114 protein-coding genes and 1 pseudogene (1 of these 115 running past the window's edge) are annotated in these 109,104 nt (G+C 71.6%); 58 read left to right on the top strand and 57 right to left on the bottom strand.

Annotated features, from left to right (window positions below; genetic code table 11):
* Positions 1–350: 350 nt before the first annotated feature.
* Both AMIS_RS16980 and AMIS_RS16985 read left to right on the top strand, forming a co-directional pair.
* Positions 351–1,226 (top strand): alpha/beta fold hydrolase, encoded by an 876-nt coding sequence (locus tag AMIS_RS16980; protein ID WP_014443570.1) that lies wholly within the window; start codon positions 351–353, stop codon positions 1,224–1,226.
* A 149-nt stretch (positions 1,227–1,375) separates the two neighbouring features.
* Entirely contained in the window at positions 1,376–2,182 is an 807-nt protein-coding gene (locus AMIS_RS16985; RefSeq protein WP_014443571.1) for a transglutaminase-like domain-containing protein, read from the top strand.
* A gap of 228 nt (positions 2,183–2,410) precedes the next feature.
* On the opposite strand, the gene AMIS_RS16990 is transcribed toward AMIS_RS16985, so the two are convergent.
* Complete coding sequence (locus AMIS_RS16990; RefSeq protein WP_014443572.1) at positions 2,411–3,379, bottom strand: Lrp/AsnC family transcriptional regulator; 969 nt, start codon at positions 3,377–3,379, stop codon at positions 2,411–2,413.
* An 86-nt stretch (positions 3,380–3,465) separates the two neighbouring features.
* Between AMIS_RS16990 and AMIS_RS16995 the strand changes: the two genes are divergently transcribed.
* Positions 3,466–4,833 carry an MFS transporter gene (locus AMIS_RS16995; RefSeq protein ID WP_014443573.1) on the top strand — a complete coding sequence of 456 codons (1,368 nt, stop codon included), beginning with the start codon at positions 3,466–3,468 and terminating at the stop codon, positions 4,831–4,833.
* An 82-nt stretch (positions 4,834–4,915) separates the two neighbouring features.
* Here AMIS_RS16995 and AMIS_RS17000 read toward each other — a convergent pair whose 3' ends face one another.
* Complete coding sequence (locus tag AMIS_RS17000; RefSeq protein ID WP_014443574.1) at positions 4,916–5,416, bottom strand: TetR/AcrR family transcriptional regulator; 501 nt, start codon at positions 5,414–5,416, stop codon at positions 4,916–4,918.
* Between the two features lie 230 nt (positions 5,417–5,646).
* Entirely contained in the window at positions 5,647–6,213 is a 567-nt protein-coding gene (locus tag AMIS_RS17005) for a sugar O-acetyltransferase (protein WP_041829850.1), read from the bottom strand.
* Positions 6,214–6,469: 256 nt separating this feature from the next.
* Between AMIS_RS17005 and AMIS_RS17010 the strand changes: the two genes are divergently transcribed.
* The 5 genes from AMIS_RS17010 to AMIS_RS17030 are packed head-to-tail and all read left to right on the top strand — an operon-like array spanning position 6,470 to position 12,713.
* Positions 6,470–8,500, top strand: a complete 2,031-nt coding sequence (locus AMIS_RS17010) for a bifunctional rhamnulose-1-phosphate aldolase/short-chain dehydrogenase (RefSeq protein ID WP_014443576.1) — start codon at positions 6,470–6,472, stop codon at positions 8,498–8,500.
* Positions 8,497–9,879 (top strand): rhamnulokinase, encoded by a 1,383-nt coding sequence (locus AMIS_RS17015; RefSeq protein ID WP_014443577.1) that lies wholly within the window; start codon positions 8,497–8,499, stop codon positions 9,877–9,879. Before AMIS_RS17010 ends, AMIS_RS17015 begins: the two co-directional genes overlap by 4 nt.
* A 2-nt stretch (positions 9,880–9,881) precedes the next feature.
* Positions 9,882–10,613, top strand: coding sequence for a (Fe-S)-binding protein (locus AMIS_RS17020; protein ID WP_041830961.1), 732 nt, complete (start codon positions 9,882–9,884; stop codon positions 10,611–10,613).
* A gap of 1 nt (position 10,614) precedes the next feature.
* On the top strand, positions 10,615–12,042 hold the full coding sequence (locus AMIS_RS17025) for a LutB/LldF family L-lactate oxidation iron-sulfur protein (RefSeq protein WP_014443579.1): 1,428 nt from the start codon (positions 10,615–10,617) through the stop codon (positions 12,040–12,042).
* The gene (locus AMIS_RS17030) at positions 12,039–12,713 is read left to right on the top strand and encodes a LutC/YkgG family protein (RefSeq protein WP_014443580.1); all 675 of its coding nucleotides are present in this window, start codon (positions 12,039–12,041) and stop codon (positions 12,711–12,713) included. Before AMIS_RS17025 ends, AMIS_RS17030 begins: the two co-directional genes overlap by 4 nt.
* Here the strand turns inward: AMIS_RS17030 and AMIS_RS17035 are convergent.
* A complete protein-coding gene (locus AMIS_RS17035) occupies positions 12,699–12,968 on the bottom strand; it encodes a hypothetical protein (RefSeq protein ID WP_014443581.1) in 270 nt (89 codons plus the stop codon). The genes AMIS_RS17030 and AMIS_RS17035 overlap by 15 nt on opposite strands.
* Before the next feature lie 277 nt (positions 12,969–13,245).
* Here AMIS_RS17035 and AMIS_RS17040 point away from each other — a divergent pair, with 277 nt between their 5' ends.
* Positions 13,246–13,917: an SMI1/KNR4 family protein gene (locus AMIS_RS17040; RefSeq protein WP_172666595.1), complete on the top strand. Its 672-nt coding sequence runs from the start codon at positions 13,246–13,248 to the stop codon at positions 13,915–13,917.
* Positions 13,918–13,922: 5 nt separating this feature from the next.
* Here AMIS_RS17040 and AMIS_RS17045 read toward each other — a convergent pair whose 3' ends face one another.
* Positions 13,923–15,086 carry a PP2C family protein-serine/threonine phosphatase gene (locus tag AMIS_RS17045; protein WP_231859329.1) on the bottom strand — a complete coding sequence of 388 codons (1,164 nt, stop codon included), beginning with the start codon at positions 15,084–15,086 and terminating at the stop codon, positions 13,923–13,925.
* A gap of 215 nt (positions 15,087–15,301) precedes the next feature.
* Between AMIS_RS17045 and AMIS_RS17050 the strand changes: the two genes are divergently transcribed.
* Genes AMIS_RS17050 through AMIS_RS17060 form a run of 3 tightly spaced genes read left to right on the top strand, consistent with a single transcriptional unit; the run spans position 15,302 to position 18,387 of the window.
* Entirely contained in the window at positions 15,302–16,327 is a 1,026-nt protein-coding gene (locus AMIS_RS17050) for an FO synthase (RefSeq protein ID WP_014443584.1), read from the top strand.
* Entirely contained in the window at positions 16,324–17,781 is a 1,458-nt protein-coding gene (locus AMIS_RS17055) for a flavin-containing monooxygenase (RefSeq protein WP_014443585.1), read from the top strand. Before AMIS_RS17050 ends, AMIS_RS17055 begins: the two co-directional genes overlap by 4 nt.
* A 9-nt stretch (positions 17,782–17,790) precedes the next feature.
* Positions 17,791–18,387 carry an HAD family hydrolase gene (locus AMIS_RS17060; RefSeq protein WP_014443586.1) on the top strand — a complete coding sequence of 199 codons (597 nt, stop codon included), beginning with the start codon at positions 17,791–17,793 and terminating at the stop codon, positions 18,385–18,387.
* Between the two features lie 214 nt (positions 18,388–18,601).
* Here the strand turns inward: AMIS_RS17060 and AMIS_RS17065 are convergent, their stop codons facing one another.
* From AMIS_RS17065 to AMIS_RS17080, 4 genes are all read right to left on the bottom strand, one after another.
* Positions 18,602–19,831: a serine hydrolase domain-containing protein gene (locus tag AMIS_RS17065; protein ID WP_014443587.1), complete on the bottom strand. Its 1,230-nt coding sequence runs from the start codon at positions 19,829–19,831 to the stop codon at positions 18,602–18,604.
* Positions 19,832–19,895: 64 nt separating this feature from the next.
* Positions 19,896–20,903 (bottom strand): methyltransferase, encoded by a 1,008-nt coding sequence (locus AMIS_RS17070; RefSeq protein WP_014443588.1) that lies wholly within the window; start codon positions 20,901–20,903, stop codon positions 19,896–19,898.
* A gap of 30 nt (positions 20,904–20,933) precedes the next feature.
* Positions 20,934–21,260 carry a TraR/DksA family transcriptional regulator gene (locus AMIS_RS17075; protein WP_014443589.1) on the bottom strand — a complete coding sequence of 109 codons (327 nt, stop codon included), beginning with the start codon at positions 21,258–21,260 and terminating at the stop codon, positions 20,934–20,936.
* A 9-nt stretch (positions 21,261–21,269) separates the two neighbouring features.
* Positions 21,270–21,719, bottom strand: coding sequence for a MarR family winged helix-turn-helix transcriptional regulator (locus tag AMIS_RS17080; RefSeq protein ID WP_014443590.1), 450 nt, complete (start codon positions 21,717–21,719; stop codon positions 21,270–21,272).
* A 62-nt stretch (positions 21,720–21,781) separates the two neighbouring features.
* Here AMIS_RS17080 and AMIS_RS17085 point away from each other — a divergent pair, with 62 nt between their 5' ends.
* Complete coding sequence (locus AMIS_RS17085; RefSeq protein ID WP_014443591.1) at positions 21,782–22,150, top strand: VOC family protein; 369 nt, start codon at positions 21,782–21,784, stop codon at positions 22,148–22,150.
* Positions 22,151–22,162: 12 nt separating this feature from the next.
* On the opposite strand, the gene AMIS_RS17090 is transcribed toward AMIS_RS17085, so the two are convergent.
* The 3 genes from AMIS_RS17090 to AMIS_RS17100 are packed head-to-tail and all read right to left on the bottom strand — an operon-like array spanning position 22,163 to position 24,421.
* Positions 22,163–22,570, bottom strand: coding sequence for a PIN domain-containing protein (locus tag AMIS_RS17090; RefSeq protein WP_014443592.1), 408 nt, complete (start codon positions 22,568–22,570; stop codon positions 22,163–22,165).
* A gap of 4 nt (positions 22,571–22,574) precedes the next feature.
* The gene (locus tag AMIS_RS17095) at positions 22,575–23,246 is read right to left on the bottom strand and encodes a response regulator (protein ID WP_014443593.1); all 672 of its coding nucleotides are present in this window, start codon (positions 23,244–23,246) and stop codon (positions 22,575–22,577) included.
* Positions 23,243–24,421 carry a sensor histidine kinase gene (locus tag AMIS_RS17100; RefSeq protein WP_231859330.1) on the bottom strand — a complete coding sequence of 393 codons (1,179 nt, stop codon included), beginning with the start codon at positions 24,419–24,421 and terminating at the stop codon, positions 23,243–23,245. The genes AMIS_RS17095 and AMIS_RS17100 overlap by 4 nt, the downstream gene beginning before the upstream one ends.
* A 111-nt stretch (positions 24,422–24,532) precedes the next feature.
* Here AMIS_RS17100 and AMIS_RS17105 point away from each other — a divergent pair, with 111 nt between their 5' ends.
* From AMIS_RS17105 to AMIS_RS17120, 4 genes are read left to right on the top strand one after another with little or no spacing between them, the layout of a single operon-like run.
* Entirely contained in the window at positions 24,533–25,453 is a 921-nt protein-coding gene (locus tag AMIS_RS17105) for an ABC transporter ATP-binding protein (protein WP_041829853.1), read from the top strand.
* On the top strand, positions 25,453–26,253 hold the full coding sequence (locus AMIS_RS17110) for an ABC transporter permease (protein ID WP_014443596.1): 801 nt from the start codon (positions 25,453–25,455) through the stop codon (positions 26,251–26,253). Before AMIS_RS17105 ends, AMIS_RS17110 begins: the two co-directional genes overlap by 1 nt.
* A 59-nt stretch (positions 26,254–26,312) precedes the next feature.
* Positions 26,313–26,942 (top strand): TetR/AcrR family transcriptional regulator, encoded by a 630-nt coding sequence (locus tag AMIS_RS17115; protein ID WP_063711221.1) that lies wholly within the window; start codon positions 26,313–26,315, stop codon positions 26,940–26,942.
* An 8-nt stretch (positions 26,943–26,950) separates the two neighbouring features.
* Entirely contained in the window at positions 26,951–29,344 is a 2,394-nt protein-coding gene (locus AMIS_RS17120; RefSeq protein WP_014443598.1) for an MMPL family transporter, read from the top strand.
* A 109-nt stretch (positions 29,345–29,453) separates the two neighbouring features.
* On the opposite strand, the gene AMIS_RS17125 is transcribed toward AMIS_RS17120, so the two are convergent.
* Positions 29,454–29,807 (bottom strand): hypothetical protein, encoded by a 354-nt coding sequence (locus AMIS_RS17125; RefSeq protein WP_014443599.1) that lies wholly within the window; start codon positions 29,805–29,807, stop codon positions 29,454–29,456.
* Between the two features lie 366 nt (positions 29,808–30,173).
* On the opposite strand from AMIS_RS17125, the gene AMIS_RS17130 reads away from it, so the two are divergent.
* A complete protein-coding gene (locus tag AMIS_RS17130; RefSeq protein WP_041830962.1) occupies positions 30,174–30,599 on the top strand; it encodes a GNAT family N-acetyltransferase in 426 nt (141 codons plus the stop codon).
* A gap of 275 nt (positions 30,600–30,874) precedes the next feature.
* Here AMIS_RS17130 and AMIS_RS17135 read toward each other — a convergent pair whose 3' ends face one another.
* A complete protein-coding gene (locus AMIS_RS17135; protein WP_014443601.1) occupies positions 30,875–31,222 on the bottom strand; it encodes a hypothetical protein in 348 nt (115 codons plus the stop codon).
* A gap of 282 nt (positions 31,223–31,504) precedes the next feature.
* Here AMIS_RS17135 and AMIS_RS17140 point away from each other — a divergent pair, with 282 nt between their 5' ends.
* Together AMIS_RS17140 and AMIS_RS17145 are read left to right on the top strand one after the other, a co-directional pair.
* Positions 31,505–31,993, top strand: coding sequence for a nuclear transport factor 2 family protein (locus tag AMIS_RS17140; RefSeq protein ID WP_157434904.1), 489 nt, complete (start codon positions 31,505–31,507; stop codon positions 31,991–31,993).
* 39 nt (positions 31,994–32,032) lie between these two features.
* The gene (locus AMIS_RS17145) at positions 32,033–32,452 is read left to right on the top strand and encodes an MmcQ/YjbR family DNA-binding protein (RefSeq protein ID WP_014443603.1); all 420 of its coding nucleotides are present in this window, start codon (positions 32,033–32,035) and stop codon (positions 32,450–32,452) included.
* A gap of 14 nt (positions 32,453–32,466) precedes the next feature.
* Here the strand turns inward: AMIS_RS17145 and AMIS_RS17150 are convergent, their stop codons facing one another.
* Positions 32,467–33,351 (bottom strand): NAD(P)/FAD-dependent oxidoreductase, encoded by an 885-nt coding sequence (locus tag AMIS_RS17150; RefSeq protein WP_041830963.1) that lies wholly within the window; start codon positions 33,349–33,351, stop codon positions 32,467–32,469.
* Complete coding sequence (locus AMIS_RS17155; RefSeq protein WP_197538035.1) at positions 33,296–34,192, bottom strand: EamA family transporter; 897 nt, start codon at positions 34,190–34,192, stop codon at positions 33,296–33,298. The genes AMIS_RS17150 and AMIS_RS17155 overlap by 56 nt, the downstream gene beginning before the upstream one ends.
* 78 nt (positions 34,193–34,270) lie before the next feature.
* Here AMIS_RS17155 and AMIS_RS17160 point away from each other — a divergent pair, with 78 nt between their 5' ends.
* Positions 34,271–34,792, top strand: a complete 522-nt coding sequence (locus AMIS_RS17160) for a MarR family winged helix-turn-helix transcriptional regulator (RefSeq protein WP_014443606.1) — start codon at positions 34,271–34,273, stop codon at positions 34,790–34,792.
* A gap of 72 nt (positions 34,793–34,864) precedes the next feature.
* Here AMIS_RS17160 and AMIS_RS44640 read toward each other — a convergent pair whose 3' ends face one another.
* Entirely contained in the window at positions 34,865–34,993 is a 129-nt protein-coding gene (locus AMIS_RS44640) for a hypothetical protein (RefSeq protein ID WP_014443607.1), read from the bottom strand.
* Between the two features lie 734 nt (positions 34,994–35,727).
* On the opposite strand from AMIS_RS44640, the gene AMIS_RS17170 reads away from it, so the two are divergent.
* Complete coding sequence (locus AMIS_RS17170) at positions 35,728–38,133, top strand: tetratricopeptide repeat protein (RefSeq protein WP_172666596.1); 2,406 nt, start codon at positions 35,728–35,730, stop codon at positions 38,131–38,133.
* Here AMIS_RS17170 and AMIS_RS17175 read toward each other — a convergent pair.
* Together AMIS_RS17175 and AMIS_RS17180 are read right to left on the bottom strand one after the other, a co-directional pair.
* The gene (locus tag AMIS_RS17175) at positions 38,130–38,768 is read right to left on the bottom strand and encodes a DUF4241 domain-containing protein (protein WP_014443609.1); all 639 of its coding nucleotides are present in this window, start codon (positions 38,766–38,768) and stop codon (positions 38,130–38,132) included. The genes AMIS_RS17170 and AMIS_RS17175 overlap by 4 nt on opposite strands.
* Before the next feature lie 198 nt (positions 38,769–38,966).
* Positions 38,967–40,805: a glycoside hydrolase family 15 protein gene (locus AMIS_RS17180; protein WP_014443610.1), complete on the bottom strand. Its 1,839-nt coding sequence runs from the start codon at positions 40,803–40,805 to the stop codon at positions 38,967–38,969.
* A gap of 73 nt (positions 40,806–40,878) precedes the next feature.
* On the opposite strand from AMIS_RS17180, the gene tsaA reads away from it, so the two are divergent.
* On the top strand, positions 40,879–41,292 hold the full coding sequence (gene tsaA / locus AMIS_RS17185) for a tRNA (N6-threonylcarbamoyladenosine(37)-N6)-methyltransferase TrmO (protein WP_014443611.1): 414 nt from the start codon (positions 40,879–40,881) through the stop codon (positions 41,290–41,292).
* A gap of 30 nt (positions 41,293–41,322) precedes the next feature.
* On the opposite strand, the gene AMIS_RS17190 is transcribed toward tsaA, so the two are convergent.
* On the bottom strand, positions 41,323–41,910 hold the full coding sequence (locus AMIS_RS17190; RefSeq protein ID WP_014443612.1) for a TetR/AcrR family transcriptional regulator: 588 nt from the start codon (positions 41,908–41,910) through the stop codon (positions 41,323–41,325).
* 80 nt (positions 41,911–41,990) lie between these two features.
* Here AMIS_RS17190 and AMIS_RS17195 point away from each other — a divergent pair, with 80 nt between their 5' ends.
* The gene (locus tag AMIS_RS17195) at positions 41,991–43,130 is read left to right on the top strand and encodes an FAD-dependent oxidoreductase (protein ID WP_014443613.1); all 1,140 of its coding nucleotides are present in this window, start codon (positions 41,991–41,993) and stop codon (positions 43,128–43,130) included.
* Between the two features lie 170 nt (positions 43,131–43,300).
* Positions 43,301–44,869: a CBM96 family carbohydrate-binding protein gene (locus tag AMIS_RS17200; protein WP_014443614.1), complete on the top strand. Its 1,569-nt coding sequence runs from the start codon at positions 43,301–43,303 to the stop codon at positions 44,867–44,869.
* On the opposite strand, the gene AMIS_RS17205 is transcribed toward AMIS_RS17200, so the two are convergent.
* Complete coding sequence (locus tag AMIS_RS17205) at positions 44,847–45,620, bottom strand: IclR family transcriptional regulator (protein WP_014443615.1); 774 nt, start codon at positions 45,618–45,620, stop codon at positions 44,847–44,849. The two genes, AMIS_RS17200 and AMIS_RS17205, sit on opposite strands and share 23 nt — an antisense overlap.
* Positions 45,621–45,709: 89 nt before the next feature.
* Between AMIS_RS17205 and AMIS_RS17210 the strand changes: the two genes are divergently transcribed.
* The 3 genes from AMIS_RS17210 to AMIS_RS17220 are packed head-to-tail and all read left to right on the top strand — an operon-like array spanning position 45,710 to position 48,727.
* The gene (locus AMIS_RS17210) at positions 45,710–46,408 is read left to right on the top strand and encodes a CoA transferase subunit A (RefSeq protein WP_014443616.1); all 699 of its coding nucleotides are present in this window, start codon (positions 45,710–45,712) and stop codon (positions 46,406–46,408) included.
* Positions 46,395–47,024, top strand: a complete 630-nt coding sequence (locus AMIS_RS17215; protein ID WP_014443617.1) for a CoA transferase subunit B — start codon at positions 46,395–46,397, stop codon at positions 47,022–47,024. Before AMIS_RS17210 ends, AMIS_RS17215 begins: the two co-directional genes overlap by 14 nt.
* A gap of 38 nt (positions 47,025–47,062) precedes the next feature.
* On the top strand, positions 47,063–48,727 hold the full coding sequence (locus AMIS_RS17220; RefSeq protein ID WP_014443618.1) for an amylo-alpha-1,6-glucosidase: 1,665 nt from the start codon (positions 47,063–47,065) through the stop codon (positions 48,725–48,727).
* On the opposite strand, the gene AMIS_RS17225 is transcribed toward AMIS_RS17220, so the two are convergent.
* Positions 48,667–49,689, bottom strand: a complete 1,023-nt coding sequence (locus AMIS_RS17225) for a LacI family DNA-binding transcriptional regulator (protein ID WP_014443619.1) — start codon at positions 49,687–49,689, stop codon at positions 48,667–48,669. The two genes, AMIS_RS17220 and AMIS_RS17225, sit on opposite strands and share 61 nt — an antisense overlap.
* A 46-nt stretch (positions 49,690–49,735) precedes the next feature.
* Complete coding sequence (locus AMIS_RS17230) at positions 49,736–50,122, bottom strand: VOC family protein (protein ID WP_014443620.1); 387 nt, start codon at positions 50,120–50,122, stop codon at positions 49,736–49,738.
* Positions 50,123–50,408: 286 nt separating this feature from the next.
* Between AMIS_RS17230 and AMIS_RS17235 the strand changes: the two genes are divergently transcribed.
* The gene (locus AMIS_RS17235; RefSeq protein WP_157434905.1) at positions 50,409–50,978 is read left to right on the top strand and encodes a pyridoxamine 5'-phosphate oxidase family protein; all 570 of its coding nucleotides are present in this window, start codon (positions 50,409–50,411) and stop codon (positions 50,976–50,978) included.
* On the opposite strand, the gene AMIS_RS17240 is transcribed toward AMIS_RS17235, so the two are convergent.
* Positions 50,926–51,519 (bottom strand): NIPSNAP family protein, encoded by a 594-nt coding sequence (locus AMIS_RS17240; RefSeq protein WP_014443622.1) that lies wholly within the window; start codon positions 51,517–51,519, stop codon positions 50,926–50,928. The two genes, AMIS_RS17235 and AMIS_RS17240, sit on opposite strands and share 53 nt — an antisense overlap.
* 90 nt (positions 51,520–51,609) lie before the next feature.
* Between AMIS_RS17240 and AMIS_RS17245 the strand changes: the two genes are divergently transcribed.
* The 5 genes from AMIS_RS17245 (at position 51,610) to AMIS_RS17265 (ending at position 56,332) form a co-directional block, all read left to right on the top strand.
* Positions 51,610–53,937, top strand: a complete 2,328-nt coding sequence (locus AMIS_RS17245; protein ID WP_014443623.1) for a molybdopterin oxidoreductase family protein — start codon at positions 51,610–51,612, stop codon at positions 53,935–53,937.
* Position 53,938: 1 nt separating this feature from the next.
* Positions 53,939–54,397: a hypothetical protein gene (locus tag AMIS_RS17250; RefSeq protein WP_014443624.1), complete on the top strand. Its 459-nt coding sequence runs from the start codon at positions 53,939–53,941 to the stop codon at positions 54,395–54,397.
* 77 nt (positions 54,398–54,474) lie between these two features.
* Positions 54,475–55,194, top strand: coding sequence for a DUF998 domain-containing protein (locus AMIS_RS17255; RefSeq protein WP_014443625.1), 720 nt, complete (start codon positions 54,475–54,477; stop codon positions 55,192–55,194).
* A gap of 26 nt (positions 55,195–55,220) precedes the next feature.
* Positions 55,221–55,547, top strand: coding sequence for a hypothetical protein (locus AMIS_RS17260; protein WP_014443626.1), 327 nt, complete (start codon positions 55,221–55,223; stop codon positions 55,545–55,547).
* A complete protein-coding gene (locus AMIS_RS17265; protein WP_014443627.1) occupies positions 55,544–56,332 on the top strand; it encodes an ABC transporter permease in 789 nt (262 codons plus the stop codon). The genes AMIS_RS17260 and AMIS_RS17265 overlap by 4 nt, the downstream gene beginning before the upstream one ends.
* Before the next feature lie 133 nt (positions 56,333–56,465).
* Here AMIS_RS17265 and AMIS_RS17270 read toward each other — a convergent pair whose 3' ends face one another.
* From AMIS_RS17270 to AMIS_RS17280, 3 genes are read right to left on the bottom strand one after another with little or no spacing between them, the layout of a single operon-like run.
* Entirely contained in the window at positions 56,466–58,862 is a 2,397-nt protein-coding gene (locus AMIS_RS17270) for a glycoside hydrolase family 9 protein (protein ID WP_014443628.1), read from the bottom strand.
* A gap of 32 nt (positions 58,863–58,894) precedes the next feature.
* Positions 58,895–59,914 (bottom strand): pyridoxal-phosphate dependent enzyme, encoded by a 1,020-nt coding sequence (locus AMIS_RS17275; RefSeq protein ID WP_014443629.1) that lies wholly within the window; start codon positions 59,912–59,914, stop codon positions 58,895–58,897.
* Positions 59,911–61,041: an amidohydrolase gene (locus AMIS_RS17280; protein WP_041829857.1), complete on the bottom strand. Its 1,131-nt coding sequence runs from the start codon at positions 61,039–61,041 to the stop codon at positions 59,911–59,913. Before AMIS_RS17280 ends, AMIS_RS17275 begins: the two co-directional genes overlap by 4 nt.
* Before the next feature lie 167 nt (positions 61,042–61,208).
* Between AMIS_RS17280 and AMIS_RS17285 the strand changes: the two genes are divergently transcribed.
* Positions 61,209–62,099: a LysR substrate-binding domain-containing protein gene (locus AMIS_RS17285; protein ID WP_014443631.1), complete on the top strand. Its 891-nt coding sequence runs from the start codon at positions 61,209–61,211 to the stop codon at positions 62,097–62,099.
* A gap of 4 nt (positions 62,100–62,103) precedes the next feature.
* On the opposite strand, the gene AMIS_RS17290 is transcribed toward AMIS_RS17285, so the two are convergent.
* Complete coding sequence (locus tag AMIS_RS17290) at positions 62,104–62,709, bottom strand: hypothetical protein (RefSeq protein ID WP_014443632.1); 606 nt, start codon at positions 62,707–62,709, stop codon at positions 62,104–62,106.
* Positions 62,710–62,738: 29 nt separating this feature from the next.
* A complete protein-coding gene (locus AMIS_RS17295; protein ID WP_014443633.1) occupies positions 62,739–63,191 on the bottom strand; it encodes a hypothetical protein in 453 nt (150 codons plus the stop codon).
* A gap of 71 nt (positions 63,192–63,262) precedes the next feature.
* Between AMIS_RS17295 and AMIS_RS17300 the strand changes: the two genes are divergently transcribed.
* Positions 63,263–66,406, top strand: coding sequence for an ATP-binding protein (locus tag AMIS_RS17300; protein ID WP_014443634.1), 3,144 nt, complete (start codon positions 63,263–63,265; stop codon positions 66,404–66,406).
* Here AMIS_RS17300 and AMIS_RS17305 read toward each other — a convergent pair.
* The 3 genes from AMIS_RS17305 to AMIS_RS17315 are packed head-to-tail and all read right to left on the bottom strand — an operon-like array spanning position 66,351 to position 68,816.
* Complete coding sequence (locus AMIS_RS17305; RefSeq protein WP_014443635.1) at positions 66,351–67,142, bottom strand: ABC transporter permease; 792 nt, start codon at positions 67,140–67,142, stop codon at positions 66,351–66,353. The genes AMIS_RS17300 and AMIS_RS17305 overlap by 56 nt on opposite strands.
* Positions 67,139–68,113: a daunorubicin resistance protein DrrA family ABC transporter ATP-binding protein gene (locus AMIS_RS17310; RefSeq protein WP_014443636.1), complete on the bottom strand. Its 975-nt coding sequence runs from the start codon at positions 68,111–68,113 to the stop codon at positions 67,139–67,141. Before AMIS_RS17310 ends, AMIS_RS17305 begins: the two co-directional genes overlap by 4 nt.
* Before the next feature lie 37 nt (positions 68,114–68,150).
* Positions 68,151–68,816, bottom strand: a complete 666-nt coding sequence (locus tag AMIS_RS17315; protein ID WP_014443637.1) for a DUF4097 family beta strand repeat-containing protein — start codon at positions 68,814–68,816, stop codon at positions 68,151–68,153.
* A gap of 167 nt (positions 68,817–68,983) precedes the next feature.
* Here AMIS_RS17315 and AMIS_RS17320 point away from each other — a divergent pair, with 167 nt between their 5' ends.
* On the top strand, positions 68,984–69,163 hold the full coding sequence (locus AMIS_RS17320) for an antitoxin (protein ID WP_014443638.1): 180 nt from the start codon (positions 68,984–68,986) through the stop codon (positions 69,161–69,163).
* 27 nt (positions 69,164–69,190) lie between these two features.
* On the opposite strand, the gene AMIS_RS17325 is transcribed toward AMIS_RS17320, so the two are convergent.
* From AMIS_RS17325 to AMIS_RS17335, 3 genes are all read right to left on the bottom strand, one after another.
* The gene (locus tag AMIS_RS17325) at positions 69,191–69,778 is read right to left on the bottom strand and encodes a TetR/AcrR family transcriptional regulator (RefSeq protein WP_014443639.1); all 588 of its coding nucleotides are present in this window, start codon (positions 69,776–69,778) and stop codon (positions 69,191–69,193) included.
* Between the two features lie 83 nt (positions 69,779–69,861).
* Positions 69,862–71,265, bottom strand: a complete 1,404-nt coding sequence (locus AMIS_RS17330; RefSeq protein WP_014443640.1) for a lipase family protein — start codon at positions 71,263–71,265, stop codon at positions 69,862–69,864.
* A 436-nt stretch (positions 71,266–71,701) separates the two neighbouring features.
* Positions 71,702–72,124, bottom strand: a complete 423-nt coding sequence (locus AMIS_RS17335) for a nuclear transport factor 2 family protein (RefSeq protein WP_014443641.1) — start codon at positions 72,122–72,124, stop codon at positions 71,702–71,704.
* Between the two features lie 116 nt (positions 72,125–72,240).
* Here AMIS_RS17335 and AMIS_RS17340 point away from each other — a divergent pair, with 116 nt between their 5' ends.
* The 5 genes from AMIS_RS17340 (at position 72,241) to AMIS_RS17360 (ending at position 77,090) form a co-directional block, all read left to right on the top strand.
* The gene (locus AMIS_RS17340; protein ID WP_014443642.1) at positions 72,241–72,612 is read left to right on the top strand and encodes a YciI family protein; all 372 of its coding nucleotides are present in this window, start codon (positions 72,241–72,243) and stop codon (positions 72,610–72,612) included.
* The gene (locus tag AMIS_RS17345; RefSeq protein ID WP_014443643.1) at positions 72,600–73,817 is read left to right on the top strand and encodes an RNA polymerase sigma factor; all 1,218 of its coding nucleotides are present in this window, start codon (positions 72,600–72,602) and stop codon (positions 73,815–73,817) included. Before AMIS_RS17340 ends, AMIS_RS17345 begins: the two co-directional genes overlap by 13 nt.
* Before the next feature lie 10 nt (positions 73,818–73,827).
* On the top strand, positions 73,828–75,192 hold the full coding sequence (locus AMIS_RS17350; protein WP_014443644.1) for a DUF6493 family protein: 1,365 nt from the start codon (positions 73,828–73,830) through the stop codon (positions 75,190–75,192).
* A gap of 628 nt (positions 75,193–75,820) precedes the next feature.
* Complete coding sequence (locus tag AMIS_RS17355) at positions 75,821–76,543, top strand: hypothetical protein (RefSeq protein ID WP_014443646.1); 723 nt, start codon at positions 75,821–75,823, stop codon at positions 76,541–76,543.
* Between the two features lie 16 nt (positions 76,544–76,559).
* Entirely contained in the window at positions 76,560–77,090 is a 531-nt protein-coding gene (locus AMIS_RS17360; protein WP_014443647.1) for a GNAT family N-acetyltransferase, read from the top strand.
* On the opposite strand, the gene AMIS_RS17365 is transcribed toward AMIS_RS17360, so the two are convergent.
* Positions 77,087–77,818, bottom strand: a complete 732-nt coding sequence (locus AMIS_RS17365) for an AfsR/SARP family transcriptional regulator (RefSeq protein WP_014443648.1) — start codon at positions 77,816–77,818, stop codon at positions 77,087–77,089. The genes AMIS_RS17360 and AMIS_RS17365 overlap by 4 nt on opposite strands.
* 136 nt (positions 77,819–77,954) lie before the next feature.
* Here AMIS_RS17365 and AMIS_RS17370 point away from each other — a divergent pair, with 136 nt between their 5' ends.
* The 3 genes and pseudogenes from AMIS_RS17370 to AMIS_RS44970 form a co-directional block, all read left to right on the top strand.
* Positions 77,955–78,596, top strand: coding sequence for a ThuA domain-containing protein (locus tag AMIS_RS17370; RefSeq protein WP_014443649.1), 642 nt, complete (start codon positions 77,955–77,957; stop codon positions 78,594–78,596).
* A 53-nt stretch (positions 78,597–78,649) separates the two neighbouring features.
* Positions 78,650–79,306: a Bax inhibitor-1/YccA family protein gene (locus tag AMIS_RS17375; RefSeq protein WP_014443650.1), complete on the top strand. Its 657-nt coding sequence runs from the start codon at positions 78,650–78,652 to the stop codon at positions 79,304–79,306.
* Between the two features lie 43 nt (positions 79,307–79,349).
* Positions 79,350–79,538 (top strand): annotated as a pseudogene (locus AMIS_RS44970) (hypothetical protein); the annotation flags it as partial.
* Between the two features lie 549 nt (positions 79,539–80,087).
* Here the strand turns inward: AMIS_RS44970 and AMIS_RS42725 are convergent.
* Positions 80,088–80,333: a hypothetical protein gene (locus AMIS_RS42725; RefSeq protein WP_157434908.1), complete on the bottom strand. Its 246-nt coding sequence runs from the start codon at positions 80,331–80,333 to the stop codon at positions 80,088–80,090.
* Between the two features lie 295 nt (positions 80,334–80,628).
* Here AMIS_RS42725 and AMIS_RS17380 point away from each other — a divergent pair, with 295 nt between their 5' ends.
* Positions 80,629–81,081 carry a hypothetical protein gene (locus tag AMIS_RS17380; protein ID WP_041829858.1) on the top strand — a complete coding sequence of 151 codons (453 nt, stop codon included), beginning with the start codon at positions 80,629–80,631 and terminating at the stop codon, positions 81,079–81,081.
* Here the strand turns inward: AMIS_RS17380 and AMIS_RS17385 are convergent.
* Complete coding sequence (locus AMIS_RS17385; RefSeq protein ID WP_157434909.1) at positions 81,065–81,805, bottom strand: ATP-binding protein; 741 nt, start codon at positions 81,803–81,805, stop codon at positions 81,065–81,067. The genes AMIS_RS17380 and AMIS_RS17385 overlap by 17 nt on opposite strands.
* Positions 81,806–82,037: 232 nt before the next feature.
* On the opposite strand from AMIS_RS17385, the gene AMIS_RS17390 reads away from it, so the two are divergent.
* Positions 82,038–83,636: a sensor histidine kinase gene (locus AMIS_RS17390; protein ID WP_014443653.1), complete on the top strand. Its 1,599-nt coding sequence runs from the start codon at positions 82,038–82,040 to the stop codon at positions 83,634–83,636.
* On the opposite strand, the gene AMIS_RS17395 is transcribed toward AMIS_RS17390, so the two are convergent.
* On the bottom strand, positions 83,604–84,362 hold the full coding sequence (locus tag AMIS_RS17395) for an SDR family NAD(P)-dependent oxidoreductase (protein WP_014443654.1): 759 nt from the start codon (positions 84,360–84,362) through the stop codon (positions 83,604–83,606). The genes AMIS_RS17390 and AMIS_RS17395 overlap by 33 nt on opposite strands.
* 78 nt (positions 84,363–84,440) lie before the next feature.
* Between AMIS_RS17395 and AMIS_RS17400 the strand changes: the two genes are divergently transcribed.
* Positions 84,441–84,872, top strand: coding sequence for a MarR family winged helix-turn-helix transcriptional regulator (locus tag AMIS_RS17400; protein ID WP_014443655.1), 432 nt, complete (start codon positions 84,441–84,443; stop codon positions 84,870–84,872).
* A gap of 25 nt (positions 84,873–84,897) precedes the next feature.
* A complete protein-coding gene (locus AMIS_RS17405) occupies positions 84,898–85,359 on the top strand; it encodes a hypothetical protein (protein WP_014443656.1) in 462 nt (153 codons plus the stop codon).
* Here the strand turns inward: AMIS_RS17405 and AMIS_RS17410 are convergent.
* Positions 85,295–86,239, bottom strand: coding sequence for a phosphatase PAP2 family protein (locus tag AMIS_RS17410; protein WP_014443657.1), 945 nt, complete (start codon positions 86,237–86,239; stop codon positions 85,295–85,297). The genes AMIS_RS17405 and AMIS_RS17410 overlap by 65 nt on opposite strands.
* 67 nt (positions 86,240–86,306) lie before the next feature.
* Entirely contained in the window at positions 86,307–86,630 is a 324-nt protein-coding gene (locus tag AMIS_RS17415) for a hypothetical protein (RefSeq protein WP_014443658.1), read from the bottom strand.
* A 172-nt stretch (positions 86,631–86,802) separates the two neighbouring features.
* Between AMIS_RS17415 and AMIS_RS17420 the strand changes: the two genes are divergently transcribed.
* Complete coding sequence (locus tag AMIS_RS17420; RefSeq protein ID WP_014443659.1) at positions 86,803–88,482, top strand: ABC transporter ATP-binding protein; 1,680 nt, start codon at positions 86,803–86,805, stop codon at positions 88,480–88,482.
* Positions 88,479–90,236 carry an ABC transporter ATP-binding protein gene (locus AMIS_RS17425; RefSeq protein WP_014443660.1) on the top strand — a complete coding sequence of 586 codons (1,758 nt, stop codon included), beginning with the start codon at positions 88,479–88,481 and terminating at the stop codon, positions 90,234–90,236. The genes AMIS_RS17420 and AMIS_RS17425 overlap by 4 nt, the downstream gene beginning before the upstream one ends.
* On the opposite strand, the gene AMIS_RS17430 is transcribed toward AMIS_RS17425, so the two are convergent.
* Genes AMIS_RS17430 through AMIS_RS17445 form a run of 4 tightly spaced genes read right to left on the bottom strand, consistent with a single transcriptional unit; the run spans position 90,194 to position 94,144 of the window.
* The gene (locus AMIS_RS17430; RefSeq protein ID WP_014443661.1) at positions 90,194–91,036 is read right to left on the bottom strand and encodes an ABC transporter ATP-binding protein; all 843 of its coding nucleotides are present in this window, start codon (positions 91,034–91,036) and stop codon (positions 90,194–90,196) included. The genes AMIS_RS17425 and AMIS_RS17430 overlap by 43 nt on opposite strands.
* A complete protein-coding gene (locus AMIS_RS17435; RefSeq protein WP_172666679.1) occupies positions 91,033–92,058 on the bottom strand; it encodes a FecCD family ABC transporter permease in 1,026 nt (341 codons plus the stop codon). Before AMIS_RS17435 ends, AMIS_RS17430 begins: the two co-directional genes overlap by 4 nt.
* A gap of 5 nt (positions 92,059–92,063) precedes the next feature.
* Positions 92,064–93,107, bottom strand: a complete 1,044-nt coding sequence (locus AMIS_RS17440) for a FecCD family ABC transporter permease (RefSeq protein ID WP_014443663.1) — start codon at positions 93,105–93,107, stop codon at positions 92,064–92,066.
* Positions 93,107–94,144: an iron-siderophore ABC transporter substrate-binding protein gene (locus tag AMIS_RS17445; protein WP_014443664.1), complete on the bottom strand. Its 1,038-nt coding sequence runs from the start codon at positions 94,142–94,144 to the stop codon at positions 93,107–93,109. The genes AMIS_RS17440 and AMIS_RS17445 overlap by 1 nt, the downstream gene beginning before the upstream one ends.
* 88 nt (positions 94,145–94,232) lie before the next feature.
* Between AMIS_RS17445 and AMIS_RS17450 the strand changes: the two genes are divergently transcribed.
* Positions 94,233–94,622, top strand: coding sequence for a VOC family protein (locus AMIS_RS17450; protein WP_014443665.1), 390 nt, complete (start codon positions 94,233–94,235; stop codon positions 94,620–94,622).
* 721 nt (positions 94,623–95,343) lie between these two features.
* Here AMIS_RS17450 and AMIS_RS44130 read toward each other — a convergent pair.
* The 4 genes from AMIS_RS44130 to AMIS_RS17465 form a co-directional block, all read right to left on the bottom strand.
* Positions 95,344–95,487, bottom strand: coding sequence for a hypothetical protein (locus tag AMIS_RS44130; protein ID WP_231859331.1), 144 nt, complete (start codon positions 95,485–95,487; stop codon positions 95,344–95,346).
* Positions 95,447–95,932, bottom strand: coding sequence for a GNAT family N-acetyltransferase (locus AMIS_RS17455; RefSeq protein WP_014443666.1), 486 nt, complete (start codon positions 95,930–95,932; stop codon positions 95,447–95,449). Before AMIS_RS17455 ends, AMIS_RS44130 begins: the two co-directional genes overlap by 41 nt.
* Positions 95,933–96,018: 86 nt before the next feature.
* The gene (locus AMIS_RS17460; RefSeq protein ID WP_014443667.1) at positions 96,019–97,857 is read right to left on the bottom strand and encodes an ATP-binding protein; all 1,839 of its coding nucleotides are present in this window, start codon (positions 97,855–97,857) and stop codon (positions 96,019–96,021) included.
* Positions 97,858–97,944: 87 nt separating this feature from the next.
* Entirely contained in the window at positions 97,945–98,412 is a 468-nt protein-coding gene (locus tag AMIS_RS17465; protein ID WP_014443668.1) for an SRPBCC family protein, read from the bottom strand.
* 80 nt (positions 98,413–98,492) lie between these two features.
* Here AMIS_RS17465 and AMIS_RS17470 point away from each other — a divergent pair, with 80 nt between their 5' ends.
* The 3 genes from AMIS_RS17470 to AMIS_RS17480 are packed head-to-tail and all read left to right on the top strand — an operon-like array spanning position 98,493 to position 99,710.
* Positions 98,493–98,930, top strand: coding sequence for a phage holin family protein (locus AMIS_RS17470; protein ID WP_014443669.1), 438 nt, complete (start codon positions 98,493–98,495; stop codon positions 98,928–98,930).
* The gene (locus AMIS_RS17475; RefSeq protein ID WP_014443670.1) at positions 98,927–99,400 is read left to right on the top strand and encodes a DUF3618 domain-containing protein; all 474 of its coding nucleotides are present in this window, start codon (positions 98,927–98,929) and stop codon (positions 99,398–99,400) included. The genes AMIS_RS17470 and AMIS_RS17475 overlap by 4 nt, the downstream gene beginning before the upstream one ends.
* A gap of 37 nt (positions 99,401–99,437) precedes the next feature.
* A complete protein-coding gene (locus AMIS_RS17480) occupies positions 99,438–99,710 on the top strand; it encodes a hypothetical protein (RefSeq protein ID WP_014443671.1) in 273 nt (90 codons plus the stop codon).
* Here AMIS_RS17480 and AMIS_RS17485 read toward each other — a convergent pair.
* The 5 genes from AMIS_RS17485 to AMIS_RS17505 form a co-directional block, all read right to left on the bottom strand.
* Complete coding sequence (locus tag AMIS_RS17485; RefSeq protein ID WP_014443672.1) at positions 99,707–100,378, bottom strand: DNA alkylation repair protein; 672 nt, start codon at positions 100,376–100,378, stop codon at positions 99,707–99,709. The two genes, AMIS_RS17480 and AMIS_RS17485, sit on opposite strands and share 4 nt — an antisense overlap.
* A gap of 9 nt (positions 100,379–100,387) precedes the next feature.
* Positions 100,388–101,278: a DUF6929 family protein gene (locus tag AMIS_RS17490; RefSeq protein WP_231859332.1), complete on the bottom strand. Its 891-nt coding sequence runs from the start codon at positions 101,276–101,278 to the stop codon at positions 100,388–100,390.
* Positions 101,279–101,358: 80 nt separating this feature from the next.
* Positions 101,359–101,652, bottom strand: a complete 294-nt coding sequence (locus tag AMIS_RS17495; protein ID WP_231859333.1) for a hypothetical protein — start codon at positions 101,650–101,652, stop codon at positions 101,359–101,361.
* Between the two features lie 26 nt (positions 101,653–101,678).
* On the bottom strand, positions 101,679–102,161 hold the full coding sequence (locus AMIS_RS17500; RefSeq protein ID WP_014443675.1) for a GNAT family N-acetyltransferase: 483 nt from the start codon (positions 102,159–102,161) through the stop codon (positions 101,679–101,681).
* A 158-nt stretch (positions 102,162–102,319) separates the two neighbouring features.
* Positions 102,320–103,675, bottom strand: a complete 1,356-nt coding sequence (locus tag AMIS_RS17505; protein WP_014443676.1) for a flavin monoamine oxidase family protein — start codon at positions 103,673–103,675, stop codon at positions 102,320–102,322.
* 114 nt (positions 103,676–103,789) lie between these two features.
* Here AMIS_RS17505 and AMIS_RS17510 point away from each other — a divergent pair, with 114 nt between their 5' ends.
* The 3 genes from AMIS_RS17510 to AMIS_RS17520 are packed head-to-tail and all read left to right on the top strand — an operon-like array spanning position 103,790 to position 105,498.
* On the top strand, positions 103,790–104,620 hold the full coding sequence (locus AMIS_RS17510) for an aldo/keto reductase (protein WP_014443677.1): 831 nt from the start codon (positions 103,790–103,792) through the stop codon (positions 104,618–104,620).
* Between the two features lie 49 nt (positions 104,621–104,669).
* A complete protein-coding gene (locus tag AMIS_RS17515) occupies positions 104,670–105,026 on the top strand; it encodes a VOC family protein (RefSeq protein ID WP_014443678.1) in 357 nt (118 codons plus the stop codon).
* Complete coding sequence (locus AMIS_RS17520; RefSeq protein WP_014443679.1) at positions 105,019–105,498, top strand: hypothetical protein; 480 nt, start codon at positions 105,019–105,021, stop codon at positions 105,496–105,498. Before AMIS_RS17515 ends, AMIS_RS17520 begins: the two co-directional genes overlap by 8 nt.
* Before the next feature lie 10 nt (positions 105,499–105,508).
* Here the strand turns inward: AMIS_RS17520 and AMIS_RS44645 are convergent, their stop codons facing one another.
* The 3 genes from AMIS_RS44645 to AMIS_RS17535 all read right to left on the bottom strand — a co-directional run.
* Positions 105,509–105,901 (bottom strand): winged helix-turn-helix transcriptional regulator, encoded by a 393-nt coding sequence (locus AMIS_RS44645; protein WP_083888650.1) that lies wholly within the window; start codon positions 105,899–105,901, stop codon positions 105,509–105,511.
* Positions 105,783–108,137 carry an SDR family NAD(P)-dependent oxidoreductase gene (locus AMIS_RS41710; protein ID WP_014443681.1) on the bottom strand — a complete coding sequence of 785 codons (2,355 nt, stop codon included), beginning with the start codon at positions 108,135–108,137 and terminating at the stop codon, positions 105,783–105,785. Before AMIS_RS41710 ends, AMIS_RS44645 begins: the two co-directional genes overlap by 119 nt.
* Positions 108,138–108,560: 423 nt before the next feature.
* Positions 108,561–109,104: the 3' portion of an adhesin gene (locus AMIS_RS17535; RefSeq protein ID WP_157434910.1), read on the bottom strand. 476 nt of this gene lie beyond the right edge of the window; 544 of the gene's 1,020 nt are visible here — the last part of the coding sequence; the start codon falls outside the window, past its right edge; it ends in the stop codon at positions 108,561–108,563.

Raw genomic sequence — 109,104 nt, forward strand, 5'->3', positions numbered from 1 at the left:
GGTTTTTCTGTCGCTATGTACCTCTAACTGAGCAAGTCCCAGCCGAGACCGTTACGCGCAGAACCTTTGCTCACGCGCTTAGCTTCTCGGGGAAGCGGTGTCTCCGTTGAGTGGGTGGCATGCGGTACGTGATCGTCGGCTGCGGGAACGCCGGGATGGAACCGGCTCCGCGCTGGACGTCGGCCGGGCACACCGTCGTCGGGACCACTTGACGGTCATATTGACCACTCGTGTCGACGGTTCGCGTTGACTGCTTCATGTTGACGTTCGTATTGACGGGCGCCATCGGGAGTCAACCATCCGTGACGTAAAGATGAGCGGCCGGCGGGGCCGGCCGCTATCTTGCCGACATGGTGGATGCGCGCGAGCGATTCGTTACCTCTGGTCCGCTTCGGATCTGGACCGAGCAAGTCGGCGATCCGGAACGTCCCGCTGTCTTAATGATTATGGGACAGGCTGCTCAGAGCGTCATGTGCCCGGACGCGCTGGTGGAGCGGCTTCTCCAGCGAGGGGTCCAGGTGATCCGTTTCGATCATCGGGACACCGGCCGGTCGAGTGTTGTGGACTTCGATGTTCACCCGTACACGATCGGAGACATGGCCCGTGACTGCCTCGCCGTGCTGGATGGTCACGGGCTGGCTTCCGCCCACATCGCCGGGGCCTCCCTGGGCGGGGTGATCGCACAGTGGCTGGCCGTGCACGCGCCGGATCGGGTCCGGTCTCTGACGGTGATGTCCAGTACGCCGATGGGGCACGATCCGAGCCCCGCACGCGCGCGGGCGCAGGCCGGTCAGCCGGCCGACCCGGATGATCTGCCGCCGCCGGCGCCGGAGTTCCTCGCGCATGTGGCCGCCGGGCTGCCTCGCGGCGTGGAGTCCGATGTGGCGTTGTTCCGGGTCTTCAACGGGCCGGTCCGCCCGTTCGACGAGCCGGCCGCTCGGGCGCAGCTGGAGCTGGCACTGTCCCGGGCGACCGACCCGGCGGCTGCCGCGAACCATGAGCGGGCGGCGTACCGGGACGACCCCAGCCTGCTCGCCTCGCTGACGTCGATCACCGCGCCGACCTCGATCGTGCACGGCGACTGTGATCCGCTGCTGCCGCTTGCGCACGGCGAGGCGGTGGCAGCCGCGATTCCGGGTGCTGTGTTGCACATCGTGCCCGGGATGGGTCACGTCATGACGTCACCCGGCCTGCCCGAGGAAGTCGCCGACGTGATCCGGCTGTGATTCGTCGGCGACCCATCAACGATCGGGATCACCATGAATTGACGTAGCGCGCGCAGGCCGTCTCGCGAGATCCCTTCGATGACGGGTCACTGATCGCCGACAATGACGGATTGGTACGGGTGCATGCGAATTTTGTACCCTATCCGCCTATGGACGATGCCACGCCGTTTTACCGACAGCCAAGCCGCACCTCCGTTCTCGGACGTCACCGCGACCGAGTGCTCGATCTCCCCGCCGACCCGGAGGCGCTCGGCGCGATCGTGCGCGGGCTGCTGATTCATGACCACACGGCGGCCGTCCAAGGCCTGCGGTTCTCCGCCGAGCGCATGTCGCACCGGGAAGCCGTCGGCGCCGGCGCGATCCTGGACAACGTGATCAGCATCGATCCGGCGCCCTTGGATCGTGAGCGGCCCGTCGAGCGGAGGATGTTCGGCTTCTGCTATCACTTCGCGCTGCTGCACTGCGCCCTGTTGCGCGCAACGGGCACACCGGCCCGAATCCGATGCGGCTTCGCCGGCTACTTCGCGGCGCAGCGCTGGATCGACCACTGGGTGGTCGAGTACTGGGATGGTTCCGGCTGGACGCTGACGGATCCTCAAACCGGGCGGAGCAACTGGTCCGGTGACGACTTCCAGGACGGTGTCACCGCGTGGAAACTCTGTCGCGACGGAGCTTCGCAACCGGCTGCCTACGGTAACGGCGAGCTGTGGGGCTGGGACGAGCTCAGGGGCAGTCTGATCAACGACGTTGGCGCCCTCAGCAAAGTCGAGGTCGCCGGCTGGTATTGGTGTGACCGCCTCCGGGTGGAGCCGCTCGACCAGCCGCATGATGAACTCGACCAGTCACTCGACAGCCTCGCGCATCTCGCGGCCGCCGCAGGGTCGGTCGACGAGCTGGTGAACTGCTTCGACCTGTACCCGGAGTTCCGGCCGCCGGCAGGCGCTGTCGCGCGATAGCACCCGTTGCGTCGGCCCGCTGATCGGTACCGCCTGCGTCCACACGTCTTCCTCGCCGACGGACGGGAGTCGAGGCCGTGCCGGCTGGGGAGGGTTGTGTTGGTGGGGGAGCGGCGACGGTCCGCATCGGTGCCGTCGCCGCCTCCGTGCAGGGCACGGTCCCCGGGGGCAGGGGAGTGCCCTCATAGATCAAGACGTGTCGGGGCGCTGGAATGTTGCACGGGATCGTCAACTGATTGCGCCGACCTGCTTCACGTGGCGCAGCAGCGGGGCTGACTCGACGCGCTCCACGCCGTCGAGGGAGCCGATCTTCTCGGTCAGGTAGCGGTAGAACTCGGCCATGTCGCGGCACACCACTGTGGCGTTGAGGTTCGTCGGGCCGGTGGTGGCGGCCGCGAACACGATTTCCTCGTGTGATGCCAGCGCGGCGCCGGCCGCTGCGAGCCGGGACGGGGCCACCGACAGCCAGAGCATCACCCGGCCGCGGTAGCCGAGCGCGTCCGGGTCGATCTCGACGTCGCAGAAGAGGGCGCCGGCGTGGAGCAGATCGCGGAGCCGCCGGCGGACGGTCGACTCGGGCCAGCCGGTAGCGGCCGCCAGTTCGGTGTAGCCCATCCGGCCGTCGCGGGCCAGCGCGTCGATCAGCCGGTCGTCAGCGCTGGTCAGTCGCGCCGCGCCGGTCGGCGCGGTGGGGGCCGGCTGCCAGTCCGGGGTCAGGGCGGTGATCTGTTCGGCGGTCAAGGGCTGGTCCCGGCGGTCGGCTCCGGTGGCGCCGCCGGCGAACTGGTGGATCAGGCAGTGGGCCGTCACCGAGACCAGCCGGGGTGTGCGGGGCAGTTTTTCCAGGAGCAGCGACTCCCAGTCGGCGGCGGCCGGTACCCGTACGCTGCAGGAGATCTCGGTGCCGCCGCTCGTCAGACTGACCCAGACGGTGTCCCGGCGGCGCGCCAGCGCCTCGGCGATCTTGACCGCCGCGTCCGGGGCCGTGCGCAGCCGGATGGTCCACATCTCCTGGCCGAGCGTGAGCGGGTTCGGCAGGGCCACCACACGCAGGCCGGCCTCGGCGCGCAGCCTGCGGTAACGCCGCGCGACTGTCTGGTCGGAGACGCCGAGGACCGCGCCGATCTCCCGGTAGCCGGCTCTGCCGTTGATCCGCAGCGCGTAGATCACCTGGCGATCCAGGACGTCGATTTCCACTTCTCATTTCTACCTCGGTGTCGAGATCCGCCGGATGAACCGATGTGGTTCTTTCGGATCGTCGTTCGGCGGGGAGAGTGGTTCGCATGCGCAAATGGTCACCGCTCGTTGCCGTCTGTCTCGGCACGTTTCTCCTCCTCGTCGACGTCACCGTCGTCGTGGTCGCCCTGCCGGACATCGCCACCAGCCTCGGCGCCGGCACCGACGACCTTCAATGGGTCCTCGACGGGTACGCCCTGGCGCTCGCCGCGCTGCTGCTCGGCGCCGGGTCGCTCGCCGATCGGTACGGGCGCCGCCGCACGTACCTGATCGGGCTCGGCATCTTCGCCGCCTCGTCGGTGCTCTGTGCGCTCGCGCCGGACGCCACCACCCTGATCGGCGCACGGATTTTGCAGGGTGCGGGCGGCGCGGCCATGTTCGCGACGACGGCCGCCCTGCTCAACGTGACCTATCACGGCCGTGACCGGGGTGTCGCGTTCGGTGTGTGGGGAGCCGTCAACGGCGCTGCCGCGGCGGCCGGGCCGATCGCCGGCGGGCTGCTCACCGAGCATCTCGGCTGGCACTGGATCTTCCTGATCAACCTGCCGGTCTGTGCCGCCGCCGCGTGGTTCACGCTGCGGGGCGTCACCGAGTCGCGGGCGCCGTGGGGTGGGCGGTTCGACATTCCCGGCACGGTGACGTTCACGCTGGCGGCGGGGGCCATCACGTACGGGCTGATCTCGGCCTCGTCGTCGGGCTGGAGCGCCGGGGTGACGGTGGGGTCGTTCGTGCTCGGGTTCGCCGGGCTCGTGCTGTTCCTGCTGGCCGAGCGGCGGTCCGACCACCCGATGCTGGATCTGGGGCTGTTCCGGCGGGCGCCGTTCGCGTCGCTGATCGCGGCGGCGTTCCTCACCCAGGCGGCGGCGTTCTCGGTGATGCCGTACACGACCGTCTGGCTCCAGCAGTTCCTCGGGCACGGCCCGGTCGACGCCGGTCTGCTGGGTGCGCTGCCGATGAGCCTCGCGTCGCTGGTCGTCGGTGTGTTCGCGGGGCGGGGGCTGCAGCGGGTGCCCGCTCGGTGGACGGTCGGCGGCGGTCTGCTGCTGGTCGCGGCCGGGGACCTGCTGCAGATGCGGGTGTCGGCGTCCAGCGGTGGCGGGGTGCTGATCCCGGGGCTGATCCTTGTCGGACTCGGGATCGGGATGGTGCTGCCGACGCTGTCGTCCGCGGTGCTCGGTGAGGTGCCCCGGGAGCGCAGCGGGATGGCCGGTGGGGCGTTGAACGCGTTCCGGCAGCTGGGGTTCGCGTTCGGGGTCGCGGTGCTGGGGACCGTGGTGCAGGGGCGGACCGACTTCGCGGCCGGGCTGGACGCGGCGATGCTGGTGTCGGCGCTGCTGGCGGCGGCCGGGGGCCTGATCGTGCTGGTCTTCTGCCGGCACCGCACGCCGGTCGAGGCGGTCAGCGCGCCGGTGTAGCCGGTAGCCGGGCGGCCGCCGGCCCGCCGGCGCAGCGGGCGGCCGGTCGCCCGTCGGGACACGCGGCGGTCCGGTCAGCCGGTCAGCGGGTCAGGACCCGGGCCACTATCGCGCGGATCTCCTCGACCGGGACCGGGGTCGTCGCCAGGATCTTGTGCATCACCAGGCCCTCGATCAGCGCGTCCACCCCGCGGGCCGTCACCGGGTCGACGAAGCGTTCCAGCACCGACCGGCTGGTGCGCATCCAGGTCTCGGTGACGTCCCGCAGGGCCGGGTCACGCAGGGCCGCCAGGTAGAGCTCGTAGGCGAACGCCCAGTCGTCCTGGTCGGCGCCCGCGTCGCCGGAGATCAGCCGGGTGACCGCGTCGATCAGCTGCTCGTGCGTGGTCACCTCGTCGAAGTGGGCCGCGTAGGTCACCGACATCCGCTCGGCGTGCTTGCGGAACGCCTGGGCGCGCAGGTCGTCGAGCCCGGTGAAGTGGTAGGTGAGCGAGCCCAGCGGCACGTCGGCCTCGGCCGCGATCAGCCGGTGGGTGGTGCCGGCGACGCCGTGCCGGGCGATCACCCGGATCGCGGCGTCCACGATCCGGTCCTTGCGGTCCGGATCATGCCGCCGGGCCCGCCGATGCTGATCGTCAGACCGCCGCTGATCATCCGGGTGACGGGAGTCCGCGGGACCACGGGAGTCCGCGGGACCACGGGAGTCCGCGGGACCACGGGAGTCCGCGGGACCACGCAAGGGGGCAGAAGAGGAAGCAGGCTCGTCCTCCGGGCGACCGCTCTGACGCACGACGCCGTCGGCGCGCGTCGGGTTCACAGGTCGCGGATGACGCGCGCCGGCGAACCGACCGCGACCACGTTCGGCGGCAGGTCCTTCACGACCACCGACCCCGCGCCCACCACGGTGTTCTCGCCGATCGTCACGCCCGGGCAGACGATCACGCCGCCGCCGAGCCAGACGTTGTCGCCGATCACGATCGGCTCCGCCGACTCCCACTTGTCGCGGCGGGGGCCGGGGTCGAGCGGGTGGGTGGCCGTCAGCAGCTGGACGTTCGGCCCGATCTGCACGTCGTCGCCGATGGTCACCCGGGCGACGTCGAGGACGACGAGCCCGAAGTTCGCGAACGTCCGCGCGCCGACCGTCGTCTGGAAGCCGTAGTCGCAGTGGAACGGCGGCCGGATCTCGCTGCCCTCGCCGAACGCGCCGAGCAGCTCGGTCAGCAGCTCGCGGCGCCGGCCGTAGTCCGTCGGGTCGATCGTGTTGATCTGGTGGGCGAGGCGCAGCGCCCGGGCCGACGCCTCGGCGATGTCCGGATCATCCGCGATGTACAACTCACCGGCGAGCATCCGGGCGTGCATGCTCTTCTCGCTGACGGTCATGCGTACAAAAGTACGCTGAACTGCCATTTTTCGTGGTCCCCTGTGGCTCGTCCGGCCAGGCGGCGGCGGAATGCGTCCGGCAGGATGCGCCCTTGACCCACGTCACAGCGTCCGCGTAATGTGTCCGTAACTCTGAAACGTTTCACGCGCGAAGCACCCGGAGTCTCGGGAAAAACCCGGTGAGCAGCCACGATCACCACTCGCGAGCGTTGTGAAACCGGCCAGAGGGAACCCCGCCCCGGCCTGAAGGACCGTCATGACGAACCCCGTAGTCGCCGAGCTCATCGCCCGCTCGAACCGCCTCGGCGCGGATCCCCGCACGACCAACTACGCCGGCGGCAATACGTCCGCCAAGGGCGCCGACATCGACCCGGTCACCGGTCAGAACGTCGACCTGCTCTGGGTGAAGGGCTCCGGCGGCGACCTCGGCACGCTGACCGAAAGCGGTCTCGCCGTGCTGCGCCTCGACCGGCTCAAGGCCCTGCCGAACGTCTACCCCGGCCTCGATCGCGAGGACGAGATGGTCGCCGCGTTCGACTACTGCCTGCACGGGCGAGGTGGCGCCGCCCCCAGCATCGACACCGCGATGCACGGTCTCGTCGACGTCCCGCACGTCGACCACCTGCACCCGGACGCCGGCATCGCGATCGCGACGGCCGCCGACGGACCCGCGCTGACCAAGGAGATCTTCGGCGACCGGGTACTCTGGGTGGACTGGCGCCGCCCCGGCTTCCAGCTCGGCCTCGACATCGCCGCCGTGCAGAAGGCCAACCCGCAGGCGATCGGCGTGATCCTCGGCGGTCACGGCATCACGGCGTGGGGTGCCACGAGCGACGAGTGCGAGCGCAACTCCAACGAGATCATCCGGGCGGCCGCGGCCTATCTGGCCGAGCACGGCCGCAGCGCGCCCTTCGGCGCCACGATCCACCAGCCTCTGGAGCCGGGGGTACGGGCGGAGCGCGCCGCCGCCCTCTTCCCGGTGATCCGCGGTCTCGCCTCGACCGACCGCCCCCAGGTCGGCCACTACACCGACAGTGACGTGGTGCTCGACTTCGCCGGCAGCGAGCGGCTCGCCGAACTGGCCGCCCTCGGCACGTCCTGCCCGGACCACTTCCTGCGTACCAAGGTGAAGCCCCTGGTCGTGGACACCGCCCCGGACGCGCCCCTCGAGGAGGTCGTCGCCCGGCTGAAGGAGCTGCACGAGGCGTACCGGGAGGACTATCGGGCCTACTACGAGCGGCACGCCACGCCGGAGAGCCCGGCGATCCGCGGCGCCGACCCGGCGATCGTGCTGGTCCCGGGCGTCGGCATGTTCTCGTTCGGCGCCAACAAGCAGACCGCCCGGGTGGCCGGCGAGTTCTACGTCAACGCTATCAACGTGATGCGCGGCGCCGAGTCGGTCTCGCGGTACCAGCCGATCGACGAGTCGGAGAAGTTCCGCATCGAGTACTGGTCGCTCGAGGAGGCGAAGCTGCAGCGCATGCCGAAGCCGAAGCCGCTCGCGACCCGCATCGCGTTCGTGACCGGCGGCGGCTCGGGCATCGGCCGGGCCATCGCGCTGCGGCTCGCCGCCGAGGGCGCGGTCGTCATCGTCGCCGACCGGGACGGCGAGGCCGCCGAGAACGTGGCCCGCGAGATCGGTGGCACCGACGCTGCGGTGAGCGTGGTCGCCGACGTGACCGACGCGGCAGCCGTCGAAGCAGCGCTCAACCAGGGTGTCCTGGCGTTCGGCGGCGTCGACCTGGTGGTCAACAACGCCGGCCTGTCGATCTCCAAGCCGCTGCTGGAGACCACCGAGCAGGACTGGGACCTCCAGCACGACGTGATGGCGAAGGGCTCGTTCCTGGTCGCCAAGGCCGCAGCGAAGGTGCTCATCGCGCAGGGCATGGGCGGCGACATCGTCTACATCTCCAGCAAGAACTCGCTCTTCGCCGGCCCCAACAACGTCGCCTACGGCGCCGCCAAGGCCGATCAGGCCCATCAGGTACGCCTTCTCGCGGCGGAACTGGGCAGCCATGGCATCAAGGTCAACGGCATCAACCCCGACGGCGTGGTCCGCGGCTCGGGCATCTTCTCCAGCGGCTGGGGCGCTCAGCGGGCGGCCGTCTACGGCGTGCCGGAGGAGAAGCTCGGCGAGTTCTACGCGCAGCGCACCCTGCTCAAGCGTGAGGTGCTGCCGGAGCACGTGGCGAACGCGGTCTTCGTGCTGACGGCCGGCGAGCTGTCGCACACCACCGGCCTGCACGTTCCGGTTGACGCCGGTGTCGCGGCGGCCTTCCTGCGATGACGACAGCGGCATTCGCCGCGGTCGACCTCGGCGCGTCCAGCGGGCGCGTCGTGGTCGGCCGGCTCGGCGACGGAAAACTCGAACTGGAGGTCGTGCACCGGTTCCCGAACGAGCCGGTGCGGGTCGGCGGGACGCTGCACTGGGACATCCTGTCGCTGTACCGCGGGATGATCGAGGGCTTGCGCAAGGCCGGCCCGGTGACGAGCATCGGCATCGACTCGTGGGCCGTCGATTACGGCCTGATCGACGCGAGCGGGGCGCTGCTCGGCAACCCGGTGCACTATCGGGACGCGCGCACCGACGGGATCGCCGGGCGGATCGGCGACCTCTACCCGGTCAACGGGCTGCAGACGCTGCCGTTCAACACGGTGTACCAGCTGGTCGCGGCCCGTCCGACCCCGCAGTACCAGGCGGCGCGGAGCCTGCTGCTGGTGCCGGACCTGCTCGCCTACTGGCTGACCGGTCAGATCGGGGCGGAGTACACGAACGCGTCGACCACGGGACTGCTTGACGTCCGTACCCGGGAATGGTCGTCGTCCTTGATCTCGCAATTGGATCTGCGCGCCGATCTGCTGCCGCCGGTGCGGCACCCGGGCGAGGTGATCGGGTACCACGAGGGAACGCCGGTGGTGGCGGTCGGCTCGCACGACACCGCGTCCGCGATCGTCGGGGTGCCGGCCGAGGGGACCGATTTCGCCTACATCTCCTGCGGCACCTGGTCGCTGGTCGGGCTGGAGCTGGACGAGCCGGTGCTCAGCGACGCGTCGCGGGCGGCGAACTTCACCAACGAGGGCGGCGTCGACTCCACGATCCGGTACCTGCGGAACGTGATGGGGCTGTGGCCGTTGCAGGAGTGCCTGCGCGAGTGGGGCTCGCCGTCGCTGCCGGAGCTGCTGCGCGAGGCGGCCGACGAGCCCGCTCTCGCCTACGTCGTGGACCTGGACGACCCCGTCTTCATGCCACCCGGCGACATGGAGGGCCGGCTGCGCACGATGGCCGGTCTGCCGGCCGGCGCCGGGCGCGCGACGATCACCCGGTGCATCCTGGACAGCCTGGCGCTCGCGCAAAGGCGCGCGGTGCGCCAGGCCCAGGAACTCTCCGGACGTGACGTCAGCAAGGTGCACCTGGTCGGCGGGGGAGCGCTCAACGAGCTGCTCTGCCAGCTCACCGCGGACGCCTGCGGGCTGCCGGTGCTGGCCGGCCCGGTCGAGGCCACCGCGCTCGGCAACCTGCTCGTACAGGCTCGGGCGGCGGGCGTGGTCGAGGGGGGTCTTGATGCGATGCGGGCGCTGGTGCGCGAGACTCAACGCATCGTGCGTTACGAGCCGCGCGGCGACGAGGCAGCCTGGCAGGCAGCGGCCGCGCGGGCAGGGAGGTGACCGTGCGGATCGCGCTCTTCGCCACCTGCCTGGCCGACACCCTCTTCCCGGAGGCGGCCAAGGCGACCGTGCTGCTGCTGGAGCGGCTCGGTCACGAGGTGGTGTTCCCCTTCGAACAGACCTGCTGCGGGCAGATGCACGTCAACACGGGATACCAGAAAGAGGCGTTGCCGCTCGTGAAGCGGTATGTCCAGACATTCGACCCCTATGACGTCATCGTGGCGCCGTCGGGGTCGTGTGTGGGGTCGATCCGGCATCAGCACTCCATGGTCGCCGCCAAGTACGGCGACGCCGGCCTGGCCTCCCGGGCAACCTCGGTGGGCCAGCGCACCTACGAGTTGTCCGAGCTGCTCGTCGACGTGCTCGAGGTGGAGGACGTCGGGGCGTTCTACCCGCACCGGGTGACCTATCACCCGACCTGCCACAGCCTGCGGATGACCCGGGTCGGCGACAAGCCGCTGCGCCTGCTCCGGCAGGTGCGCGGCATCGACCTGGTCGAGCTGCCGGCCGCCGACCAGTGCTGCGGGTTCGGCGGCACGTTCGCGATCAAGAACGCCGAGACGTCGACCGCGATGCTCGCCGACAAGATGACCAACATCGTCTCGACCGGCGCGGACGTCTGCTCGGCCGGTGACGCGTCGTGCCTCATGCACATCGGCGGCGGCCTGTCCCGGCTGAAGACCGGCGTGCGCACGGTCCACCTGGCCGAGATCCTCGCCTCGACGGAGTCCTGAGATGACCACATTCCTGGGCATGCCGGCGACCGCGCCGCGCGGTGTCGGCAACCTCCGCGGCGACCAGACGTTCCCGCAGGCCGCGCACGAGGCCCTCGGTAACTCGCAGATGCGGCGCAACCTGCGGCACGCCACGACCACCATTCGCGGTAAATCCGGCAAAGTGATCGCGGAGTTGCCGGACTGGCAGTCGCTGCGGGACGCCGGATCGGCGATCAAAGCAGATGTGATGAGCCGGCTTCCCGCCCTCCTGGAAGAGCTGGAGGCCCGCGTCACCGAAGCCGGTGGCGTCGTGCACTGGGCCGCCGACGCCAACGAGGCCAACGCGATAGTCACCCGGCTGGTGCGCGAGACCGGCTCCGACCGCGTCATCAAGGTCAAGTCGATGGCGACCCAGGAGATCGGGCTCAACGAGGCCCTGGAGGACGCCGGCATCGCGCCGGTCGAGACCGACCTCGCCGAGCTGATCGTGCAACTCGGCCACGACAAGCCCAGCCACATCCTGGTACCCGCGATCCACCGCAACCGCTCGGAGATCCGGGAGATCTTCCTGCGCGAGATGCCCGGCGTGGACCCGGCGCTGACCGACGACCCGCCGGTGCTCGCGGCGGCGGCCCGCAAATACCTGCGCGAGACATTCCTGTCGACGAAGGTGGCGGTCAGCGGGGCGAACTTCGCGATCGCCGAGACCGGGACGCTCGCGGTGGTCGAGTCGGAGGGGAACGGCCGGATGTGCCTCACCCTGCCGGACACCCTGATCACCGTGATGGGCATCGAGAAGGTGCTGCCCACCTGGCAGGACCTCGAAGTGTTCCTGCAACTGCTGCCCCGGGCGTCGACCGGGGAGCGGATGAACCCGTACACCACGATGTGGACCGGGGTGACGCCCGGCGACGGGCCGCAGAACTTCCACCTGATCCTGCTGGACAACGGTCGTAGTGCGGTTCTCTCCGACACCGTCGGGCGCTCGGCGCTGCACTGCATCCGCTGCTCGGCCTGCCTCAACGTGTGCCCGGTCTACGAGCGGGCCGGCGGGCACTCCTACGGCTCGGTCTACCCCGGGCCGATCGGGGCGGTGCTCTCCCCGCAGCTCACCGGCGTCGCCGACAACGCGTCACTGCCGTTCGCGTCGTCGCTCTGCGGCGCCTGCTTCGACGCCTGCCCGGTGAAGATCGACATCCCGTCGCTGCTCGTGCACCTGCGCAACGAGGCGCCACACCCGCGGTCCGAACGCGCCGCGATGGCGGCGGCGGCCCGGATCATGGACAAACCACGGGTGTACGCGTCCGCGCAGCGCGCCGCCAAACTCGCCCGCATCGCCGGGCGTCGTGGACGGGGCCTGCCGCCGCCGCTGTCCGGCTGGACCGCCGGGCGAGACCTGCCGGAGTTCCCCAAGCAGACCTTCCGCGATTGGTGGGCGAAACGATGAGCGACTCCCGTGATCTGGTCCTCGGACGGGTCCGCGCTGCTCTGCGCGACGCCCCGGTGCCGCCGCCGGTGCCGCGCGAATACCGGCCCGCGGGGCGGGCGGCGTCGCTGGAGGTGCTGATCGATCGGCTCGTCGACTACAAGGCCGTCGTGCACCGGATCAGCGAGGAGGAGATCGCCTCCACCGTGACCGCGTTGGTGGCGTCGGCTGCCGCTGAACGGGCGGCTTCGGCTTCCGCTGGACGGGCGGTCTCGGCTTCTGCTGGACAGGCGGTCTCGGCGGGGGAGTCGGTGATCGTACCCGATGGGCTGCCGCAAGCATGGCGCCCCGCCGGCGCCGTTCCCGACGACGGGCTTGCGCCGGACCGGATAGCGGCGGCCGACGCCGTGCTCACCGCGGCGGCCGTGGCCGTGGCCGAGACCGGCACGATCGTGCTCGACGGCTCACCCGACCAGGGCCGGCGGATCATCACTCTCCTCCCGGACGTGCACATCTGCGTGCTCAGGCCGTCACAGGTGGTCGCGGCCGTGCCGGACGCGGTCGCCCGGCTCGACCCGCGAAGGCCGCTGACCTGGATCAGCGGACCGTCCGCGACGAGCGACATCGAGTTGAACCGGGTGGAGGGTGTGCACGGGCCCCGGCACCTGCACGTGCTGTTACTGACCGGGTGATTGGTCGGCAGGTGAGTGCTTCGCGACGAGTTGGGTGACGAGCGCGAGGCTCTCGTCGATCGCGGCGGTCAGCTCCTCGAGCGAGCCGTCCGGGCCGGCCTCGCGCTCCATCGCGTCCGTCTTGCGGGCGTCCTCACGGATCCGGTCGATGATCTGCTGGAAGTCGCGGCCCCAGTCGGTGCCGGGAACGATCGCCTCCTCGACGGCACGCAGGTGCGGCTCCACACGGGCGGCGAAAGTGTCCGGTTCAGTCACGGGTGAACCCTACCTCGCGGGGTGGTGGCGGAAGTGTGCGCTGGGGGCCGGCTGGTCGTGAGGGTCCTTGGGGGAGCGCCGGGGTCCGGCTGGTCCGGCTGGTGGTGAGTGCTGTTGCGGAGGGCCTGGGCAGCGCTGGGAGCCAGCTCGTCTTGGCCGGCTGGCTGCTGGTGCTGTGTGGTGTCCGGTTCGGGAGCGCTGAGCGCCAACCGGGGTCGCGGACGGCCGGGAGCAGTGCTGCGCCGCCTCATCGATCTTGTTGATTAGAGTGGCGGCCGTGACGGATCAGGTGAGGGCGGCGTGGGAGCGGATCGAGACGGGGCTGCGCCGGGTACTGCCGGACTCGATACCGCGCCTGGAGGAGCCCGCCGACGACGCCGCCATCGACATCGTTCAGGCGGAGCTCGGGCTGGCGCTGCCCGCCGACTTCCGGGCCAGCCTGCTGATCCACAACGGCACCAGCTGGGGGATGCCGCAACCGCTGCCGATGGACCAGCTGTACAGCGCCGAGGAGATCGTCGAGGCCACCCGGATGTGGCGTGACAACGCCGACGACGACTCCGACTTCCATGATCCGGGCAAGCTGGCCTACTACATCGACCACGGCATGCTGCGGGTGGACGGGCCGGTGCACCGGCTCATGGGTGGGGAGGGCCGGATCGTCGTCGCCACCATGAACGGTGACGTGTGGTGGCTGCTCGACCTGGACCCGGCGCCGGGCGGCACGCCGGGACAGGTGATCCGGGTCGACATCGAGTGCGCCGAGTGGGATGTGCTGGCGCCCTCCTGGACGGAGCTGCTGGTCCGGTACGCGCGGGACCTGGAACGGTTCCCGGAGTCGGAGCTGACGATCGAGCCGGACCTCGGGCCGGCCTGCGAGTGGGGGCAGGGCGGATCGGAGCGGCCCGCGTGGCTGGCCGGTGTGTCACCGGTGGACCCGTACCCCTGAGCCTGTCACGTCAGGTGGCGCCGCCACTGGAGCATCGCGGCGGTGGCGTCGTCGCGGAGCTCGCCCTCCTCGTACGAGACGATGGTTTGAATGAGGCGGCGCATCGTCTCCGGGGCCGGTGCCCCGGAACGGAGCGTGTCCAGCAGGAACTCACCGAGCCGTTCGACGCCGAAGAGCGCGCCCGAAGCGTCACGGGCCTCGGTGATGCCGTCGGTGTAGAGGACCAGCGCGTCGCCGGGCTCGAGTTGCACCTCGACCACCTGCGGGCGCCGGCGCAGCATGTGGCCGAGGCCGAGCGGCAGCATGTTCGGCGTGGGCAGTGACGGCAGGGCCCGGCCGTCGCGCAGGAACAGCTCGGCGGGGTGACCGGCGCTGATCCGCCGGTACCGCCCGGTGGACATCTCCAGCTCGGCGAGGAGCGCGGTGACGAAGAGGCCCGGGTACTGCGCGCGGATCCACTTGTCGATCGACCGGCAGGTGTCCGGCAGGGAGAGCCCGGAGCGGCGGGCGTTACGGTACGTGTTGAGCGTCAGCGTGGTGAGCGCGCTGGCGCTGATGCCGTGGCCGACCGTGTCGAAGAGCGCCACGTGCAGCACGTCACCGTTGGCCGCGTAGTCGAACGCGTCGCCGCCGACCTCGTAGCAGGGTTCGAGCACGGCCGCGACCATGGTGCCGTCGACGGAGAAGGTCAGCGGCGGCAGCTGGTTCCAGATGATCTCCGCGGCGAGCTGCATGGGCAGCCGCCGCCGGGTGTGCTCGACCGCGTCGCCGTAGAACCGGCGGCTCGCGATCAGCTCGGCGATCAGGGCGGCGATCACCTCCAGGTCGTGCCGGGCCGCCTCCGACGGGTACGCCTTGAGCCGGAACTCCAGTACGCCGAGGCGCTCCGAGCCGTGCAGCAGCGGCAACCAGAGCAGCCCGCCGTCGTCGTCCCACTGGTGCTCGGCGGTGGTGAACGCCCGCCCGGCCCGGGTGCCCTCGACGGCCCGCGCGACGGCGGCGTCCACACTGGTTCCGCGCAGCGGGTGCAGCGCCAGCTGCCCGTAGTCGACGAGCAGGACGACGGCGGTCTCCGCGTCGAGCAGGGGTGCGGCTTCAGCGAGCACCGCGGGCAGGTCCTCGGCCCGGCCGCGGTGCCGCAGATCCATGAGCCGGCGAACGGCTTCCATCGACGCGAGCATTGCACCCATCTTCCAACCACGGGGCCGATCACGCAGCACCGGGATGGCCGGTGTCGGGTTCCCGCCGCGTGACCCGGGTGACGGCGGTCGAAGCGGCGCGGGTGACGGCGGTCGAAGCCGCGCGGGTGACGGCGGTCGAGTGGCCCGGGTAACGGCGGTAACACGAACACCGTTCGCCGCGCACCGGCTTGTAGGCTTTCCCGGTGACGATCATCGGTGATTCCGGCCGGCAGATCGGCCCCCTGACCGACGCCGAGGCCGTGGAACTGCTCGGCGCCGACGGCGCCGACCTGGAGGATCTCTGTGCCCGGGCGGACGCCCTGCGGCGTGACCTCGTCGGCGACACCCTGACCTTCGTGGTGAACCGCAACCTCGACACCGAGCGCGTCGGCGCGGGCACCGACGAGTCCCGGGAGCGGGTGCGGGCGCTGGTGGCCGAGGCGGCCGGTCTCGGCGCGACCGAGATCTGCATGCAGGGCCCGTTGCCCGCCGGCGCGCCGCGGGACGGGTACCTCGACCTGATCCGCACGATCACCGGCGCCGCGCCCGGGATCCACCTGCACGCGTTCCGTCCCGCCGAGGTCGCCGACGCGGCGGCCCGGCTCGGCGTCACCCCGCGGGAGTTCCTGCGGCGTGCGCGGGACGCCGGGCTCGGCTCGGTGCCCGGGACGGGTGCGAAGATCCTGGACGACGACGTGCGTACCCGATGGGCCGGAGGTCCTGATCTTCCGGTCTCCGACTGGGTCGACCTGATCACCACCGCGCACGAGGTCGGGCTGACCTCCACCGCGACGATGGTTTTCGGACATGACGAGACGCCCGCCCAACAGGTCGCACACCTGCGGCTGCTCGCCGGCATCGCGGAGCGCACCGGCGGTTTCACCGAGTTCATCGCGATGCCGTTCACGCCACCGCCAGGCGCGGCGGCACCGGCTCACACCCGGCCCACGGTACGGGAGATGCGCGCCGTGATCGCCGTGGCCCGGATCATGCTGGCCGGCCGGATCAACCATCTCCAGGCGCCGTGGCCGAAGGTCGGCGCCCGTGACGCGATCACGCTGCTGCGCGGCGGGGCGGACGACCTCGGCGGGCTGCTGCTCGACGGCGAGCTCGACCCGTCCGCCGGGCAGGAGCAGGGGCTGTCGCTGACCCGCGCCGACGTCGACAAGATCGCCGCTGAGCTGGGGCGGCCGGCACGCCAGCGGACCACGCGATACGGCCTGGCATGACCGAAACGGTCGAGGTGGCGGATCCCGTCGAGGTGGACGTGGTCGTGGTCGGCGCGGGACTCGCCGGGATCGGCGCGGCCATCGAGCTCGCCGCCCGCGACGAGACGTTCGTGGTGCTGGAACGCGCCGCGGACGTCGGCGGGACGTGGCGGGACAACACGTACCCCGGGGTGGCCTGCGACGTGCCGTCCCACCTGTACGCCTTCGCCCACTCCCCGAATCCGGGCTGGTCACGGACGTTCGCGCCGGGCCACGAGATCCACACGTACCTGCGCGGGCTCGCCGCCCGGCCGGGGGTGGCGCCGCACCTGCGACTCGGTCACGAGGTGACAGCGGCGGTCTGGGACTCGTCCGCCGACCGCTGGGACGTCACCACGAACCGGGGGCGGTTCCGCAGCCGGGTGCTGGTGCTGGCGGCCGGGCGGCTCACCGAACCCCGGATCCCGGGCGTTCCCGGACTCGACGGCTTCGACGGGCCGGTCTTCCACTCCGCGCGCTGGGATCATGACGCGAAACTCGACGGGGCGCGCGTCGGCGTCGTCGGCACGGGCGCCTCGGCCGTCCAGATCGTCCCCGAACTGGCCGGCCGGGTGGAGCACCTGACCGTTTTCGCGCGCAGTAACCCGTACATCATCCCCCGCAACGACCAGGCACAGGCCGCCGCCGAGCCGGCGGAGATCTCCCGGGTACGCGAAGAGGTGTTCGCGGGCATGGAACAGGGCATCGCCGCCCGCCGCCGGGAGCGGGCCGCCCTGGACGAGCTGCGGTCCCGGGCGCTCGGGCACCTCGCCGCGCAGGTCCCGGACCCCGTGCTGCGCGCCCGGCTCACCCCGGACTACGAGGTCGGCTGCAAGCGGGTGCTGCTCTCCGACACGTTCTACCCCGCGATGAACCGCGCCGACGTCACGCTGGCCGGCGCGTTGCAGCGTCTCGACGGGCGCACCGCGATCGCCGCCGACGGCCGGTGCGCCGACCTCGACGTGCTCGTGCTCGCCACCGGCTTCCACGCGACCCGGCAGCCGTACGCGGAGCGGATCACCGGCCGTGGGGGAGTGCTGCTCGCCCGGGCGTGGGAGCGCGGCATGGTGTCGCACGCGTCGACGGTGGTGCACGGCTTCCCGAACATGTTCGTGCTGGACGGCCCGAACGCGGCCCTCGGCCACAACTCGGCCGTGCACGTCATCGAGAGCCAGCTCTCCTATCTGACCGGCGCCCTCGATCATCTGGCCGGGCACGGCGGTGTGCTGGAGGTGACGTCGCGGGCGCAGGACCAGTACACCCGGGACATCGACACGATGGCGGAGCGGACGGTGTGGCTGCGCGGCGGTTGCACCAGCTGGTACGTGGACGCGCGCAGCGGCCGGCTGACACTGCTGTGGCCGAGCACCGCCACCGCGTTCCGGGAACGGAACGGGCGTTTCGACCCGGCGCCGTTCGTTGCCGCCGATTCGTAGAGTCGGATCATGGCGATTCGTGCGGTGGTCTTCGATGTCGGAGGAGTGCTGGCGCTGGTCGAGCCGATGGACTTCGACAGGCGCTGGGAGGCGGAACTCGGCCTGGGCGCCGGGACGATCAGCAGGGTCATGGCGGACGTGTGGGACGCCGGGGCGATCGGCCGGGTGACCGAGGCCGAGGTGCACCGGGTCATGGGCGAGCGGCTGGGCCTCGACGACGCCCGGGTCGGCGCGATGATGGACGACATGTGGCGGCAGTACCTCGGCGTCGCCAACACCGAGCTGATCGAGTACGTCCGGGGGCTGCGGCCGGCGTACCGGACCGGGATCCTGAGCAACAGTTTCGTCGGGGCGCGCGAGCGGGAGGGGTTCGGCGACCTGGTGGACGAGCTGATCTACTCCCATGAGGTCGGGATGAACAAGCCGGATCCGGCGTTGTGGGAGCTGGCGTGCCGGCGGCTGGCGGTGGCGCCGGGCGAGATGGTCTTCGTGGACAACGCGCCGGGGCTGGTGGAGAGCGCGACCGGGTTCGGGATCCGGGGCGTGCTGTTCACGGACACCCGGCAGGTGATCGCCGACATCGAGGCCCTGCTGCGTCACGGGTGACGCGGTCCCTTTTTGGATCTTGGAAACGCGGATGCCGGCTGGCGCTCGGCGCGGACAAAACGGGCGCGCGACAGCACTGAGCACCAGCCGGGCGACACGAGCTGGCCACCAGTGCTGTCGGCAGCTCCGGGGACAGCACCACAAGCCGGCCCGGCCACCATGAGGGAGTCACGCTGCCATCGTGCCTGAACCGAGTCCCGGCCGTGTCGCCACGTCAGCCTCCGGGCGGTGGGGTGACGGGGGCTCCGGTCACCGCGGCGGCCTCCTGGAGGCAGATGTCGAGCAGCGGTGCGCCGTCGGTGTTGGTGAGGATCACGCCTGTCGAGCCGGTGTCCGGGTAGATGGTCCAGTTCGCGCCGACGCCCGGGCCTCCGCCGCCCCGGCCGATCATCCACTGGCCGTTGGTGATGCTGATCGGCATCGTGTAGGCGGCGAACGAGGTGGGGTCGGGGCCGGGGAGTTTGGCGCCGGCGAACAGGTCGGCGTACGGCCGGGACAGCAGCGTGCCGTCGTTCAGCGCCTCAGCGAACCGGATCAGGTCCGGCGCGGTGGCGAAGCCGTCCCCCGAGGCGTGGCCGATGAAGGCGCGACCCGGATTGCGGCCCGGGGTGTTCGGGTCGGAGCTGCCCCGGTCCAGGTGGCGGACCGCGTCGATCAGGCTGCGATCGGCCTGCCGCATGTACGGGTGGGCGATGTGCTCGTCGGTGAGCCACTGGTCGCGCGTGTAGTACGCCGAGCCGGTCATGCCCGAGCGCCGGAAGACGTGCTCGTGCACGTAGTCCCAGAATGTCCCGCCGGACACCGTCTCGACGATCTGCGCGGCGATCGCCAGGCCGGCCCCGCCGCCGGGCCGGTGGCCGTTGGAGCCGGCGCCGGGGACTCCCACGAGCGTGGCCTGCCGTACCCAATGATCGATGTTCCGGCGCACCTCGGACCGGCTGTGGAAGACGCGCTGCCAGTCCGGCATCGGCGCGTCCAGCCCGGACGTGCCGGTGAGCAGGTGGTGGAGGGTCACCACGTCGGCGATCTCCGGTGGGAAGCCTGTCAGGTGCGCGCTCACCGGGTCGGAGAGCGCCAGCTCGCCCCGCTGCGCCAGCTGCAGGACGGCCACCGCCAGGAACGGCTGGCTCGCCGAGGACAGGTTGAAGGCGGTGCCCTCGTGGTTGCGGATCCGCCGTTCCCGGTCGGCCATGCCGTAGGCACGGGACAGCACCGTGCGGCCCCGGTGCGCGAGCATCGCCACGCCCGAGAAGGCGCCCTCGGCGGCCAACCGTGCCAGATAGCGGTCGTAGGCCCCGCCGGGACGGGTGTCGCGGGGGAGAGAGGCGGCCCGGGCCGGGCCGGCGCCCGCACCGGCGCCCGCGAGTGGCGCGGCGACCGCGGCGAGCCCGCCCCAGGCGACGAGCCGGCGACGGGCGATACCGCGTACTGAATCGAAGGTCATGCCTTCATCGAAGGCGACGCGACGTTGCGGTGACGTATCCGGTTTTCGATACGCCGGCGATACGCTACTTCCCGGTGTCGCGGCGCATCTCCACGATCGCCCGAGTGCCGGCCGGCACGACGGTCTCCACCACCAGACCCGCCGCGGCGGCCAGGTCACCGAGCTGGGTGACGCCGCGCTCGCGGCCGTTGACGTAGCAGAGCATCCGCAGGTCGCCCTCGGTGCTCGGCTCGTCCGCGACGTCGTCCTCCATCACCAGCACCCGGCCCCGGCCGCCGGCGGCCTGCGCGCAGTTGCGCAGGATGCGGGTCGCGCCGGCGTCGTCCCAGTCGTGCAGGATGCCGGAGAGCAGGTATCCGCCGGCGCCGGGCGGGAGCTCGTCGAAGAAGCTGCCGGGCCGGGCGTCGGCGCGATCGTTCAGGCCGGCCGCGTCGATCGCGGCCCGGGCCCGCTCGGCGGGGCCGGGCAGATCGAGCACGGTGCCGCGCAGCCCGGGGTGCGCGGCGAGGATGGCGATCAGCAGGGTGCCGTCACCGCCGCCCACGTCGACGAGGTGCCCGAGCGTCCCCCACGGGTACCCGGTCGCGACGGCCGGCGCGTCGTCGCGCAGGCGGGAACCCATCAGGGCGTCGAACGAGGCGGCGCGGTCCGGGTCGGCGGCCACGTCCTCCCAGAACGGGCGGCCGTACCGGTGCGGGTAGGCGGCCTCGCCGGTGCGGACCGTGTGCAGCAGGTCGACGAAGGAGAGCTCGGCGCGGCCGATCGCGCCGGTCATGTCCAGCCAGGACCGGATGCCGCCCGGATGGTCGTCGCGCAGCTGCTCGCCGAGGTCGGTGAGCCCGTAGACACCGGGCTCGGGGCGGGTCAGCAGGCCGGCGGTGACCAGGTGGTCCAGGACGCGCCGGAGGGTGTCGGGGTGGGTTCCGGTCGCGGCGGCGAGGGACTCGGGCGTACCCGATCCGGCGGTGATGTGATCGCCGAGCCGCAGCGTCGCCGCCACCCGGACCGCCATCGGGGTGATGAGATCGGCGGCGGCCCACAGGCCGCCACCCCACGCGGTTTCCTCTGTCATTCCTCGGAGAATGGCACACGATCCGGGGTGCTAGGCGCAGCTGATGCAGTGGCGGGCGAACGGGCGGGCGGCCAGCCGGTCCGGCGCGATCGGGCGGCCGCAGCGTTCGCAGACGCCGTATGTCCCGGCGTCGACCCTGCGTAGCGCGTCGTCGACCTCGGCGATCCGCCGGCGGGCGGCGGCGAGCAGGGCGGTCAGCTGGGCCCGCTCGAAGCCGATCGTCGCGCCTTCCGGGTCGTGCTCGTCGTCGGCGTTGGAGTCGCGGGACGCCGCGAACAGGCTCTCCAGGTCGCGGGCCAGGGTCGCGGCCTCGGACTCGGCGCCCGCCCGCAGCAGCTCCAGCTCGTCGCGGACCATCCCCGCAGCCTAGGCCGACTCCTGCAGCGAGCGCACCATGCTCCGTAGCACCCGCAGGGCGGTCGCCCGGTCGGCCTCGGTCAGGCCGGCCAGCATCCGGACCTCCACCGACCGGACCGCGGCCGTCGCCTTCTCGAGGCTCCGCCGGCCGCGCGGGGTGAGCCGGGTGGGAAGCGCCTTGCCGACCGGGGCCTCCGCCGGCCGGGTCACGTAACCCTCCCGCTCCAGCGTCTGGAGCAGCACGTTCATCGATTGGCGGGTCACGAACGCGCCGCGGGCGAGCTCGGAGTTGGACAGGCCCGGGCGTTGCGCGAGCAGCTCGAGGCAGGAGTAGCGGGTCACGTTCATCCCGAGCGGCCGCAGCACCTCCTCCATGGCCACGCGCAGGGCGCTGGACGCCTCCTTGAGCAGGTAGCCCAGCGAGGTCTCCAGGTCGATGCCGGCACCGTCTTGACTCATGTCAGCATTCTGACATACCTTGGTGCGTGTCAGAATACTGACACGAAGAGAAGGAGTTCGTCATGCCCGTCACCGGTCCCGACTTCATTTCCCTGCAGGCGCGCGACATCGACGCTTCGCAGGCGTTCTACGAGCGTTACCTCGGGCTCGTCCGCTCACCGGCCGGTCCGCCGCACGCCGTCGTCTTCGACACGAAGCCCATCGCGTTCGCGCTCCGCACGGTCGTCCCCGGCACCGATCTCGACGCGGTCGCCCGGCCCGGCATCGGCGCCGCGATCTGGCTGCACGCCACGGACGTCCAGGACATCCACGACGCGCTCGCCGCCGACGGGCACACCATCGTCTCCGCGCCGATCGACGGCCCGTTCGGGCGGACGTTCACCTTCGCCGACCCGGACGGTTACCAGGTCACGCTCCACGACCGGGTGTGAGCGCGGCCCGTGTCACTCGGCGGCGGTGAGCAGGGCCTCCAGGGGCGCCAGCGGCACGACGTCCGCCGCCTTCGCCGCCATCGCCGGGTCGACCGTGACCAGCGCGTCCGCCTGCAGCCGGGTCACCGCGAGGTACTCCGCGTCGCGCAGGCTGCCCCACCCCCGGCTCCGGGCGATCTTCCACGCCGTGGCCCGGGACACCCGGTCGCCGAGGAGCCGCATCTTCAGCTCGGTGATCCGGTCGTGCGCCGCCAGCGACTCCCGCTCGGTGCGCGTGCCCCGGCGGACCTCGCACAGCAGCAGTTCCAGCGCCTCGGTGCGGATCATGTTGGGCGCGACCAGCTGGTGACCCGCCCCGACCGTGAGGGCGTTGTCGACGAGGTGCAGGAGCGTGGGCGCGTCGATCACGTAACGGGCCATCGCGTCAGGCCAACCCGCGGGGACTGACCAGGCCCGATTCGTACGCGGTGATCACCAGCTGGGCCCGGTCGCGGGCGCCGAGCTTGCTCAGCAGCCGTCCGATGTGGGTCTTCACGGTGCCCACGCCCAGGTACAGGTGCTCGGCGATCTCGGTGTTGGACAGTCCCTTGGCGATCAGCTCCAGCACCTCGCGCTCCCGGTCGGTGATCGCGTCCAGCCCCACCGGAGGACCCGCGGGTGACCCGCCGCCCGGGCCGGTGAAGGCGGCGATCAACCGGCGGGTCACCCGGGGCGCCAGCAGGGCCTCCCCGGCGGCGACCAGCCGGATGCCGTTCAGCAGCTCGGCCGCCGTGGCGTCCTTGACCAGGAACCCGCTGGCGCCCGCCCGCAGCGCCGCGTAGACGTACTCGTCCAGGTCGAACGTGGTCAGCATGAGCACCCGCACCGACTCCAGCTCCGCGCAGATCCGCCGGGTCGCCTCGATGCCGTCCATCTCCGGCATCCGGACGTCCATCAGCACCACGTCCGGCCGGTGCTCGCCGGCCAGGCGGACCGCCTCGGCGCCGGTGCCGGCCTCGCCGACCGTGGTGAAACCGGGCGACGCGTCGAGCAGCGCCCGGAAACTCTCCCGCATCAGGGCGTGGTCGTCGGCGAGCAGGACGGAGACGTCACTCATGCGGCCTCTTCGGTCGTGGCGTACGGGATCTCGGCCGCCACCCGGAAACCGCCCTCCGGCCGGGGTCCGGTGGACAGCCTGCCGCCGTACATGCTCACACGCTCGCGCATCCCGATCAGCCCCTGCCCGCCCGGCCGGCCCGGTGAACGGCGGCCCCGGCCGTCGTCGCAGACCTCGATCCGCACCCGGCCGCCGTCCACCCGCACGCAGACCCGGCACCGGGCCGCGTCCGCGTGCTTCATCACGTTGGTCAGCGACTCCTGCACGATCCGGTAGACCGTGACGTCGACCGCCACCGGCAGCTCGGCCGCGCTGTCGACGTCGAGCTCGATCCGCGGGCCGGCGGTCCCCAGGCCGGCGACCAGGTCGGGCAGCTGGGCGATGCCCGGCGACGGCGCCAGCTCGGCGGGGTCGTCGTCGGCGCGCAGCACGTCGAGCAGCCGCCGGATCTCGGTGAGCGCCGACCGGCTGGTCTTCTCGATGGTCAGCAGCGCGGCCCGGCTCTCGTCCGGCCGCTGCTCGGCGATGTGGTTCGCCACGGTGGCCTTCACCGCGATCAGGCTCAAACTGTGGCCGACGATGTCGTGCAGCTCGCGGGCGATCCGCAGCCGCTCCTCGGCGACCGCGTCGCGGGCCAGCCGCCCGGCCGCCTCGGCCTGCAGCGACCGCCGCCACCGGATCAGCCGCCCGGCGGTCCACGCCGCGAGCAGCAGGACCACGGTGACGGCCAGCTCGACCTGCCACCACAGCGCCACCTCGCTGGCGGCGGCGTCGGCCGAGGTGACGCCGGTGCGGGTGTAGAGCCACGGGATGGTGACGGCCGGCGCGGTCAGGGCGCCGGCCAGCGCGATCAGGGAGGTGACCCGTCCGGCGGCGGTGGCCGCCGTGTAGAGGGCGAGCACCACCGGGAACCAGGACACCGCGATGATGCCGAGACCGATCACGCCGGTCGCGGTCGCGACCGCGGCAGCCGTCGTCACCACGGCCAGCACCGGTAGCGGCCGGTGGCGGCGCACCGCGATCGGCAGCCCGGTCGCGGCGGCGGCCAGCCAGACGACTCCCACCGGTCCGGTGAACGCGGGGCCGGGCGGGTCGAGGGTGGCGTAGGCGGCGAGACAGGTCAGGAACGCAGCGGCAGCAGCGTCGAGCAACATCGATCCGCGGGGCCTTGTCACGGGGCCACCCTACCGAGCCGTCCGTCCCGGCGCGTCTGACCACGGTCATACCCCCGGGTTCCGACCACGGTCAGACGCGCCGGACCCGGTCCCGCCGACACGATGAGACACATGATCGAGCTGCGAGAGCTGACCAAACGGTACGGCCCGACACTGGCCGTCGACCGACTGTCCTTCGAGGTCCAGCCGGGTGTGGTGACCGGATTCCTCGGTCCCAACGGGGCCGGCAAGTCGACCACCATGCGGATGATGCTGGGCCTGCACCGCCCGACGTCGGGGGAGGCCCTGATCGGCGGACGGCCCTACGACCGGATCCGCCGTCCGCTGCACCACGTCGGCGCGGTGCTCGACGCCGACGCTGCCCATCCCGGGCGCACCGCGTTCACCCATCTCGCCTGCCTGGCCCGGAGCAACGGCATTGCGAGGGTACGGGTGACCGAGGCCCTCGACCGTGTCGGGCTCACCAGCGTGGCGCACAAGCGGGTCGGGGGGTTCTCGCTCGGCATGAAGCAGCGGCTCGGCATCGCCGGCGCCCTGCTCGGCGACCCGGCGGTGATCGTGCTGGACGAGCCGGTGAACGGCCTGGACGCGGCCGGCATCCGGTGGATCCGCTCCACGCTGCGCGCGCTCGCCGCCGAGGGCCGCACGGTGCTGCTCTCCAGCCACCTGATGAGCGAGATGGCGCTCACCGTCGACCGCGTCCTGATCATCGGCAAGGGCCGGCTGATCGAGGACACGTCGGTCGCCGAGATGCGGGCGAGGTTCGAGCGGGACGTGCTGGTGCGGACCCCGCGGACGGACGAACTCGTCCCGCTCCTGCGCGGGATGGGAGCCGCGGTCACCCGTACCGATGAAGGTGATCTTGTTGCGGTGGGTGTGGACGCCGCGGCCATCGGGGACGCCGCCGCGGCCGCCGCGATCCCGATCCACGGGCTGACGCCGCGCAGCGCGACGCTCGAGGACGTCTACCTGCAGATGACCGACGAGGCCGTGGAGTACCGGGCCGCCACCATGGAGAAGGAGCTCGTCTGATGACCGCCGTGCAGGTTCACTCCGGAACGTTCCGCGACGCCGTCGCCGCCGAGATCATGAAGGTCCGCACCCTGCGGTCCACCTGGGCCTTCCTGGCCGGTGGGGTGCTCGCCACGACGCTCGGCGCGATGATCCTGCTCCTCATGGTCCAGTCGTACGACGCGGACAGCCCGGCGGACCGGGCCAACTACGAGACGGCCGACCCGACCGTGGTGACCATGCCGTTCGTGATGTTCTTCGTCGGCGCGATCGGCGCGATGCTGATCACCAGCGAGTACACCACCCGCACGCTCGGGCCGTCCCTGCTGGCCGTGCCGCAGCGCGGGGTCCTGTTCGGCGCCAAGGCCGCGGTGGCGGGCCTGATCGGTTTCGGCGGCGGGGCGTTCTTCGCGCTGGCCGCCTTCGCCGTCGCCCGGCTCACGCTCGGCGACCGGCCGGCGCCCTTCAACCCGTGGCCGCAGTGGACGGACGCCGTCCCGACGGTCCTCTGCGCGACGGTCGTCGCCGGGGTCACCTGCCTGGTGGCGCTCGGCCTGGGCGCCCTGACCCGGTCGACCGCCGCCGCGCTCACCACGCTGGGCGGGCTGGTGCTGGTCGCGCCGATCTTCGCGCACTTCCTGCCGGTGGTCTGGCAGCTGCGCCTCGCCTCGGTCCTGCTGCCCAACCTCACCCCGCAGCTGGCCGGCAGCGACCACCCCTACCTGCTGTCCCAGGGCGGCGCGGTGGCGGTGACCGCCGGCTATCTGGTGCTGGCGCTGGGCGCGGGCGCCCTCGCCTTCCGCCGCCGCGACGCGGCATGACGTTAACCTCTGTGTAATTGCACGCGGTGCAACGATGCACTTAGTCTACCCTTGTGACCGTGAATGCCGAGCATGCCGATCGCCGGGCCGCGCTCAAGGCCCGGCACCGGCGGGCGATCCTCGACGCGGCCAAAGAGCTGATCACCGAGGGTTCGTCGGCGCGGTTCAGTGTCGACCAGCTGGCCGAGCGGGCGGACGTCTCCCGGCGGACGATCTTCAACCACTTCGCGTCGATCGACGACGTGGTCACCACGGTGTGTAGTGAAGTGCTCGGCGTGGTGATCGAGCGGTTCCGTCAGGTGGTGACCGCGGGCCAGGCCGGCCCGGGGACCCGCGCCGAGGCGTTCGCGACTCTCACCGAGGCGCTGCGGGCCACCGACGTGCCCGGACTCATCGCGTTCCTGTGGCGGGCCCTCGGCGGGTTCGACAAAGAGGACCCCCGGCCACGGCAGATCTTCCAGGCGACCTTCTCGCGGACCACCACGGAATTGGCGCGCGAGTTGGCCGTACGGAATGAGGGTCTTGATCCTCTGGAAGCGGAACTGCTGGTGAGCGCCCTGATGCACGGCACCGAGGTGATCGCGGAGCACTGGCTGTCGATCACCGGCGCGGCCACCGACGAGTCTGCCCTGGCGCTGTGGCGGGACTTGCTCGACCGGCTGATCCTGAGCGTCAAAACCGGCTACTGAGGGAAGACATGGCTGAATTGCTGTATCGCATCGGGCGTTTCAGCGCCCGGCGCGCCTGGGCCGTCCTGATCACCTGGATGGTGGTCCTGGGGCTGTCCGTCACCGCATACCTCACCCTCGGCGGCACGCTGTCGTCGCAGGTGACCATCCCGGGAACGGCGACGGCGAAGGTCACCGACCAGCTCGCCGAGCGGTTCCCGAGCGCCAGCGGCGGCAGCGGGACGATCGTGTTCCACACCGCCGACGGGTCGGTGTTCACCACCGAGCAGCAGACCGCGATCGGCGCGCTGCTCAAGAGCACCGGCGAGCGGGACGGCGTGGCGGCGGCCACCGACCCGTTCACCACCCAGCAGCAGCTCACCGAGCAGGCCCAGCAGGTGCAGGGCGGTCAGCAGCAGCTGACCGCCGGCCGGGAGAAGCTGGACCAGGCCGAGACCGCGATCGCGGCGCTGCCCGAGGCTCAGCGGGAGGCGCAGAAGCAGCAGCTCGACGCGCAGCGCGCCGAACTGGACGCGCAGGCCGCCGAGCTCGACGTCGCGCAGAAGCTGCTCGACATGTCGTCGAAGATCCGGATGGTGTCCGAGGACGGCACCACCGCCGTCGCCTCGGTCGTCTTCGACGAGGCGCAGATGGACGTCACGCCGGAGACCAAGGACGCCGTCATCGACCACGTCACGGACGGTGTCCCGGCCGGCGTCGAGGCCGAGTTCTCCAACGAGATCACCCAGAGCGTGCCGCAGGTCCTCGGCGTCGGCGAGGTGGCCGGCCTGGTCGTCGCCGCGATCACCCTGCTCGTCATGCTCGGCGCGCTGATCGCCGCCGCCCTGCCGATCGTCACCGCCCTGGTCGGCGTCGGGGTCGGCGTCACCGCGTCGCTCGCCCTCTCCGGCGCGGTCGACATGCTGTCGATCACCCCGGTCCTGGGCGTGATGCTCGGCCTGGCGGTCGGCATCGACTACTGCCTGTTCATCCTGAACCGGCACCGCCGCCAGCTCCTCGACGGCGTCGAACTGCACGAGTCGATCGCCCTGGCCAACGGCACCTCCGGCAACGCCGTCGTGTTCGCCGGCTCGACGGTGCTCGTCGCGCTGCTCGCGCTCAACGTCACAGGCATCGGATTCCTCGGCATGATGGGCACGGTCGGCGCGATCTGCGTCGCCGTCGCGGTGATCATCGCGGTCACGCTGACGCCGGCGCTGCTGGCCCTGCTCGGCACGCGGATCCTCCCGCGTCGCCTGAAAGCCACGATCGGTCAGTCGCACGCCGGCCGGGTGCCCACCGCGCCGATGAGCACCACCCGAGCCCTGCTCACCGCCGTCGCCGGCCTGGCCGTGCTGATCGTCCTGGCGATCCCGGCGCTGTCCATGCGGCTCGGCCTGCCGGACGGCTCGTCCGAGGCCGAGGACTCCACGCAGTACCAGGCCTACATGCTGATCGAGGAGAAGTTCGGCGCCGGCGTGAACGGCCCGCTGCTCGTCGTCGCCGAGCTGCCGTCCGCGGTCACCGAACCCACCGCTGAGCAGGCTCGCATCGGCGGCGCGATCATGGCGGTCGACAACGTGACAGCGGTCGCCCCGATCGGTCAGTCCAGTGACAAGAAGCTGATCGCCTTCCAGGTGATCCCGGCCGAGGGTCCGAACAGCGAGAGCACCGCGCAGCTCGTCCGCGACCTGCGTGAACTGTCAGTACCCGGCGCCGCTCTCGGCGTGGCAGGCAGCGCCAGCGGCAACATCGACATCTCCGAGCAGCTCTCCGACGTGCTGCCGCTCTACCTCGGCGTGGTGATCGGCCTGTCGCTGATCATCCTGATCCTGGTGTTCCGCTCGATCCTGGTGCCGCTCACCGCGACCCTCGGGTTCGTGCTGTCGCTGTTCGCCACGTTCGGCGGCATCACCGCGATCTTCCAGTGGGGCTGGCTCGGCGCGGTCTTCGGCGTGCACGATCCGGGGCCGGTGCTCAGCTTCCTGCCGACCATCCTGATCGGCATCCTGTTCGGCCTCGCCATGGACTACCAGCTGTTCCTGGTATCCGGCATGCGTGAGGCGTACGCACACGGCGCGCCCGCCCGGCTCGCCGTCCGGCAGGGCCTGCACGCCGGCCGTACGGTGGTCACCGCCGCCGCGATCATCATGATCTCGGTCTTCGGCGGGTTCATCTTCAGCCACACCACGATGATCAGGTCGCTCGGCTTCGGCTTGGCGTTCGGCGTGCTGGCCGACGCGTTCCTGGTGCGGATGCTGCTCATCCCGGCCGTGATGCACCTGCTCGGGAGGTCGGCGTGGTGGCTGCCGCGCTGGCTGGACCGGATTCTGCCGAACGTGGACGTGGAGGGGGCGGCGCTGGAGCGCAGTCACCCGGTGACGCATGCGCCGGTGGAGAAGGAGCCGGTCAGCACGAGTTGACCTGTCGGCATGAGTTGACCTGTCGGCATGAGTTGACCGGTCAGCATGAGTTGAGTTGAGTTGATTTCGAGTTGATGGAGGCCGGCGGTCCTATTGACAGGACCGCCGGTCACATTGCTGCATTCAACACGAAGATGAGCACAATCAATATGACAGTCAACACGACGCTCGTGATCGCGGCGAGCGTGCCGGCCGCGACCGGCGAGTGCAGCCGACGGGACAGCGGCACGGCGGTCACCAGCGAGACCAGCATCGACGCGACCAGAAACACGACGACGAGCAGGAAGATCAGCTCAGCCGACTCCTTCGCGGTGAAGCACCAGCCGCCAAAGTCGTCACAGGACGAGTCCTCGCGCGGCACCCACTTGTAGAACAGCGCCACCGTGAACGCGGCGAGGTGCCAGCCGAGCGAGGTCAGCGCGGCCCAGCGGTAGCGCTGGTCCGGTTGCACGTTCGCATTCATCGATGAAAGTCTGCGCCAGCCTGTCAAACCATTTCCGGAGTACGGGGGTCAGAGCCGCTCCGCAAACGCACGTCAACAGCAACCCATGACCCGTCGAGGAGCCAGTGCCAAAGCATCGTCGTGCCCCAGTCTCGTCGCGCATGGTCCGGGGCAAGCGGAACGTGATCAGCGCGGCCGACGGGTCCCGGGTCCGCCCGAACGCCGGCTCAACTCAGCACGCCGCCACATCAGCCACACCCGTCACGGGTGCAGCCACATCGGCGGCGGGTGTAGCAGCAAACGCGATACACACCGCAGGCCCCTGGGCGCTCGAGTCCCGGCAATAGCGGCCGGTAGCAATAGCGGCCGGTAGGTAGGGTGGCGTCGGTGAAAGAGCTGACCTTGCGAGCCGCGGGGACATCTGAGGTGGCGGCCGTCCTGGAGTTCTGGCAAGGGGCGGCCGAGAACGACAGCCGGCCGGCGGATTCAGCGACCGCGGTCGCGGCATTGGTTGCGCGCGACCCGGAGGCATTGATTCTTGCCCTTGACGACGGTGAGATCGTCGGAACGATCATCGCTGGCTGGGATGGATGGCGTTGCCATCTCTACCGGCTCGCGGTGGCGCCACACCGTCGGCGATCCGGAATCGGGGCGCGGCTGATCGCCGCGGCGGAGGAGCGCTTCCGGGATCTCGGGGGATCCCGCGCGGACGCCATGGTGCTCGATGCGAATGAGCGCGCTCACGGCATCTGGGACGCGCACGGTTACGCTCGGCAAAACGAATGGTCCCGCTGGGTGAAGTCGATTATCTGAGGGCCGCACGAAGAAGGCTGGCGTGGATACCAGCCCGTTAGCCGCGTAAGGCCAGTTCACGGATCTGCCAGATCAAGCGCGCTACTCCGGAGGAAGCACTGATCTGCCGCGATCCGGAACTGTTGATCGTCCAGCGTCACGAAATCGCTGTTACAACGCCATGATTACCGCGATTTCGCGACGCCCGACGATCAACTTCCTCCGCGAAATATGTGCGTCAGCGGTCTTCGCTCGGTGTGGTCGGGGATGACGACGGTAACCTGCCGCGTTGACACTCAACTTCGCAGCGGGTGTCCGTCCACCAGCACAACGACGGAGCCGCCGAGCTCATGTTGGACTTCATAGGCGAGGGCGAGTGTCTCCGCCTGCAGGTCGGCCATGTCCCGGCGCTCCTGAGCCGTATCGTCTTCGACTCCGGCCATCGACTGCTGAACCCAGTGCCCGTATATCCGTTCATGACGGGTCAGCAGGGCATCGAGCCGGCGGATCAGGTCCGGTGATAGCGCAAGCTCAGCGGGGGCCCGGTCGTCGACGCCGATGACACCGGGCGAGCGATCCACCAGGAGCGAGCTGTACCCGAAGTCCCATTCGATCGAGACGACGGTCGGCATTTCGTACCCCATGGCCGCAACCGTAGTGCTCGCATGAAGGCCAGGGACGCTTTATCCCACCAGTCCGTGGAGGTGCTCTCGATCGTCCAGCGTCACGAAATCGCCGTTGACACCCCATGATCACCGCGCTTTTGCGATGCCCGACGATCAACGCTGCTGGTCGTGCGCCCGGGCCGGCGCGGCGGCGCGGGTTCGAAGTGGGTGAGGGCATTGACGGGAGGGGGCATCATGGGGCCGGCGCTCATGGCGTACCGGAGGTTGCCCCGCTCGATCACCACTGGCATGGGAGTTTTCGTGGAGTTTGACGCCGTCGCCGCATGGCGGGCCGCCGGTGAGGCCGGTGACGCCGCCGCCGCGGTCGCCGCTCTCGATCCTGACGTCACGCTGGTCTCGCCGATCACCGAACAGTTCACCTTCCGAGGCCACCGGCAAGTTCAGACGTTGCTCGACGTGGCACTGGGCGCGATCGATGACATCACCTATACCGACCAGGTCACCGAGGGGCGTACCGTGGCGCTCTTCTACGAGGCACGGATCGGCTCGACACGCCTCTATGAGGCCCAGCGGCTGCGCCTGGGCGACACCGGCCTGATCAGCAACATCACCCTCTATGTCCGGCCGCTGCCGGCGCTCACGCTGCTGATGACCCGTCTCGGACCCGAACTGGCCCGCCGGGACGGACGGCCCGGCCTGGCCCGGCTGATCCCGCTCGCCGGCGGCATGATGCATTCGATGGCCACCACCGGCGAGCAGCGGATCATGCCGAGAGTGGCGCCCCGATAGAGCCGGAAATTGTCGGAGGGCGCCGCTACTGTCTGCCCCATGTCGCGCCCTGGAGACGTGCCACCGGAGATCCTCGATCGCCTGCGACCGATCTGCGGTGGTCTGCCCGAGACACACGAGGAGCCCGCCTGGATCGGCGTCCGGTGGCGGATCAGGGCGCGGACGTTCGCTCATGTGTACATGCCGGACCTGGACCGTTACCCGGCCTACGCCCACCCGCAGGTCGCGGGTGAGCCGCCGACCGTGATGACGTTCCGGGCGCCCGCGGGCGAGTTGCTCGGCCTGATCTCCGGCGGGTTCCCGTTCGTCCGGGCCGCGTGGGGCAGCAATGTCGTGGTGGCCTACCTGGGCGACCACACCGACTGGACCGAGGTCGCCGAGTTGGTGACCGACAGCTACTGCGAGATGGCCCCGAGATTCCTGAGCGCCCGGGTGGTCCTGCCGCCACCGGGCAGGTGACGGCGGCAATGGCATCAGCTCAGCAGCGCCCTCGCCACCGCCCGCCCCGACAGCCACGCGGTCTGCACCCGCGGGCGGCCGAAAGCGTCCCCGCAGAGCCACACCCGGCCATCCACCGCGTACGGCCCGGCACCCTCCTCCGGCTGGGCATAAGTCCAGCGATGCACCCGCACCTCCGGCCGCGCCGACAGGCCCAGCAGCTCACCGACCGCCTCGGCCAGGACCGGTCCCGCCTCCTCCGGCCGCTCCAGGAAGCGTTCCGCCAGGGCCGCCGTCGAGTGCGCGACAAGCACCGGAGCACCGTCCCCGCGCCGGTCGCCGTCGTCGCACACGGTGGCCAGCACCGGGTGGTCGTTGACGAAGGCGCCGTGCCACGACCCCCACTCCCGGGACGGATAGGTGAGGACCGCGGCGATCACCGGCCGCCACTTCTGGGCCGTCGCGGCGGCGGCGACGGCCGGTGGCGGGGAGAGGCGGAGCGCCTGCGGGCCGGGCATGGCCAGCACGACCGCGTCCGCGTCCTCGGGCACCGCGTCGACCGGCGTCGACAACCGGACGTCGAGGCCCTCGGCGAGCGCGGTGGCGAGGGATCGCAGCCCGCCGGGCGCGGCCCACCGCATCGGGCCGGTCGTCGGGGAGCCACCGGGGTGGACGGTGAGGGTGTCGGTCCACGGCCGGATCAGCCCACCCGACTGCCACGACGCCACCTGCGCGGTGAACTCCGGATCGTCGGCGACGAGGTAGGCGGCGCCGATGTCGGCGTACCGCCCGTCGTACCGTTTGCTGGCCAGCCGTCCGCCGACGACCCGGCCGCGTTCGACGATGCGTACCCGGGCTCCGCCGTCAGTCAGCGCCCGCGCGCAGGAAAGCCCGGCGATCCCGGCGCCGACCACGATCACGTCCATGGTCAGACCCTACTGAAGCCCGCTGGCCGAGCAGGATGCCGGCCAGGACCAGGGCCAGGCCGCCGAGTTGCCGCACGGTCAGGGTCTCGCCGGCGACCAGGACGCCGAGCAGCGTGCCGGTCACCGGGTTGAGCAGTCCGATCAAACCGACTGTTCCGGCGCTGAGGTGTCGCAGACCGGCGAACCAGGCGGCGAAGGCGAGTGCTGTGGCGACGACGGAGACGTACCCGAAAGCGGTGAGCGCACGCCCGTCCAAAGCCGGCGGCGAGCCCTCGATCGTGACAGCGGCGATCACGAGCATCAGGCCACCCGCGATGAGCTGCCACGACGTCAGCGAGAACACGTCGATGCCGCTGCTCCACTTCTTGGCGAGCACGTATCCGCAGGACGACATCAGCATGGCGGCGACCGACGCGAGCACCCCGCGCGGGTTCACCGCGATCGGCCCGGTGAACAGCATGAGGCAGACCCCCGCGATGCCGATGACGGCGCCGGCCAGGTGCGGCGCCTGCGGCTTCTCAGCCAGCGCGGGCCAGGCCAACAGCATCAGTACGATCGGAGCGAGCGCCATGATCGTCGATGCGATGCTGGTCGGCAGGGTTTGTGCGGCCAGATAGACGAGGGCGAAGAAGGCGCCCATGTTGAGGGTGCCCAGGACCAGGGACCGCCACCACCAGGCGCCGGACGGCAGCCGCCGGCTGACCACCAGCAGCAGAAGCCCGGCGGGGAGGGCCCGGATCGCCGCGCCGTAGAGCGGATAGCCGGCCGGCAGGTACCGGTGTGTCACGAAGTAGGTGGTGCCCCACGCGATCGGCGCGAGGGCGGTGACCAGCACCCACCGTAATCTAGCTTCCATACGACTTAGCTTCCATGGAAGCTAATATAGCTTCCATGGAAGGTATATGCTGGCCCGGTGCCCGAACACTTCGACCACGTGGCCCGGATCCAGCGTGAATGGGCCCGGGAGAGGCCGGACCTCGACGTCACGCCGCAGGGCGTGATCGGCCGGCTGCACCGTCTCAGCGCCCACCTCGCCGAGCAGCTCTGCGTCGTCTACCGGCGGTACGGGCTGGGCGAGGGGGAGTTCGACGTGCTGGCGGCGCTGCGCCGGGCCGGCGAGCCGTTCGAGCGGGCGCCCGGCGAGCTGGCGGCGTTCACCATGGTCACGACCGGGGCGATGACCAAGCGGCTGGACCGGCTGGAGCGCGACGGCCTGGTGGCGCGGCGTCCGAGCACGGTTGACGGGCGCGGCCGGGTGGTCGCGCTGACGATCGCCGGGCGGGAGCTGATCGACCAGGCGTTCACCGAGCACATGCGCAACGAGCGGCGGCTGCTCGACGAGCTCGCGCCGGAGCAGGCCGCAGCGCTGGAGTCCCTGCTGACGGCGTGGCTGGCCGCCTTCGAGACGCCCCTGCCCGAAGTCGCCGACGGGTGAGACGCCCGTCACCTCGTCCGGCCGTCGCTGTCCCCGCTCGCCGGAGCGGGGACAGCCCTTCGGCCGGCGGTCCTAGGAGACGAGCAGGTTCCAGATCTGCTGGAGCAGAATGTGCACGCCGGCCGCCACGGCGCCGCGTGCGGCGGACCGCGCCAGCCACCGCGGCCAGGACGGCTCGGTCGTCTCGTTGTCCTTGTCCACGATGGTCTCTCCCTGTGGTCCGTCGCTCGCGGGGTGCGAGCACGTGGGAGCCATCGAGCAAGATCGTCACCTGTTCCGGCGATGTGCCGACGCCGGGCGAGTGGTATCACTGCTGGTGATACCGATACGAGCGGATTCCGGAGATGTTCCGAGTCGGAGTCGATCCGGAGGCGGATGTGGCGGAGAGGCCCACGGGACCGACACCCACCGCGTTCTCCCGTGAGCTGACGTCGCTGTACGAGATGGCGGGCCGACCGACCTACAAGCAACTCGTCGACCACTGTGCCGCCAACAACGTCAAGGTGACGGACAGCTCGATCGAGGAGTGGATCTCCGGCAAGGTGGTCCCGCGGTCCGGCGCCGCCTTCGGGATCGTCGTTCAGTTCCTGCTGTTACGGGCGAAGGCGAAGAACCTGTCCTACGCGCCGCGCCCACCGCACGTCTGGGAGGCCTGGCGCCGGGAGGCGCAGCGGCAGCGCCGCGCCCGGCAGGGTCGCCGCACCCCCGCCCGGCCCGCGCGGACCGTCGCCGGACCTCCGGCGAATCCGCCCGTCATCGCTGGAGAGATCCCCGGCCAGCCGCCGGCCTTCGTCCACCGGACGGCCCTGTGGGAGAGCGGGCAGGAGGTTCTCGATCGGACCGGCATGGTCGCGTACGTCGGGGCGAGAGGAACCGGCAAGACCCAGCTCGCCGCCGCCCACGCCCGGCACGCCGCGGGGGACGGCAGGTCGGTCGTGTGGATCACCGCGAGCTCCAGGGACGAGATCGTGGCCGGGTTCTGCCGGCTGGCGGGCCGGCTCGGCGTGGGCGCGGACGAGCGGGATGACGATGCGGTCGCGGAGCTCGCGCTATCCCGATTGCGACAACCCGGATGGTACGGGCTGATCGTCCTCGACAACGCGGATGACCCATTCGAGGTGTCCGGCTGGATACCCACCACCGGAGACGTCACGGTCATCGTCACCACGACGAACCGGTCGTTCGCCGACATGACGGAGATCGTCACGGTGGACGGCCTGACCGATGACGAGGCGGCGTCGTACCTCGAGACCCGCACCCGGATCGGACTTCCCGGAGCCCACGCGATCGCCGCGGAGCTCGGCAACCTCGCGCTGGCTCTGGCACAGGCCGCGGCGGTGATCCCGCTGCGCGGTTACTCCGCCGACGACTACATCACGCAGTTGCGGTCGACCCGCCTGGAGAACCTGTTCGCGAAGACCGTCGGATATCCGCACACGCTCACCCAGGCGATCGTGCTGTCCTTGAACGCCGTCCGCGAGGTCGAGCGCGGCAGCGAGCTGATCGAGGCGCTCGCGTGGCTCGATCCCGCTGGTGTCAGCCGCCGGCTGATCACACGGTTGGAGAGCGATCTGCTACCGGGCTCCGCGCATGTCTCGCTGACCTCGGAGCTGGTCAAGAACTCGCTTCTGTTGTGGTCGGAGACGTACGCGTACGGATCCGTGCATCGCGTGGTGTCCCGTGTCATCAGGGAAGACGCGATCCGCCGGGACGAGATCTACGGAAGCCTGTACTGGACCGTCGAAGCGCTCCGGGGCGCGACCCGCATCGAGTCCGCTCCGAGCGCGTGGCTCACCGAACTCATCGAACAATCCTCGTGGGTGTTCAAGCACGCGCTGGACGTCCACGAATCCCTGACCGGCGACCAGGTCCACTGGTTGCTGGAGGTCGGGGATTCGATGACCCAGTTCTCCTGGACGATGGGTCTGCTGGCGCCCAATTTCCGCTGCTGCCAGGCACTCAGCGAGCTCGCCGCAGCGCGCCTGCCCAGCGATTCCCCACTGCGCCACCGGGCGCACAGCCGCTATGTGCTCGCGCTGCACGGCCGAGGCCGGATCGACGCGGCATTCGAACTCGGTGAGCGGCTCAGCGGCGAGATCGCGGCCGGCTCCACGCTCGCGCTGGAGCATCAGGCCCTCATGATCCGCGTGCACCTGTCCCGCGGTGATGCCACCGGCGCGGTCGCTGTGGGACGCCGGGCCCTGCAGGCGGCCGAAGCCGCGTCCCGCACCGATGACCTGCCCCTGAATCAGATTCGGAACAATCTCGGACTCGCACTTCATGAGCTGGGGCTCTACGAAGAGGAACGGACTCTCTACACGCGCGCGCTGGAGGAGTCCCGCGCCAAGCTTCATCCGGACCATCCGCTGCTGTTGCACCTCGAGAACAACCTGGCGAATCTTCTCGGAGAACTGGGTCTGTGGCGAGAGTCGGTGGAGGCGCACTCCCGGGTGCTGGAGTCGCGCAGAAGGACGATGGGCGACCTGCACCCGGACACCGTCCGCTCGCTGGGAAATCTGGCGAGCGCCGCAACCAAGATGGGGGACTACGAACAGGGCAGGAGACTGGACGAGGAGGCAGCCGCCGCAGCGGAGGCGATCCATGGTAAGGAGCATCCGGAGACCCTGATCGCGCGTGCGAACCTCGCCAGTGCCTATGCCAAGGTCGGGCTCGTCGAGAAGGCGCTGCTGATGGACGAGGAGATCCTGGAAACTCGGCGCCGGATCCTGGGACCGGATCATCCGGCCGTTCTGGTCAGCATGAACAACCTCGCCCAGCGGTACCGGGCGGCGGGCAGACCCGATGACGGTCTGACGCTGCTCCGTGAAGTCCTGCGCATCCGGGAGGCGTCGATCGGGGAGAAGCATCCGGACACGATGCTGTCCCGATCGAACTTGGCGCATGCTCTCGTCGAGTCGGGAAACACCGCTGATGCGATAGATCTCGAGAGGAAGTCACTGGAGCAGAGGAGGGAGGTGCTGGGAGAGAACCATCCCGACACGATCCTGTCGATGAACAATCTGGCGAATTACTATTTCGCGGCGGATGCCGTCTCCGAGGCCCGCGAACTGCTTGAACGGGCAGTCGAAGGAATGGAGGCGTTGAGCCTTCAGCGGCACCCGATGTTCCTCACGATGAACGCGAACCTGCTCGGCGTGCTGGTGCTCGCGGGAGACAAACCGGCGGCGCTCACGGTTTTCGAGCGACTTGCCGTCTCCGCTGACGAACTGGACAGGATCGGAGCCACGACGGAACAGCGGACGTTCGCCGAACTCGCGAAGCGTGCCGTTGCGGACCCCGATTTCCTGGACACCCTGATGAGAGGCGGCCCAGCCACCTAGGGCAACGGCACCACGCGGAAATCCGTCACGAAACTGGTGATCCGGCCGTCCGCGGAGCGGCCGACGTAGGTGGCGTAGACGCCGTCGCCCCACCCGGAACCGACGACGTACACGTTCGCGCCGGTGCTCTCGACGACGATCTTGCTGGTGACCGCCTCGATCGGGTCGACCGGGATCTGAGCCGGGATGAAGGCGTCCTCGATCCGCTCGTAGTCCCAGGCGCTGATCGCCTCGATGGCGGACTGGTCGGCGAGTGTCCCGGTGCCGGCGTCGACCCCGTACCCGAAGAATTCGTCCTCGCCGAGAGAGGTGATGTCCTGGCCCGGCAGCGTCGCCAGGGACCAGGAGGCGACCGGCTCGTCGGCGATGACGAGCTGAAGCGCGGCGATCCGGCGCTGCGGCTCGAAGCCGTTCCCCTGCACGGCGGCCACCCAGGCGTGCAGGTGGTAGCGGCCCGGCGTCACGGCGTCGGTGAAGGGGGTGGAGATCGGCACGAGCGGATCGCACGCCACGACCTGGCCGGTCGGCAGCTCCACCGGTCCGAGCGGGGAAGGCTCCACGACGAAGGTGGTGCCTTCATGCTCGACGCTGAGGCCGCTGGTCAGCAGCCTTTCAAGATCAGGAAGGTACGGCATGACGGGTCAATGTACCCGCAGCCCCCTCAGCCTGCCGGCGGCGGCCGATAACCGGGCGCCGGTGCACCGTGGACCGGCTGGTCCGGCCGCCTGTCAGGCGCTCGCGAGCCGTAGCCCAGGCAGGCAAAACACTCGGGAAGCCTGCGCCGGCGACGGGCCCGCGGGTCCGGGTCGTAGCTGAGCGCCCGGCCGCGCTGGTCAGCGGCGGGCGTTGTCCAGCTGGCGGTTCAGGGTCACGGCTGCGTCGATCAGGGCCAGGTGGGTGAACGCCTGCGGGAAGTTGCCGAGCTGCTCACCGGTGAGGCCGATCTCCTCCGAGTACAACCCCAGGTGGTTCGCGTAGGTCAGCATCTTCTCGAAGGTGAACCGGGCCTTCTCCACCTTCCCGGCCGCGGCCAGCGCGGTGACGTACTGGAAGGTGCAGAGGGAGAACGTCCCCTCGTCGCCGCGCAGGCCGTCCGGGGAGGCGGCCGGGTCGTAGCGGTAGACCAGGCTGTCGGTGACCAGCTCGGACTCCATCGCCTGCAGCGTCGACGCCCACATCGGGTCGCCGGGGGTGATGAAGCCGACCGTGGGCATGCGCAGCAGCGACGAGTCGAGCACGTCGGTCTCGTAGTGCTGGCGGAACGCCTGGCGGGACGGGCTCCAGCCGCGCTGCATGATCTCGTCGTAGATCGCGTCGCGGGCCTCCCGCCAGGTGTCCAGCGGCGCGGGACGGCCGTAGTCGGCGGCCAGCCGCAGGCCGCGGTCCAGCGCGACCCAGCACATCAGGCGGCCGTACGTGAAGTTCTGCCGCCCGCCGCGCGTCTCCCAGATGCCCTCCTCCGGCTGCGACCAGTTCGCGGCGACCCAGTCGAGCAGGTCACGCACCGCTACCCAGCCGCGGTGGCCGAGGCTGAGGCCGCTGCGATGCGCCACGTACAGGCTGTCGATCGCCTCGCCGTAGATGTCGAGCTGCAGCTGGCCGGCCGCGCCGTTGCCGATCCGCACCGGGGCGGAGTTGCGGTACCCGGACCAGTGCGGCAGCGTCTCCTCGATCAGGTCGCTGGAGCCGTCGATGCGGTACATGATGTTCAGCGGGCCGCCGTCGCCCTTCTCGGCCTGCTCGTCGACCCGGTCGCGCAGCCAGCGCGCCAGACCCGCGGCCTCGTCGGTGAAGCCCAGCGACAGCAGCGAGTAGACCGAGAACGACGCGTCCCGGACCCAGGTGTAGCGGTAGTCCCAGTTCCGCTCGCCGCCGAGTTGCTCGGGCAGGGCCGCCGTCGGCGCCGCGACGAGCGCCCCGGTCGGCGCGTAGGTCATCAGCTTCAGCGTGATCGCGGAACGGTTCACCATCTCGCGCCAGCGGCCGTCGTACGTGGAGCGGTTGATCCAGCGGGTCCAGAACGCCTCGGTCTCGTGGTACAGCCGCAGCGCCTCGGTGACCGGGACCTCGTCCAGCGTCCCGGGGCCGGTCTCCAGGACGAGACCGCGGACCTGCCCGGCGACCAGGCGCAACTCGCCATGCACGTCACCGCTGGAGTCCACGGTGGACCGGCCCAGATGTTCGTCGCCGGGCGCGCGGATCAGCCGTACCCGCAAGGTGCTGGTGGGTCCTTCGAAGATCGCGCCGTCGTCGTTCGCGTGGGTGCGGAACTGCTCCCGGCCGTAGTCGAAGCGGGGCGCCAGATGGAACGCGAAGGTCATCTCGCCGCGCACGCAGCGGACCAGGCGCACCAGCCGGTGTCGTGTGGTGCCGTCCCGGTCGGCGGCGATCGGCATGAAGTCGACGATCTCGCCCACCCCGGCGGTGGTGAGGAAACGGGTCACCAGGATCGCGGTGTCCGGCAGGTAGAGCTGTTTCGTGGTGAAGGTGCCGGTCGTCGGCCTGGTGGAGAGGTGACCGCCGCGCTCGGTGTCCAGCAGCGCGCCGAAGACGCTGGGGGAGTCGAATCGCGGCGCGCACCACCAGTCGACGGTGCCCTCGGTGGAGACCAGGGCGGCCGTCTGCAGGTCGCCGATCAGGCCGTGGTCGGCGATGAGCGGGAAGTCAGTCATCCGGTCAGCGTGGAACCTCCCGGCGCATCGAACATCATTCCGCAGGGGTGAGTTTCCGGCGTAGGGTGTGCCGATGGCGGCTGACCTCGAACTCACCCCGGTCGGCTGGGTCGCCTCTCCCCTGACCGACCCGGTCACCGCGCCCCGGCAGGGCGACGAGGGCGCGCCTCCCGCGTGGCTGATCTTCCATCCTGGGTACGGGGATGCCCTGCGCGACCTCCACCCGGGCGACCCGGTGTTCGTCCTGACCTGGCTCGACCGTGCCGACCGCAGCGTCCTGCGGGTCCACCCGCGCGGAGACGGCAACCGTCCGCTGACCGGGGTGTTCAGCACGCGTTCCCAGGATCGCCCCAACCCGATCGGCCTGCACCGGACGACGATCCTGGCCGTCGACGGCCCGCGGGTGCGGGTCAGCGGCCTGGAGGTCGTCGACGGCACCCCGATCCTCGACCTCAAGCCGGTCCTGGACGCCGGCACGGAGCGCTGACCGCGGTCTCTGCCACCCGCCGCGGCCCGGTCACCTCACCGGGTCCGGGCGCACCCAACCCCGTGCCAGGATGTCGAAGATCGCCTCGATGGCGGCGCGTGGATCGGGCCGGCCGCGGACGAGGGCGGGGATCTCCAGGACGAATCGGGCAAGCGCCACGCAGCCGAGGTCGTCGTGGTCCGCACCGCACTCCTCGGCTATGGCGGCGCTGAGACTGTCGGTGTGCCGGGTCCACATGCGTTCGGCGTACGAGCGCAGCGCCGGCGTGGCGTCGACCAGCGCGACGAACTCGGCCGCCTGAGGGTGCCGCGCGATGGGCAGGTAGGCGCCCAGGAAGTGTTCGCGCAGTGCGCCGACGATGTCCTGGCCGCCGGCTCGCCCGCGCACCGCGGCGATCAGCTGAGCCTCGTTGTCCCGCTCCTGGTCGAAGACCAGCGCCTCCTTGCCGGAGAAGTGTTTGAACAGCGTCGTGGTCGACACGTCGGCCGCGTCGGCGATCTCGCGCAGGCTCACCCGGTCGTAACCGTGCTCGAGGAACAGGCGAAGGGCCGCGTCGGCGATCGCCTGCCGGGTGGCCGCCTTCTTGCGCTCCCGGCGGCCGACAGGTGTCTGGGTCATGAGCCGAGTATAGGGGTAGGTGGCATGAGGCAAAAAGTTGAGTCGTTGCACTTTTGGATTCGTTCTGCTTTTCTTGAGCCATGACTTCACCCACCCGAGAAGCGCGGATCGACATCATCGGTGCCGGGCCCGCCGGGCTCACCTGCGCCCGCATCCTGCAACGGCACGGCGTCACGGTCACCGTGCACGACCGTGACCCCGGCCCCGACACCCGTGACCAGGGCGGCAGCCTCGACCTGCACGCCGACAGCGGCCAGCTCGCCCTGCGCGAGGCCGGTCTCCTCGACGAATTCCTGCGGCTGTCCCGCCCGGAGGGCCAGGAGATGCGCATCCTGGGCGCCGACGGCGAGCTGCGGGCACACATCGTCCCGGAGGAGGGCGACCTGTTCAAACCCGAGATCGACCGCGGCCGGCTGCGCGACCTTCTGCTCGACTCGCTGTCGCCCGGCACCGTCCGGTGGGGTCGGGCGCTCACCCATGTCAGCGGGCCCGCCGGTGGCCCCCGCACCCTGCATTTCGCCGATCGCAGCACCGTCGAGACGGACCTGGTCATCGGCGCTGACGGGGCGTTCTCCCGGGTTCGCCCGGCGGTCTCCCCGGCCGTTCCGCAGTACACCGGCGTGAGTTTCACCGAAGCCTGGTTCCACGCCGTGGACGATCGGCACACCGAGCTGTCCACCCTGGTCGGCCCGGGCAGTGCCACCGGCGCCGACGGCCGGCGCGCCCTGTGGGGTCAGCGCAACGGCGGTGACCACATCCGCGTCTACATCATCCGCCGAGTCCCGGCCGACTGGATCGCCGCCACCGGCCTGCGGCCCGACGACACCGCCGGTATCCGCGCCCACCTGCTCGGCGAGTTCGCCGAGTGGTCGCCCCGCATGCGGCGGATGATCAGCGACAACGACGGCCGGTACGTCGACCGGCCGATCTTCGCGCTCCCCGTCCCGCACGTCTGGGACCACGATCCCACCGTCACCCTGCTCGGTGACGCCGCCCACCTCATGCCCCCGCTCGGCGTCGGTGTCAACCTCGCCATGCTGGACGCCGCCGAACTGGCGCTCGCGCTCGCCGGCTCCGCGACCATCGGCGAGGCTGTTCGCGCCTACGAGGACACCATGCTGCCGCGCTCCACCGAGACCGCCAAGATGCTCGAAGGCCGCGCCGAGGACCTGCTCAGCGATGACCTGCCGCCCGAGTTCGGCGACGATCACGGCGCCTGACGGCCCAGCGGCGCCGGCGGGAATCCCTGGGCGGCCGGTTCGCAGGTCCGGCGTCCGGGGGTCGCAACCGGGTGGCACCGCCGTGGGCACCCGGTGCGCACCTGGGGGACCGGAGTCTTCTCCATCTGGCCGACCGACAACGGTCGGACACAATCGGGGGAGATTCTTCAATGCGACGCGCCAAGCTGCCGACGAGTGTGACAGCTCTGACCGCCGTACTGTCCGGGGCCGCTGCCGTGCTGGCGCCCGGATCCGCTTCCGCAGCCACCGCCGACGTGGCGATCAAGGCAGCTGACGACAGCTACACCTCGAGCAGCCGTCCGGGGGTGGCGTTCGGCGCGGAGGACAAGCTCGCGGCCGGCAAGCTGGGCAACGACAGCAAGTCGGTGTTCCTGAAGTTCACCGTGCCGGTCGGCGCCGACGTGGCGAAGGCGCGGCTGTTCCTGCGGCCGCTGAGCACGCCGTCAGGCCGGCTCACCGTGACGCGGATCGTGGACAACTCGTGGACCGAGGGGAAGCTGACCGCGGGCAACGCGCCGAAGCTCGGGCTGCCGGTCGCCGCGGTGACGCCACTGGCCGCCGACACCCGGGTCGGGTTCGACCTGAGCGCCGAGGTCACCGGGCCGGGCACCTACTCGTTCGCGCTGACGTCGGCGCTGACCAACGGCGTGATCCGGTTCCAGTCGGCGGAGAACGCGGCGGGCGGCGGGCCGGAGCTGGTGATCACCACGTCGTCGCCGGTGGCAGCGCCCGTCACGCCGGCGAAGCCGAGCACGCCGGTCGCCGCCGGTGACTACAAGAACTGTGTGACGGGCGCGAAGCTCGTACCCTCGTGCGGTGTGCTCTGGGGTGGGGCGGCGGGTGGGTTCACCAGCAATCCGCGCGACGCCGAGCACAGGAGCTGGGAGAAGCTGAGCGGCCGCACCGCGACGATCTTCCACACGTACCACAAGGGTGACGAGGCGTTCCCGACCAAGGCCGAGATCGCGATGACGAACGACGCCGCGAACCCGCGCGTGCTGCTGCTCAACTGGAAGATCGCCTACGGGTCCAGTTGGGCGAAGGTCGCGGCGGGGGAGCAGGACAAGCGGATCGATGCTTTTGCCGCGCGGGCGAAGGCGTACGGGAAGAAGTTCTTCCTGGTTCTGCACCACGAGCCGGAGAACGACGTGAAGGCCGTGAACGGGTCCGGGATGACGGCGAAGGACTACGCCGCGATGTACCGGCACACGATCGAGCGGCTGCGGGCCAAGGGCGCGTCCAACGTGGTCAACGTGCTGGCGTTCATGGGCAACGAGAAGTGGCTGGCGCAGTCGTGGTGGAAGGACCTGTACCCGGGTGACGACGTGGTCGACTGGATCGGCCTGGACTCCTACGTCTCCGCGGAGAAGGGCTACTACCACTACGGCGACTTCGGCGACCTGCTGGACCGCGCGCCGACCGGCGGCGGCACCGGCTTCTACGACTGGGCGGCCACCACGCACCCGGGCAAGCCGATCATGATTGCCGAGTGGGGCGCCTACCACCGGATCGGCAGGGCCACCGACAAGTCGTTCGTCTACAACAGTGTCCTGTCCGAGCTGGTCAAGCGGCCCGCTATCAAGGCGATCGTGCACTTCGACACGAAGGCCGACGACGAGGGCGACCGGGACATCAGCATCGACAGCACCCCGGCCGGCCTGGCGTCCTTCAAGAAGCTGGCCGCCAGCCCGATCTTCACGGTGAAGCTCGGCGGCTGAGCCGCTGGGACAGGGTGTGCGCGGCTTCCAGCAGCAGCGCGCCCAGCGCAGCGGTGCGCTCACCGCTGAAGCGTGACTCCACCCCGGTCAGACTCAGTGCCCAGGCTGGGGCGCCGGTCCGGTCGAAGACGACCGCGCCGACGCCCCAGCTGCCGGGCACGAGCAGGCCGGGGTTCACGGCGTACCCTCGCTTGCGGGTTGATCGGACCCGGCGGGTGAGCGACGCGGCGTCGTGACGCTCGCCGTAGGCCGCGGCCAGTTCGCCGCCGCGTTCGGTGAGGTAGGCCTCGGCGTCGTCCAGCGGCAGATAGGCGAGGACCGCCAGGCCCGCCGACGCGACGCCGAGCGGGAACCGGATGCCCTCGTGCAGCACGTGCGAGCGCAGCGGGAAACTGCCCTCCACCCCGGCCAGGCAGACCGTCTCGGTGCCGCGCCGGGCCGAGAAGAACGCGCTCTCGCCGGTCCGCTCGGCCAGCGTCCGCAGGACGTCGCGGGCCGTCGACGTCACGTCGTAACGCTCGGCGGCGACCGAGCCGAGCAGGAACAACTCCGGTCCGAGGTACCACCTGCCGCGGCGGGCGTCCCGGTCGACGAAGCCCTCCTCGGCGAGCGCGGCGAGCACCCGCTGCGCGGTCGAGCGGGGCAGGCCGGTCGACGCCGCCACCTCGGCGGTGGTCACGCCCTCGGAGGCGCCGGACCCGATCCGGCGCATCACCGCGGCCATCCGGCTGACCAGCTGGGTACCCTGCATGCTCACATTATGAGCACGCGATGCTCACGGCGGCCGCTGGATGATCACAGCGGGGCGGGCCGCGCCCGTCCCGCCTAGCCTGCCCGGCCATGAGCAAACTCGTCGACAGCGCGGCGCAAGCCGTCGCCGCCGTCGCCCGGGACGGGATGACGGTCGCCGTCGGGGGCTTCGGCCTCTGCGGCATCCCCGCGTCGCTGATCACCGCCCTGCGCGACACCGGCGTCCGTGACCTGACCATCGTCAGCAACAACATGGGCGTGGACGGCAAAGGTCTCGGCCTGCTGCTGGAGAACAAGCAGGTCAGCAAGGTGCTCGCGTCCTACGTCGGGGAGAACAGGCTGTTCGCGCAGCAGTACCTGGACGGCGTGCTCGACGTCGAGTTCGTCCCGCAGGGCACGCTCGCCGAGCGGCTGCGGGCCGGGGGCGCCGGGATCCCGGCCTTCTACACGCCCACCGGCGCCGGCACGCCGATCGCCGAGGGCAAGCCGGAGGCCGAGTTCGACGGCGTGCGGGTGGTGCTGGAACGCGGCATCGTGGCCGATCTGGCGCTGGTCCGCGCGCACCGGGCCGACGACGACGGCAACCTGCGGTACCGGCTCACCGCCCGCAACTTCAACCCGCTGGTCGCGACCGCCGGACGGGTGACCATCGCCGAGGTCTCCTCGGTGGGGCCGGTGGATCCGGACGACGTGCACACCCCGGGGATCTACGTGCAGCACCTGGTGCGTACCGAGATCGCGGAGAAGGACATCGAGCAGAGGACGGTGCGGGCCCGTGTGGACGCGTGACGAGATGGCGGCCATCGCCGCCGCCGAGCTGACCGACGGCCAATACGTCAACCTGGGCATCGGCATCCCCACGCTTGTCGCCAACAACCTTCCACCGGGGGTACGGGTGACGCTCCAGAGCGAGAACGGCATCCTCGGCATGGGTCCGTTCCCGTTCGACGGCGAGGAGGACCCCGACCTGATCAACGCGGGCAAGCAGACCGTGACGCTGCTGCCCGGCGCCTCGGTCTTCGACTCGGCGCAGTCGTTCGGCATGATCCGGGGCGGTCACGTGCAGACCGCGATCCTCGGCGCGCTGCAGGTCGCGGCGAACGGCGACCTGGCGAACTGGACCATCCCCGGCAAGCTGGTCAAAGGCATGGGCGGCGCGATGGATCTGGTCGCCGGCACGCCGCGGGTGATCGTGGTGACCGAGCACGTCGCCAGGGACGGCTCGCCGAAGATCGTCGAGCGGTGCACGCTGCCGCTGACCGGGGCGGGCGTGGTGGACCGGATCGTCTCGGACCGGGCCGTCTTCGACGTGACCGGGGACGGGTTGGTCCTGCGCCGGCTGGCGGACGGTCAGACGGTCGAGGGAGTCCGGGAGGTCACCGGCGCGCCGTTCGTGATCGGGTAGGGTCGAATCGATTCGACACCCGACCGGGAAGGCCACCGATGCGGTTCTCCATCCGGGACATTCCGTTCAGCTGCCGGGGCTCCTGGTTCGGCATCTCGCCGGTGATCGCCGAGAACACGGTCGCCGACGACCTGCATCTCGTGTCGCACCAGACCGGCATGCACCCGGTCCTGCGGTTCACCCCGTCCGAGCCGGCCGCGGTGACCGCCACCCCGGCGCTGCTGAGCTGGGACGCCGGCGCCGGCCGGATCGAGCTGGCCTACACGACGCCGGACACGGTCCGGATCCGCGGCGACGGGCTGGGCCTGCGGATCGCGGCGGCGGCCGGGACGCTCACCCCGTTCAGCGGCACGTACCTGTACCGGGACCCGGCCGGCGGCTCCGCGGTCTTCACCTCCTACGAGACGGGTCGCCGGTACCGGGTCACGGTGCTGTCCGGGTCGGCGAGCGTCAGCGGCGACGAGGCGCTCGGTGCCGCCGAGCGTGCCGTGACGCTGCCGGCCGGCTCGTGGGAGGTCGCGATCGAGGAGTACGGGACGGGCCGGCCACCGTACGAGGCCGCCGCGACGCCGGATTTCGCCGCGTTCGCCGACGCGGTGGCGCCCTGGCGCAGCGAGCACACCCCGGCTGCCGGACTCGCCGCCTACGTCCTCTGGTCGGCCACCGTGGCCCCGGCCGGCTTCGTCACCCGTCCCGCGGTGCTGATGAGCAAGCACTGGATGGACAAGGTGTGGAGCTGGGACCACTGCTTCACCGCGATGGCGCTCGCCGCCGGTGAGCCGGACCTGGCCCGGGATCAGTTCCAGCTGCCGTTCGACCACCAGGACGCGTCCGGGGCGCTGCCGGACTCGATCACCCACTCGGAGGTCCTCTACAACTTCGTGAAGCCGCCGATCCACGGCTGGGCCCTGCGGCGGATGATGCCGGCCGACCCCGCCGAGCGGGCGAGCGCCTATCAGCGGCTCGTGCGGTGGACGCGGTTCTGGCTCGACGCGCGCCGGGCGCCCGGCGAGGTCCTGCCGCACTACACGCACGGCAACGACAGCGGCTGGGACAACGCCACCACCTTCGACGGCGGCCGGGTGATCCAGAGCGCGGACCTCGCCGCCTTCCTGGTCCTGCAACTGCGCTGCCTCGCCGGGATGAGCGCCGGCGACGAGGCGCAGGAGTGGGAACGGATCGCCGCCGAGGTCCGCGACGCGATGATCCGGGACCTCTGGACGGGCGACCGGTTCGAGGCCCGCGACCCGCGTACGGGGGAGCGCCGGCGCAGTTCCAGCCTTCTCGACCTGATGCCGATCGTCCTCGGTGAGGAGCTGCCGGAGCCGATCGCCGCACGTCTCGCCGAGCAGATCGAGACCCATCTGACCGGGTACGGCCTGGCGACCGAGCCCCTCGATTCACCGCACCACGCGGCCGACGGCTACTGGCGCGGCCCGATCTGGGCGCCGTCGACGGTGCTGATCGAGGACGGGCTGCGCCGGGCCGGTTTCACCGCTCTGGCCGACGAGGTGAGCCGGCGGTTCCGGGCGCTGTGCGAGAAGTCCGGGTTCGCGGAGAACTTCGACGCGCGTACGGGGGAGGGGCTGCGGGACCGCGCCTACACGTGGACGGCCGCCGCCTATCTCGTCCTGGCGAGCGACTACGAGACGCGGCGCGGGGCCGGGCCGGTGCTGGACCGCAACGAGATCGGCGGGCGGTAGAGGCGGTGCCCCGGCGGTGCAGCCGGCCTGGCGATCCGCTCCCGCAGCAGCGCCACGGCCTGCGTGCCCATCTCCTCGACCGGCACGCCGGCGGAGGTGAGCGGCGGGCGGAAGTCCTCCGCCGGCTGCCGGGCCGCGACGCCGGTGACCGAGAAGTCCCGTGGCACGACCAGGCCGGCCGCGTCGAGGGCGCGCCGCATGCCGGGCAGCGCCGCCTCGTTGACGGTGACGATCGCGGTGACCTCCGGGGCGCCGGCGAGCAGCTGCTCCACGCAGGCCTCGCCGGCCGCCGGGTCGTCGCCGCAGCACACGTCGACGCCGGTCAGCCCGCGCCCGGCGATCGCGGCGGTGAACCCGGCCAGCGCGCGGCGGGCCGGGCCGTAACCGGCCGCGACCCGTTCGGCGGACCGGTTGACCAGCGCGACGTGCCGGTGGCCGAGGTCGGCGAGGTGGTCGACGCAGCGGGCGACGAGATTCTCGTAGTCGGCGTCGACCCAGGCCGTGCCGTCCGGCTGCGCGGTACGGCCGATCGTGACGAACGGCAGGTCGCTCCGCTGCAGGCGGGTCACCCGGTCGTCGTCGAGGCGGACCTCCATGAGGATTACGCCGTCGACACGGCGGCCGTCGACGACACGGGTGAACGACCGCTCGTGGTCACCGCCGGAGGGCGACAGCAGCACGTCGAGGTCGGCGCGGGCGGCGGCCTCCACGACGGCGGCGACGAAGTCCAGCTGCATGCCGGTGAGCCGGTCGCCGGCCGGCGGGATGACCAGGCCCAGGGTGTGGGTGCGGCCCTCACGCAGGGCACGGGCGCTGGCGTTCGGCCGGTAGCCGGTCTCGTCGATGACGGCCTGGATACGCCGGCGGGTCTCCTCGGCGACCGGGCGGTTGCCGCTGAGCACGTAGGACACGGTGCTGCGGGAGACGCCCGCCCGCCGGGCGATCTCGCCGATGGTGCTCATGCCGCCCCGCCCGCCGAATCGATTCCGGCAGCGTAGCAATTGCCGCTCAGCCGGCTGCTGGCGACGGTGCCGGGGTGAAGAGGTTGACCAGGGTCCCGTCGGGGTCCCGGAAGAGCAGGGACCGGTTGCCCCACGGCATCGTCGTGGGTTTCTGGACCGGCTCGCCGATCAGCTCGGCGAGCCGGGCGAACTCGGCATCCACGTCGTCGACGCGGAACTCGACGATGGCGGTACGGTTCGCGGCGGGCTCGGCGGAGCCCGCACCGAACAAGCGCACGGTGGCGGTGCTGCCGATCGCCAGCGTGGCGCCCGGCAGGGCGAGCTCGGCGAAATCCGGGGTGTGCCGGCGGGCGGTCCGGCCGGTGACCTGCTCGTAGAAGCCGGTGAGGTTCTCGACCTGGTCGGTGATGATGCGGACCGATGCGAAGTGCACGGTGGTTCTCCTTCGGTGGTGGGGCGATCGAGGAGAACCGTAGAAGTGATACCGGGCAGAATCCGCCCGGTATCACGGCGGCTGAGGTATGACGCGTGACACGTCCCCCGATCGGGTGACAAGCCGCCGGTGCCGATCATCCGAGGTCGCGTCATCGGAGGGGCGATGACGTGCGCCATCGTTGAACGATCGGACAAATCAGAAGGAATCAATGCAACTTGCAACTCTATGCAACCGACTGATTACGGTAAGACACTGTCCCGCAGCGGCGAGCAGGAGGGCGATCATGAACCGTGGTGAGCGACAACTGCAGGACAGACTCGGCACCCGCGAGCGCGCCGACGCCTTCGCGGAACGGCAGACCCTGGACCACCTCAACGACGCGATGTGCCGCTTCATCGGCCGGCAGGAGATGATGTTCGTCGCCACGGCCGACTCCGGCGGCGAGTGCGACAGCACGTTCCGGGCCGGGCCGCCCGGGTTCGTCCGGGTGCTCGACGCCGAGCACGTGAGCTGGCCGGAGTACCGGGGGAACGGCGTGATGGCGAGCCTCGGCAACATCACCGAGAACGGTCACGTCGGGCTGCTCTTCCTCGATTTCCGCGACACGGTGGGGCTGCACCTCAACGGCACCGCCGAGATCGTCGAGGACCCGGACGAGCAGCAGGACACGCCACCCGGGCGGCGGGCCCGGCTGTGGGTGGTGGCCCGGGTGCGGGAGGCCTACATCCACTGTGCGAAACACGTCCCGCACCTGGAGAAGGTCACCGAGCGGCGTGGCCGGCCCGCCGGGAGCGACTACTTCACCGGAACGCCGAGCGGGCGGTCGGTGCGAGGCGCAGCCGCTCGGTCCTGACCACGCCGGACCCGGCGGGCGCCTCGGCGTCGACGTCGGAACGGCTGAACCAGACGAGCGCGTGCTCGCCCTCGCGGACCGGCAGGCGGGGGAAGTTGTTCTCCGCGTACTCGGTGGTGAAGACCGCCACCGCGCCGGGAAGCGCGCCGGCGACCGTGTCGTCGAACGGCCGATCCCGGTACCAGATGGTGGCCTGCAAGGAGGAAGCCGGCGAGCGGGAACCGCGGGCCGACAGGGGTGGGGGCACGAGAGCGCGGAGCAGCAGCACGTCGTCGGAGTCGAGCATCGTGGCGTTCGCCGCCGGCCCGTGCTGCTGCCACACCGGACCGCCGTAGAACTCCGGCAGCGCCCGGCCGCGCGCCGCCATGTCGGGGAAGCCGCGCAGCCAGACGAACATGTCCGGCCGGTCGAGGTCGCGGAACTGGCCGAGCACGGCCATCCCGAGCTCCTCCTGCGACTCCACGAAAGCGGTGTCGAACAGGTCGATCAGCTCGTCCCGGCGGCCCGGACGCATCGTGTACTGCCGCAACTCCACGATCACTCGAGAATCCTCCCCGCTGTCCGGCGCCGTCGCAACGATGTCTATGGCATCGGGGGAGTCGCCGCAACCCCGCCGGGGTAAGCGGTGGCCATGGCTGATCGGATTGTGGACCCCTGGGGTGATCGGACACCGTTCGGAGCGGGCGAGAGCTGGCCGGTGCGGGTGGACCAGCATCTCGCCGCCGGGCTCTCCCCGGCCGACGTCGACAGATGGGTGCAGTCCGCGTCGATCCTCCATTCCAACGGCGACGCCATGGACATCGCGGTCAAAGATCAAAAGATCGCCGGGGTACGGGGGAGAGCCGCCGACCGGGTGAACCGGGGCCGGCTCGATCCGAAGGACCTCTACGGCTGGCAGGCCAACAACAGTCCGGACCGGCTCACCCGGCCGCTGATCCGCCGCGACGGCCGTCTCGTGGAGACCGACTGGGACACCGCGATGGGCCGGATCGTGGAAAGGTCCCGGCAGCTGCTCGACGGTCCCGGCGGGTGGGGCCACTTCGGCTTCTACACCAGCGGGCAGCTGTTCCTGGAGGAGTACTACACGCTCGGCGTGCTCGGCAAGGCCGGCATCGGCACGCCGCACATGGACGGCAACACGCGGCTCTGCACGGCGACCGCGGCGGCTGCGCTCAAGGCCAGCTTCGGCACCGACGGACAGCCCGGATCGTACGCCGATGTGGATTTCTGTGATGCGATAGCGCTGTGGGGGCACAACGTCGCGGAGACGCAGACCGTCCTCTGGATGCGGATGCTCGACCGCCGGCGCGGCCCCAACCCGCCCGCGATGCTGGCCGTCGACCCGCGCGACACGCCGGTGGCGCGCGAGGCCGACGTGCACCTGAGGGTGCGCCCGGGGACGAACCTCGCGCTGGTCAACGGCCTGCTGCGGGAGATCGTCCAGCGCGGGTGGCACGACGACCGGTACATCGGCGAGCACACCATCGGGTTCGACGAACTCAGCCGGACGGTCGAGCCGTACACGCCGGAGCGGGTCGCCGAGATCTGTGACGTGCCGGCCGCCGACGTGGAACGGGCCGCCGAACTGCTCGGCACGGCACAGCGGCTGCTCTCCACCGTGCTGCAGGGCTTCTACCAGTCGAACCAGGCCACCGCGGCGTCCTGCGCGGTGAACAACCTGCACCTGATCCGCGGCATGCTGGGCCGGCCCGGCGCCGGAGTGCTGCAGATGAACGGGCAGCCGACCGCGCAGAACACCCGCGAGACCGGCGCCGACGGCGACCTGCCCGGCCTGCGCAACTGGGACAACCCCGCGCACATCGAGGAGCTGGCCGCACTCTGGAACGTCGACCCCATGACGATCCCGCACTGGTCCCCGCCGACCCACGCCATGCAGATCTGGCGGTACGCGGAACAGGGCTCGATCAAACTGCTCTGGATCTCGGCCACCAATCCGGCCGTCTCACTGCCCGACCTGGCCCGTATCCGGCGGATCCTGGCTCAGGAGGGGCTGTTCGTCGTCGTACAGGATCTGTTCCTGACCGAGACCGCCGAGCTCGCCGACGTGGTGCTGCCCGCCGCGACCTGGGGCGAGAAGACCGGGACGTTCACCAACGCCGACCGGACCGTGCACCTGTCCGAGAAAGCCGTCGACCCGCCCGGTGAGGCCCGCTCCGACCTGGACATCTTCCTGGATTACGCGCGGCGGATGGACTTCCGGGACACCGACGGGGAGCCGCTGATCGGCTGGACCGGGCCGGAGGAGGCGTTCGAGGCGTGGAAGGCCTGCTCGGCCGGGCGGCCCTGCGATTACACCGGCCTCTCCTACGCGCGGCTGCGCGGGGGGAGCGGCATCCCGTGGCCGTGCACCGCCGAGGCGCCCGACGGCACGGAACGGCTCTACTCCGGCGGCCGGTTCAACACCGACCCGGACTACTGCGAGACCTACGGCCAGGACCTGACGACCGGCGCGGAGTTCACCGCCGCGCAGTACCGCGCCAAGGAACCGGGCGGCCGGGCCTTCCTGCACGCCGCCTCCTACGCTCCGTCGCCCGAGGTGCCGAGCGACGAGTACCCGCTGGTGCTGACCACCGGGCGGACCGTCTCCCAGTTCCACACCCGGACCAAGACCAGCCGGGCGCCGGAGCTCGACGCGGCCGCGCCCGAGGTGTGGGTGGAGCTGCATCCGGACGACGCGGCACGGTACGGGATCAGCGACGGTGACCTGGTCGGTCTGTCGTCGCCGCGCGGCGCGATCCAGGCGCCGGCCCGGATCGGCGGCATCCGGCCCGGCACGGTCTTCGTGCCGTTCCACTACGGCTACTTCGACGTCCCGCCGTCCGAGCGGGTGCCCCGCGCGGCGAACGAGCTGACCGTCACCGCCTGGGACCCGGTGTCGAAGCAGCCGATCTTCAAGGTCGCCGCGGTCCGGATCGCTCGCCTGTCGGGAGGCAACTGAGATGCATCTCGCTCACTATCTCGGGCTGCTGCACCGGGCCCAGATCACGCTCGCCGACGCGTTCCGGCAGGTCGGCGCGGCCCATCGGGACGAACCCGACGTGGCGCATCTGTGCGAGCAGCAGGCCCGGGTCTGCGACGGGCACGCCGGGCGGCTGGAACCCTTCGTCCGGCGGTACGCCGAGGAGGCGCCCGAGGAGCCGGACCGGCTGCACTCCGAGTTGTTCCGCGGCACCCGTACCGGGGGCATCGGTCTGCTGCGTGACCTGCAGGATCTGTACCTGATGGCGAACGAGTGCGACATCTGCTGGACGATGGTCGGGCAGGCGGCGCAGGGCGTGCGGGACCGGGACCTGTTCGCGGTGGTGCAGGGGTGCGAGGGGGAGACGACGATCCAGTTGCAGTGGCTGCGCGGCCGGATGAAACAGGCCGCGCCACAGGCGCTGATCGTCGCCGATTGACAGGTAGGGCTGGCCGTACCTTATTGACGGGGGTCAGCGGCAGTTCGCTGCCGGCGCCCGGCTGATTGACTCGGCACATGCCTTTCCACAACAGACTCGGTGCCCTCTGCTGGACCCTCGCGGCGCCCCTCTTCCTCATCGCCAATGTCGTCGTCGGGCTCCGCTGGACGGATCCCGCGTTCAGCTGGGCCACCAACAACGTCAGCGACCTCGGCAACGTCAGCTGTGGTGTCTGGGACACCACCCGGCCCCGGTACGTCTGTTCGCCGTGGCACGACGCGATGAACGTCGCCTTCGTGCTGACCGGGGTCCTGCTCGTCGCCGGGTTCGCGCTGACCTGGCGGCACACCGGTGGCGGGAAGGCCGGGAGCTGGGGGAAGGCGCTCATGCTGCTCGGCGGGGCCGGGCTGGGCCTGGCCGGCGCCTTCCCGGCCGACGTCGACGAGAACCTGCACCTCCTCGCGGCCCTGCTGGTGATCGTGATCGGCAACATCGGGCTGCTGGTGGCCGGGTTCGCCCGGACCGGCACACCGCTGGCCCGGCTGCGGTGGGTCACGCTCGGCCTCGGTGTGCTCGGCACCGCCGGCAGCGTTCTGTTCTTCGCCCAGCAGGGCGCGGGGATCGGTGTCGGCGGCATGGAACGGGTCGCCGTCTTCCCCCTGTCGGCCTGGGCCTGCTACGCCGGAATCCACCTGCTGACCGGCGTGTACCGCAGTCGCGGTAGCCGGAAGAGCCTGCGCCTGGACGGCGGCGTGGGCGGGGCGGGCGCGGCACCATCGGAATCCGGAAGGCGCTGATTCCCGAGCCGGTCGCCGACCACCTCGTGGTTATCGGCCGGGGCCGGCTGCTCGCCGACACCAGCGTGGAGAGCCTGGTCGCGCAGGCGGCCGGCGGTGGCGTGCGGGTGGGAAGCCCGGCCGCCGGGCTGCTGGCGACGCTGCTCGCCGGGCCGGACGTGACGGTCACCGCGGCCGGCGCCGAGCAGCTGGTCGTCTCCGGCCTCACCGCCCGGCAGATCAGCCTGATCGCGGCGGAGCACGGCATCCCGCTGTTCGAGCTCACCGCGCAGACCGTCTCCCTCGAGGAGGCGTTCATGGACCTGACCCGTGAGTCCGTCGAATACACCAGCCACCTGGAGCTCGCCCGATGACGACCACCACGATCGACCCCGTTCGGGTCCGTCCCGCCTACCGGCTGCGCTTCGGCGGGGTTCTCGCGGGGGAGTGGACGAAATTCGCCTCGCTGCGCTCGACCTGGGTCACCACCGGCGTGTCCGCGGTGCTACTGGTCGCGCTCGGCCTGCTCGCGGCCGCGGTCTCGGTCGAGGGGATGGACGCGGTGAGCGTCGCGCTGGCCGGCAGCACGCTGGCGTCACTCGCCGTCGGGGTGCTGGGCGCTCTGATCGGCGCGACTGAGTACACGACGGGCATGGTCCGGGCCACGTTCGTCGCGGTTCCCGGCCGCACGCCGGTGCTCTGGGCCAAGGCGCTTGTCGCGGGCGGGGTGTCGTTCGCCGTGATGACCGCCGGCGCGCTGCTGGCCTTCATGCTCGGCGCGCCGATGCTGGACAGCGGCGTGACGGCGCTGGGGCTCGGCGACGAGGGCGTGCTCCGGGCGCTGGTCGGGGCGGGCGCCTACCTGGGCCTGGTCGCGGTGCTCGGGGTCGCGCTCGGCATGCTGCTGCGGTCGAGTGCCGCCAGCATCGCGGTGCTGGCCGGTGCCCTGCTCATCCTGCCGGGCGTGTTCATGCTGCTGCCGGGTTCGCTGGCCGAGACGCTCTCGCCGTACCTTCCGAGCAACGCCGGCAGTGCGATCATGTCGCTGCAGACGGCGGACGGGTCGCTCGGGCCGTGGGCGGGGCTGGCGGTCTTCGCGGGTTACGTCGTGGTCGCTCTGGGCGCCGCCGCGTACCGCTTGAAGAAGGCCGACGCCTGACGCTTTCCGGTCGCTGACGCCCTCCGGTGGCTGACGCCCTTCGGTCGCTTGACCTGCCCGGTTTCCTGCGCCGTCTTGACGCCCTCGCCGGTCGGCGCCGCCTGACGATCTCGTCAGGCGGCGCCGTGGCGTTTCAGGCCGCGGTGCAGGTCGCGCCGTTCAGGGTGAACGACGTGGGCGCCGGGTTGGCGCCGGTGTGGGTGCCGTTGAAGCCGAAGCTCACCGTGCCACCGGCCGGGAGCGCACCGTTGTAGGACGCGTTCGTGGCGGTGACCTGCGTGCCCGACTGGGTGACGGTCGCCGACCAGCCCTGGGTGACCTTCTGGCCGGCGGGATAGGCGAAGCCGAGCGTCCACCCGTTCAGCGAGGCGGGGCCGTTGGTGATCGTCACGGTGGCGGTGAAGCCGGTGCTCCAGCTGTTCGCGGTGTAGCCGACCCGGCAGCCGGTGGCCGGCGAGACCGGCACCGACGGCGAGACCGAGACCGACGGTGACACCGACACCGACGGAGAGACCGACACCGAGGCTGACGGCGACACCGAGGCCGACGGGGACACCGACGGCGAGACTGAGACCGAGGCCGAGGGGGACGGTGTTGTGCCGACGGGGACCGCGCCCCACACCAGCGCTGATCCGTCCCAGAGCGGCACGCCGGTGTTCGGGCCGGCCGCAGCCTGGTATGACGGGTCGTTCGCCGGGTTCCACACCCCGCCCTCACCCACTCCGATCTTGAGCTGGACCTCCATCCGGTGTGCCGACTGGCCGGCCGGGGCGATCGTGTAGCCGGTGCAGTCCACCTCGACGTACCAGACGTTGCCGGAGTGCTGCCGGGCCGTGGCCGGGCCCGGGCAACCCTGCGTATACGGCGAGCCGACCTGCAACGGCGTCTCGTCGTCGCGGGTGAAGTAGTACCGGAATCGGCCCGCGGTCAGGGCCCGCGCCGGGAACGCCGACTTGTTGTAGACGACCACCTTCACGCCGGTCGAGCGGGTCTCGTTCTGCATGACCGTGGTCTCGACCGACATCTCCGGGATGTCCGGGGTCTCCGCGACCGGGAACCCGCTCAGCGGCGCCCCGCCGAACTCGCCGTAGAGCCGCGCGACAGCCGACGTGAACCCGGCGTTGTAGTCCGTGGCGACCTCGTTCATCACGTAGTCGCCGCGGCTGTCGGTGTACGCGTCGTCCGGCGACGACGGGCCACCCACCAGCGCGCCGTAGAGCACGTGCCGCGTCTCGACCGGCACCTGCTGGCTGTCCCACCAGGAGCCGTGGGCCGTACGGTGATGGGGGTTCTTGGGGGAATCGGCGCCGAACCCGATCACATAGCTGGAGTTCCGCGGGTTGTCGCCGAGCGCATAGTTGATCTGGCGGACCGCGAAGTCGTGATAGCGCTGCTTGCGGGTGGCGTCGCTGAGATGGTCGCTGTGAACGAGCGCGACGAATGCGGTGTTCGCCGCATAGCGCAGCGCGCCCCACGAGTCGACGACCACCATGCCACCCGGCGAGGTGCGCACCTTTTCGCCGTTCACGCCGACGGTGAACCAGTCGAGCCATCGATTCGCGTCATCGAGGTATTTCTGTTTTCCGGTCAGCTGGGAGAGCAGCACATAGTTGCCGTACTGCTTGTTGTCCCAGCTGATCGTCCATTTGTACATCTTGGTGCTGGTCTGGTTCTCGTTGCCCTGTGCGTCGTATCCGGCCTCGGCCTTCGCCAGGTAGGACGTGTCGCCGGTGGCCCGGTGCAGCCAGATCGCGCCCCAGACCAGCTCGTCGGCGTAACCGCTCCAGGACCGGTAGAACGACGTCGCGTCGGTGATGCACTCGTGATAGCTCTTGCGCACCCGGTCGGCGAAGGAATAGAGCTGCTTCGCGTGCGAGAGCAGGGTGTCCGCATAGGCCGCGTCGGTGGTGCGGAAAACCAGCGAGCTCGCTGCCATCGCGGCCGCCGTCTCCGCCGCCAGCTCACTGCCACCACAGCTCGCATCGATTTTGTACGCGGGACGCGCCATCGGCATGACTTCGGCGGGTCCCCACCATTTGTGGTCGTCGTCGCCCTTGCCGACCTGGCCGTAGAGGACGTCCGCGGACGGGTGCGCCTTGATGAAATAGTCGTTCGGGACGCGCAGATTGTTGAGCAGGTGGGTGAGCTGACCGGAGCTCGCGTAGGCGTCCCGGTTCTCCACGGCGCCCCAGGCCAGCATCGTGGTGGTGAACGCCATCGGCAGCCCGAACTTGACGTGGTCGCCGGCGTCGTACCAGCCGCCGGTCAGGTCGAGTCCCTTGTCGGCGCCGTCGGTCATCGCCGAGTCGCCGCGCCAGGAGACCCGGTTCCAGGCGGGTTTCTTGCCGGAGACCTGGGCCTCGTAGAAGAGCAGTGATTTCTGGAGCACTTCGCCGTACCGGTACGGCGCTGCGGCCGCGTCCGAGGGCGATGCCACCCCGACCAGCCCGGCGCCGAGCACGGCAGCGGCGAGGGCAGTGACGAGCTTCTTGATCATGCCGGTCCCACCTCGATAGAGAGTGACCGTCATCGTTACATGGGAGCGCTCCCATTACAATCCTGTCAACGCGGGTTCGCGGCGGACCCCTCGGTGATCAGCAGGAGGACCGTGGTGTCCGGGCGCAGCAGCGGTGACTGCGCCCGGTGCAGGGCACGCAGCGCGGCCAGTGACGCCGCCCCGCACGGACCCGCGTCGACCCCGGCCGCGGTCAGCGCGCGCGCGGCGGCAGCGGCCTCCTCGTCGCCGACCAGGACGCACGCGTCCAGTCCCCGGTGGATGAGAGGCCAGGCCAGCGACGACACGGTCCCGCAGTTCAGCCCGGCCATGCTGGTGAGGCCGGTCGCCACGGTGACCGGACGGCCGGCGCCCACACTGGCGGCGGTGCCGGCCGCGGAGTCCGGCTCCACGCTGACGATCGTGGTCTCCGGTCCGGAACCGCTGCGGTAGTGCGCCAGCGCCGCCTGCAGCAGCGACCCGACGCCGGTCGGCACGACGACCAGACCGGGACTGCCGCCGAGCTGCCCGTCCACCTCGCGGAACAGGGTGGCGTACCCGGCGGCGATCCAGGCGGGCACGTCCTCGTAGCCCTCCCAGGCGGTGTCCTGGACGAGCAGGCCGTGCTCGGCGCGGGACGCCGTCGTGACGGCGTCGTCGTAGTCGCCGGGCACGTGGACGACGGTGGCGCCCTCGTCCCGGATCGCCTGGACGGCGTCCGGGTGCACCCCGTCCGGCACGTAGATCTCGGCACGGTGGCCGAACTGCTTCGCGAAGTGGGCGACCGCGCGGCCGTGGTTGCCGTCGGTGGCGGTGATCAGCGTGACCGGTCCGTCCGGCGTGCGGTCGCGGAGGGCTCGATGGATGGCCCAGGACGCGCCGAGGGCCTTGAACGCGGGGAGGCCCAGCCGGCTCGACTCGTCCTTGGCGACGACCCGGCCCGTACCGGATGGATGTGCCGGATCAGGCAGGTCCACCAGTCGCGTCGGGGCATATCCGGGCAGGCCGCGGTGGAAGGCGAGCGCCTCCGGGGGAGGGGAGGCACAGGTCCAGGCCGGGTCGCGGTTCGGATTGACGACGATGGTCACGGGGTCTCCAACACGGTGCGTACCAGGTTCACGTAGTAGCCGACGCCGGTGTCCAGGGCGTCGTCGTCGAAGTCGTAGTCGGGGCTGTGCAGCGAGGCGCCGCCGCCGTTGCCGATCAGCGCGAAGCACCCGGGCACCACCCGCAGGAACGCGCCGAAGTCCTCACTGGCGGTCCACGGCGTGACATCGCCGTCGACGTTCTCGTCACCGACGGTCAGCCGGGCCGCGGTCAGCGCGGCGGCGACCGCGGAGGGATCGTTCACCGTCGCCTCGAACTCGTGGGTGTAGGTCACCTCGCACCTCGCCCCGTGCGCCGCGCCGATGCCGGCGGCCACCTCGCGGATCCGCCGCTCCAGCAGCTCGCGGACCTCGGGTGTGAAGCTGCGGGTGTCGCCGCGCAGCACCACCCGGCCGGGGATCGCGTTGCGCGCCCCGTCGGTGGTGATCTCGGTGAGCGAGAGGACCGCGGGCTCGGCGGGGTCGATCGTGCGCGCCACCACGGTCTGCAGCGCGAGCACGATCTCGGCGGCGATCGGGATCGGGTCGATCACCATCTGCGGGCGGGCGGCGTGCCCGCCCCGGCCGATCACCCGGATCTCGAAGTTGTCCTCGGCGGCCATCAGCGGGCCGGGCCGGGTGGCGATCCGGCCGAGGGCCTGGCCGGGCATGGTGTGCAGGCCGAAGATCGCGTCCATCGGGAACCGCTGGAACAGCCCGTCCGCGATCATCGCCGCCGCGCCGAGCCCGTGCTCCTCGGCGGGCTGGAAGACGAAGTGCACGGTTCCCGCGAAGCCGCCCTCGGCGGCCAGCCGTCGCGCGGCGCCGAGGACCATCGCCATGTGACCGTCGTGGCCGCAGGCGTGCATGACGCCGTCGTTCTCCGATCGGTACGGCCGTTCCCCGCGCTCGGTCAGCGGCAACCCGTCCATGTCGGCCCGCAGCCCGATCGCCCCGCCGGTCCCGCGGCGCAGCGTGCCGACCAGTCCGGTGCCGCCGACCCCGCGGGTGACCTCCACGCCGATCTCGCGCAGCGCCGCGGCCAGGTAATCGCCGGTCCGGTGCTCGCGCAGTCCCAGCTCGGGGATCCGGTGCAGATCGTGCCGCCAGCGGCGCACCGACGCGCTCACGCCATCACCTCGTCGAGCGCGAGGTCGTCCCACAGGTGGTCCCGGTTGATCCGCACGATTGTCATTCCGCACCTCCGTCATCACCCTCATGGTGGTGCGACGTGTGTGTCCAGCGAATGTTTTCGAGCGGTATCGTTCGGCTGGACCGAACGATAGCCGGAGGCGTGATGCTGGACCTGCACCGGTTGCGCCTGCTGCGGGAGCTGGCGCATCGCGGCACGCTCACCGCGGTGGCGCAGGCGCTCTCCTACAGCCCGTCCACGGTCTCCCAGCAACTGTCCCAGCTCGAGGCCGAGGCCGGCGCCGTGCTGCTGGAACACGTCGGGCGGCGGGTCCGGCTCACCCCGCAGGCGCACATCCTGGTCGCCTGCGCCGAGCAGGTCCTGGAGCAGCTGGAGCAGGCGCAGGCCGACGTCGCCGCCCTCGCCGCCGAGGTGGCCGGCGTGGTCCGGGTCGCCGCCTTCCAGACCGCGGCGCTCACGCTGCTCCCGGCCGCGATCACCACGCTGGCCGGCCGTCACCCCCGGCTGCGGGTCCACCTCATCCAGGCCGAGCCGGAGCAGGCGCTGCCGGCCCTGCTCGCCCGCGAGTTCGACCTGGTCATCGCCGAGGAGTACCCGGAGCAGCCGCAGCCCCGCGCGGCCCACGCGGAGAGCGAGGAGCTGCTCGCCGACCCGATCCGGCTGGTCCACCCCCGCGCGGTGCACACACCCCGGAACCGGAGCGCCCTCACGCTGCTCGCGGGCCATCCGTGGGTGATGGAACCGGTCGGCTCGGCCTCGCGGGCATGGGCGGCGGCCGTCTGCCGCACGGCGGGCTTCGAACCGGAGGTACGGTACGAGACCAGTGACCTGATCCTGCAACGGCGCCTGGTCGAGGCCGGTCACGCGGCCGCCTTCCTGCCCGACCTGATCTGGAACGGGCGGCGTCCGACCGTACCCACGAGGCCCCTGCCCACGACGCAGGCCCGCCGGCGCGTCGTCACCACCGTGCGCCGCGGTCACGCCGGCCACCCGATCATCGTGGCGCTGCGGGCCGCGCTGGCCGAGGCGGCGTGAACCCCTACGGCGTGCGGGTGCCGCCGGAGGAGGTGAGCAGGGCGTCCGCCACCAGGGCGGCGTCGGCGTCGGCCGGGGCGGACGGGTACTCCGGGAGCAGGTCGTCCCAGACCGGCAGCCAGGAGCCCCAGAGCTGGGCCTGGCCCTCGGGACGGGCGAAGAACCACAGGTGCAGGTGGGCCGCGCCGTCGCCGAAGCGGTACATGTGGGCGCGGGCGATGTGCGGCAACTCCTGCATGTGCCGGACGATGCGGGCGCCCAGCAGGCCCATCTCGGCGGCCATCTCGTCGGGCAGGTCGGCCAGGTCGTGGTGGTCGCGGGGGTAGAGCATCAGGACCAGCGGCACCCCGGCACCGGGGATCCGGGCCAGCCGCCAGCGCTCGTTGAACCAGATGCCCTCGTCCCGGTCCCCGCAGATGCGGCACTCGGCGGGGTCCTCGCCGTGCCGCGGGGTTTCGGGCAGCACCGGCGGGCGGAACGGGACGACGCGGAGCCCGTCCTGTTCGAACGGGCTGATCTCCCAGCCCGTCATGCGGGACAGCGGTAGCCGGTGCTCGCCGTCGGTGGCGGCGAGCGCGTGCTGGTGGAACTCGTCCGGTGTCAATGCCATGATCGCAGACTAGTCAGCGTGATCCACGGTCATAACTGCTGCTCCAGCTGCTCCAGACCGGTCCTGATCAGCCTGCCGTAGTCGTCGTCGGCCAGCGCGCCGAGACCCGCCCGCGCCAGCTCGACGTGCTCGCGGGCGCGGGCCCGGTCGCCCAGTTTGAGATGGCAGCCGGCCAGGTTGAGGTGCAGCGACGGGTAGAGCGCGGCGACCGGCATCGGCACGCCGGCCTCCGCCAGCCGGTCGTCGGTGAGCGCGCCGGTCGCGGTCAGTGCCCGCTGATCCCAGAGCAATTCCTGGTACGGGTCGGCCTGCACGTCGGCCATCGCATGGGCGAGCACGCTGACGTGCAGCGGATCGCCCCGTTCGCCGCCGATCTCGGTCCAGATCGCGGTGAACAGGTCGCGGGCGGCGTCGGGCCGGCCCTGACGGTGGTGCAGATCCAGGCCGTGGGCGATGCGGTCCATCGTGGAATCGGCGGCCATGGGAGTCACGGTATCCGCCGCGAGGGGGAAGGCGGGTGTCCATCGGTGGCCGGCTTTGCGATCATGCTGCGGTGCGGGTTGTGTTGCTGGGTCCGGTCGCGGTGTCGTCGGACGACGGGGAGCCGGTCGGCATCCCGGGTGCCCGGCTGCGGATGCTGCTGGCCAGGCTCGCCCTGGACGCGGGCCGGCCGGTGCACGCCGACACCCTGGTCGACGACCTGTGGGGCGAGCAGCCGCCGTCCGGGGCGGTCGCGGCGCTGCAGGGCCTGGTCTCCCGGCTGCGCCGGGTGCTCGGCGGGAGCGGCTCGGTCGACTTCACGGCCGGCGGGTACCGGCTGCGGGCGCGCCCGGAGGACGTCGACGCGCACCGGTTCGAGGAGCTGGCCGCCACCGGCCGCCGCGAGCTCGCGGCCGGACGCGCCGCGGAGGCCGCGTCCGCGCTGAGCGCCGCCGAGGCCCTGTGGCGGGGCACCCCGCTCGCCGACATCCTGGACGCGCCGTTCGCCCGCAACGCCGCGACCCGGCTGGACGAGCTGCACGCCGCCGCCGTGGAGGACCGCTGCGACGCGGAGCTGCGGCTCGGCCGGCACGCCGGGGTGCTGGCCGACCTCGCCGCGGCCGCCGGCGAGCGCCCGCTCAGCGAGCGGCTCGCCATGCTGCGGATGCGGGCGCTGTCGGCCGCCGGGCGGCAGTCCGACGCGCTCGCCGTCTACGAGGAGATCCGCGCCCGGCTCGGTGACGAGCTCGGCGTCGACCCGTCAGCCGACCTGCGCGAGGTCCATCTCTCACTGCTCCGCGGCGAGCTGGAACGGCCCGCCGCGCCGGCCGTCGAGGTGACGCCGAGCCGGCTGCCCGCGGACGTGACGAGCTTCGTCGGCCGCGAGGACGAGCTGAGCCGGATCGCCCGGCTGTTGAGCGCCGCCCGGCTGGTCACCATCGTCGGGCCGGGCGGTGCCGGCAAGTCCCGGCTGTCGCTGGAGGCGGCCCGGCGGGACCCGGCGTACCGGGAGGGCCGGGTGTGGTTCGTGCCGCTGGCCGCGCTCAGCGACCCGGACCAGCTCGCCGACGCCGTCCTCGGCGTGGTCGGCTCCGCGCACGGCCGGCTCTACGACAGCGGGCAGCCGGCCGAGGCGATCGACCGGCTCGCCGAGCTGCTCGACGTCGGCGACGCCCTGCTCATGCTGGACAACTGCGAGCACCTGGTGGAGGCCGCCGCGCAGCTCGCCGACGGGCTGCTCGGCCGGCTGGCGCAACTGCGGATCCTGGCCACCAGCCGGGAGCCGCTCGCGATCACCGGGGAGGCGCTGTGCCACCTCGGGCCGCTGTCGCTGCCGGCCGGGGAGCCGGACCTCGTCACCGCGGCCGAGGCGGCGGCCGTGCGGCTCTTCGTCGACCGGGCCGCCGGTGTCCGGCCGGGCTTCGCGCTGGGCGAGACCACCGTCGACGCCGTGGTGGAGATCTGCTGGCGGCTGGACGGGATGCCGCTCGCCCTGGAGCTGGCCGCGGTGAAGCTGCGCTCGATGGACGTCGAGCAGGTGGTGCGGCGCCTCGACGACCGGTTCCGGCTGCTGACCTCGGGCAGCCGGGCCGCGATGCCGCGCCAGCGGACCCTGCTCGCGATGGTCGAGTGGAGCTGGGACCTGCTCGACGAGCCGGAACGGGTCCTGGCCCGGCGGCTGTCGGTGTTCCCCGGCGGGGCGAGCCTCACCGCGCTGGAGGCGGTCTGCACCGACGCGCGGCTGCCGGTCCGGGACGTGCTCTACGTGGTGGACTCGCTGGTGGAGAAGTCCCTGGTGCAGCAGGTGGGCGGGCGCTATCGGATGCTGGAGACGGTCCGGGCGTACGGGGCGGAGCGGCTGGTGGAGTCCGGCGACGACGTGACGACCCGGTTCGCGGACTACTTTTTGGCGCTGGCGGAGGAGCAGGAGCCGCTCCTGCGTACCCGTGCGCAATTGAAGGCCTTCGCGGTTTTCGACGCGGAACTGGACAACATCACGGCGGCGCTGCGCACGGCGCTGGAAGCCCGGGACGCCGCGCGGACGTACCGGTTCGTGAAGGCCCTGTTCTGGTACTGGGCGAACCGGGGGCTGAACGGGCAGCTGGAGACGTTCCTGGGCGCGCTCTCCGAGCTGGGCGACGCGGCGCCGGCGGAGGCGCACCGGGCCGTCGAGCTGGTGCGGTCCGCGTTCCGCGCGCAGGAGGTCCACCCGGCCCGGCTGCTCTGGATCTCCCATCAGGCGTTCGCGCCGGACGCCGCCGACCTCGGCGAGGACCGGTTCCGGCAGGCGCTCACCGCGCCCGACCCGTGGGTACGGGCCAGCGCGAACTGGGCGCACAACTTCATGCTCGTCGAGCAGGGCGTCCTCGATCGTGGCGCGGCGGCCCGGGAGGAGGCGCTGCGCGGTTTCGAGGAGGCCGGCGACCGCTGGGGCCTGGTCATGAGCCTGCTCGCGATCGGCCGGGTGCCGTCGCTGCGCGGCGATTACCCCACCTCGATCGCCGCGTTCGAACGCGCGGTCGCGACCAGCGCCGAGCTCGGCACCGAGGACTACCTCTACTGGACCAGGAACCGGCTGGCACGCGAGCGGATGCGGGCCGGCGACCTGGACGGCGCGTGGCGTGACCTGCGGGCCATGCAGGACCGGGCGGAGAAACTCGGGCAGCGGCGGCGGTCGGCGGCGATCCTGTTCAGCGTGGCCGGCTGGCAGCGGCGGGCCGGTGACCTGGACGCCGCGGAACGGACCCTGGACCTGCTGGAGACCCGGGTGCACCGGCTGCCGTACCCGGAACAGATGGCCCGGGATCTGATCGCCGGGACCCGGCTGATGAACCGGCTGGCGGCCGGCGCCGCCACCGAGGCCCGGGAGTTGCTGCCGCACGGGGTGCGGCCGAGCGTCACCCGCAACCAGAGCAACGGCCTGGCCTGGGCCGCCGAGCAGCTCGGCGAGCTGCTGGCGCTGGAGGGCCGGCCGGTCGACGCGGCCATCGCGCTGGGCTGGAGCGAGGCGATCCGGGGCGCGTTCGACCACGGTGAGCCGGTCCTCACGGCACTGACCGAGGGCCTCGTCGAGGCCCTCGGTCTCCCGGAGTACCGGCGTGCCTATCAGCAGGGCGCCCGGGTTCCCCGGCCCGAGGCGCTGGACCTGCTGGTCGGGCATTTCATCGAGGGTCGCGGCGGAACACCGACGCCGACCAGAAGTAGCCCAGGACGGTGAGGACCAGGCACCAGCCGACCGCGAGCCAGCCGTTGGCGCCGATCCCGGTGCCGAGCAGCAGGCCGCGCAGCGTCTCGATGGCCGGGGTGAACGGCTGGTACTCGGCGATCGGCTGGAACCAGCCGGGCATCGAGTCGACCGGGACGAACGCGCTGGACAGCAGCGGCAGCAGGATCAGCGGCAGCGCGTTGTTGCTGGCCGCCTCGGCGTTCGGGCTGACCAGGCCCATGCCCACGGCGATCCAGGTGAGCGCCAGCGAGAAGATCGCCAGCAGCCCGAACGCGGCGAGCCACTCCAGGGCCGTGGCGTCGACCGATCGGAAGCCGATCGCCACCGCGACCGCGCCGACCAGGACCACGCTCGCCACCGACTGCAGGACGCTGCCGGCGACGTGCCCGACCAGCACCGACGGCCGGTGGATCGGCATCGTGCGGAACCGGGCGATGATGCCCTCGGTCATGTCCATGGCGACCGAGACCGCGGTGCCGACCACGGTGCTGCCGACGGTCATCAGCAGCAGCCCGGGCACCAGATAGGCCAGGTACGCGGTCCGGTCCGGCGCGCCGCCGGTGATGCCCACGCTGAACGTGTCGCCGAAGATGTAGACGAACAGCAGCAGCAACATGATCGGCGTGAGCAGCAGGTTCAATGTCAGCGAGGGATATCGCCGCGCGTGCAGGAGATTGCGGCGCAGCATGATGGACGAGTCGCGGACGGCGAGGGTGAGGGTACTCATCGGACAACCTCCACGGACTGGTCGGCGGGCTGGCCGGCGGACTGGCCGGCGGGCTTGCTGGTCAGGGCGAAGAACACGTCGTCGAGGTCGGGGGTGTGCACGGTCAGCTCGTCGGCCTCGATGCCGGCCGCGTCCAGCCGGTCCAGGACGGCCCGCAGCTGACGCTGGCTGCCGTCGCTGGCGACCTGCAGCGCCAGCGCCTCGTCGTCCCGGTGCGCGTCGGGCAGTGCCGCGCCGGCGTGGCGATAGCCTTCCGGGTCGGTGAACCGCAGCTGCACGTGACCGCCGGGAACGAGCCGTTTCAGCTGCTCGGCGGTGCCCTCCGCGACGATCTTGCCGTGGTTGAGCACGGCGATCCGGTCGGCGAGCTCGTCGGCCTCCTCCAGGTACTGGGTGGTCAGGAAGACCGTGACGCCGTCCGTGACCAGCTGCCGGATGATCTGCCACATGTTGTGCCGGCTGCGCGGGTCCAGGCCGGTGGTCGGCTCGTCCAGGAAGATGATGCGCGGGCTCCCGACCAGCGTCATCGCGATGTCGAGACGCCGTTTCATGCCCCCGGAGTAGGTGGACGCCGGCTTGCCCGCCGCGTCGGCCAGGTCGAAACGCGCCAGCAGTTCGGCGGCGATGCGCCGGCCCTCCTGCTTGGAGAGATGGTGCAGGTCCGCCATGAGCAGCATGTTCTCCTCGCCGGTGATCAGACCGTCGACGGCGGAGAACTGCCCGGTCACCCCGATCGCGGCGCGGACCGCCTGCCCGCCGGTGGACAGGTCGTGCCCGCCCACGCTGATCTCACCGCCGTCGGGCGAGATCAGCGTGGAGAGGATCTTCACGGCGGTGGTCTTGCCGGCCCCGTTCGGGCCGAGAAGAGAAAAGATCGTTCCTTCCGGTACGGCCAGATCGATGCCGTCCAGCACGACCTTGTCCCCGTATGACTTGCGCAGCTCGCTCGCTGCGATGGCCAGGTTCGTCATGAGTCGCTCCCGTTATGGCAGAGGCTGCGGAGGAGTGTCAGAGGCTGCGGGCGACGATGTCGCCGTACGCGGTGGTGGCCTTGATGGCGAGTTCGGTGGTGCCGTCGTTGCGGAGGCTGTTGGTGATCCGGCCGTAGGAGGTGCCGGCGTCGAGCGCGGCGGAGACGCCCCGGGCGGCGCCGACCGTGATCGCTCCGGCCTGGGTGGACAGCACGACCGTGCCGCCGGTCGCCTCGGTGATCCGGATGTCGCCCTTGCTGGCGCTGATCTCCGCCGACCCGGTGAGCCGGCCGACCGTGACATCACCGGCGGCGACCGTGACGCGGGCGCTGCCCGCCTCGGCGATGCCGACCGTGGCCTGCGCGGCCTCGACGGTGACGTCGGCGAGCCGTCCCTCGGTCTCGAACCGGGCGTCCGCCGCCTTCACCGTGAGCCGCGAGCCGGCCGGCAGCTGGACGATGAGCTCGATGTATCCGGCGCCGCCGAGGATCCGGTCACGGGCGGCGGTGTTCTCGACGCGCAGGACGCCGTCGTCGTACCGGATGGTGGTCTCCTCGGCGGCCTTGACGTCGCGGCTCTTGCCGGGATCCGCCGGGGCGATCTCCACGGTGGTGCCGACGCGGTCGGCGGCGACGAACCGGATGTGCCCGGCCGGGATGTCGAGGACGGCGGCGATCGGGGCGGTGGTGTCGAACGTGTGCATGTGATGTCTCCTCAGTGAGCCGCTTGGTGAGGAGAACTGTGACGGGGAGCGCTGATGCGGCTCTGACAGCGCGCTGACACGACCGCTCAGCCGGTGTCAACGGATGTCACCGGGTCCCGTCCGGCTGACAGCCGTTTGGGGCGGCGCGCGGCGGGCACACCGATGTCATGGGTTTCATGGACAAGGCGAAGGATTTCGCGGACGACCACGACAAGCAGGTCGACCAGGGCATCGAGAAGGCCGGTGACCAGGTCGACGAGCGTACCGGCCAGAAGTACTCAGGGCAGGTCGACAAGGGTGTGGACGCGGCACAGCAGCGCACCGGAGCCGGCGACACCCAGCAGTGAGGTTCTCCTACCGCCAGTGAGCTTTCATCACTGCCAGGGCCGCAGGCAGTAGGTGACCATGTCGAGTCGATGGGCGGGGTCCGCGAGGGCCTTGCCCATCACGGCGTGCACCTGCTGACCCGCGGCGATGGCCTGCAGCACCCCGATCACCTGATCGATCGGGGTCTCCGGGCGCAGCGTACCGTCGTCGACCGCCTCGCCCAGGTGCCGGCGCATCAGCTCGCCCCAGTGGACGCCGACGTCGAGCCAGGTGGCCGCGATCCGGTCGTTGGCGGCGAGCCGCCCCCAGAAGCCGACGACCACGTAGGCCTCGTCGAAGGTCTCCTTCTGCAGCGGCAGGATCTCCCGGAACATCGCGTAGAGCGCGTCCAGCCCGCGCCGACCGGCGGTGGCGGACGCGATCCGGCCGTTCGTACGGTCGACGATGCGCTGATAGGCGCCGGCCGCGACCGCGTCGAAGCCGTCGAAGTAGTGCCAGAGCGTGCCGACACCGACGCCGAGCTCGGCCGCGATGGCGCGGCTGGTGGCCGCGGGCAGCCCGTCGCGGGCGACCACCGTCAGGTACGCCTCGACGATCTCGGCGCGCCGCTGGTCGTGGTTCACGATCTTGGGCATGCCGAGAGGCTACTCGGATGCGATCACGACGCCCTTCCGCTTCGGCAGCCGGCGGACGGGGCCGGCTGCCGAAGCGGGCCGGGTTACGGCTGCAGGGGCAGGATCGCGCAGGTCGACGGGGCCGGCAGGCCCGCCAGCCGCAGCCCCAGCCAGTCGATCGCCGGACCCTGGTCGGTGAGCAGCGGCCCGAAGTGGTTGATCAGCGGGCTGACGGTCCTCGGCAGGCTGACCGGGGCGTAGACGACCTTGCCGCCGCGGCCGCACCAGTCGGCTGCCATGGTGCGGGCCTGGCCGTGCGGCACCAGGTTGTCGTTGACGCCCGTCGCCACGCGCACCACACCCGCCGGTTTGCGCTCGCCGATCCGCTGCGCCTCCAGGTACCCCCGCAACTCCGGCTCGGCATCGATGATCTGGGAGACGGGCTGACCGGTCGTCGTCCATCCGGTGGTGCGCTTGCCGGCGTACCCGAAGATCGCATCCCCGACGCACATGGTGGAAAGGTTCTTGAGAGCGGCCCGGCCGGCGTCGTTGAGATAGGCGTCGAGCAGGTCCCGCAGGGCCGGCTGGGACTGGACGAACCCGTTGACCGACCAGCCCAGCGCGCCCATCAGCTCACTGCCGTCGATCGCCTCGGTGACCTCGGCCAGGTCGGCCGGCGGGGCGCCCGCGTAGGTCGCCTTCAGCGGGATCTCCGGCGCGTACGAGGCGAGCAGCTCGGCCGCCGACGCGACGGCGCCGCCACCCTGGCTGTACCCGTAGAAGCCGACCGCGGACTTCGCGGTGATCGAGGTGCCGGGCAGCGCGGTGGCGGCCCGGGCGGCGTCCAGCACGGCGTGGCCGGAGTCGACCCGGTTCACGTACGTGTGCAGCCGGTCGGTCGTACCCAGCCCGGGGTAGTCGGTCTGCACGACGGCGATGCCCTTGGCGAGAAGGCGGTACATGGCGAGGATCTCGTAGCCGATCGAGACCGTGAACTGATCCTTCTCCAGCCCGAGGATCAGGCCGCGCTGCAGGGCGAGCGAGGTGGAGCACTGGTCGCCCTGACCCATCGTGCCGGGCGCGAGGACGACCAGCGGCCGGGCGCCGGGGCCCTTCCAGGCGGCGGCCGGTTCGAGGTAGGCGCCGGTGACGGCTACCGGGCCGCCGGTGGAGTCGGTGGACTTGTACATGATCCGGGTGGCGCGGCCGGGCAGTGTGCCGGTGATGCCGGGCAGGGACAGCGCCAGGGGGAGCGGTTCGGTGCGGACCAGCGCGCCGTTGGCTGCCGGGAGCGTGGTGGGCGGGGTGTAGAAGGCGGGAATCGTGACGCCGCGCGAGACGACAGGGTCGCCGTTGGCGGCGTTGGCGGCGTTGGCGGCGTTGATGGCGTTGGCGGTGAGCGCGGCGCTGTGCGGCGCGGCGTGGGCGGATGCGGCGGGGAGAGGGGCTAGTGCGGCGGCGGTTGTGGCGCTGACCAGCGCGGCGAGGATGCGGGAACGTGCGGGCATTGCGGCCTCCGGGGTGGCTCGGCGACGCAGTTACCGGACGGTAACCAGGCGTACCGAGACATTCCAGGGCTTTCATTTCTCACTCCGGCGGCCGGCGGTCGCGATCGGCTCGTTGGCGGATGCTCAACTGCACTGAGCGCCGGCTGGTCCGGCCGGCGCTCAGTGCAGTGCGGGGAGCATTGGCGACCGGCCGGACCGGCTGGTGGTGAGTGTTGTGCGGGGAGCGCTGGCGACCGGCCGGACCGGCTGGTGGTGAGTGCTGGCGCGAACCGCTGCGGACAGCACTGTTAACCAGCCCGCCTCGCCCGGCTGGTTAACAGTGCTGCTGAGCGCCCGTTTTGTCCGCACTGAGCGCCAGCCCACCCTCGACTTCCACGATCCACAACCCCCGCCGGCCGCGACCGCGCCCGCCGTCACGGCGGCGGCGAGGGTGCCGTCACGGCTGCAAGCCGACCGCCGCCTGAAACGACCCGTCCATCTCGAACGGCACCGACTCGTGCTCATGCACCACTACCCAGCGCCCCCCGACCCGCCGCAACCCCAGCGTCACCCGGAACCACATCGTGAACCCCTGCTCCGCACCCAGGGGAGTCGCCGACAGGCAGTCGATGCTGGTCGCGAACGCCACATCCCCGTCCACGGTGATCTCCAGCTGGGTCACCTCCCGGCGCGGCGGCTCCCGGAACGTCGCGATCCACGCCTTCAGCGCCGCCGGATCGCGGGCGTCGCCGGGCTGCCGCAGCGGCGGGGCGAGGTTGTATTCGACGATCGTGTCGGCATAGTGCGACAGGACGGCTTCCGCGTCGCCCGTCGACAGCAGGGCGGCTTTGCGTTCGATGACTTCCCGGATCTCGTTCATGACGGGACGTCGAAACCAGCCCCGCCGGTTTCGACATCCGAGCGAAGACATCCCAGTGAAGACATCCAGTGAAGACATCCAGTGAAGACATCCAGTGAAGAGCGAGAGGGCACCGCATGAAATACCTGATCCTGATCCAGTCCAACCCACAGTCCCTGGCGGTCTGGGAGACGCTGACCGAGCAGCAGCGCACCGACTTCGGCCTCGGCCACCTGCGGCTCACCGAGGAGATGCGCGAGACCGGCGTGCTGGTGGCGAGCGAGGGCCTCGGCGATCCGGCGCTGGCGACCCAGGTCTCCGTCCGGGACGGTGAGACGATCACCTCGGACGGGCCGTTCGCCGAGGTCAAGGAGCATCTGGCCGGGTTCTACCTGATCGACGTCGCGGATCTCGGCGAGGCGGTGGCCTGGGCCGCGAAGACGCCGGACGCCGCCTACACGCGGGTCGAGGTGCGGCCGGTTCTGGACATGAGCGGATGGGAGTTCTGACCGGGCTGCCGGACCTGCTGCGTGAGTTGACCCCGCAGGTCCTGGCCGCGGTGGTGCGCCGCTACGGCGACTTCGACGCGTGCGAGGACGCGGTTCAGGAGGCGCTGCTGGCGGCCGCGCGGCAGTGGCCGGTGGAGGGCGTCCCGGCGCAGCCGCGGAACTGGCTGATCACCGTGGCGGGCCGCCGCCGGGTCGAGTCGCTGCGTACCGAGACGGCGCGGCGGCGGCGCGAGGAGGCGGTGTGGCTCGAGCCGGCGCCGGAGGTCCGCGGTGACGACGAGCTCGCGGTGCTGCTGCTCTGCTGCCATCCCGCGCTTTCCGTTCCGGCGCAGATCACGCTCACTCTGCGGGCGGCCGGCGGGCTCACCACCGCCGAGATCGCCCGCGCGCTGCTGCTGCCGGAGTCCACGGTGGGCCAGCGGGTCAGCCGTGCCAAGAAGCGTATCCGGGACACCGGCGCGCGGTTCGCGATGCCCGCGCCGGACGAGTTCGGCGACCGTCTCGGCGCGGTCCGCCACGTGCTCTATCTGATCTTCAACGAGGGCTACACCGCGAGTTCCGGCGAGCGGCTGCACCGGGTGGAGCTGACCCGCGAGGCGATCCGGCTGACCCGCCAGTTGCACCGGTGGCTTCCGGAGGACGGCGAGGTGGCCGGTCTGCTGGCCTTGATGCTGCTCACCGACGCGCGACGGCCCGCACGGACGGGTCCGGACGGCGCGCTGATCCCGCTCGCCGAGCAGGACCGCGGACGCTGGGACACGGCGCTGATCAACGAGGGCGTGGCGATTCTCACCCGTACCCTCGCACGGTCTTTGATCGGACCCTTTCAACTGCAGGCCGCGATCGCGGCGGTGCACGACGAGGCGAGGCGGCCCGAGGCCACCGATTGGCCCCAGATCCTTCTCCTGTACGGGGTATTGCACGCGCTCGCACCCACCCCGATGGTGACGCTGAACCGGATCGTCGCACTGTCCATGGTCGACGGCCCGGCCGCGGGGCTCGCCGCCCTGGACGAGCTGGCCGGTGATCCGGTGCTGGGCCCGCACCACCGGACCGCCGCGGTGCGGGCGCACCTGCTGGAGATGGCCGGTGCGGCGGCTGAGGCACGGGAGCAGTACCGGACGGCGGCGCGGCTCACCCTGAGCCGTCCGGAACAGCGCTATCTCGAGGCGCGGGCGGCGCGGATTGTCGTACCCGGGCTTTAGGTTCTCCGGCATGGCTCTCACCTGGACGGAACTCGACGAGTTGGCTCGGCGGCAGGCGCACGCGACGATCGCCGGTCGCCTCGTCGCGATGAGCGAGGCCGAGCGACTGGCCTCGGCGGGCGATGTCGAGGCGGGCATCAAGCGGATCCGCACCGACGACTGGTGGGACGGCGGGTTGTCGGCGGCGCCGGGCTACGCGCTCGCCGTGATCGGCTGCATGCCGTCACCGGCGCGGGCGGCGGAGGTGCTCGGCAGGCAGCGGATGCGCGACATCTGGGGTGACATCGCGGTGCCGCGGTTCCTGGCCGTCGCCGAGGCGCGCGGGCTCACCTGGCTGCCGGAGCTCGGTGCGCGGCTCGCGGGGAAACTGCCGGCCAAGGAGGTGTGGGCGGGGCAGTGGGAGTTCGTCGCCGCGCTGCTCGGCGGCTCGCCGGGGCTGGCCCCGCGGTCGGAGGGGTTCGTCCGTGGCTGGCTCGAGCAGGTGGGCGACTCCGCCGATCGGTTCCGGTCAAGCCCGTACACCGATCGGCTGCTTCCGGCGGTGTTCGAGATCGACAGCCTGGGCGGGGCGTTGACCAGCGCGTTTCCGGACGCGGTCGTGCGGCTGACGGTCGACGGCCGGGTCGACCGGGCGCAGATCGTTGCGGCCACGGTGGACCGTCTCGTCCGTGGTGACCGTCCGGCCTGGTTGCGGCCGTTCGTCGCGCTGCACGAGGCGCTCGGGCTGAGCGACGGCGAGCTGGCCGCGAACACCGGGAGCTATGCCCGGCTGCTGGCCGAGGCGCCGCCGGTGATCGCCGGGCTGGCCCAGCGTGCCCTCCGTGCGGTCGACGAGGCCGGGCGGCTGGAGGTGGAGACGCTGCTCGAGGTGAGCGCGGCGGTGCTGGTGCGGCCCGAGAAGAACCTGGTGGAGGCACAGCTCACCTGGCTGGAGAAGGTGGCTCGCCGGGAGCCCGGCCGCTGCGGGGAGATCCTGGAGACGGTCGCGGTGGCGTTCGGGCATCCCACGCTCGATGTGCAGGAGCGGGCGCTGACCCTGATCGGTCGCCGGCGTAAGGGCGTCGACGCGGGGACGATCGCCCGGCTGGCGGAGTCGGCTACCGGCCTCGGTGGGGATCTGGCGGGCCGGGCGGCGACGATGTTCGGGGTGAGCGCCGCGCCGGCCGCCGCCGCGCCGCCGGGACTGCTCGCACCTCCCGCGCCGGTCGCGGTGATGCCGCCGCCGATCGTTGACGGGGCCGAGCTGGCGGCGGAGGTCGTCGCGCTGATCGAGGAGGAGACCGCGGTCGGCTGGGAGCGGGTCCTCGCCGGGCTGGTGGCGGTGCCCGCGGGGAGGCGCTGCGGGCGGTCCTGGAGCGGTACTCCTATGAGCTGAGCGAGCACGGCTGGCACGGGGAGGCGCTGCGGACCGGGCTGCTCGGCGATGCGATCCGGGCCGTGGTGGCGAGTCCGTCCGGCGACGACCGTGCCGGCGGGGGGACTGCGGGCGACGGCGAGGGGCCGCGTGGGGGAGTGCTGCGGGACGCGTGGCTGTTCGGCAGTGGGGAGCGCAAGTCGCTGCGGGGCGGTCCCGGCGGTGTCCTCGACCTGCGGATCCAGGAGATCGCTCAGCGGTTCTCGGAGCGGCCGGTCACCGAGCTGATGGCCACGCCGACCCGGGTCAACGGGAGCCTCGACGCTGCCGTGCTGCTGGAGCGCCTGACCCGGGCGCAGGCCGGGGGGTGGGAGCCGTGGCCTGTCGACTTCGAGCAGGCGCTGCTGCGGCTCCCGCGCGACACCGATCCGGATGTGGTTCGCCAGGCCGCGGAGCTGACCTCGGTGGCGGGTCGCCGGTTCGCGGCCTGGCTCAAGGACGGCGGCCTGCCCGACCCGGTCAGCACGCGGCGGGAGCAGACCGGCAGGGACGGGCGATATGCGTACGGGGGAACGCCTCCGCTGCGCCGCCGCACCGTCGCCCAGCTGGACCAGGCGCGGGGTGGGATGACGGCTGCCTGCTGGAGGACGTGCTGGTCAACCTGGCGCGCACCGATGTGCCGGTCTACTACCTCGGTGACTTCTCGGCGCCCGCCGACATCACCACGATGGTGCTGCCGCAGCATCGCGAGGTCACGGCTGCCTGGGTGCTGCCGGTGCTCGCCGCACTGGCCGACATGGACGGGCGCGGCGGTGGCGCGGTGCTGCCGCTGCTCGCCGAGTGTTCGGGGCCGCTCGGGCCGGCCATGACACTGGCGGTGGCCTACGTGCTGGGCGCCCGGCACGAGGGGGATCGGCTGGCGGCGGTGGACGCGTTCCTGATCCTGGCCGCGACGGATGAAACGGTCCTGGATGAGACGGTCCTGGCCGCGACGGATGGGACGGTCCCGGCGGCGGGCGAGGAGACGGGCCGGGGCGGTGGCGCGGGGTTCATGGCGGGCGTCGGCGCGGAGATCGGGGATCTGTGCGCGGACGGCACGGTGAAGCTGAGCCGGGTCGTTCCCGCGCTGGCCGACGCGCATCGGGCCGGGGCGACGCGCGCGGTGTGGCAGGTGCTCGTCGCGGCGCTGCCAAGACTGCTGGCGTCGGCGACGGCGCCGCGCGGGCTGCCCGACCTGCTGGAGCTGACCACGCAGATCGCGGGGGCGATGTCCGGCAAAGCCGACATTCCCGGGCTGGCCGAGGTGGCCGGGCGATCCGGGAGCACCCGGCTGGGGAAGGAAGCGCGACGGCTGCGAGCGGTGCTGCGATGACCTACGGTGGTCGATCATGAACGTATCGGGTGAACTGGTGATGTTGCGGGCGATGGGCCCGGAGGACGCGGAAGCGCTGTGGCGGTGGAACCACGATCCGGACGTCATGCGCTGGATGGACGAGGGCTATCCGCAGTCGCTCGCCAGCGTGCAGCGGTGGATGACCGAGGACCGGCCGCGCAACGACTTCGGCGACGTGCTCTTCGGCGTCGAGACGCTAGACGAGGGGAACCTGATCGGCATGGTCCGGCTGCACGGTGCCGAGCCGGAGCTGGGCGGTGCCGAGCTGGACGTCTATCTCGGCGAGAAGAATTACTGGGGGAAGGGCTACGGCACGGACGCGGTACGGACGGCGTGCCGGTTCGGGTTCGACAAGATGCGCCTGCACCGGATCCAGCTGACCGTGGCCGCGGAGAACGAGTCGGCCCGGCACATCTACCGCAAGGTCGGCTTCGTCGAGGAGGGGCGTCTGCGGCACACGTTCCGCAGCGGCGGCCAGTGGGGCGACAAGTTCGTGATGGGGCTGCTGGAGGGGGAGCTGAGCTAGAGGATCGTCATCGGGCCGGGCGGGAAGAGCTCGTGCCCGGCCCACGGGTCGACGGCTTCGGGATAGTCCGGATCCGCAAGCGGCGACGCCGCGCGACCGGAAGCCGCCGTCGCCCGGGCCGGCTGCGCGGGAACCGCGGCGGGCTCGGCGGCGGGTCGGGCGGGTTCGGTGGTCGGGTGGGTGGGCGTGGTCGGGTGGGTGGGCGTGGTCGGGTGGGTGGGCGTGGTCGGGTGGACGGGCTCGGCGGTCAGGCGGGCGTGGTCCTCGGCCAGCCTGGCTCGGGCTGCGGCGAAGACCGGGCCGGTCAGCCCGGCCAGGGGCTCGTCGCGCCACAGGGCCAGCGCCTGCCTCGTCCGCTCGCTCGTCGCGGCCACGTCCCCGGTTCCCTGCGCCTGCCGCACCTCGGCCAGCGCCGCACGGAAGACCTCGGCGTCGACCGCGTTCTCACCCGGGCGGATCACGTAGCCGCCGCCCTCCATCGCGATCAGCGACGTCCGCGCCGGATCGAGGGCCCGGCGCAGGCCGCCGATGAACCGCTGCACCACGTCGACGCCGTTCTCCGGCGGGTCGCCGCCCCACAGCGCGCGGACGATCTCCGGCATCGCGACCGGGGCGCCGGCGTTCAGCAGCAGGATCGCGAGGACCGCCTGCTGCTTGATCGGGCCGAGGTCGACCGGCTCACCGTCGCGGAACGCACGGATCGGCCCGAGGATCTCGAAACGCAGCATCGGCGAAATCCTCCAGCGAGCACATACCCTCGGCACACATGAACTCAGCGAGCAGCATAGCGGCGGGGGTGGCCATGGACCTGGCGGGCGACACACTCACTGATTACCCGCGGCTGCTCGCCGCGGGAGCGTCCCGATGAGGGCGCTTATCCTCCGCGGTGGCTGGGAGGGGCACGAGCCGGTCGCGTGCACCGAGCTGTTCCGCGACTTCCTCACCGGCAACGGGTTCACCGTGCGGGTCGCGGAGAGCCTCGACGTCTACACCGATCCGGCCGCGCTCGCCGGCGCCGGGCTGATCGTCCAGTGCTGGACCGGCGCCCGTTTCACCCCCGAGCAGGCGAACGGTCTGGTCCGGCACATCCGGTCCGGCGCCGGCTTCGCCGGCTGGCACGGTGGGATCATCGCGACCGGGTACGAGTCGGAGCACTACCAGTTCATGGTGGGCGGCCGGTTCGTCGGCCATCCCGGCGGTTTCGTGGACTACACGGTGGACATCGCCGGTGAGCATCCGGTCACGGCCGGTCTGGAGAGCTTCCGGGTGCACACCGAGCAGTACTTCTGCCACGTCGACCCGACCCTGGAGGTGCTCGCCACCACCACGTTCACCGGCGATCACGGCGCGCCGGAGACGGCCGGGGCGGTGATGCCGGTGGCGTGGACCCGGCGGTTCGGGGCCGGACGGGTCTTCGTGTGCACGCTCGGGCACGGTCCGGACGATCTCCGAGTCCCGCAGACGCGCACGATGATCGAACGAGGCCTGCTCTGGGCGGCCGGTTAGTCTCATCCTCTGCGGAGGGTGCGCGGCGGATCACCGGTGATCAGAGTGGTGGCGTGGACGAGACCTACGCGTACCGCCCGGCCCGGCTCGCCACCCGGGATCACGGGCACATCCTGTTCGCACAGACGATGGCCTACGTCGCCGGGACGACCGGGTTGTTCGCGCTCGGGGCGTACCTGGGCCGGAATCTGCCCACCGGCGCCGCGTTCCTCGCCTACCTCGCCTCGTTTGCCGCCCTGATCGCGATGCAGTTCACCGTGCGCCGGTCACGGCAGACGACTGTCGCGCTGCTCGCCGCGTTCGGGCTGCTGATGGGCGTGGCGATCGCGCCGACGCTCGTCTACTACGCGAGCACCGACCCGCAGGCGCTCTGGCAGGCCGGTTCGGCGACGGCGCTGTTCGTGGCCGCGTTCGGCGCCGCCGGGTACGCCACCCGCCGCGACCTGAGCGCGCTGGCCCGGATCTGTTTCTGGGCGCTGGTGGCGCTGCTCGTCTTCGGCATCGTGCTGATCTTCGTGAACATCCCGTACGGGTCGCTGGTCTACTCGGTGCTCGGGCTGGTGATCTTCGCGGGCTTCATCATGATCGATTTTCAGCGGCTGCGGCGCTCCTCGGACGTCGACGTGGCGCCGCTGCTGGCGGCCTCGATCTTCCTCGACATCCTCAACGTGTTCCTCTTCTTCCTGCGCATCTTCCGCGGCAGCCGGTGACCCTGCCGTCGGCCCGCCCGTCGGTCCGCCCGTCGGCGCGCTCGTCGGTCCGCCCGTCGGCGCGCTCGTCGGTCCGCTCGTCGGTCCGCCCGTCGGTCCGCCCGTCGGTCCGCTCGTCGGTTCGCCCGTCGGCCCGCTCGTCGGGCGAAGGCTCGGGCAAAGGTGCGTCATGGTGCCTCGCATGCGGCCATATGAGGGCGACCGAGAACCGGCCTACGACTGTCGTCGCTGATGTGGTGGACGACCGCATCGTGTTCGTCGAGGTCCTCCACCGTCCACCGCTCAGCTGACGGGGCGCGCTCGGAAAGCGCCCAGGCAGAAGGCGTCGGCGGACGCGAACCGCCATCGCGGGCGCTGACCGCCCGCTGCTGGACGGTCCAAGGGCTCTGCCCACCGACCGGATCACCCCGTGCCGATCGCCTGGCCAGGCGACCGGATCACCCCGTGCCGATCGCCTGGCCAGGCCGGAGCCGAGATCATTTGAATCGACGTGGCAGGGGGGCGATCGCGAGCCGTAGCGCAGGCAGGCAAAACGCTCGGGAAGCCTGCGTCGGCTACGGCTCGCGGGTCCGGGCCGTAGGTGAGCGCGGTGATCATGCTGGTTTAGCCTGTCCCGGCTACGGCTCGCGGGCCGAAATGCCCACTCAGCCTCAGTTGATCTCCAGTTTCGGGCGGGGAGGGGCAGGGCGGCTCACGGTGGGCCCGGGTGTGGGTGGCGGCTCACGGTGCGGCTCTGGCGCGGGGCGGCGGCGCACGAAGTTCGCCGCGATCGACTCCCCGCTCACGCGGCGAGATTCACGCCGGCCGCGATGAGGTCGCACGGAAACGGTTCGTGTGCCTTCATCCCTGCCCTGGCGTTGGTGGATCGCCACACAGGCGTTGGGTGTGACCTCGTCCGCGCGGCGCCCTGGAAGATCTCGACCGTTTGCACGCCCGGATTGTCGGCGGACCCGGCGACGCCGATGATGCGCCAGCGGCGGTGGCGCGGTCGGGTGTTGGCGAAGTGACTGAAACCCGGCTCGCTCACAGGTGCTCCCGTTCTGGTGCTCGCGGATGAGGAACCCCAGTGTGACCTCTCGGGACCATGGGGTTCTCCGGAGATCAACCCTGGGCTTCGCCATCCCCGCGCCCGCCCTCCCGAGCCAACTCCATCAGTGCACCGCGCGCCCGGCGGCAGTAAGAACCCGTGCGAGAAGTCCAGCGCCTGGGCGACTAAGCGGTGAAGTGCTCATGGAGTTCGCGGCGGCTCCGCATCGAGGAACCGGATCCGCCCGGGGATGCCTGACAGGAGGTGTCAGGGAAGGGCCGCCATGATCACTCCCGTGAACGACTTCGATTTCTTCCTCGGTAACTGGAACGTGGTCAACCGCCGCCTCACGAAGCTCTTCGTGGGCAGCGACGAGTGGTACTCGTTCCCCGGCACCTCCACCTGCCACCAGGTCTTCGGCGGCGGCGGCAACTTCGACGAGATCGACTTCCCGACGCTGGGCTTCCGCGGGTGCACGCTGCGCCTGTTCGACGTGGAGCGCCGGGAATGGTCCCTGTACTGGGCCGACAGCCGGACCGGCGTGCTCGGCGCCCCGGTGGCGGGCACCTTCGCCGGCGGCCGCGGCGACTTCTACGGCGACGACGTCCTCGACGGCCGGCCGATCCGGGCGCACTACATCTGGTCGGACATCACGCCGGACTCGGCGCGGTGGGAGCAGGAGTTCTCCGCCGACGGCGGGCAGACCTGGGAGTCCAACTGGGTCATGGAGTTCACCCGCCGGCCCTGATCAGCGCCCACACGATCTTGCCGCCGCCCGTCGTCGTCGTCGCACCCCAGTGGGTGGCCATCGCCGCCACGATGCGCAGGCCCCGGCCCGTGCCGGGCAGCATGATGGTGCTCGTCGGCGGCGGCCGGTCGGCGATCCGTGGCAGGCGGAGGTCGCCGTCCTGCACGGAGATCCGCAAATACCTCTCGGTGTACGCGGTGAACACGTCGAACGCCGTGCCGGCGTGCGTGATCGCGTTCGTGGCCAGCTCGGAGGCGATCAGCTGGGCCGGGTCACGCAGGTGGTCCAGGTCCCAGCCGGCGCACGCCTCGCCGAGCATGACCCGGGCGCCGCCCACGCTCGCCGCCACCGGTGGGAACCACCGCCGCACCCAGCGCGGCACATAGGCGCGTGCCACCACCTGCGCCTCGGACTGATGCTCGTACAGGGCGACGAACGTGCGGTAGGCCGCGAAGTCCCGCCGCAGGGCCGGGTCGCCGACGCAGAGCAGCAGGGGCACGCCCCAGGTGTTCAGGGCGTTGTGGGAGAGGGTCGGGAAGACGCTCAACCGGCCGGCGCCGTCGTGGCTGAGCTCGCCGAGGTCGACGATCACCGCGGTGGGGCACTCGGCCACGGCCTTGCCGATCACGCTGCGCATCGCCGGTGAGCTGGTCTGATTCAGTTCGCCGGCGACGCGTACCGTGGTGATCCCGGTGTCGAGGCTCCGCTCCACCGATGTCTTCATGTTGGTCATCCCGACTGTGACGGGTGGCTCGCCCCCATACTCAACGCTTGTCGGTTGCCTCCCGGCAAGCCTCCGGTGGGGGGACGCCGCGCCGGCCGGGGCGCCTCTGCGCGCCTCCTCGGCGCCCTGCCCTGAGGGCGTCGCTGATTCCCGGCGCCCGCGGTGCCGTCGCCGGTAGCCTGGAGCGGGGAACCTGTGACGACAGCTGGGAACCTGTGACGGCTGGGAGGCGATGGCCGTGGAGGACGCCCCGGTCCGTCGGGGCCTGTGGGCGTACGCGCTGGCGGTGATCACGGTCGCCCTCGCCGTGATGCCGTTCGCGGGCCATCGGCTGGCCGTTCACTCGTACCTGATGGTCGTGTTCCTGGTCCTGATGGTGGCGGGCGATCTGCTGACCGCCCATCTGCTGATGCAGCAGTTCCTGGCCGGCGGGCGGCCGGCGACGCTGGGCCTGTCGTCGGCCTACCTCTACGCCGCCCTCCTGATGATGGTGTACGCCGCCGTCTCCGCCAGGATCCAGCGCGCGGGCGCCGATTCGACGTGGGCCGAGGTCTGCGGCCCGTGGCTCTTCCTCGCCGTCGTGTCCGGGTTTCCGCTGCTTGTGGCCGTGCTGCCGGTGGGGCTGGGCGGGGTGGCGCGGACCCGGCGGCGTGCCGTCGCCGCGGCGGCGATCGTGGCTGTGCTCGTGCTGGCGGGCGCGGTGGCGGGCACCGTCGTCGCCGCCGCGGACCTGCTGCCCCGGATGTACGAGGGCGGCGCGCCGACGACGGCCGGCCGGTGGGTGGTGGGCGTGGCGTTGCTGGTCACCGCGGCCGGCCTGCTGGCGGTGATCCGGAATCTGCGCCACCGGCCCCGGGCGGAACAGTGGGTGGTGGTGGCGCTCAGCGCGTCCCTGGCCACCGTGATCCTGTACATGTCCGGCCCGTACCGTTACACGCTGGGTTACTACGTGGCGCGCGTGACGCTGCTGGTCTCCTCCGGGGTGGTGCTGCTGGCCCTGCTCGCGGAGACCGCGAATTTATACCGTCGGCTGTCGGCGGCCCACGAGGACCTCGACCACGCGCATCGGGAGCTGAGCCGCCGGGCCGAGGACCTGGAGGCCGCCGGCGCGTGGAAGAGCGACATCATCGCGACGCTCACCCACGAGATCAATCAGCCGCTGGCGGTGATCTCGGCGTACTCCGAGGAACTGACCCAGGAGTGGGACACCACCACCGACGGCGAGCGGCGCGCCGCCGTCCAGGCGCTGGGCAACCGCGTCGACCAGTTGCTCGACATGGCTGCTCACCTGCTGGCGCTCTGCCGGGCCGAGCCGGGCGAGATCCGTACCCAATCGGTTGTCGTCCCGGTCGAGAAGGCGCTGGCCCGGGCCACCGACAACCTGACGAAGCAGGCCCGGGCGCGGGTCACCGTGGGCCCGGTCCCGCCCGGCGCGGCGGTCTGGGCCGACCCGGTGCACCTGCACGAGGTGCTGACCAACTTCATCACGAACGCGGTGAAGTACAGCGCCGGCGACATCGTCGTGTCGGCGGCGCTGGACGGCACCGGTGCCACGGTGCGGTTCGCGGTCACCGACGAGGGGAACGGGGTGCCGCCGGACTTCGTCGAGCACCTGTTCGACCGGTTCACCCAGGCCGGCCAGCCCGGCGGGGAGCGGACCGGCGCCGGCTTCGGCCTCTACCTCTCCCGGCTGCTCGCCGAGGCCAACCACGGCCAGATCTGGTACGAGTCGGTGGTCCCGCACGGCAGCCGGTTCCTGCTGCGCCTGCCCTGCGCCCAGCGACACCCGTCACTGCACCTACCGGACGAGTTCTCGGCCACCCGCCAGTGACACCGTCTGCCCGTTGACGTGCCCGTTCGCCGCCGAGGCCAGGTAGGTGATCGCGGAGGCGACGTCGTCGGGCGTGCAGATCCGGCCGGTGGGCGTCCTCCGGGACTCCGACGCGACCGCCTCCGGTCCCAGGAACGGCGCGGTCAGCGCCCGGTCGGTCAGCGTGAAGCCGGGGCGCACGACGTTCGTGAGGATGCCGTGGCGGGCCTCCCGGACGGCGAGCACGCGCGCCGCGGTCTCGAGCGCGCCCTTGGCGGTGGCGTAGGCGAGCGGCCCGGCCATCGGCTGCTCGACGATGTCGGTCGAGACCACCACGACGCGTCCCCAGCCGGCGTCACGCATGGCCGGCAGGGCGGCGTCGATCAGCGCCGCCGTGCCGACCGTGTTCACCGTCAGCGACGTGGTGAGCCCGCTGATCTCGCCGGCGTCGAAGGACGGCCACTGCACGGCGTTGGCGACCAGGACGGCGACGGCTCCGAGACGTCCGGTGATCTCGTCGAGGACGCCGGGGACGGTGGCCGGGTCCGCCTGATCCAGGTGGACGGCGAGGGCGCGGCCGCCGGCCCGGGTGATGGCGTCGACGACCTCACGGGCGCCGTCCTGGTTGGTGTGCCAGGCCACGGCGACGGCGGCGCCCTCGGCGGCCAGGTGCGCGGCGGCGGCGCGGCCGATCGCGCCGGAGGCCCCGGTGACGAGTGCGACCCTGTCGGACAGACCGGTTTCCATCATCAACTCCATAGTCGGCTATTGGTTAGCCGACTATGTATCAGGAGGGCGGGAGGCGTCAACCCGTACACTGCCGGGGTGGATCTGACGGACGTCCTGGCTACCAACAAAGCCCTGGTCAAGGTGGCCAAGCTGTACCGCAGTGCCCAGGCTGACCTGCTGGGCGAGCTGGGCCTGCACCCCGGGCAGGACGTCCTGTTGTGGATGCTCGGCCAGGAGCCCGACGGGGTGACCGTCTCCGAGATCGCCGCCCGGATGGGCGTGGAGCAGCCCACGGTGACCCGTAGCCTGAGCCGTCTGGAGCAGGGTGACTGGTTCGTCCGGGAGCCCGTGCCGGGGGACCGCCGCGCCTCCCGGATCCGGCTGACCGGCAAGGGCCGGGCGATCGTCCCGCGGATCGAGGCGGCCTGGCGGACCCTCGCCGAGACCGCGACCGCCGGAATGGCGAGCGACAAGCGGGCCGTCCTGGTCGAGCTGCTGGAGACGGTGCGCGGCAACCTCCAGCGGTGATCCGCCCGCTGTTAGTCTCCGTCGAATGGGTGTTCTGTACGACTACTTCCGGGCGCCGAGCGTGGCCGCCGTCCGCGCGCACATGGACGAGAACGAGGCCGACTCGCCGCTGCTGGGCGACTTCGACGGCCTTGCTCTGAAGACCATCGATCCCGGCGTGATCCTGGGCCAGCTGATCGCTTTCGCGATGGGCCGGGAGTGGGGCACGGATCTGGTCGACGACCGCCTGGTCTGGCCGGAGGACGGCGAGCAGGACCCGGAGCACGAGGGCCCGTGGGTGACGGTTCTCGACGATCGCGTCCGGGACGTGCTCGCCGGGATCGCCACGGAGCGGGTGCCCGAGCTGGCCGAGCGGTGGGCGACCGTCGAGGAGTTCGGCGGGTTCGGCGACGCGGGCTACCTGCGTGAGGTGATCACCGACTTCACCGCCCTGGCGACCCGGGCTCGTGAGCAGGGGGAATCGCTCTACTGCTGGATGACTCTCTAGGCCGGTCGCGGTCGGCGGTGGCCAGCCACAGCCAGGTCAGGAAGGCCAGCGAGACCGCGGCGGCTATCCCGGCGATGCCGGTCAGGAAGCTGAGGCGGCTCGGTTCCGGTTCGGTGGCCACGGTTGCCGAGGTCTTCGCGAAGAGCAGGCCCAGCACCGTGACCGGCACGGCGAGCGCGGCGGTGACCAGCAGCGGCAGGGTGGCCAGCCAGCTCGGCCGGCCGGGCGCCGCCTGCCGGGTCCACCGCAGCAGCCGGATGCCGAGGACGACCAGCGCGCCCCAGGCCAGCACGACGAGGATGGCGGCCACCGTGTCGCTGGGCCGGTGCCAGCGGGCCCACACGGTGCTGATCGCGATGGCCCCGGTGAAGCCTGCCCCGGCCAGGGCGGCGGTTCCCCGGACGGCCTCGGGCAGCACCAGGACCAGCGCGAACGCCATCGCCGCGGCGGCGGTGGTGTGCCCGCTCGGCAGCGAGTTCTCCCACTGCAGGCCGTCGAAGGGCGGGCGCGGCAACCGGTTCTTGAGCAGCTGCGTGGTGACGTTGGCGCCGAGCACCAGGACCGCGGCGGCGATCGCCAGGTCGATGCGCCGGCGCAGCCCGCCGATGGCGGCGACGATCACGCAGACCACCGCGACGCTGCGCATGTTGGTGGCGTCGAGGGCGTTGCTGAGCAGGCCGGCCAGCCGCGGGTGCTGGACGTCGGTGCCCAGCATCGCCGCGGTGTCCAGTGTCTGCCCGGAGATCGTGCGGACGAACACGTGGTAGGTCACCAGGGTGCTCAGCCCGGCGAGAACGCTGATGACCAGCGGGCCGAGCAGATGGACGACGGCGGATGGACGGCCGCCGCGCCGCGTCCCCCCGGGGCTCAGCATGGTCATCAGATGGTCGCCTCCCCGCGTGCCGAGCGATCGAGAGTAGGACTCCCGGTCAACCCAGGCGGGCCCGTCACAGGCGGATCTCGTGGGTGAACGCCCGGTCCTGGGGCCCGGTGTACTCGGTCATCGTGAACGCGCCGTCGTCGCTGATGGTGTGCACGATCACCGGGATCGCGCTGTCGTCGACGAAGCGGAGCGTGAAAACGGGATCCACCCCGTGGAGGAAGGTGAACGCCTCGAGGGCGTCGGCGCCCTCCTCGGCGAGCCGGCCGTGCGCGGTCCAGCCGGACTCGGCGTCGGCCGGGACGATGACGACGGAGATCTGGGCGCCGAACAGGTTCGTGGACGGGTTGGCCCACCAATCGAGCCAACATCGGCCCGTGAAGCGATCCATACCCCATTGTGGATCGCCGGTGGGCCGGTCGCTCGTCCACGACACGCCTGGACCGCCTCTCTATGAATTGAGCTGCGGCTATGTTCGTGGGAGATCGTGTCGCGGGCCGTTGCCGTGCCGGTGCTGATCGCTCGCGAGCGCGGGATGCTCTTAGGCTAGCCTTACTTGATCTTTGAGTGAGGAGCACGGCATCAACATCCTGCGCAGAGCGGTCGCGCGCAACGGCAAGAGGCTCTGGACCGGCACCGCTCTGGCCGGCGTCTACCAGCTCTGCGCCGCCCTCATCCCGATCCTGATCGGCGTGATCGTCGACCGGGCGGTCGGCACCGGCGACGTGGTGGCGCTGCTCACCTGGATCGCGGTGCTCGCCCTGGTGTTCCTGGTCATGACCCTGACCTACCGGTTCGGCGCCCGGCAGCTGCAGCGGGCGATCGCCGAGGAGGGCCACCGGCTGCGGGTCGAGGTCGCCGCGCGGATCCTGCACCCGCGCGGGCTGCGCACCGACCGGCACACCGGTGACCTGCTCACCGTGTCGACCTCGGACGCCGACCTCACCTCGTACGTGCTCGACCACATCCCGCGGATCACCAGCTCCCTGGTGGCGGCCACGGTCAGCGCCGTCACGCTGCTGCTGATCTCCCGTCCGCTCGGGCTGATCGTGCTGGTCGCGACGCCGGTCGTGCTGGCCGTGCTGAACCTCACCGCGCCGCTGATCGCGAGGCGCGTCGCCGACCAGCAGGAACAGTCCGGCCGGGCCACCTCGCTCGCGACCGACCTGGTCACCGGGCTGCGACCGCTGCGCGGCATCGGGGCGCAGGACGCCGCCGCCGAGCGTTATCGGGTGGTGAGCCGCCGTTCGCTGGCGGCCACCCTGCGGGCGGCGCGCACCCAGAACGCGTACCTGAGCGTCTCCACCACCCTGAGCACCCTGCTGGCCGGCGGCATCGCGATCGCGGCGGGCTGGTTCGCGCTGACCGGCCGGATCACCGTCGGCGAGTTCATCACGGTGATCGGCTCGGCGCAGTTCCTGATCGAGCCGTTCGGTGTGCTCGCGGTCGTGCCGAGCTGGTTCGCCGCGGCCCGCGCCGCCGCGAGCCGGGTCGCGTCGGTGACCGAGGCCGGCCTGGTCCTGCCGGAGGGGCTCCTCACGTCGGAGGGCGTCACCGACCTGCGCCTGTCCGGCGTCACCGCCGGCCCTCTCGCCGGACTCGATCTGCACGTGCGCCCGGGCGAGTTCGTCGGGGTGGTCGCCCGGCGCCCCGCCGACGCGGAGACCCTGGTTCGCCTCTTGACCCTTCCCCACGGGTACGACGGTGACATCCTCCTCGGCGGCGAGAGGCTGGAGTCGGTGGACCGCTCGCACGCCCGCCGCCTGCTGCACGTCGAGCCGCACCGCACCGACCTGTTCACCGGCACGCTCGCCTCCAACATCGACGTCCGCGGCGACGGCGGCGAGCGGCTCACCGCGGCGATGCGTGCCGCCGCGGCGGACGAGGTCGCCACCGCGGGTCTGGACGCGCCGGTCAGCGAACGCGGCACCAACCTCTCCGGTGGGCAGCGCCAGCGGGTCGCCCTGGCCCGCGCCCTGCTCGCCCGGCCGCCGCTGCTCGTGCTGCACGACCCGACCACCGCCGTCGACGCGATGACCGAGCACGCCATCGCCGGTGGGATCCGTGCGCTGCGGCACGGGCCGGACGCCGGGTACGGCACCGTCGTGATCACCAGCAGCCCTGCACTGCTCGCGGTCACCGACCGGGTCGTCGTGATCGGCGACGGCACGGTCGTCGCCGAGGGCTCGCACGCCGAGCTCAGCGCCACCGACGAGAGCTACCGCCGGGCGGTGCTGCGATGACGGCCCAGCTGCTGCCGGTGGCCGGCGCGCGGGAGAGCCGGGCCTGGCTCGCCGCCGAACTGCGATCACGCGCCGGCTCGGCGGCGTTCACGCTGGTGGCCGGCCTGCTCGCGGCCGGCGCGGCGATCGTTCCGGCGTACGCGCTGGGCCTGCTCGTCGACCGGATCCGCGCCGGTGGCGACGCCGCGGCGATCCTGCCGCCCGCGGTGGCGATCGTGGCCGCCGCGGTGGTCGGCGGCGCCGCGACCGGCGTCTCCGGGTACCTGATCAGCCGGCTCGGCTCCCGGATCCTCGCCGACCTGCGGGAACGCACCGTGGAGACGGCGCTGCGCCTGCCCGCGCTGGTGCTCGACCGGGCCGGGCGCGGTGACCTGCTCGCGCGGGTCAGCGCGGACATCACCGCGATCGAGAAGGCCGTCTCGGACGTGCTGCCCGGCATGATCTCGGCGCTGCTGCTGGCGGCGCTGAGCCTCGCCGCGATGCTCGGCATCGACTGGCGGCTCGGGCTGGCCGGCGCGGTCGCGGTGCCGCTCTACGTGGTGGCACTGCGCTGGTACCTGCCGCGTGCCGCACCCTCGTACGCGGCGGAACGGGTCGCGATCGCCGCCCGGTCCCAGCTGTTCGTCGAGGGCATGCAGGGCATCCGCACGGTCCACACCTATCACCTGGAGGACCGTCACCTCGCCGGCATCGAGGACGCGTCAGCCCGGGCCCGGGACATCTCGGTCCGGGTCTTCGCCCTCTACACCCGGTTCGTCGGCCGGATCAACCGCGCCGAGCTGGCCGGTCTCGCCTCCGTGCTGGTCGTGGGCTTCCTGCTGGTCCGGCACGGCGCCGGCACGGTCGGCGAGGTCTCGGCGGCCGCGCTGCTGTTCCACCGGCTCTTCAACCCGGTCATCATCCTGATGGTCACGTTCGACAAGGCCCAGGACGCCGGCGCGAGCCTGGCCCGCCTCGTCGGCGTCCTGGGAATGGACACCGAGCGGCGGGACGCCGGGCAGCGGGATGGTGGGACGCCGCCGGACGGCCGGGAGCTGGTCCTCGAGGACGTCACGTTCGGCTACGACGGCGGCGACCCGGTGCTGCGCGGCGTCTCGCTGACGGTCCGGCCGGGCGAACTCGTCGCGCTGGTCGGCGCGACAGGCGCGGGCAAGACCACCGCCGCCTCGATCGCGGCCGGCATCCTGCGCCCGGCGGAGGGCGCCGCAACGGTCGGCGGCGTGCCGGTGTCCGGCCTGCCCGCACGGACGATCGCGATCGTCAGCCAGGAGACCCACGTGTTCACCGGCACGCTCGCCGACGACCTGCGGCTGGCCCGCCCGGAGGCGTCCGCGGACGAGGTGGCCGCGGCGCTGGACCGGGTCGGCGCGCTGGCCTGGGCGTCGCAGCTGCCGGACGGGCTGGACACGGTGGTCGGCGACGGCGGCCACCAGCTGACCGCGGCGCAGGCCCAGCAGCTCGCGCTGGCCCGCGTGGTGCTGCTCGATCCGCGGGTCGTGGTGCTGGACGAGGCGACCGCCGAGGCGGGCAGCGCCGGCGCCCGCGACCTGGAACAGGCGGCCGCCGCGGCGCTGGAGGGACGCACCGCGCTGGTGGTCGCGCACCGCCTCACCCAGGCCGCGGCCGCCGACCGGGTCATCGTGATGGACCGGGGCGCGATCGTCGAGAACGGCACGCACGACGACCTGGTCACGGCCGGCGGCCGATACGCTCAGCTCTGGGCGGCCTGGTCCGCGCGTGGCTCGGCCGCCTGATCGCGGACGTGGTGCCGGCCGATCGGCAGCATCAGCGGCTTGCCCGAGACCGGGTCGACGATCACCTGACTGTCCAGGCCGAACACCGCGCGCACGCAGTCCTCGGTGAGCACGGTGGCCGGGTCGCCCGCCGCGTGCAGGCTGCCGGCGGCCAGGGCGATCAGGTGGTCGGCGTACCGGGCGGCCATGTTCAGGTCGTGCAGCACCATCACGATCGTGGTGCCCCGGTCCGCGTTCAGGTCGGTGAGCAGGTCCAGCACCTCGACCTGATGGCTGACGTCCAGGAACGTGGTCGGCTCGTCGAGCAGCAGCACCTCGGTCTGCTGGGCCAGCGCCATCGCGATCCAGACCCGCTGGCGCTGGCCGCCGGAGAGCTCGTCGACCGAGCGATCGGCCAGCTCCGCGGTGTGCGTGGCATCAAGCGCGGCGGCCACCGCGAGATCGTCCTGGCGGCTCCACCGGGACAGGATTCGCTGGTGCGGGTTGCGGCCCCGGCCGACCAGGTCGGCGACCGTGATGCCCTCCGGCGCGATCGGGGACTGGGGGAGGAGTCCCAGCGTGCGGGCCAGCTCCTTGGCCGGCATCCGGTGCACCTCGCGGCCGTCCAGCAGCACGTGCCCGGCCCGCGGCGCGAGCAGCCGGGACATCGAGCGGAGCAGCGTGGACTTGCCGCACGCGTTGGCGCCCACGATCGCGGTGATCCGGCCGGGCGGCACGAGCAGGTCCAGGTTCTCGATGACGACGCGGTCCCCGTACCCGATGGTCAGGTTTTCCGCCGTGAGGGTGTGGTCAGTGGTCACAGCGAGCCTCCGGCGCGGTTGGTGCGGACGAGCAGATAGATCAGGTACGGGGCGCCGAGCACGCCCGTGACGACCCCGACCGGGTAGCGCACGCTGAACGCGAACTGCCCGGCGAAGTCCGCCACCAGCACCAGCGCCGCCCCGACCAGGGCGGACGGGACGAGCAGCGAACCGCCCGGCCCGACCAGGCGAGCGGCGATCGGCCCGGCCAGGAACGCGACGAACGCGATCGGGCCGGTGGCCGAGGTGGCGAACGCGATGAGACCCACTGCCGCCACGATCGCGATCAGACGGGTACGTTCCAGGCGGGTCCCCAGAGCCGCGGCGGTGTCGTCACCGAGCCGCAGCATGGTCAGGTTGCGCGACTGCCCGAGCAGCACCGGCCCGAGCACCAGCAGCGCCAGCAGCACCGGGACGGTCTCGTCCCAGGTCGAGCCGTTGAGGCTGCCGTTGAGCCAGCGCATCGCGGCCTGCAGGTCCCACTGTCCGGCCTGGTTCAGCACGTACGCGGTGGCGCTGTCCAGCATCGCGGCCATGCCGATGCCGATCAGCACGAGCCGGGTGCCGGCCACGCCGTCCTTGAACGACAGCACGTAGATGACCACGGCGACGCCGAGCCCGGCCGCGATGGCGAACACCGACACCCCGGTCTCGCCGAGGTTCAGCACGATGATCGCGAACGCCGCGGCGGCGCTCGCCCCGGAGCTGATCCCGATGATGTCCGGGCTGGCCAGCGGGTTGCGCAGCATGGTCTGGAAGGTCACCCCGCCGAGGCCGAAGCACACGCCGGTGGCCAGGGCGAGGACCGCGCGGGGCAGCCGCAGCTCGCCGACCGTGAAGGACGCGCCGGGCACGGTCTCGCCGAGGATCACCCGCAGCACGTCACCGGGTGGATAGAAGGTCTGCCCGGCCATCAGCGAGACAGCGAACGCGGCGACGACGATCGCGGCCAGGACGGCGACGACGGTCCGGCGCCGCCGGTTGCGCCGGACCCGGCCGCGGGTGACGGCCTGCAGGGTCATGGTGCTCACAGCTCGCGTACCTTCTGCCGGCGGACGATGGAGATGAAGAACGGCGCGCCGACCAGCGCGGTGATGATGCCCGCCTCGATCTCGTCGGGACGGTTCACCACCCGGCCCAGCACGTCGGCGGCGGTCAGCAGCGTGGCGCCGACCAGGCCGGAGAAGGGCAGCAGCCAGCGGTGGTCCAGGCCGATCAGCAGCCGGCACGTGTGCGCGACGATCAGCCCGACGAACGCGATCGGCCCGGCGACGGCGGTGGCCGCGCCGCACAGCACGACCGCGCCGAGGGCGGCGACGCCCCGGGCCAGGGCGACCCGCTCACCGAGTCCGGCGGCGAGTTCGTCGCCGAGGGCCAGGGAGTTCAGCGGCCGGGCGCAGAGCAGGCAGATGACCAGGCCGGCGCCGAGGAACGGGGCGATCTGGGCGATGCTGTCCCAGCCGGCGCCGCCGACCCCGCCGACCTGCCAGGACCGGAAGTTGTCGGTGATGTCGCCGCGGGGCAGCACCACGGCGGTGACCAGCGACGCGAGGGCCGCGGACGTGGCGGCGCCGGCCAGGGCGATCTTGAGTGGGGTGGCGCCGCCACGGCCGAGCGAGCCGACCGCGTAGACGAAGACCGCCGCGACGGCCGCCCCGGCGATCGCGACCCAGATGTACTCGGTGGCGGTGGAGAGCCCGACGGTCACCAGCGCGAGCGCGACCGCCAGCATCGCGCCCATGTTGATCCCGAGGATGCCGGGATCGGCGAGCGGGTTGCGGGTGACGCCCTGCATCACCACACCGGACAGGCCGAGGGCCGCGCCGACCAGGACGGCGAGGACCGTGCGCGGGAGGCGTTTGACGACGGCGGCCTGGTCCAGGGTGGTGTCGGCGCCGCCGAGCGCGGCGACGATGTCGTCCCACCCGACGACCCGCGATCCGAAGGCCACCGACGCCAGCATCACCACGACCAGGGCCGCGGTGACGGCGAGGAGCCAGGCCAGGCGCACCCGGGCCGGGCGTCGCAGCGCGGCGACGTCCGGCCCGGACGGAGTTTCGACGAGCGTCATCAGATCTTGTCAGCGGCCTTGCCGAGCAGGTCGACGTAGTCCTTGAGCACGAACGAGACGGCCAGCGGCGTCGGGTTCGCTGCGGTCGCGACCGGGGTGCTGCCGGGCAGCGAGACGAACGAGCCGCGCTTGATCGCCGGGATCTTGCCGAGCAGCGGGTCCTTCTGCAGGGTGGCCAGGGTGGTGCCCTCGGCATCGCCGTAGGTCACGATGATGTCCACGTCGCTGAGGTTCTGCACCTGCTCGGCGCTCTGGGTGAGGCTGAACTCCTCGGTCGTCGCGGAGGCCTTCGCGATGCTGTCCGGGTGCTTCATGCCCAGGTCGGTGAAGAACTGCGCCCGGGTGTCGTGCGTGGTGTAGAAGCTGACCTTGCTCAGGTCGGTCGGGTCGATGTGGGTCAGGAACATCACCGACTTGCCGGCCAGCTTCGGGTACCGCGCGGCCTCGGTCTTCATGTCCTGCTCGATCTTCGCGATCAGCGCGTCGCCCTCGGCAGCCAGGCCGAGCGCCTTGCTCTCCAGCTTGATGCTGTCGCGCCAGGAGGTGGCCCAGGCCGCCTTCGGGTACGCGACGACCGGCGCGATCTTGGTGAGCGTGTCGTAGTCCTGCTTGGTCAGGCCGGAGTACGCGGCCAGGATGACGTCCGGCTTGGTGTTCGCCACGGCCTCGAAGTTGATGCCGTCGGTCTCGTCGAACAGCACCGGGGTGGCCGCGCCGAGTTCCTTGAGCTTCGCGGCGTCCCACGGCAGCAGGCCGTCGCCGTCCTCGTCGCCGAAGTTCGCCTTCGCGTACCCGACCGGGACGACGCCGAGGGCGAGCGGAACCTCGTGGTTCGCCCAGTTGACGGTCGCGATCCGTTCGGGCTTCTTCTCGATGGTGGTGCTGCCGAACGCGTGCGTGACGGTGACCGGGAACGACGCCGCGGCCCCGCTCGAGGAGGCCGGGGCGGCTTCGTCGTCGGAGGATCCGCCGCAGGCGCCGAGCGCGAGGGCGGTGGTGAGGGCGACGATTCCGGTGAGGAATCGGGATGCACGCATGCTGGTGGTACTCCATCGCACTGGGGGTAAGGGCTGCCTAACCTAACATGATCTACAAATCGATCGACAAGGGCTCTATGGTGGAGCGATGGCGACGATCAGGGAGTTTCAGGTCACTTTCGACTGCGCCGACCCGCAGCGGGTGGCCCGCTTCTGGTGCGAGGTGCTGGGCTACGTCAAGGCCGAGCAGCCCGAGGACGAGACCGGGTGGTCGGCGTGCACCGATCCGACCGGGGCCGGGCCGCGGCTGTACTTCCAACGGGTGCCCGAGGGCAAGGCCGTCAAGAACCGGGTGCACCTCGACGTACGGGTGGGCACCGGTCTCGTCGGTGACGAGCGGCTCGCCGTCCTCCAGGCCGAACGCAAGCGGCTGGAGGCGCTCGGCGCGACCTGCTTCCAGGTGCTGGTCGCCGACGGGGTGGAGGAGTCGTGCATCGTCATGCAGGACATCGAGGGCAACGAGTTCTGCCTGGACTGACTCCCGCGCCCGTCCCTTCCGGGCGCTTCGAGCCGGCTCTCAGTGCTGGCCGGGGGTGTTGCGGCAGCGCTGAGAGCGCTGGCCTCCGCGAGCCGTCGTGCGCGCAGGTGAAGCAGCCGGGAAGCCTGCGCCGGCGACGGCTCGCGAGTGCGGGCCGTAGCTGAGCACGGTGATCATGCCGGTTCAGCCTGCGCCGGCGACGGCTCGCGAGTGCGGGCCGTAGCTGAGCACGGTGATCATGCCGGTTCAGCCTGCGCCGGCGACGGCTCGCGGGGCCGCAATGCCGCTCAGCCTCAGTTGATCTCCAGCTCGCGGCGGTGAACGACAAGGCGGCTCACGGTGGGCTCGTGCGTGGGTGGCGGCTCACGGTGCGGCTCTGTCGCGGGGCGGCGGCGCACCGGAATTCCCGCCGGCCGTGATGAAGTCGCACGGAAACGGTTCGTGTGCCTTCATCCCTGCCCTGGCGTTGATGGATCGCCACGCAGGCGTTGCGTGTGACCTCGTCAATGCGGCGCCGGCGTTGCGTGTGGCCTCATCCACGCGGTTGGCGCGGTTGGCGCGGTTGGCGCTTTTGGTGCCGCGGGCGGTCTCGGGCTGGGCACCGCGACTGCGCCAGGCCGGCCGATGCGACGGTCCGGGCGCTCCACCCGGGCCAGCGAAGCGGCACGCCACCGCAATGACCGTGTGCCGTTGCCCATGCCGGCCGTGGGGGACGCGCGGCTCAGGCGTGCTCGGGCGCCGGACCCGCTGGGGTGACGATCAGCGGGGACAGGTCGTCCCAGGCCATCCGCAGCTTCTCCGGGCGGCCGACCAGCCGCGACGGGTCACCGCCCGGCGGCGCCACCGTCACGGTCTCGACGTGCACGCCGCCGCGCGCAGTGTAGAACCCCCCGGGCTGCCACGTTCTGCCGCAGCACCCAGAGGTAGAGCGCGGTTCCAGCGGCGTGCTCGCTGACGGCCAGCGCGGCGTGACTGAGCAATAGTGTGCCCAGCCCGGTGCGCTGCTGGTCGTGGACGACGTGCAGGTTGTCGACGAGGCTTCCCCACCGGGGATCAGCGTCGAAGACGACATGGACGAATCCGGCGAGCCGGTCGTCCTGCTCGGCCAGGATCGTCGCCGACCCCGCCGGGGCGGCCAGACGCGCCGACCAGACGGCGTGCCGGTCGGTGACCACGTCACCGTCGAGGAAGGAGTCGCTGTAGGCGCCCCGATAATGCCGCCGCCAGCTGTCGGCGTGCAGAGCGGCGATCCGCCCGGCGTCGGTCGAGGCGGCGAAACGGAACAGGGGTACGCGCTGCGAATCGGACATGCGGCGGAAATTAGCAGCAAAGGGCGCGGCTTCGCGCGTACATAATCGGTCTTTGGGATTCGGTCTTTCGGGCCGCTGCCGGGAGATCAGGCCGGGGTGGTGATGCCGCCCGGGGCTCCGGCCAGGGCCTTGTTCACCGCGATCAGGAGCTCGTTCGCGGTGAACGGCTTCTCCAGCACGTCGGTCTCCGGGGTGCAGAGCCGGTTCGGGCCGAGGATGCCGTCGATGTAGCCGGAGATGTAGAGCACCGGCAGCCGCGGGTGGGTGCGGTGCAGGATCTCGGCGAGTCGCGGGCCGGACATGTCGGGCATGACCACGTCGACGATCAGCAGGTCGCAGCCGTCGTACGCGTGGGCGGCCAGCGCGTCCGGGCCGTTCACGGCGGACCGGACCTGGTATCCGCCGGCAGCCAGGATCCGGGCGATGCTGGTGCTGAGGGCGGGCTCGTCCTCGACGATCAGGACGCTCTGGCCACGGCCGTGCGGGACGGCGGACGGGGCGAGTGCCGCGGTGACTGCCCCCTGCGGCGCGTCGGCGACCGGGAAATAGAGCCGGAACGTGGTGCCGATGCCGAGTTTGGAGGAGACGTCGATGCTGCCCCCGGCCTCGGTCACGATGCCGAAGACGGTGGCGAGGCCGAGCCCGGTGCCGTACCCCTTGGGTTTGGTCGTGAAGAACGGCTCGAAGATGCGATCCAGCGTCTCTGGTGACATTCCGCCGCCGGTGTCGGTGACCAGCAGCTGGAAATAGCGGCCGGCCTTCACCGGCGGCCGCACATTCGCCTGGTTCTCCTCCAGATTGACGGTCGTCGCGGTGATCGCGAGCGTGCCGCCGTCCGGCATCGCGTCCCGGGCGTTGACCGCGAGATTGACGAGGATCTGCTGGATCTGGCCGGCGTCGGCGCAGATCTTCAGCGGTGTCGGCGACGGCACCACGACGAGCTCGATGTGTTCGCCGAGGGTTCGCGCGAGCATCGCGTGCGCTTCGGCGATCGCGGCGTTGACGTCGAACACCTCCGGCCGGATCGACTCGTGCCGGATGAAGCTCAGCAATTGCGCGGTGAGCCCGGCCGCGCGTTCGGCCGCCTTGCTGATGTGCTCCAGATCCTTGCGGACGTCGTCGGACGCCTTCTCGGCGACGAATCCGGTGTAGTTGAGGATGATGGCGAGGACATTGTTGAAATCGTGGGCGATGCCGCCGGCCAATTGCCCTAGGCTCGCCATCCGCTGCGCCTCCCGGGCGCGTTCCTCGACCAGACGCTGTCGTGCGTGAGCCAGGAGCATGCTGACCAGCGCCAACCCTGCGGCGATGACGCTCAGCAGGATGATGTGGCGACGGGTGTCGGCGCCCACCGATTCCAGCCGGGTGAAACTGGCGTCGACCGCCGCCGCGGAGAGCGAGACGGTGGCGTCGCAGCCGTCGGTGATCTGCTCGTAAAGCTGAATCTCCGGACCGAGAACGAACTCGGAAGCGGCCTTGCGATCCCCGGGGCCGTCGCTGCGGTACAGCTTCACGACCTTCCGGTCGAGGTCCATGAAATCGGTGAACGCGGCCCGGACGGCGGTGATGGTCCGGGCCGCCTCGGGCGGCGCGGGAAGCGATTCCAGGGCACTCAGTTCCCGATCGAAAGCGGCGGCCGCGTCGAGGAATTTCGCCCGGCTCGGCGAATTGTCGGCGGCGGCCTCCGGGACCGCGCGAATGATGTCCAGCGCGTACGCCGTCTGCCAGCCGTTGAAATCAGCCGCCCGGAATTTCACCTGCTGCGCGCCCTGGGCGAGCTGCTGCGCCCGCCGCGCGTCGGCGGCCATCGTCTCCTGCCGATGGGACACCGAATAGCCCAGAACGGCGACGGCGAGCAGCACCGCGATCAGCGCCGCGTTGATCAGCAAACGCTTCCCGGTCCGGTTCTTCCACGGCCAGGTCATCCGCCCCGCTCCTACCGGTTCTCGCAAATGCGGACCGATGCTGTCCCGACCGATATTGTCCCAAAGACACCGGCGAGGCGCGGGAGATCAAGACCTTTCCAGGTACGCGGCCAGGTTGCCCAGTGACGACGCGATGCCCGCCTCGTGGTCCGCCTGACCGATCCCGGACGGCACGCCGGTGGCGGTGACCGTCACCTCGGTGCCGTCACCGCTGCCGGCGAGATCCCAGGTCATCGTCATCACGCCGGCGAACGCCGGATCGTCGGCCTCGAACACGACACGCTGCACCACTCGCTCGCCCGGCACGAGGTCGGCGAACCCCACATCGGCCACATCCGTGGCGTCGGAGCTCTTGCCGGGAGCGCCAGCCGGGTCCAGGTAGGTGAGCACCATCCGGAACCCGCCACCGGGCCGTGGATCCCACCGCTCGATCCGTCCGCTCATGCCGGACGGGGGAAGCCACGCCTGGAGCGCTGCCCGGTCGAGCAGGGCGCCGTAGACGGCCGCCGGTGACGCCGCGATCAACCGGCTCACCCGGTCGGCTCGTGCTGCCATGACTCGATCCTAAGTGCCGTTACCCCTGTGGGGGAGTTTCGTGATGGCCGGTCTGGGCACTTCACCGCGTAACCAAGGAGGTGTTTGCGGTGACGGCAAGCGCATCGGCCGGTGGCGGGCCCACCGGCGCGTCCACGGCGGAACTGGTCAACCAGGCCGCCGCACAGATCTCGACCCTGGTCCGCGACGAACTGGCGCTGGCCAAGCTGGAACTGACCGAGAAGGGTAAGCGCGCCGGCGTCGGCGGTGGACTGTTCGGCGGCGCCGCGGTCCTCGGCCTGTACGGTCTCGGGCTGCTGCTCACCCTCGCGGTGGTGCTGCTCGACCTGGCCTGGCCGCTGTGGCTGGCCGTGCTGGTCGTGATGGTCGTGGTCTTCGCCGCGGCCGGGATCGCCGCGCTGCTCGGCCGCACCAAGCTCAAGGAGGCCGCGCCGCCGGTCCCGCGGGACGCCATCGCCGGCGTGGAGGCCGACGTGAACACCATCAAGACCGCGGCTCGGGAGGGACGCCGATCATGAGTACTTCGGACAAGCCGGCCGACCAGGAGCAGTTGCGCAGCGAGATCGAGCAGACCCGCGCCGACCTGGGGCAGACGGTGGAGGCGCTGGCCGCCAAGACCGACGTCAAGGCCCGGGCGAAGGACGCCGCCGCCGACGCGAAGGCCCGCGTCAAGGGGGCCGCCGCCGACGCCAAGGACCGCGCTGTCGCGGCGACCGTCGACGCGAAGGACCGCGCCGTGGCGGCGACGGCCGACGCCAAGGACCGGGCCGTGTCGGCGACCACGGAGGCCAAGGAACGGGTGGTGGCCGCCACCTCGGACGCCAAGGACCGGGCCGTCGCGGTGACGGCTGACGCTCCCGAGCGTGGCCGGCAGGCGGTCGCCGAGGTTCGGGAGGACCCGCGCCGCGCGGTCTCGCCGGCCCTGCTCGGCGCCGCCGTGATCGCCGCCGTGGCCGGCATCGTCATCCTCCGCCGCCGGCGCTCCTGAGACCCCTCACCTGTACGACGAGAAGGAAGGCATCATCATGCGACTCATGACCCTGGCGGCGGGAATCGCCACCGGTTATGTCCTCGGCACCCGGGCCGGCCGGGAGAAGTACGAGCAGATCGCCGCGACCACGCGCAAGCTCACCGGCAAGGCCACCGGCGGCGCCACGGCGACCCCGCCGCAGGACGGCAAGCCGCGGGCCGCGGGCATCGTCTCCTCCGACGAGCCGATCGCCGGCCGCAAGCCCGAGCCGCTGCCCGAGACCGAGACCCCGTCCGGCCCGATCAGTTACACCGGCGGGCGGCTCTAGGCGCTCGCCTGACGGCGCACCATCTCGCCGATCCAGATCGGCGCGAACGGCGACGTGCAGCCCGGCGCGGTCGGATAGTCCTTGAGCACCTCCAGGCGCTCACCGATCCCGACCGCCCGGGCCCGCAGCGCCGCATGCTCGATGCCGATCTGCGCGAGGCAGTGGTTCATCGCCCACTGCAGACGGTCCGGAGCGTCTTTCATCTCCCGCTCGATGGTGTCGAGCAGCCCGTCGAGGTCAAGCGTCTCCGGCTTTGCCGCCACCCGCTCGGTGGTCAGCGCCCAGCCCGCGCTCGCCACCACCGGGTCCGGGTCGGCGAACCAGGCCACCCGCAGCTCCTCGGCGTGCGGGCTCTTTTTCACGACGTAGTTGACCAGCCAGTCCTGCACCTTCGGCGAGCGCGCCGCACGCAGCATCGCGTCCAGCTCGGCCCGCTCGAACGCCCGTGGCCGGCAGATCAGCAGCGCCAGCAGGCGGGCCGCGCCGTCCCCGGTCCGCCACAGCTCGCGCGCCAGATCCTGCTGCGTCTTCAGCCGTTTCGCGACGGCGCGCAGTTTCGTCAGATTGACCCCGTGGTCGTCGCCGTGCCGCTCGTTCACCGCGCGGACCCTCGGATCCTCCAGCGCCGCGAGCTCGGCCATCACCTCGGCCACCGTCGTCTCAGCCATGCACGCACCCTACGGGCGGGGTGTGACAAGAACCTGGAGCGCGAGCCGGCTCGACGCGACGCTCGTGTCATCGGCGTCGACGACCGCGTGCAGCCGCACACCGCCGGGGACTTCGGCGGCGACGGCCAAACCCTCCACCTTGTACGGCCCGGACGGCCCGACCGGGATCTCCGCGACGTCGAGCACCCGCTCGCCGTCGAGAAGCGCGAGCGCGGACGCCACCACCGGGCCGTCGTCGATCGCGTTCGGGGCGTCCTCGGCAGCGGCGCTGACCAGGACCCGCCCGCCGGGCAGGGTCACCGCGTCGGTGACGGCCAGCGCGACACCGTCGACCGTACCCAGATCGAAGCGCCGGGTGTCGGTGACCTTGATGTCGCCGGCGTCGCCGGTGAAAGCCGACAGCAGGGCCGGCAGGCTGACCGAGACGCGGGCGGTCGGTGTGCCGGCGGCGGCGTTGCCCCGCTGGAACCAGTGCAGCATGTCACCGTCGCGGCAGGCGCCCTCCAGGTTCAGGCGCGTGACCGGGATGCCGATCGCCTCGGCGACCCGGTGGTACACCGGCGTCAGATCCGCCACGGCGAACGACTCCGGGGTCACCAGGGAGGCGCGCATCCGGGCGTCGGTGGACCCCGACCCGAGCAGCAGCACGCTGCCGGAAGTGATCGCGCACGCCGCTTCGAAGTCCGGCTTGAGGTGTTTCGTGCCGGCCGCCGAGCTGAACTCCTCCAGGCCGTCCACCGCGTCGACCACGCGCACCGGGGTGACCGTGTCGCCGCGCCACCAGGCCGCGTGGGTGGCGTCGTCCTGAACGACGAGCCACCCGTCACCGAACGGCGCGATCGCGGAGGCGGCCCGCACCGGCGTGCCGTCGTCGAAGCGCAACGAGGACGTGCTTTCCACGGTGAGTTGCATAGTGAGATCCAGCCTACGGCCCGGAGCGCTCCTGCCGGGGCCTGACGTCGTCCTGCCCGGGGCGTTCGTCACCCCGTACCGGAGAAGAAGCGCAAGCCGTCCTCCCAGCGTGACCGGCGCTGGTCCTCGGTCTGCTCCCACCAGGGCGTGCCGCGCTCGCCGAGCGCCACCTTCGCCGCCTGCACCCGGGCACGGGCCGGCGCCGGATCCCGGCCGGCCCGCAGCGCGGCGCCCACGTCCCGGCGGGCCGCCATCAACGCCCGGCGCAGCTCGGCGGCCGCCTCCTCGGGGATGGCCGGGTCGGTGGCCCGCCAGGGCCTGCCGTCGACGACGATGTACCGGCCGTCCTCGGTGGTCTCCATGTCACCCATGATCGCCTGCCGGCGGGTCAGGTGATCACCGGGCTGCGGCGTTCCAGGAGTACGACGTCACGCCAGACGCCGTGGTGGCGGCCGACCCGTTCGCGGGTGCCGACGACGCGGAAACCGCAGGCGGTGTGCAGGGCGAGGCTCGCCGCGTTCTCCGGGAAGACGCCGGACTGGATCGTCCAGACGCCGGCGTTCTCGGTGCTCGTGATCAGCGCGGTGAGCAGCAGCCTGCCGATGCCGCGGCCGTGGGCGCCGGGGTGGACGTAGACGGAGTGCTCGACGACGCCGGCGTAGACGCAGCGGTCCGAGACGGGGGAGCAGGCGACCCAGCCGAGGATCCGGTTCTGCTCGTCACCGGGGTCCATGGCGACGAATCGGTGATCGGGCAGCCGGGCCGCGTCGAACGCCTGCCAGGTGGGTGGCTCGGTCTCGAAGGTGGCGTGGCCGGAGGCGATGCCGAGCCGGTAGACGTCGATGACCTGGTCGGCGTGGTCGGCGGTCATCGTGACGAGGCGGGCGGGTTCGGGATGCGTCACCACCCCAGTCTGACGTAGCCGACCGACGCCGTGCCGAACGACCGCCGGGCATCGCGCGGCGCCCGGCCGCCACCCCGATCGCCGCGAGACAGCAGCCGGCGGCACGCAAGCGGGGCGGGACGGGGTCAGGCGGCCAGGATGGATTCGGCGGCGGCTCGGCCCATGCGCAGGGCGCCGTCCACGTGCTGGAAGCCGGCTCCGGCGATGTCCGAGCAGGCCCAGTGGATCGGGCCGACCGGGGTGCGCAGGTCGGCCCCGTACCGGGAGAGGCCGCCCAGGTCGAAGCTCGCGCCGTAGGCGCCCCGCGTCCACTCCTCGCTGGCCCAGTCCGACTCGTAGTAGACGACCGGGTTCAGCGCCTGCTCACCGAGGAACTCGGCGATCGAGGCGAGGATCCGCTCCCGGCGCGCGGCCGGGTCCAGGGCGAACAACTGGTCGGCCTTCTCGTCGGCGACGAAACCGACGAGGGTGCCACGGGTGTCGCCGTGGTTCGTGTTGTCGTAGACCTCCTGGACCAGCGACTGCGATCCGAACCCGGTGCCGGACAGGCCGTCGGCCCGCCAGAACGGCGTCTCGTAGACCGCGTGCACCTTGATTACCAGGCCCATCGACAGGTGCTGGTGCAGCTGGTGCTGACGGCGCGGAAGCGGGGGCTCGTAACTGATCCGGGAGTACAGGGGCGGCGGGACCGCCACGATAACCTGCTCCGCCCGTACCGTGATGTGGTCGGAAACGACGGTGACCGAACCGCCTGGCTCGCGCCGGATCGTGCGGACCGGGGTGCCGAGGTGCACGTCGGCGCCGAGCGACGCGGCCATCGCCAGCGACACCGACTGCATGCCGCCGATCACCCGGCGGTCGAGGATGAAGTTCTCGTCGGTGAGGTGGCTGAACGAGCCGGCCGAGGCCGCCATCAGCAACGCCTGCAGGGCGGAGAAGCTGTGCGCCGGCTTGGTCAGCATGCCGCCCGCGATGAACAGGCCGACCGCGTCGCAGGCCTCGTCGTCGGCGGACTCGCGGCGCAGCCAGTGCTGGAAGGAGATGGTGTCGAGTTCGCGGGCGCGCGGGTGCTTCCAGGGCGCGTCGGGGTCGATCTCGGCGACGAGCTCGTCCAGGATCGTGGTGAGACGGTCGATCTCGGCGGTCGTCTTCTCGCTGGTCGGGAACGTCGCAGCCTGGTACCGGGTACGGGTGCCGTCCGGCGCGAGGTAGACCGCGTCGCCCTCCCGGTAACGCGGGTACGTGCCCAGGCCCAGCTCGCTGAGCAGGGACAACAGCTCGGTCTGATCGGGTGACACCCACTGGCCGCCGATTTCGAGGAACGCCCCGTCGATCACGTCGCTCCACGTGCGGCCGCCGACCCGGTCCCGCGCTTCGAGAACGGCCACGCTGCGTCCGGCGGCGGCGAGGGTACGGGCGGCCATCAGGCCGGCCGGACCGGCCCCGACCACGACTACGTCCCGCTCGATGACGGTGTCCACTGCTCCTCCTGTGCTGGGCTGGTTTGCATACAACGCTAGGCCCAACGACGATGTCAACGCCGTTTACCGGGGGTAGAGCATTGTCACACCCGTCACGGGAATAGTGTTCGATCGATGAAAGCGTTTTTGATCGGCGGCGACCTGGCGGTTCGGCGGATCGGATTCGGGGCGATGCACCTGTCGGGCGACGGGGCCGGACGGGTGGCGCGGCGGGCCGTGGAGCTGGGCGTCAACCTGATCGACACGGCGTTCCTCTACGGCGGCGGCGCCAATGAGGAGCTGCTGGTGGAGGCGCTCCACCCGTACCCGGAAGATCTGGTCCTCACCACCAAGGTCGGCGTCGCCCGCACCGGCCCGCGGGGGGCCTGGAAGCTCGACGGGCGGCCGGAGATCCTGCGTGACCAGGTGGAACGGGCGCTGCGGCGGCTGCGGGTCGAGCGGATCGAGCTGCTCCAGCTGCACCGCGTCGACCCGGAGACGCCGCTCGCCGACCAGATCGGGACACTCGCCGACCTGCGCGCCGAAGGCAAGATCGGGCGGATCGGGCTCTCCGAGGTGAGCGTCGCCGAGCTGGAACAGGCCCGTTCGATCGTGGACATCGCCAGTGTGCAGAACCGGTACAACCTGATGGACCGTGAGCACGAGCCGGTGCTGGCCGCGTGCAAGCGTGCCGGGATCGCGTTCCTGCCGTGGCGGCCGGTCGCGGCGGGTGCCACCGGGGTGTCGGCGACGGTGGCGGCGGTGGCGGCGTCGATGGGGGCCACCGCGACGCAGGTTGCGCTCGCGTGGCTGCTCGATCACTCTCCGGTGATCATTCCGATTCCGGGGACCGCGCGGGTCGCGCATCTGGAGGAGAACGTCGCCGCCGAGAGGCTGCGCCTCTCGAGCGCCCAGCGGGCCGAGCTTGATCGTCTCGCCGCCGGCGATCTCCCCGGTACGAGGTGAAGCGCCGCCTGCTCGATTAGCCGGGCGCCCGGCGGGTACGCGAAGGGGCATGGTGAGCCGATTCGCGCAGTGGACACTGGACGTGCGGGATGTGCGCCGCCAGGCCGAGTTCTGGTCGGCAGCGCTGGGATACGAGATCGAGTTCGGGCGGGACGGTGACGCCCACCTCTGGCCGCCGGACGGTGGGCTCAGTGTGTGGCTGCAGCCGACGACGGAGCCGAAGGCCGGCAAGAACCGCGACCATCCCGACCTGATCGCCGCTGACGGGGACGTCGAGGCGGAGGTGGAGCGGCTGCTGGAGCTGGGAGCGTCCCGGGCGGACGTCGGGCAGACCGGTGACGAGGGTTTCACCGTGCTCGCCGATCCGGAGGGCAACGAGTTCTGCGTGCTGCACCGCCGTGGCTGAGCCGCGGCCGCTGCTGCTGCTCGACCTGGACGGCGTGCTGAACCCGTTCGCCGCGGTGACCTGCCCGGACGGTCACCAGGAGCGGGTGCTCTTCGAGGGTGAGGAGCCGGTGCGGTTCTGTCCGGCGCACGCCGGCTGGATCCGGGAACTGGCCGCCGCCGGTGAGCTGTGGTGGGCGACCGGGTGGGGTGATCACGCCAATGAGCTTTACCTGCCGCTGCTCGGGCTGGAGCCGTTGCCGGTGGTGCGGTTCCCGCCGGTGCCGTTCGCGCCGGAGCTGAAGGTTCCGGCGATCGACGCGGTGTCCGGCGCGCGTCCGGTGGCGTGGATCGACGACAACCACACCGAGGCGGGACGGCGGTGGGCGGCCGAGCGGGACGTGCCGACGTTGCTGGTCCCGATCGCGCCGGAGGTGGGGTGGACGCGGGCGGACGTGGACCGGGTGCTCGACTGGGCACGTGAGCCGGTCTGACCGGCCCTGATCAGGTGCGTTTCGCGAAGGCGGCCCGGCTCGCCTCGATGCCGGGGACGTGTTCGAGCGCCCACCCGGCCAGCGCCAGCGCCGGCGGGATCAGGCTCTTGCCGACATCGGTGAGCGCGCACTCCACGCGCGGCGGCACCTCCGCGTACACCGTGCGGGACACCAGCCCGTCGCGTTCCAGGTTGCGCAGCGTCAGGGTGAGCATCCGCTGGGAGATGCCGGGAATCTGATCGGCCTGAACATCGCCCTGCTGCTGGCGGCGGCCGTGGCGGCGTTCACGGTCTGATCCGGACCGGTTTGCCGGTCGCGGTGCGGGGCAGCTCGGCGACGATCGTGATGTCCCGGGGTTGTTCCGCCCGGGACAGCCGGCCGCTGAGCCATTCCCGCAGCTCATCGGCGGTGAGCGAGCGCCCCGGGCGGACCTCGACGGTGGCTCGTAGCCGCTGGCCGAACTCCGGGTCGTCGACCGGTTCCAGCACGGCGTCGGCCACGTCGGGGTGTCCGCTGAGGATCGCGGCGACCGGGCCGGGGTAGACGTTCTCCCCACCCGACACGATCATGTCGTCGACACGTCCGTCCACGAAGAGGCGGCCGGCCAGGTCGACGTGGCCGATGTCGCCGGTCGCCGACCAGCGGCCGTCCGGGTGCCAGCCGCGCACGTGGATCTCCCCGATACCGCCGGATCCCGGTGCGACGATGCCGGTGCCGCCCGGGTCCGGTGCGACGATGCCGGTGCCGCCCGGGTCCGGTGCGACGATGCGGAACCGGACGCCGCGGGGTGCGCGCCCGACCGTGCCGGGGGCCGCCCGCAGATCCGCGGGGGTGGCCATCGCCGCCCATCCGGCCTCCGTGGTGGCGTACATGTTGAAGGTCCGGTCGCCGAACCGCTCGCGCAACCGTTCGCACAGGCCCGGGCTGAGCGGGGCGGCGCCGCTGACCACGCCGCGCAGCGAGGCGAGGACCGGCCATCGCGAGTCCGGCAGGTCGCAGATCCGGCGCAACTGGATCGGTAGCGCGAACAGCAGCCCGGCGCGGTGCTCCTCCACCGCGTCCAGGATCCGTCCGGGGTCGCCACGGGGCACCAGCACCACCGGGGCACCCAGGACCAGACCGGCGGAGAGGTAGGTCAGCCCGTACCCGTGATGGGGTGGTGTCGCCACGACGATCGGCTCGCCGCGGCGCACCGGCGTGAGACGCAGATGGGTGGTCACCGGACCTAGCAGGACACGCAGCGTGAGCGGCCGGGACACCGCCCGCGGAACACCCGTGGTCCCCGAGGTCAGAACGAACGCGCGACCCGGCCGGGCCCGCGGCGGCGGAGGCGCGTCACCCTCCAGCAACCCGGGCCACGCCATCGAGGGTACGGCCGGAGCAATCCCGCCCGGCTCGTGCACCAGCGCGGTGACCCGTTCCCGTTCCAGCACCGCGGTCAGGCGCTCCCGGGGCAGATCGGGCGGCAGCAGGATCACGTCGGCGCCGAGCCGGGCCAGTCCCGCCGCCACCGCCACGAACCCCCGGTGCCCGTCGCAGGCCAGCCCGACCCGGTCTCCGGCGCGCACCCCGAGCCGGGCCGCCGCGGTCGCCGCGCAGATCTCCGCCATCCTCGCCAGTTCCGGGTAGGTGACCGGCCCGTCCGCGTCGATCAGCGCGACGCCGCCCGGCGGTCCGGCGGCGATCGCGGTGGCCAGGCTGCGCCCGTGCCGGGAACTCGCGCGTGCCAGCCGGAGCAGCCGGTCCGGTCGCCACAGCCCGGCCGCGGCGAGCACCCGCGCCGGCTCCGCCGCGTCGATGAGTCGCAAGCCCAGGGCCAGCGCTTTCTCCACGGTGCCGGGCAGCGCCGCCGACACGACCGCGCCGAGCCGGGCCCACCACGGCCACCAGGACCGGCGGTGGGCCACCGCGCGGCAGACGATCCCGGCCGCCTCGTCCGCCGACATCGCCGGGACGTTGCGGTAGTGCGGCGTGGGCGCGCTCATCCGGGTGCGGACCAGATTGAGGTACGCCGTGCTGACCGTGACCCGGTCGCGCCGCATCTCCACGGCGGCGCAGCGCAGCCACGCGTCGAACGCCGCTTTCGAGGCCAGATAGGCGGACCAGTTCGGCGTGCGCGTCGCGAGCCCGGCGGTGGCGACGTTGACGACGTGCCCGCCGCCGCCGGCCGCCCGCATCGCCGGCAGCAGCACCAGCAGCATCTGGACCGGACCCAGGTGGTTGAGGCTCATCGTGCGCTCGACGTCGTGGAACCGGTCGGCGGTGTCGGCGACCGAACGCCGGATCGAGCGGCCGGCGTTGCAGACGACGACGTCGATCCGCCGGTACCGCCTCACCAGCTCGGCGGCGAGGGAAGCGGCGGCCTCGGGGGCGGAGAGGTCGGCCGGGTGGACGTGCGCCGTCCCGCCGGCCGCCACGATCTCGTCGCGGACCCGCTCCAGCCGTTCGACGGTGCGCGCCACGAGCAGGACCGTCGCGCCGGCCGCGGCGAGGCGTCGTGCGGTGGCCTCGCCGATCCCCTCGGAGGCGCCGGTGACCAGCACGGTCCGGCCGGCGACGGCGGAGGCCAGCCGGCGGGGGCGTGGACCGCGCCCGGTGATTCCCGCCGCGATCCGCACCCAGTGCTTGAAGTGATCCACCGCGACATTGTGGAGCCTGCCGCGGTGGCCGTCACGGGGCCCGAGCCGGCGGGGTCCTCCGGCGACACCCGCCGTCGGTGTGACCTGCGTGCGTCACGGCTCGCGGAGCCCCGCGGAGACCAGCGGAGGCGAGCCGTAGCGCACGCAGGCTTCCCGCCCGTTTGACCTGCTTGGTCTACGGCTCGCGGGGCTCAGCCGTAGCTCAGACATGTGATCAAGCCGGTTTTGCCTGTGTGAACGACGGCTCGGCTCGGCGAGCCGTCGTTCAGCCATGTCACAGGCCCGGCGATTTTACCTGCGCCAGCTACGGCTCGGGTCCAGCGGGCGTCCCGTGCCGGAAACCGAGCCGTAGCGCAGGCATGTCATTCCGGCGCAGGGCAGGACGATGCGGAAGTCCACGGAACGGATACCGGCATTTTTCGGCTACGTCGCCGGAGGCCCGGAGGCCGGGTTCTGACCGGCGCCCGGCGCGGATGCCTGCCCCGGACCTTGGAACGGCGGCGCGGATGCCTGGCCTGGACCTTGGAACGGCGGCGCGGGGGCCGGGCCCGGACCTTGGAACGGTGAGGGGGATGCCGGGTCCTGGCCGGCGAAGGGCGGCGGGCCGTAGTTCTGCGCCGGGGGAGCGCCCACCCGCAGATCCTGCACCGGCACGTCCTGCCCGAACGTCGCGGCCAGCGGCACGGTCACCCCCTGCGTCGCCACCTCGGCGCCCTCCCGGACGGCGGCATGCACCGCCTCGCGCATGGCCCGGATCCGCTCGGTGCGCAGCATCTGGTTGATCGAGCCGGTGCGTCCCAGCATCCCGCCGACCAGGTCCTTGAGGTAGTGCCCGATGAGCGTCGCGCCGCGCCGGCTGCGCCACATCGTCCAGCCGAGGTAGAGGCTGCTGCCGTACGGGAAGACGGTCACGTAGACGCGATAGCTCCGGTCGCTGATCAGCAGCCGGTTGTTGACCATCTCGGGG

It is taken from the genome of Actinoplanes missouriensis 431 (genome assembly GCF_000284295.1).
Lineage (GTDB): Bacteria > Actinomycetota > Actinomycetes > Mycobacteriales > Micromonosporaceae > Actinoplanes > Actinoplanes missouriensis.

Excerpts from the sequence above, each read along its gene's own strand:
- AMIS_RS16980 (WP_014443570.1), top strand. The coding sequence starts at position 351 with ATGGTGGATGCGCGCGAGCGATTCGTTACCTCTGGTCCGCTTCGGATC.
- AMIS_RS16985 (WP_014443571.1), top strand. The coding sequence starts at position 1,376 with ATGGACGATGCCACGCCGTTTTACCGACAGCCAAGCCGCACCTCCGTT.
- AMIS_RS16995 (WP_014443573.1), top strand. The coding sequence starts at position 3,466 with ATGCGCAAATGGTCACCGCTCGTTGCCGTCTGTCTCGGCACGTTTCTC.
- AMIS_RS17005 (WP_041829850.1), bottom strand. The coding sequence starts at position 6,213 with ATGACCGTCAGCGAGAAGAGCATGCACGCCCGGATGCTCGCCGGTGAG.
- AMIS_RS17010 (WP_014443576.1), top strand. The coding sequence starts at position 6,470 with ATGACGAACCCCGTAGTCGCCGAGCTCATCGCCCGCTCGAACCGCCTC.
- AMIS_RS17015 (WP_014443577.1), top strand. The coding sequence starts at position 8,497 with ATGACGACAGCGGCATTCGCCGCGGTCGACCTCGGCGCGTCCAGCGGG.
- AMIS_RS17025 (WP_014443579.1), top strand. The coding sequence starts at position 10,615 with ATGACCACATTCCTGGGCATGCCGGCGACCGCGCCGCGCGGTGTCGGC.
- AMIS_RS17030 (WP_014443580.1), top strand. The coding sequence starts at position 12,039 with ATGAGCGACTCCCGTGATCTGGTCCTCGGACGGGTCCGCGCTGCTCTG.
- AMIS_RS17045 (WP_231859329.1), bottom strand. The coding sequence starts at position 15,086 with ATGGAAGCCGTTCGCCGGCTCATGGATCTGCGGCACCGCGGCCGGGCC.
- AMIS_RS17055 (WP_014443585.1), top strand. The coding sequence starts at position 16,324 with ATGACCGAAACGGTCGAGGTGGCGGATCCCGTCGAGGTGGACGTGGTC.
- AMIS_RS17060 (WP_014443586.1), top strand. The coding sequence starts at position 17,791 with ATGGCGATTCGTGCGGTGGTCTTCGATGTCGGAGGAGTGCTGGCGCTG.
- AMIS_RS17065 (WP_014443587.1), bottom strand. The coding sequence starts at position 19,831 with ATGACCTTCGATTCAGTACGCGGTATCGCCCGTCGCCGGCTCGTCGCC.
- AMIS_RS17070 (WP_014443588.1), bottom strand. The coding sequence starts at position 20,903 with ATGACAGAGGAAACCGCGTGGGGTGGCGGCCTGTGGGCCGCCGCCGAT.
- AMIS_RS17075 (WP_014443589.1), bottom strand. The coding sequence starts at position 21,260 with ATGGTCCGCGACGAGCTGGAGCTGCTGCGGGCGGGCGCCGAGTCCGAG.
- AMIS_RS17080 (WP_014443590.1), bottom strand. The coding sequence starts at position 21,719 with ATGAGTCAAGACGGTGCCGGCATCGACCTGGAGACCTCGCTGGGCTAC.
- AMIS_RS17085 (WP_014443591.1), top strand. The coding sequence starts at position 21,782 with ATGCCCGTCACCGGTCCCGACTTCATTTCCCTGCAGGCGCGCGACATC.
- AMIS_RS17090 (WP_014443592.1), bottom strand. The coding sequence starts at position 22,570 with ATGGCCCGTTACGTGATCGACGCGCCCACGCTCCTGCACCTCGTCGAC.
- AMIS_RS17095 (WP_014443593.1), bottom strand. The coding sequence starts at position 23,246 with ATGAGTGACGTCTCCGTCCTGCTCGCCGACGACCACGCCCTGATGCGG.
- AMIS_RS17105 (WP_041829853.1), top strand. The coding sequence starts at position 24,533 with ATGATCGAGCTGCGAGAGCTGACCAAACGGTACGGCCCGACACTGGCC.
- AMIS_RS17110 (WP_014443596.1), top strand. The coding sequence starts at position 25,453 with ATGACCGCCGTGCAGGTTCACTCCGGAACGTTCCGCGACGCCGTCGCC.
- AMIS_RS17120 (WP_014443598.1), top strand. The coding sequence starts at position 26,951 with ATGGCTGAATTGCTGTATCGCATCGGGCGTTTCAGCGCCCGGCGCGCC.
- AMIS_RS17125 (WP_014443599.1), bottom strand. The coding sequence starts at position 29,807 with ATGAATGCGAACGTGCAACCGGACCAGCGCTACCGCTGGGCCGCGCTG.
- AMIS_RS17135 (WP_014443601.1), bottom strand. The coding sequence starts at position 31,222 with ATGGGGTACGAAATGCCGACCGTCGTCTCGATCGAATGGGACTTCGGG.
- AMIS_RS17145 (WP_014443603.1), top strand. The coding sequence starts at position 32,033 with ATGTCGCGCCCTGGAGACGTGCCACCGGAGATCCTCGATCGCCTGCGA.
- AMIS_RS17175 (WP_014443609.1), bottom strand. The coding sequence starts at position 38,768 with ATGCCGTACCTTCCTGATCTTGAAAGGCTGCTGACCAGCGGCCTCAGC.
- AMIS_RS17180 (WP_014443610.1), bottom strand. The coding sequence starts at position 40,805 with ATGACTGACTTCCCGCTCATCGCCGACCACGGCCTGATCGGCGACCTG.
- tsaA (WP_014443611.1), top strand. The coding sequence starts at position 40,879 with ATGGCGGCTGACCTCGAACTCACCCCGGTCGGCTGGGTCGCCTCTCCC.
- AMIS_RS17190 (WP_014443612.1), bottom strand. The coding sequence starts at position 41,910 with ATGACCCAGACACCTGTCGGCCGCCGGGAGCGCAAGAAGGCGGCCACC.
- AMIS_RS17195 (WP_014443613.1), top strand. The coding sequence starts at position 41,991 with ATGACTTCACCCACCCGAGAAGCGCGGATCGACATCATCGGTGCCGGG.
- AMIS_RS17200 (WP_014443614.1), top strand. The coding sequence starts at position 43,301 with ATGCGACGCGCCAAGCTGCCGACGAGTGTGACAGCTCTGACCGCCGTA.
- AMIS_RS17205 (WP_014443615.1), bottom strand. The coding sequence starts at position 45,620 with ATGCAGGGTACCCAGCTGGTCAGCCGGATGGCCGCGGTGATGCGCCGG.
- AMIS_RS17210 (WP_014443616.1), top strand. The coding sequence starts at position 45,710 with ATGAGCAAACTCGTCGACAGCGCGGCGCAAGCCGTCGCCGCCGTCGCC.
- AMIS_RS17220 (WP_014443618.1), top strand. The coding sequence starts at position 47,063 with ATGCGGTTCTCCATCCGGGACATTCCGTTCAGCTGCCGGGGCTCCTGG.
- AMIS_RS17225 (WP_014443619.1), bottom strand. The coding sequence starts at position 49,689 with ATGAGCACCATCGGCGAGATCGCCCGGCGGGCGGGCGTCTCCCGCAGC.
- AMIS_RS17235 (WP_157434905.1), top strand. The coding sequence starts at position 50,409 with ATGAACCGTGGTGAGCGACAACTGCAGGACAGACTCGGCACCCGCGAG.
- AMIS_RS17245 (WP_014443623.1), top strand. The coding sequence starts at position 51,610 with ATGGCTGATCGGATTGTGGACCCCTGGGGTGATCGGACACCGTTCGGA.
- AMIS_RS17250 (WP_014443624.1), top strand. The coding sequence starts at position 53,939 with ATGCATCTCGCTCACTATCTCGGGCTGCTGCACCGGGCCCAGATCACG.
- AMIS_RS17255 (WP_014443625.1), top strand. The coding sequence starts at position 54,475 with ATGCCTTTCCACAACAGACTCGGTGCCCTCTGCTGGACCCTCGCGGCG.
- AMIS_RS17265 (WP_014443627.1), top strand. The coding sequence starts at position 55,544 with ATGACGACCACCACGATCGACCCCGTTCGGGTCCGTCCCGCCTACCGG.
- AMIS_RS17270 (WP_014443628.1), bottom strand. The coding sequence starts at position 58,862 with ATGACGGTCACTCTCTATCGAGGTGGGACCGGCATGATCAAGAAGCTC.
- AMIS_RS17285 (WP_014443631.1), top strand. The coding sequence starts at position 61,209 with ATGCTGGACCTGCACCGGTTGCGCCTGCTGCGGGAGCTGGCGCATCGC.
- AMIS_RS17290 (WP_014443632.1), bottom strand. The coding sequence starts at position 62,709 with ATGGCATTGACACCGGACGAGTTCCACCAGCACGCGCTCGCCGCCACC.
- AMIS_RS17295 (WP_014443633.1), bottom strand. The coding sequence starts at position 63,191 with ATGGCCGCCGATTCCACGATGGACCGCATCGCCCACGGCCTGGATCTG.
- AMIS_RS17305 (WP_014443635.1), bottom strand. The coding sequence starts at position 67,142 with ATGAGTACCCTCACCCTCGCCGTCCGCGACTCGTCCATCATGCTGCGC.
- AMIS_RS17310 (WP_014443636.1), bottom strand. The coding sequence starts at position 68,113 with ATGACGAACCTGGCCATCGCAGCGAGCGAGCTGCGCAAGTCATACGGG.
- AMIS_RS17315 (WP_014443637.1), bottom strand. The coding sequence starts at position 68,816 with ATGCACACGTTCGACACCACCGCCCCGATCGCCGCCGTCCTCGACATC.
- AMIS_RS17320 (WP_014443638.1), top strand. The coding sequence starts at position 68,984 with ATGGGTTTCATGGACAAGGCGAAGGATTTCGCGGACGACCACGACAAG.
- AMIS_RS17325 (WP_014443639.1), bottom strand. The coding sequence starts at position 69,778 with ATGCCCAAGATCGTGAACCACGACCAGCGGCGCGCCGAGATCGTCGAG.
- AMIS_RS17330 (WP_014443640.1), bottom strand. The coding sequence starts at position 71,265 with ATGCCCGCACGTTCCCGCATCCTCGCCGCGCTGGTCAGCGCCACAACC.
- AMIS_RS17335 (WP_014443641.1), bottom strand. The coding sequence starts at position 72,124 with ATGAACGAGATCCGGGAAGTCATCGAACGCAAAGCCGCCCTGCTGTCG.
- AMIS_RS17340 (WP_014443642.1), top strand. The coding sequence starts at position 72,241 with ATGAAATACCTGATCCTGATCCAGTCCAACCCACAGTCCCTGGCGGTC.
- AMIS_RS17345 (WP_014443643.1), top strand. The coding sequence starts at position 72,600 with ATGGGAGTTCTGACCGGGCTGCCGGACCTGCTGCGTGAGTTGACCCCG.
- AMIS_RS17350 (WP_014443644.1), top strand. The coding sequence starts at position 73,828 with ATGGCTCTCACCTGGACGGAACTCGACGAGTTGGCTCGGCGGCAGGCG.
- AMIS_RS17360 (WP_014443647.1), top strand. The coding sequence starts at position 76,560 with ATGAACGTATCGGGTGAACTGGTGATGTTGCGGGCGATGGGCCCGGAG.
- AMIS_RS17365 (WP_014443648.1), bottom strand. The coding sequence starts at position 77,818 with ATGCTGCGTTTCGAGATCCTCGGGCCGATCCGTGCGTTCCGCGACGGT.
- AMIS_RS17370 (WP_014443649.1), top strand. The coding sequence starts at position 77,955 with ATGAGGGCGCTTATCCTCCGCGGTGGCTGGGAGGGGCACGAGCCGGTC.
- AMIS_RS17385 (WP_157434909.1), bottom strand. The coding sequence starts at position 81,805 with ATGAAGACATCGGTGGAGCGGAGCCTCGACACCGGGATCACCACGGTA.
- AMIS_RS17390 (WP_014443653.1), top strand. The coding sequence starts at position 82,038 with ATGGCCGTGGAGGACGCCCCGGTCCGTCGGGGCCTGTGGGCGTACGCG.
- AMIS_RS17395 (WP_014443654.1), bottom strand. The coding sequence starts at position 84,362 with ATGGAAACCGGTCTGTCCGACAGGGTCGCACTCGTCACCGGGGCCTCC.
- AMIS_RS17405 (WP_014443656.1), top strand. The coding sequence starts at position 84,898 with ATGGGTGTTCTGTACGACTACTTCCGGGCGCCGAGCGTGGCCGCCGTC.
- AMIS_RS17410 (WP_014443657.1), bottom strand. The coding sequence starts at position 86,239 with ATGACCATGCTGAGCCCCGGGGGGACGCGGCGCGGCGGCCGTCCATCC.
- AMIS_RS17415 (WP_014443658.1), bottom strand. The coding sequence starts at position 86,630 with ATGGATCGCTTCACGGGCCGATGTTGGCTCGATTGGTGGGCCAACCCG.
- AMIS_RS17425 (WP_014443660.1), top strand. The coding sequence starts at position 88,479 with ATGACGGCCCAGCTGCTGCCGGTGGCCGGCGCGCGGGAGAGCCGGGCC.
- AMIS_RS17435 (WP_172666679.1), bottom strand. The coding sequence starts at position 92,058 with ATGACCCTGCAGGCCGTCACCCGCGGCCGGGTCCGGCGCAACCGGCGG.
- AMIS_RS17440 (WP_014443663.1), bottom strand. The coding sequence starts at position 93,107 with ATGACGCTCGTCGAAACTCCGTCCGGGCCGGACGTCGCCGCGCTGCGA.
- AMIS_RS17445 (WP_014443664.1), bottom strand. The coding sequence starts at position 94,144 with ATGCGTGCATCCCGATTCCTCACCGGAATCGTCGCCCTCACCACCGCC.
- AMIS_RS17450 (WP_014443665.1), top strand. The coding sequence starts at position 94,233 with ATGGCGACGATCAGGGAGTTTCAGGTCACTTTCGACTGCGCCGACCCG.
- AMIS_RS17455 (WP_014443666.1), bottom strand. The coding sequence starts at position 95,932 with ATGTCCGATTCGCAGCGCGTACCCCTGTTCCGTTTCGCCGCCTCGACC.
- AMIS_RS17460 (WP_014443667.1), bottom strand. The coding sequence starts at position 97,857 with ATGACCTGGCCGTGGAAGAACCGGACCGGGAAGCGTTTGCTGATCAAC.
- AMIS_RS17465 (WP_014443668.1), bottom strand. The coding sequence starts at position 98,412 with ATGGCAGCACGAGCCGACCGGGTGAGCCGGTTGATCGCGGCGTCACCG.
- AMIS_RS17475 (WP_014443670.1), top strand. The coding sequence starts at position 98,927 with ATGAGTACTTCGGACAAGCCGGCCGACCAGGAGCAGTTGCGCAGCGAG.
- AMIS_RS17480 (WP_014443671.1), top strand. The coding sequence starts at position 99,438 with ATGCGACTCATGACCCTGGCGGCGGGAATCGCCACCGGTTATGTCCTC.
- AMIS_RS17485 (WP_014443672.1), bottom strand. The coding sequence starts at position 100,378 with ATGGCTGAGACGACGGTGGCCGAGGTGATGGCCGAGCTCGCGGCGCTG.
- AMIS_RS17495 (WP_231859333.1), bottom strand. The coding sequence starts at position 101,652 with ATGGAGACCACCGAGGACGGCCGGTACATCGTCGTCGACGGCAGGCCC.
- AMIS_RS17500 (WP_014443675.1), bottom strand. The coding sequence starts at position 102,161 with ATGACCGCCGACCACGCCGACCAGGTCATCGACGTCTACCGGCTCGGC.
- AMIS_RS17510 (WP_014443677.1), top strand. The coding sequence starts at position 103,790 with ATGAAAGCGTTTTTGATCGGCGGCGACCTGGCGGTTCGGCGGATCGGA.
- AMIS_RS17515 (WP_014443678.1), top strand. The coding sequence starts at position 104,670 with ATGGTGAGCCGATTCGCGCAGTGGACACTGGACGTGCGGGATGTGCGC.
- AMIS_RS44645 (WP_083888650.1), bottom strand. The coding sequence starts at position 105,901 with ATGAGCTGCGGGAATGGCTCAGCGGCCGGCTGTCCCGGGCGGAACAAC.